This is a genomic window from Methanocellales archaeon (genome assembly GCA_028715985.1).
Taxonomy (GTDB): Archaea; Halobacteriota; UBA148; order UBA148; family UBA148; genus UBA148.
This window is the reverse complement of sequence record JAQUQR010000007.1, coordinates 1-92,188: the sequence shown is the minus strand read 5'-3', so window position 1 is coordinate 92,188 and position 92,188 is coordinate 1. Positions and strand designations below refer to the sequence as shown.

The following is a 92,188-nucleotide window of genomic DNA, read 5'->3' as shown; positions in this document are numbered from 1 at the left end:
TGCCGAGTAAGAAGGCGATCTCGTTTTGGCTCAGGTCCAGCATTGCAGAGATTTCAATCGCATTTTTCCTGAATATGGCCTTTAGAAACGGGATCAGCTCAGACCTGGCGTATCGCTGCGAGGCATGACAATGTTTTCCGATTTTGGCTGCAATGGAATCCCGCACAACTCTAACCGATTTCGCTTGCCCCATTTTTTTCCATATTGCGGGGGATTTATAGGGGACATATCCGTGATGTTTCTTTGACTTAGCGGCTTGAACACCGCAGGTCATCATCTCCCCGGCGTACTTCCAAAGGCCGTAATTCTGTCTTCTCCTGACTCTCCCAAGAAAAACATCTGACCGCGACAGGGCCTCGAAGCCCTTGGCGAGGTCCTCGCCCTTATACTCTCGGGGGAGGTTTTCATCTATCCAGTGGATGAAGTCCTCAGGGTTTTCATCCAGGGAGTATGAGGCATATAACGCCCTCTTTGGGTCACTTCCCTTGAATATCTCTTTCATGACATCAAATATCGATTCTTTCGTGTCTCTGATCCCGATCACAACGTCCTCACTATGGACTTTTTTTCGTCCTTGTGCGATTGCCTGTAGGTCATTGATGGCAGACCTGACATCACCGGCCCTGTTCCCGATGAGTTCTATCGCCCCCTCGTCACAGTCAATCCCCTCCTCCTGACAAATCCTGCGTAGAAGGGGCATGATGGATCGGCTTTGAACACCTCTGAACTGGATAGGCTTGCACGATCCCCTGAGCGTTTTTGACATATCGTAATATTCATTTGCTATCAAAACTATCGGCTGATGGGTCTTTTTAATCAATTCACCTATGGCTTTAACGCCCCCCTGATCGACATCCCCGTAGATATTGTCCGCCTCATCCAGGATTATCAGCCTTCGGCCAGATGCACCCCCTAGAAAGGTACCGGTTTGTGCGGCAGAGCCCGCAATCTTCTGAATGACGGCTGCAGTTCGTTGTTCACTTGCGTTTAGCTCGATGGTCTCCCAACCCATATCGTTTGCAAGCGCGTATGCTGCCGATGTTTTTCCGATGCCAGGGGGCCCATATAGGATTGCAGTCTTTTTATGAACGTTCCAATCCTCTGCCCATTTTTTCAGCTCAGTAACTGCTTTATCATTTCCGATTATATCGCTCAATATTTCTGGCCGATATTTTTCCGTCCATGCGATCATCATAAAGTACATTGGCAATAAGTAAATTAACCTTTGTCACATGATGTTATGATATGTTATGATCCTCATCGCAAGGGGCACTCAAAACTCGAGCCGATCTGAGGATGCTGAATCAGGAGATTGAATCATGGATGAATGGCCTGTTATAAGAGGGGACTACCAAATTGGGGACAAAGAATCCCGGGTAGGCATAGTCACGCTCGCAAGCCATTTCGATCTTAAGCCCGGGGAGCTAAGAAAGGTTGCAATCATGGGCTCTTGCAAGACCGAAAATCTCGGGATAGAAAAGGCAATAACGAATACGATCTCCAATCCAAACATACGTTTCATATTGCTCTGTGGGAATGAGTCCAGGGGGCATCTAAGCGGTCACACGCTAAAAGCGATCCATGCCAATGGCATTGATGATAATGGCAAAATAATCGGTTCAGAGGGAGCAATACCATTTATCGAGAACATTTCGGCTGATGCCATAGAGCGTTTTCAGAAGCAAGTCCAGATCATTGATTTGATTGGTGAAACGAATCTTGAAATCATCTTGCAGGTCGCAGAAAAATATGGTGATATGGGCGAGATATACCCGGAGCCGCCATTTTTAATCCAGGCGGTGAAGAGTAAGCGCCAGAGAAGGACCATACCCATAAGTATGTCCAGAGATATCATGATATCTGAGAATGTGTTCCTGGATTCTTCTAGCGGGGTCATAGAGATATGTTCAGGTTCCGACAAGAGCAAAAAATAGTTGATATCGCTGGGGTAAAAATCGGTGGCCAACCGGGAGAAATTCCCGCCGTACTGGCAGGTACGATATTCTATCCGAATCACAAGATCGTCGATGATGAAGACAAAGGACTCTTTAACGAGAAGGAGGCCGAGTCACTGATAAACATGCAGTCCGAAAGCGCCGATGAGACGGGCAATCCATGCATGGTTCATGTTTTTGCCTCCAGCAAAATTAATGTAAAAAGATATATCGACTTCGTCAGTGAAATCACAGAGGCACCATTTTTGATCGATTCGATTGAATCTAGCGTTAGGATGGAAGGCATCCGATATGTCACGGAAATAGGTCTTGCGGATCGGGCTATTAACAATTCCATCAACATGGGTATTACGGATGATGAAAGAAATATGCTGAAGGCTTCAGATGTCGATTCATCGATTGTCATGGGCTTTAATGCAATGGACTCTTCCCTGGAGGGTCGAATAGCCCTTCTGGAAAGTGGTGCAGGCGTTGGTGAAAAGGGTTTGCTCCAGATCGCAGAGGATTGCGGAATATCGAAAATACTTATCGACCCCTCTATCACACCCATCGGAAATGGGGCCGGAATAGCACTTAAGATGACCCTGGTTGCAAAGGCAAAATGGGGTCTTCCAGTCGGATCAGGAATCCATAACGCTCCACTGGCTTGGGACTGGCTAAAAGGCAAAAAGAAAAAGGACTTCATGATCTATAGGGCATGTGACATTGGCTCCATAGGACTGCAGCTGATAGTTGCTGGCGATTTTGTATTGTACGGGCCCATTGAGAGCGCACCCTATGCCTTTCCGATGGCTGCGATGACAGACATAATGGTTGCCGAAGCAGCTGAAGATTTCGAGATTATTCCTAGTGCAAATCATCCGATAAACAGGTTGGTATGACCTACTGATTCTTGGGCGTTTAATTTGGATATCCTCTCTATCGGAAGTTTTTCATACTGCGAGTGGAGGAGCCATGGAAAGTAATGAGAAGTAAACGGGAATGAGTTGGATAATCTTGCGGCTGATATAATATCGTAAATCAGTAGCTTTATTTTTGTGTAATGTTATTGGGGTACATGCGCGATATGCCTACTTACCTACCTATCTATATTATATATGAAAAGGTTACAATAAAGTGGTGCTTAAGTAGGACGTAACCTAAAATCAAAATTATCGTATTGGAGGAGCTTCTATATGGAAGACAGACCATTGGATATTCTAAACAAATCGCTAAACGCACCCATTATAATACGACTTAGGGGTGGAAGGGAGTTCAGAGGAGAACTCCAAGGCTATGACGTCCATATGAACTTGGTATTAGGCAAGGCAGAGGAACTGAAGGACGGCGAAGTTACCAGAAAATTGGGTACGATCGTAGTAAGAGGCGATAACGTCGTCTATATATCGCCATAAGAGGGATCAAAGATGTCAAAGGGAACTCCATCAATGGGTAGAAGAAATAAAAAGACACATATCAAGTGTCGACGATGTGGCAGTGTATCTTATCATTTCAATGATAGGGAATGTGCTTCATGCGGATTCGGAAGGACGAGCAGAATACGGAGTTATAGTTGGATGAAAAAATCGGTTAAAAATGGGTGAATTTTTTGAAGGAGAAATGCGGCGTCGTGGGCGTCTCACTCAAGAACGGAGAGACAGACCAAGCGGCGTTGATCACCTATTATGCATTATATGCCCTTCAACACAGGGGGCAGGAATCCACGGGTATCGCAACGTATGATGATAAGATTTACATAGACAAGGGAATGGGCTTAGTATCAGATGTTTTTAACAAAGCGAGATTGAGGGAGCTTAGGGGGAATATGGGGATCGGGCATGTCAGGTACTCCACCGAAGGCGCCTCTAAAATTGAAAATAGCCAGCCCCTGCTCATCAGTTACAAGAGGGGGGCCATAGCCATTGCACATAATGGTCACTTGGTCAATTATAGGGAGTTGAGGGCTGAGCTGGAGGCGGAAGGGCGAATTTTTATAACGGACTCCGATACGGAGGTAATAGCGCATTTACTCGTCAAAGAGCTTCTCGTGTCTGACTTTATAGAGGCGGTTAGGAGCTTAATGCAACGCATTATCGGATCCTACTCGCTAACGCTTCTCTTTGATGGCATGGTTGTGGCTGTTCGGGATCCATTGGGTATAAAACCCCTGTGCATAGGTAAGATGAATAATGGGTATATAGTCGCATCTGAGAGTGCGGCCATAGATACTGTGGGTGGCACCCTGCTCAGAGATGTTCGTCCAGGAGAACTCGTGATTCTGAGAGACGGTAAAATCGAGAGTCGCCGCATATATCGGTCCCAGAACACTGCGCATTGTTTTTTTGAGTTCACCTATTTTGCTAGGCCGGATTCGATTGTGGATGGTTTGCTGGTATATGATGTCAGGCGGCGAATAGGGGAAATACTGGTGGAAGAGCATGACGTGAATGCAGACATAGTATGTCCTGTGCCGGATTCCGGAGTCACTTTTGCCATAGGCTACTCTATAAGATCAGGCATAGGGTATATCGAGGGGCTGATGAAGAACAGATACATTGGCAGAACTTTCATCATGCCCGCTCAGGAAATGAGAGATATCGCAGTTCGCCTGAAGTTAAATGCCATACGGGCAAATGTCGAGGGTAAAAGGGTGGCGCTGATTGATGACAGCATCGTCCGGGGCACCACCTCTAAGAGAATTGTCGATCTAATACGCAGTGCAGGGGCAAAAGAAATACACATGAGGATTGGATGTCCACCGGTGATCTCTCCCTGCTATTTTGGCATCGATATGGCAACTAGGGCGGAATTGATAGCTGCTCACAAGAGCGTAGAGGGCATTGCACTGATGATGGGGGTGGAATCGCTCGGTTATGTGAGCATAGATGGGCTGGTGAAATCTATTGGGATTCCTAAAGAAAACCTTTGCTTGGGGTGTATAACCGGGAGATATCCTATCGAGATTCCAGGTGAGGAATGCATAAGGAAGCAATTAAGATTGGCTCAGTTTTAAATAAGATTCGCTCTAATGACTGAACTGACTGGGCTGAAATGCAATGAGCAAGTGAGGGACATCCTGATGTCAATAGATGAGAAGGCTATGGAATGGAGGTCAAAGCTGATGACCGTCCTAGACATAATTTATATAATGCTCTATGCGGTCATCGCCTTCTTCTTGACCTTAACTGCTTTCGCATCTTTCGTAGTTGTTGGTAGCGCTCTGTTGGGCGCTATTGGTGCCGAGAGCCCGATTTTGTTTATAATAACGGCACTCAAGGACATATTCATAGCCATAATCGTTGTTGAACTGCTACTAACCGTCATGGTTTTCATACAAAAAGAGCAGATTGACATGCGACTGCTATTGGGTGCAGGACTGACTGCCATGGTGCGAAAAGTGCTCCTGTTTGGCGTGGAGGAAGTGGATATTGCGGAGATGATGGCAGTAATTGCATTGATACTTGTACTGACGTTTGCAATGATCGCATTCACGAAATATAGGACCGCAGTGGAATGTGAATAAATAAACAGTGATCAATCAGCGGGGGTTGCCAAGTCTGGTCAAACGACCTTTTTGGCTGAGCTTGGTCAAAAAGGAGGATTGCAGGCGCAGGATTCAGGGTCCTGTCTCGTAGGAGTTCGGGGGTTCAAATCCCCTCCCCCGCATGGCTTTACTCTAAGCAAAGCAGATTTTGGTATTAATACCAGTATTAATACTGAGGAAACAATCGATTCTTTTGAAAGATTCTGCAAGATAAGGCTCCAACTATCTGATCTTACGGTTATAGGGCACATCCAGCACATTAGACTCTTTTTGCGGTCTATGAACAATGAATTAGTAGAGACAATCACCATTCAAGATGTAGAAAACTTCATGCACGAATACCTTGAGTCGAAATCTGCAAATACTTATAGAAAAATGCTATGCACTCTAAAAGTATTCTTTAGGGACTTTCTCAAGAGACCTGACATTATCGCTGACTTCAAGTTTCCAAAGATTCCGATAAAGTCAAAGATGGGACTGGTAAACAAGGGACAGCTAAGGATATTCTATGACGCACTGCCGAGTTTAAGAGAGAAAGCTGTATTTCTTATGTATGCTACCACAGGTCTGAGGTGCAGCGAGGTTCTGGACCTGAGTTTCGAAGATGTGGACTTTTCGTTGCGGATGGTCATGCCAAAGAACCACAGTGGTAACACCAAGAAATCATGGGTATCTTTCTATAACAAAGAGTGTGATGCTGTATTAAAGGAGTATCTTGAACAGAGAATGGATCGAGGTGTTAAGATCTTTTCAGTATCAAAGAAGAGAATAGAGACCCTTTTTAGTATGACAAGCAGAGAAGTCAACATCCGCATCACGCCACAGACTTTGAGGGAGTGGTTCTGCAGCGAGATGGGTAGATTGGGCGTTCCTGATCGCTATGTGGATGCCTTCTGCGGCAGAGTTCCAAAGAGCGTTCTGAGTAGACACTACACCGATTATTCTCCGGAAGTGTTGAGGGAGATTTATGAGAAGGCAAAACTAAGCGTTCTCAGTAATTGAGACAGAAAGATCCAGTATGGAAGGAAATAGAATGCAATAAGGACTTAAAAATCCAAATAGAATAAATAGACTCCTCTTTTACCTTTTTGTAGTCCAACTTTCAATCCCTGATTAGCTCGCAGCGGGACACTGAACCCAAGACTTTAACTTAGTTCAGCCAAAGCCCCGCTGCTCGCTTAAGATTTTTGATTGTAGTAAAGATCTATCGCTGATATGCGAATTTGTCAGGTGTAAAACAAAGTAAGAAAACAATCATAATAGATTAGAGCCATGTTTTTAATAAAGATACAAGAATAGTGAGATAAAGAATGTCTTGATACAAAATTGGGAAAGATTGTTAGTTTCTAAAGTCATTGATGACAAGGAGATGAAATGTCTAAAAAGGAAATACATTTTATGGCCATTTTATCGAATACTGATCCATCTATTCTAAATGTAAAATTAGACTATGGTTTTAAAATACATGCAATACCTCAAATCAAAGGCTTTGAAATTATTTCTGCTTTAGAATGTCTTCCACCGTGGCAGGTTAGTGGAATGGCTAGTAGAATGCTGCATTTTGATTTTTGGAGCGTCTCTGACCAAAAGTTCTATTATATTGGAAATTCCTTTGAAAGCTACACTGAAACGAGTGATAAGGGGCATAACCCCATTTTTTCTTCCGAAGCATCCGCGTTTGAGAAGAATATCAAGGATTACTTAGAACCTGTAATTCGACTAATGAGACTTTTTAAAGAAGGAAATATTTGTATGCCAGCGTATTATTACTACGTTATCGATAATAACATTCCACGACCATTGATGGCACTTAGGAAAGGTTTCCATGTCTCACAAGAATTGTATACTTTGGAAAGTTCTGAAATATCAGATTTACAGTTATTCATTCAAAATACAAAATTGCCATTCAAAGAGTCTTTCTTACAGCTAGCATTTGAGAACTTTGAAACATCTTATCACATCCGTAACGTAAACTTATCATTTTTATCGCTTATGATTAGCTTAGAGACTTTATTTAGCCCCGATGTAAGGGAATTAAGATATAGAGTTTCTAGAAATTCAGCTGTACTTCTCGGAAAAGAAAAAGAGGATTCGGAAAAGATTTTTTCTGAGGTTAAAGACTTGTATGATAAGCGATCGAAGATTGTCCATACTGGGGAATCAAATATTATTAACAATGAAGATTTGCTAAAGTTACGCCACTATGTCAGAGAGTCAATTAAAGAAGTCAACAAGATAGGTAAAAGTAAGGATGAACTTTTGGATATTTTGAATTCATGTGGATTTGGAAAGAGGCCATGTACAAAGTGAATAGTGGGAGATCATTATAGTTTGTAATAAATGAACAGAATTATTTTTGTTTAATCAGAAACAAGGATTTTGCAACGTATGTTAAGAGCCTAAATGCGAAATGTTAAAGTATAGGAATTTTTTTATATAATATAAGATGGTTGCAGATAAAACTAAGGGAAAGAAGGAAGAGCCAATTCAAGAAGCACCAAAGCGTGAAAATAACGCTAATCGTTTGTTGGTTATCTTTACAGCTGTGTTGGCTATATCTACAGTTATGTTGGTTATTCTTGCATTTCAATCAAATCAAATAAGTCAAGAACTCGCTAGTATTACAGAAAAATCAAATCAAATAAGTCAAGAACTCTCTAATATTACAGAAGAATTTTATGAATATCATCCTCCAAAAGTCAGTGTCATCTATGGATCAGTTTTAAAATTATATGTACTAAATAACTCAAATTATGAAACTTGTTTAACTATAGTGGGTATATCACAAGTTTATAACAGTGGAACTGCGGATGATGATGCTTTTGTAAGGCAACAATATTGGGGTTTGGGGTCTAATACAACCATAGAAAGAGATTTGGGATTTAGTTTGATATTTGTCCAAGAAGGTGAAGTGATTCAAAGAATTAGGGCTATAGAAAAGATTGATGCAAGATTGAGTGCAGAAGGCTCTCCGTACCCAATTCCTGTACGTGCTGGAGGTCCTGCTGTAGAAATACCCATTTTATTAACTTCTTCAACAAAAGAAAAATTTAAATTAAACAGTAAACTCAATCTAACGATTGGAAAAGATATACGGCTAGAAATTATCGATCCGATTAATAAAAATGTTACTGCTAATGAAAGTGCTTTTATAGGACCTGCTAATATCACCTACGTTATGGGAGAAACAACCGCTAAGATGGAAACTAGTGATGGAAGATCATTAACTATTGACGTTAGATACACTGAAGATGTGGATACTTACAAGTCTTGGAAACAAACATTTTTGTTTGAGCAGGGTATTGTTGCTCCAGTTTTAATAGATCCCAAACAAATTGAAGTATAAAGTGAAAGCGGGAAAATAAACCAAGAGATTAGAGGGTGTAAAGTCCACATTTTGAGTTAACTTGAGGATTGAAAAATGCATTTCAGAAAGTTAAATTTAGGGAGGTAATATAAAGAAATCATAGCTGGAATGCTAGAAATGAGAATTACCTTTTCACTACTTTTGGCGTTATCAGGAAAAGCATTTTAAGTTTTAACTCCTCTTTTAAAATCATAGTAGAAATGATTAGGAGGATAGGATGTCAAAAGTAGCAATCTGGGCTTTAGTGGGCATTGGAACTCTGTTTTTTCTAATTGGCTCTTTAGCAGGGAGCGATTCGGTGTTTATCCTGGGGATTCTGATGATCGGAGCTGGTCTTTATCTGGGCTTAAGGCCAGGAGGGATTTTGAGGAAAGAGCAGGTAATGGACAGCTGGGGGGTTCTGATCGAGGACGGGCATGGCAGGGCAGATCAAGTCTTTCAGGATACAGAGAACTTTATCAAAGAAAGCAAAGCCCCTGCTATTGAGATGAAGAGGGATAAGATAGCTCCCGGAATCATAAGGGGCATTTTGGGAACAAAAAGGGATTTCTTGATCGTCACAGACCAAGGAAACCTAAAACTCGATCCTTATCAAACTTTTATTGGCGCAAGGGACTATGGCAACAATCTCGATGTTTCTTGGTATCTGACCTATAGGCCCTCGCTTCTTGATGCTGTGCTTTCCCTGATTCCCATGGTGAGACTAATACCGCTATCCTTGGCAGACCTTGACCTTTTTGATCAGCAGGATTTAAACGCCTATGTCACCAACTGCCATCACTCTTTGCTCAAGGCAGTGGAGAAACAGATGAGGGATTTAAACCAGGATGTTTCCAAAATAGACAGAAAATCAAAGGGATTTCTGGGCATTAGCTAATGAAACTTATTGACAGAGCACTCAAGACAGAGGAAAAAGAAGAGCCTCGGGTAGAGGAAGGCATTGAAGAAACAGCTGACATAGAGGAAAACACTTTAAACTTAGGCTGGTATTTCTCGGAAAACAAAAATGAATACCAGGTGGCAAAGATTAGAGAGAAAGACAGAGCCACTCATTTTTATGTAGTTGGTGCTTCTGGCTCTGGAAAATCAAAGCTTCTGGAGTTTCTGATCAGGCAGGATATATACAAAAGAAACGGTTTTGGAATAATTGACCCCCATGGAGACCTTGTTGAGGACATAAAAGGTTATCTTGCCCTGGCTTTGACAGAAGAGGAAATAGAAGAAAGGGTGACTCTGATCGATCCTACTGACCCAAAATATACTGTGGCTTTCAACCCTTTGGAAAAGATAGAAGGCATCTCATCTGCCGAGATTTCAGCTGAGCTGGTTGAGGCTTTTAAAAAAATCTGGGGAGCAGAAGGCTCTTACCAAGTTTTAGGCTGGGGAGCAAGAATGGAAGACCTCTTGCGAAACTCATTTATCGCTTTGATAGAGGCTGAGCTGACTTTGGTTGATCTTCCATTGTTTTTGACAGATGAGGATTTCAGATTGAATGCTTTGGAAAAGGTTACTCATCCCATTGCCTTGCAATACTTCAAGAGGTTCAACAATCTCTCTCCAAAAACAAGGGATGAGTGGATGGAGTCCACCTTAAACAAGGTCAATGCCTTTCTTTCAGACGACAGGATCAGGGAGATGTTTTCCTTTAAGAAATCCTCGTTTTCCTTAAGAGAGATGATGGATGACCAAAAGATACTCCTTTTGAAACTTGACAGGGGAAGACTGAAGGAAAATGCTGATTTAATAGGCTCCCTTTTCATGACCAAGATAAGGATGGCTGCTTTTTCCAGATCAGACATTCCAAAGGAGAAAAGGTTGCCCTTTTTCCTGTTCGTGGATGAATTTCAGAACTTTGCCACTGAGAGCTTTATTGAAACCCTTGGCGAGGCCAGAAAATATGCCCTTTCTCTAATCATGGCTCATCAGAATCTTTCTCAGCTTCCGAGGAATTTGCAGGATTCCATCTTGACCAATTGCGGAATCCAAGTCTACTTCAGGGTTTCAAGGAGAGATGCTGAGATCTTAGCCAGGGAAGCCTTTGAGACAACTGGAACAGAGGTGAAAGCACTCAAGCTCTCTCCTGAGCTTTTTGACTATGACTACTATTCCTATCCTGAAGAATGGGAGAGATACTTACAGGACCTTCAGAGCCTTCCTGCAAGGGTTTGCTATGTAAAGCACAAGTTAGAAGGAGGGATAATCCCGATCAGCACAGCTGAGGTTGAACCTCCTTACATGGAACTGGGAATTGACCAAAAAGAGCATCAAGTCCTCCTTGATAAATGCCAGTTTGGCAAAAAATATCTTTTAGAAAGGAGGGGATGGGAAAGGGAAAAAGAGCTTGTCAAAGACAAAGGAATCATAAAGACAGAGGAAAAACCTGTTTTTAAAGCAAAAGAGGAAAAGCCGAGAACTTTAGAGGAGATAATCGCCTTAATGGATTATCTTGATAAGGCAATTCTCTGGGCCATTGGAACTGGGAACTATTACGCTTCAGATATTTTTGAGGAGGCAAACAAGAAATTAAAGTTAATGGGAGCTTCAACCCGCCATTACTCTGAGTTCAAGAAGAAGTTCTATGAACTATCAAAATTGCCACCAGAGGGTAAGGGATTGGTTGAATTCACAAAAAGAGGGAGAAGCTTTTGCTACTGGCTCTCTCAGTGGGGAGAAATAGCCTTTGCTGAGAAATTTGATATGCCTTCTGATAGGGCAATAAACGAACTGGGAGGCGGAGGAAAGTTATCAAGATCTGTAGCTCTGGAAATAATAAAGGAGTGGCTTGAGCCAGAAGGCTACAAGGTAAGAAAGGAAGATGAAATAGAGACAGATTTGAGCGAAAGCCATCGTGGTTATACTGATCTCGTTGCTGAGAAGGATGGAGAAGAAGTGAGGATCGAGATCGAGCACCGCTCAACCAAGGAACAGATAGAAAAGAACATTAGGAAGAACCTTGAATACTCGAATGTCATTTATGAGATAGCCAGCGATGAGGTGGCAAAGAAAAAGATAATTCAAGTGGCTTTAAAAACAATATTTCGCTTGAGAAAGGAAAAGCCAGACAAAGACCTGAGAGTTAAGATAGCCAGCATTGATGAGCTAAAGCAAAGCAAATTCCATGATTGGTTTGAGGTGAAAATCTGATTTAGACTTTGAGGGAAAACCTTTTTAACTTGACACCGTTTTTTTTATCTATAACTGTCAGCTAAAATAAAAGGCAATTGCGGCTGGATGCAAATTTTGTTATAATTCTTAATCAAAGAGGTGGAAAATATGTGGAATATAGCGTTGGTCCAGAATCAATCAGAGATGTCACATTACGGGTATGCTGACGCCAGACCACTTATCGAAGAACTCGATTACAATGTGGTTTTATATACCGCGCAAAATATAGACGACCTCGCTTCTAATTTAAACCGACAAACGTTTGATGCGATCATTTTCGCGTCAAATGCCCTTAATGACAAAACTATACGTGAAGAGATATTTACACCTGAATTTATGAATGCTTTTTCAAGCTTTTTGGAAGGAGGAAAGGGGGGTTTAATTCTTCATCAGTTACGACTTGCCCAAACAAAAAACACAACCCTTGAGTTTCTCCCTCCCCCCTTGAAGTCTGTACAGCCGATAGAAAGGTTTAAAAATGAAAAATCTTCCGATGGAGAACTATTCTCAACTGCTATAACAAAAACACATGTTGGTTTTCTCTATCCAAATGAGATAGATATAGCTCAAATCAAAAAACAATGTCTATCATATCGTAGTTTAAGAGGAGTATATTGGCATTATTGGGATCAAGTGGATAATTCTGAATGGGATATATTACTTTACGATAATGATGCCAATGGTGTTCAAAGACCCCTTTTTTTAAGTTCTAAGGAATCTAAACCATATCGAATAATACTATCATCTTTAACTCTTGATTGGCAGAAACAAACAAAATTCTTACAAAATATTTTAACATATATCGTAGAAGGAAAACATAACACGGCCATATTGAAAGATTCCAAAAACACTAGCGTTGCATTTGAGTATTTTATTGAGTGTCTTAAATCTCAAAAATATCCTTTTAAAGTCTATGACATTGATCAAGACTTGGCTATTTTAAAGAAAAATATTGAAACTGGCGTTCATACTATACTAATTTTTGATCCTTTTATAGACAAAAAAACCGTTGGAAAAGAACTCTATTCGTTGATAGAAAACTTTGTACTTGAAGGTAAAATGAAACTAATGGGGATTGACAAAACAGATCAATCATTATATAAATTTTTTGTGGCGGGCAGAGAGAGATACGCGCTTAGACTGTTATATGACTGCGAAATTAAAATTCAAAATGAACTAAATAAGGGATACATTGATGGGAGTTTTTGGAGCACTATTGAATCTTTACAAATTCTAAATCAATTAAAGGAGGTAGAATCTCATTTTGATTTGAATACACTCGAGAGAGTATTTAAACTTGCGAATGAGCATGATCGAGACGGATCTTATGATGAAGTTTTTGGAGTTACTTGTGCTTTTTTGTGGCTAAGAGCTACATATCTTGGTACTACTTCCGAAGAAACCAAAAGAACCCTCAATTGGGTTCGTGGTCACATAGCGGGCTTTGAAGACAGAGAAAGAGCCCTTGCCTACCAAATACTAAACGAAATTAATTTAATAACAGTCGATGAAAAATTGGAACTTCAACAGATTCTATCATCTCTGGATGTTAAGAATTTGAGCGAAATTGATTTGATAGTCTATTTAAAAGCCTCGATTAGTATCGGGTATAAAGATCACCTATTATCCCTTATACAGCGCATTGAAAAACTACAAAATGACGGGTGTTGGGTAGACCTCGCGACTACTGCTAGTGCTACAACTGTACTTTTGGATGTATTAGACACCTTAAAAAGTGACCCTTATACAGACAGTAAAATAAAAACTTCTCTTGAATCACTCATATTTAAATCGATAATTTTCATCCAAAATTCATTACGTGAACAACAATTAGAAAAAAATAATGCAGAATATCCATGGGATAATAAAGCAAGTACCAGCTTAAAATGTATTCAGGCATGGCTAAAATTTGAAGATATAATAGATATTCCCATATACGAAACAATCGACTCTCTCAAAAGTTATTCAGAAACTGAGAAATATAAATCTTCAGATAAAAAAGCATTAGTAATTCTTGAAGAATTAAAAAGTGAAAATAAACAGGTTATTGAAAATAACATAGAATTATCCAATAAGATAGACAAATTAGAAGAACAAATTACAAGAAGTAAAAAAGTAATGAAACTAAATAGGTTCCTATTACCATATTTTTTAGTCTCTCTTTATCTAATATTTACCATCGTAGCTTCATCTTTCATTCATTGGGATGACTCCATTGAGACTATATTAAGAGGAGCTTTTATCGACGTTTATCAATACCATATGGGTCTTATATTTGTTTTGACTTTAGTATATACAATTTTAGGTTCGAAATCCAGATTTAAAGTTGAAAAATCCAGATTTAAAGTTGAAAAAAAATGACCTCTATGTATCATGAATTCAAACCTAAAATATCTAGACATGCTCATATCATAGGTAAAAAAAATGTAGAAATAGGGGCATTCACGGTTATTGAAGACTATGTATTGATAGACGCTACAGATAATATTCTCTCACATATATCAATTGGAATTAGAAGCAAGATAAAAACGGGTTCAATTTTAAGATCTTTTGACGGTTGGATTAAGATAGGTAATCGGGTTACTGTTGGTCCTTATTGTTTCATTGGAGGACATGGCGGGGTAAGTATAAATGATTGCACAATAATTGCAGGGCTATGCTATATTTCTGCGGCAAGTCATATTCACTCGCTAGGAGAGGCCATGAGATTTCAGGGAGAAGAAGCGAAGGGTATACAAATAGGACGGGATGTATGGATTGGTGCAAACGTTATTGTCCTAGATGGAATATCCATAGGAGACGGCTGTATCATTGGTGCCGGATCAGTTGTCACAAGAGATATGCCACCAAAAACAGTATGTTATGGTCAACCATGTAGACCAATTAAAAAAAGGCCGAGATATAAAAAGCAAAGGTTATAATAGCGGTTAAATATAATAAAAATATGGAAGTAGATTATAAAATGAAATACGCATTAGTCAACTGTGATATATACACAGGTAAAAATATCATATATGATAAGGCCATAATTATTGAAGGCAATAAAATAAAAGAAATAGTGGAGCTTTCAAAAATACCTAAAGAGTTAGAAGCGATTGATTTGAATGGTCTATCAATAGCTCCTGGGTTTATAGATGTCCAAGTAAATGGAGGCGGCGGATGTCTTTTTAATGAAAATCCTACTGAGGAATGTATTTCATCGATTTATGAAGCACATAAACGTTTTGGTACTACAAGTTTTTTACCTACTATTTTTACTGTGTCCACCGAGAAGATGCTGCAAGCTATAGAAGTAATAAAAAGATGTATAGAAAACCGCAAATATGGGGTTATTGGCTTACACATTGAGGGGCCATATATAAATGAAAACAAAGCCGGAGTACACGATAAAAGATTTATCCAACAAATATCTGATGAAGAACTGGATGTTTTTATTAAAGATGAAGGGGTTATAAAACTTTGGACATTAGCACCCGAGCTTGTAGAAGAAGCACACATCGAGAAGCTAAGAAAGAAGAATATCATAGTATCCGCTGGACACACTGATGCCACATATGAACAAACAAAAAAGTCTTTTAAATGGGGAATATCTTCCGCTACACATTTATTTAATGCAATGAGTCAATTTGTAGGCAGAGAACCAGGTGTTTTAGGGGCTGTTTTTGATACAGATAAGATTTGGGCTGGAATAATTGCTGATGGCATGCATGTACATTTCGCTTCAGTTAGGGTCGCTAAAAAAATCAAGCAAGAAAAATTAATTCTTGTTACTGACGCTATGCCACCCGTTGGAAAGCCTACTACTACCTTTAAGATAGGAACTCTGGAGGTTTCTTATTCTAATGGCAAGTGCGTCACAAAAGACGGAACGCTTGCTGGTTCAGCTTTAGATATGGCGACAGCTGTTAGGAATTGCATTCAAAAAGTCGGCATCTCAAAGGATGAAGCACTCAGGATGGCTTCTACATATCCAGCAGAATTTTTAGGTATCCAAGATAGACTGGGTAAAATTAAGATAGGATACACCGCAGATATGGTAATCTTTAATAATCAAATCATTGTAAAAGGAGTAATTAAAGAGGGGAAATTTGAGAAATACGCAAATTTTGAGTAATTAATAAGAAAAAAGATAATTATACTTTCATTCCTTTCAATGTATATTTATTTAACTTAGGCTCAATCTTATATTTTTTCCTCTGTTTTTACTTTCAGTACCGAATATCCCTGCCTAGAGACTTTTAGTATCTTATCTTTATTTCCTTGAAATTTGAAACTATAGAAAGGTGGAAGAGTCAACGCAGAAAAAGGCTTTGAGGTCTTTCCATCTATGGCAAGCTTTAGATAAACATGATATTTATCGTGGTTTATTAAGTCCTCACGGTCAAATTCTGGATAGAATTCCTTTCTTAAGAATTCCCCATTTTCTGCTCCGATAAGGAAGGCTATGATAGTTCCTACATTTCCAAATATAGCTTTTCTCAGCTCTTCGTCCAATTGATCGATGTATTGATGGGCTAAAGCCAGACATAGCCTATATTTCCTTGATTCTGAGAGAATATCCCCAAATGTCTCTGTGCTCACAAAGTTTTGGAACTCGTCAACAAAAAGGTAGAAATCCTTTCTTTGTTCTTCTGGGATGTTAATTCTGCTCATTGCAGCGAGTTGGAGCTTTGTAATAATCAAAGAACCAAGCAAAGAAGAATTATCTTCTCCTATCTTCCCCTTTGCCAAATTGACAAGAAGAATCTTCCCTTTGTCCATCACCCATCTGAAATCAATTTTGCTTTCAGCTCTTCCGACAATGTTTCTTATCAAAGGAGTGGACAAAAACCCCCCAAGCTTATTTTGGATAGGAGTTAAAGCATCTCCTTTGAACTGATAGAGATATTTTGGAAATTCATTTTTCCAAAAAGATCTAACTATTGGGTCTTTTATTTTATCTACTATCTCCTTTCTATATCTCCAATCATTGAGCATCCTATACACGTCAAGCAAGGTTTTATTTCCAGGATAATCAAGCAAAGCAAGGATAGTATTTCTCAAGATGTGTTCCTGTCTGTGATGCCAGTATTCTGCGTAGAGCTTTCTGAAAACTGAAATCAGGCCTGAGACTAAAAGATGCCTTCTTCCTGGCTCTACTTTCTCCAAGACATTCAAAGCAATCGGATGATCAACATCGGCAGGATTGAAATATATGATATCGTTTATCCTCTCTTTTGGTATATAATCTAAAACTCTCTCTACTGCATCTCCATGAGGATCAATGAAGCATACACCTTCATTTCCATAAATATCATTCAAAATCATATTCAAAAGAAGGCTGGTTTTCCCCATCCCTGTTTTGCCAATGACATACATGTGGAGCCTTCTATCTTCCTTTTTAATTCCGAAAACTTTTCCTTCTCCTCTGAAATTGGTTTTTGCAAAAAAGTTAATTTTTGACATAGATTTTTAGTTATTTAGGTGGTAAAGGGATACATCCCTTCGATCCGTGTATGAAATCCCTGAAAAACGTCCCCATTAATTAAAGATATAAAAAGAAACCAAAGGGCTTTATTCAAGTTTCTACAAACAAGAAAATAATCAAATCCTAATTGCCCTTTGGCTCTTTGGTTTTTAAAGAACTATTAGAGGCTTCTATAGTTCTCGTTCAGCTCCTTGACTCTTTCATTCAGCGCTTCACTGTCCTCGTCTTGAGCAAGACCGATCAGCTCATTCAGGATATCTGAGGCATCCTTCAAGCTGAGATCCTCTGGAAGGGTTTCCACTCCAAATTTATGCAGTGCGTGCCTTTGCTTCTCTGTAGCTGGCTTTTTATTACCCTTTGATCCGCCACTCCCTGTGCCACCCTCTTGATTGTTTTCATCTCTCCTCAGCTGAGAGATCAGTTCACTTCTTAGGTCTCTGGCTACCTCTCCAAATATCCTTCCAGTTACCTCTCTGGCATTGTCTGGACTGACCTTAGAGACCTTCTTGTAGGCTTGCTCATATATTTCGCAGTAGAGATCTATCTTTTCTCCTATCTTCTGTTCCATTTGCCTCACCTCTTTTTTTCGGTGGGAGATCCACCAACTGGTGGGAAATCCACCAACTCAATCTCCAAAATCAAGTCTTGGGAACTGGATTGGTGGCAAAAAGGATCATTTAACAGAGACGGTTTTCCATCTCCCTTTTTGATAGATTTTCAGCTGCTTTCTAGCGCATCTGGGAACCTTCAGCTTCCTCAACTTCTCCCTCTCATTTCTGAACTTTCCCTTTCCTGATTTGACTTGAATGAGAAGGATTCTGTTCCTGCCGATTGCAACGATGTCAAAGTAAGACCGAGAACCAGCAGACCTCAAAACAGTATAGAAATCCTTTCTTCTTTTCAGCCTTCTAATAAGCTCTAACTCCGCTTGATAGCCCTTTTGATAAGGAGTGATCATAGGATAGATAGTGACTTAACGATAATAATAGGGGATGCTGGCCTTAGAGGCTTTCCAGAGGTTGATGATGTTGGTTGAGAGACAAACAGCCAGGGAATCGCCAAGCCTTTCCGAATGCTTTGAACTCAAGTACCAGCTTATCAGCTCTTTTAGCTTCTCTGGCTCATATTTTGCTAATCTCTGTTTAACCAGCCAGCTCTCTTTTGCCCAGCTTATCTCTGGGTCGTAGCCTTTTACTTCCTTCACCTTGCTTTTAAAGTGAGAAATAATTTCTTTTACAAGAGATGAGCTTTCATCTACGACAGTATTATCTTTATTACTCTCTCTTACTATGGGAGTGGGCAGGGCTGCGGACTCTTGAGTGGGCAAGGTTGCGGAGTCAGAATTTGGCAATTCTGCGGACTCATCCCAGTCTGGAAAGAAGTAGCGATTGTTTCTTTTAAGCCCTTCTCTCTTTACCTTGAGTCCTGCCTTTTCTTTTAGCTCCCTTATCCCTCTATCAATGGTGTCTGTGGAAACTCCCAAAGCATTGGCCATGTAATTTCTCGAAGGAAAAGCCTCAAAATCAGAATTCTTCCTCGTCCAAAGGATTCCGGTGATAAGCTTTGCCTTAAAGCTCAAATCTTTTCTTTTGGCAATAGATTTTGGAATGGCCCAGAAGCCCTTCTCCATGGTCAAAGAATGTTAATTTTTAGCCTCTAAAAAAGTCAACTCTATGCTTTTTATCAACCCACTCCTTCAGGTTTCGATTAATCCAAAACATTCTTTTTTCAGGATTCCACTTGATGACTCCTCTTACGATCAGTTTCTTCGATTCACCTTCAACGTGATAGGGAGATATCCCAGCATAGAAGAAATCCTTCTTGTCAAAGACAGCATATTTTTTATTTAAGCCAAAAGAAAACCTGATGATGAAAAGCAGGACCTTAAGCTGTCTCTTGGTGAGGTTTGAGGTTATTATCTTTTCCAATATTCTGTTTTCGATTTTGGTGAAAGACATAGTTTAATTTAATAAATTTGATTAACTTTTGATTTCAAAACGTGTTCAGTTATTGCTAAAGCCAAAAGCCTGATATTTTTCCTCATCTTGTCTATTTCCTCATCTGAAAGCTTTGGTCTCCTCAAGATCTCTCGGTATTTGTCATAAATTGATTTATCTCCCCTCTTTTTAGCCATTTAAAATCGTAAAATTATGATAAATCAAGGTAAAAAAATTTCATCTACACTTTTTCCCAAGACCTTTGCAATCTTCTTTGCTAAATAGATGTTTGGCTTTCTCTCTCCAGTCTCAATCTCTGAGATTTCCGATTGAAAAACTCCAACTTTATCAGCTAACACAGCTTGTTTCATCCTCTTCCCTTTCCTAATTTCCCTTATTCGGTTTGTGGGCTTGGCCTTGGGCATAGCTCAATCACAAAAATACGATATTACCCTAGCTTATATCGTAGAAATACGATTGTCAAGACCAAAAACTGTGGACAATTAGCTATTTCTGATAATTTCCTTGAAAACTATTTAACTGCCACTTAATTCTTTTCTTTGTAGGAATTTAGCTTCTTCAGGCACTAAAAGTAAAACATCAATGGGTCCCCCAACATTTTTTGGGCGTGCCTGAAAGCGCATAGTATCAATGGTAGTTCGAATAGCATAAATCGCGAAGTCAATTGCATCTTGAAGTGCCATTGCCTTCCAAATGATTGGCGCTGGAGATTGAACGACTTTATCATTACCCTTCTCATCTTTAACTATTACTGGATTAACAATAGAAACGATAACATCAACTTGCCCGGACCAAGTAGCACCATAATCAAGCGATCCATCAGGTTTAATATTTCTTCTCTCAACAATATTTTGAGCTACATGGCAATAATAAACGTAGGGAATGCTGACTTTATCCTTTTTCTTATAACCAGCAACATGAAAACCAACACCTGCAGTAGGAAATGATTCCCGGAAATATCCAACTAACTTTTTGGGAATGGTAGTTACATCATCAGCAGCTACTAAATCTTCTTCAATAAATTTTTTAATATGGCTTGCCATTGGGACACCAGCGAGTAAATCCTCTCCAAAAGTAGAAATCCCTACTTGTTGTTCCTCGAGCAGGAAAGTTTTCGTAATAGCGTCGGAATTAACCGTCTCGAATTTAATCTCCTTACCATCGGGCTTCTTACCTTTTATAGCTACAGACTGTCGGCTATCTGAAGCCATTACGATACCTTCTGGAACGTAGACAACTATCACCAATGTCATAGTTACCATTATATCGATTAACTATATAAACGCTTTACGACCTACATAAACGCTTTATGACCTACCTATGTCCCCCCTCTCTTGACATATGTCCTACCTTTGCTAATATCAGATATAGACGATATGAATTTTGGAAGAAAGTTGAGAAAATTAAGAGGGGAGAAGGGTATAACCCAGCAACAGCTGGCTGAAAAGCTTGGCTATGTTACAAATAGCTATATGTCAGAGGTTGAAAAGGGCAAGTTCATCCCCTCAAAGGAGAAGTTGAGAAAGATTGCCAAAGCCTTAAGAGTTCCATTTAAGGAATTGGACGATCTCTTACTTGAATCGAAGATAGAGCAATTAGGGATAAAAGAGCCTGAGTTAGTCAGCCTTTTTCAGGATGTTCCAAAGTTGCCAAAGAGAGATAAAAAGGCTATAATTAAGGTATATCTTCAAATTAAAGAGAAACTAAAAAACCATGAAATGGATAAGTTAAAAACGAGAGGGAAGATCAACTCGTTGTTTAATTCAAGATAAGGAAATATTAGAGATTTTGAAATAAGATACACCTCCATTAGTTACCAAAGACACAAAAGTTATCAAGTAAAAGTTTTATGTCAAAAGCCCCTAGAAGTTTCCAGAATCCCAAAGGTTATTTAGTCACATGGACAATATAAAAACTAAGATAAATATAGGTTATAGAGGCTAATAAGATGTCAACCGGTTCAAAAATCCAAAAAATCTTCTCTACACCGGATGTTAAACATGGCTTATCACTTTTTAGTGCAAATGAGATAAATGCTGTTGAGAGATTGATAACAGTGCAGGATGGGAATTATTATATAAATTGCCAAATTAAGGATAAACTCAAAGTAGCTAAACCCGAAGAAGCAGTCAGACAACTCTGGATTTATAGGTTGCTTACTGAATATGGCTATCCAAAGGAACGAATAGATATTGAAAAAGTTGTTTATTTTGGCTCCCGTGTAGAGCCTGGAGCAGCGGACATTGTAGTTTATCATGAGGATTTAAGACATTACTATATTTTGTTTGAAGTAAAGAGGCCAAGTAGAACCGCTGGTTTAGAGCAACTTAAAAGTTATTGTAATGCAGAAGGAACCCCTATTGGTGTATGGTCTAACGGAAATGAAATAATAAGACTTCATAGGGAAGAACCTAACTTATTCATAGAAATACCACGAATTCCCAAGATCTCAGAAACTCTACGGGATATATTAACTGAGAGATGGACACTTAGATGGTTAGAGGAACACGATGAACTAAAGCAAGGTAAAACCACGCTTAAAAAAATTTTATTAGACCTTGAGGAGCTTGTTTTAGGGAATGCGGGAGTTAAGGCATTTGATGAAATTTTTAAATTGATTTATGCCAAGCTTTACGATGAATGGAAAGGGATCAATGATCCAAACTATCAATTAGAATTTTTTGTCGGTGATAGAAGTCCAGAACAAGTAAAGAGAGCTATAACTAATCTCCTAGATGGCGCTAAGAGGACGTGGGCGGGGGTATTTGAACCTACAGATAGAATAGAACTAATGGATACCCATTTAAAAATTTGTGTATCGTTTCTAGAAAAAATAAAATTGTTCAACTCTAATCTGAGAATAATTGACGAAGCTTTTGAGTATCTGATTCCTGAGGTATCTAAAAAGAAAGAGGGACAGTTCTTTACGCCTCGACCTGTTGAAGATATGGTTGTAAAGATGATGAACCCAAAATCTCATGAATTTCTTATAGACCCTGCCTGTGGTTCGGCAGGTTTTCTTTTGCATTCTGTAATGTGGATCGCTGGTGGAGTAATAACTGGTAAAGAATTGTCCACGCCTGCTAAAAATTTTGCACAAAACAACATATATGGTATAGATTTTGCGAAAGAAGCTGTTAAAATAGCGAAAGCTATCAACCTTATAGTTGGAGATGGCAAATCCCACATCTATGGTGGTGGTCCTCATGGGAACTCATTAAATCCTTTGACATGGAATGATGAAGTAAAAGCAGGTTTAAGACCAAGACTCTTAAGATTTCCTGAAGACTTGGAGAATGATAGAGACAATCAAAATAGGTTTTTGTATTTTGATTTTGATATTCTTATGACTAATCCCCCTTTTGCAGGTACGGTCAAAGAAAGGGATATTTTAAGACTTTATCAATTGGCGGATAAAAATGGTAGATTGGTAAAACAAATAGGTCGGCATATCCTTTTCTTGAATCGTTCATTACAGTTTATAAGACCTGGCGGAAGGATGGCAATAGTTTTACCGCAGGGGTTGTTGAATAATACAAATACTGAGTATATCCGCAGGTTCATTATAGACGAAGCGAGAATTTTAGCAGTTGTTGGTTTGCACGGAAATACCTTTAAACCCCATACTGGGACAAAAACAAGCGTTTTATTCATACAGAAATACACAGAAGAAGCAAAGCAAAAAATTCAAGAGATTAAACTCAGATATGAAGAGGGATGGGACGATTTTATAGGAGAATTGAAAGAGAAATATCAAAATGTCAATTGGGATAAATCAGTAGATGAGGAAGAGCTACCTGAGGAACTTAAATCTTTCATTGAAACCTATTTCGAGACAAGAGAAGAATTAGAAGAAATTGAAGGCTCAGAAATTGAAGATAACAAAGAAGAAATTGAAGATACTGAAGAAATTAAAAGAAAGAAGCCACTTAAAGTTTTAGTTGAAGAATTACAAGAAGTACAAACTCTTTTAGAGGAGAAGCAGGAGGAATTAAACAGTGATATCTCAAACGAGAAGAGGACAGAATTAAAAAAGGAGATCAGAACTTTAAACACCAAAGTTAAAAAGCTCGATAAAGAAATCTCCCAAAGAACATTAGGGGGACAAATCCACTCAGTTTTGAACCAAGAAAAGATAACAGAACAATTTAGAGAATTCTGGCTTGATGGTAAGGTTATGAAAGAGATGGATTATCCTATATTCTTTGCTATAAATCAAAAACCGCTTAAGGATAACAAGGGCGAGTACAGATACATCAAAAGTCCTAATGGCGAATTTGTTTTAGATGAATACGGACACCCAAAAATTGGCCACGATTTAGATGAGATAGCAGAAGCTTTTGTTAAATTTGCCAAAGAACAGGGGGTTGATTTTTGGAGGTAAAAAATATGGCTATAGCAAGTGTTGTAAAATTATCAGAGCTCGAATTACAAAATCGAATTGACCCAGAATTTTATTCTCCTGAATATATGGATATTATGGACAATTTAAGGCAATTAGAATGTCTACGAATTGGTAAATGTTGCTTTGTTACAAGTGGTAGTACTCCACCAGAAAGAGACCCCGACTTAAAAAATGGTATTATACTACTAAAAACAGTCAATATTCGAGAAGGTTACATTGACATCAATTCTGAAGAGCCTTTCTTTATTGATGAAAATCTGGATGAAAAATTGAAATCCTCAAGATTACAGCCAAACGATGTTTTAATAAATATTGTTGGGGCAACGCATGATGTTATAGGGAGAGTGGCACTGGTTCCAGAAGATTTTCCAAGAGCAAACATTACGCAAGCAATGTCTCTAATAAGACTAAGAACTCCAGATTTCTTACCAGAATATATATTTGCCTTCCTCTATTCAAAATATGGAAGAAAACAAGTATGTAGAATTGCAAGACCTACCGCTCAATATAATTTAAATCATGAAGAAACAAAGAGCATAATAGTTCCTAAAATTTCAAAAAAATTTCAAAATGAAATAAGAAATATCTGGGAAAAATTCTATGATTTTTATAGAAAATCAATAAATATCTACACCCAAGCCGAAAACCTGCTTTTAGAAGAGTTAGGACTGAAGGACTTCAAGCCAAAATATGAACTTTCTTATACTGCAAATCTTTCTCGGTCAATCGGAGTTCATCGTGTAGATGCAGAGTATTTTCAGCCTGCTTATGACGAAATCGAAAATCATCTAATTAAAAAATATGATACTGTACTCATCAAGAGAATTAAATTTATTGAGGTCACAACAGGGCAATATACAGAAAATTATGTCTTAAAAAATGAAGGAAAGCCATACATCAGAGGGACAGACATAAAGAATGGAACAATAGACACAAACAATTTGGTTTATATTGCACCAGAAGATCAGCTTGAGGATAAGAAAGCAAAAGAAGGAGATGTAGTAGTAACTCGAGTTGGAACAATCGGACTGTCAGCCAGAATTCCCAAAGAGTGTGAAGGAGGAACTATAAGTGACAACCTTATTAGGATCAGGATATTTGATGAAGAAAAATTAAACTCGTATTATTTGGCTTTGTATCTTGGTACCCTCATTGGAGTAAGCTTTATGATCAAAAATAGCCGGGGAAGTGTTCAGCAGAGATTGAACCAAGAAACTTTAAAAGAGGTAATAATTCCTATTCTACCTCTAGAAACCCAACAAAAAATCGCCTCACTTGTCCAACAATCTCATGAAGCAAGAAGGAAAGCCAAAGGACTATTAGAAGAGGCAAAAAGAAAAGTTGAGGGGGCAATTGAAAATGAAATTAAAAAATAGTCAACAAGCCTATTATTATGAGTGCCCTCATGATTCTCCGCTCCCTCTAGTCACTCACCCAAATTGCTTTGCAACTTCGCATATCCGCCAGCCATTAAGTTAAATCGGGGGTCAAAGGGTATGAGAATGAAAAATAAAAGCGATGAAAAAAATGGCAATAAAAAAGATTCATATTGAGAATTTCAGATCGATTAAAGAGCTTGACTTTGAACCAACAATGTTAACCGCTCTTATAGGGAAAAATAATGTTGGAAAATCGAATATTTTAAGTGCGATAGAATTGATGTTGGGGGAAAGATGGCCTCCTTATGCAATAAAAGAAGAGGATATTTACAATCACGATGAACGTCTCACGGGCAAGATAGAACTGTACTTTACTGACCCCCTTATTCATGCATATTATAAAAACGATATAGAAGTTTGTGGTTTTAGATTAGAATTTGACATCAATCATGGTGGGAATTTGTCTTGTATTGATGAGAGTGGAAATGAAGTCGTTACACAATATAGAAAGCCATTACTCTTATCCAACGCAATTAGGAACAAAGTTCCATCGGTGCTTGTGAGTGTAAATAGAGATCTATCGAAAATTCTCTCAGCAAGTCAATGGAGTATTTTGGGGAAAATACTAAAAGATATTTCTGAGGAATTTAAAGGCGACCAAGTAAAAGTTGAAAATTTCTGTGACAAAATGGGAGAAGCTACCGGGATATTAAAAATAGATAGTTTCAAAAAATTAGAAAAGATTATTGTTGAAAATGTAAAGCACCTGACGGGATTTTATGAGGCTGCGATACGATTTAAAGAACCCCACGTTTTAAGTCACTACCAAAATCTACAATTGGTTGTTAAAGAGTCACCCGAGTATGAAGAATTCTCAGCGCTTGAAATGGGTGCGGGCATTCAAAGTGCCATCGTAGTAGCTCTAATTAATGCCTATAAAATACTTAAGCGCACAGGTGCGGTTCTATTGATTGAAGAGCCAGAAGTTTATCTCCATCCCCATGCGAGACGATATTTCCACAAGTTATTGAGGGAGTTATCTGAGGAGGGGACACAGGTTTTCTACACTACCCATTCAACTGAGTTTGTGGATATAGACCATTACGAGGATGTAAATATTGTTAGGAAAAACTCATCAAGAGGGACCTATATCTGTCAAGGGAGAAACATAAGCATCGACACGACATCGAGAGAGCAATTAAAACTCTCAACAGAATTCGATGCGGGAAGAAATGAGCTATTTTTCGCTGAGAAAATTATGATTGTTGAAGGTAATACTGAAGAAAAAACCTTACCATATCTATTCTTATTAAAGGGGTGCGATATCAATAAAGAAAGCATCTCGATAGTTAATGCCAAAAGTGTAACAAATATCAAGTTTTTTGTTAAGATTATAAGAAGTTTCGGGATACCCTTTGTCGTGCTTATGGACTCACATTCCAATAAGCCAGATTACCAGAGCTATTATGTGCCTTTAAACAGTGAAATCTTATCCGTTGTTGGTGACAAGAATTTAGTTTTCATAATCGATCCAGAATTTGAAGCTGCTTTTAACTTACCAACAACTGGTGATAAAGTTAGAAATGCTGTTGAGAAGGTAAAATCTATGAATTTTGCTGACATTCCAAAGATAGTCAACGATGCCATTGATAAACTCGCCGCACTCACTTAACAGGACATGTCTAGCTGTGCCTTTGCTAAGTCCAAATTTGTCCCTCTTGATCACAAACTTTAGAGATACTAGGAATATTATACGAACTTACTCTTACAAAATGGAGATAATATTGCAGCTAAAAGTCCCTTAATGTTGCCTTTTTAAATTTTGTAAGGTAACATAACCAGTGGTAGCTAATTTTCAAATTCTATTATGAAAAACGCCTTAGCTTACGCCAGAGTATCAACAAAGGAGCAGGCAGACAAAGGATTATCCATTCCTGCTCAATTGAAAGCAATAAAGGAATATGCCAATTCCCATGACCTTAGGGTTTTAGAGGAGTTTGTTGACCAAGGAGAATCTGCTAAAACAGCTGACAGACCGGGATTCAGAAAAATGATGAAGAGGTGCCAGAAAGACAAGACAATTGAGGCAGTCCTTGTCCACAAGATTGACAGGTTCTCAAGGAACAACATCGACTTCTACGCTTACAAAGCCATTTTGAAAAAGGAAGGTGTTAGGCTTCTATCAGTTTCAGAAAACATTGAGGAGAATCCATCAGGTGAATTTATCGAGAATGTCCTGGTAGCAATGGCTCAGTTCTACTCCTCTAACTTGGCTGAAGAGGTATTGAAAGGAATGAAGGAGAAATTTGAGAAAGGAGAATGGCCAGTCAAAGCTCCAATCGGTTACAAGCACCTCAGAGACGAAAGAGGACGCTCCCAAGTTATCGAGGATAAAAACAGTTCCTACCTCATAAAGCAGATGTTTAAGCTCTACTCAACTGGTCAATATTCCTTAGGCTCTCTCTCAGAGGAAATGGCAAATAGAGGATTAAAGACAAAGAATGGCAAGCTCTTTTCCCATGAGCGGATAAAACAAATCCTCCAAAACAAGTTCTATATGGGCAGAATGGAGATGTGGAATAAAGGGGTCAAAGGAAAGCACCAGCCAATAATCGAAGAGCCTCTTTTCAATCAAGTTCAAAACATCCTTTCTGAAAGGAAGATAACCCAGGATAGATGGCAAAAGAGGGATTTTCTTTTAAGAGGTTTGGTCTACTGCCAGGGTTGTCAGAGAAGATTAACCGCTGAGATTCACCAGAGAGGAGATTATTACAGATGCCAGTCCAGCGTCAATCACAAATGCTCTCAGCCATACCTTCCAGTAAGATCACTTGAGAGCCAGATTAAAGCCCTATATGACCTCATGGAGCCTCCAATTAAGCTTTTGAAGCTCATTAAAGCAGAAATCGAGGAAGTCCAGCTGAATTTCAAAGCCAAATCCTCAAATGAAATAGCCAATCTCAAAAGAAAGATAAATGAAAACGAGGCAAAGATGGATGCCCTAGTTGATAACTTGGCTACAAGAACAATCACTCCAGAGGTTTACAAGAAATATGGCCAGAGATACGAGAAAGAGATAAAGAATGCCAGAGACAGGTTGGCTGTATTGGAAAATGATTACAGCTCAAACTTTGATTTCATTGACAAGTGCATGATCCTCTCCTCAACCTTATCCCGCCTGCACAAAATCTTCAGCTTCAGACAGAAAAAGAACTTAGCCAGAGCCATCTTCAAGAGAATTTGGGTTAAACAGAGGGAAATCAAGAGAATAGAACTGAACCCGCCTTTTGACTTCTTGTTAAAAAGTCAGGCTCGAAAGATACGCTCTGCCTTTCCCCATATCAAGTTCGAACATTATCCTGTTAAGAGCACTACAAAGGACATCTTCGAACATTTGGTTGGAGCTATGGATTTTCCAGCCTTTTATTTTGTTAATAGTTTGGTTAAAGGGTGTAAAAGCTCCAATGGTACTAGAAGTTAACAGTTGCTATCCTATAGCCTTTTCACCTTTTTTACTTAGCATCCACTGATTTTGCCTTCCAACCCTTTTCCCTTTCACCAGTCCTTCAGCTTGCAACTTATAGAGATGTATCTGGGCTGTATTCCATGATATTTTAAGCTCCTTTGCAACCGTTTCAGTTGTCACAGGCCAGTCTTCCTTTGCGAGATACTGCAAAATTTTCGGATCAATTTCCTTTGGCATTATGAGACTTCCTTATGATATGTCGTTAGGATATATTGTATGATAGGATTTAAATATTTGGTATGACAAATCCTATTATCAAGCATAGATTAGGGGGAGTTTATGGAGATTGAGAGGAGATATCAAGCCTTTGAGGCCCTCAGTTTTGGTCTAGTACCTAAATCAGTACTAAAGTTCAATCTATATGGTCTAAGAAAACTAGAAAAAAGTTTTCACCTAGATAACCTTGACTTCTTATATGATGTTTTAACTAATATCGAAGGTATAAATAAGAAGTATCTCAGGTTGTGCAGAACCTTTGCAGACTTTCTTCAGCTATCCATTTTAGAAGTCGATGATACATTAGACCATTTACCAAAAACTGACATGGAAACACTTGCAAGTGAATCTATGAAAGCTCTAAATCCCGTGATTTTCTTCAACTCGATGATGAGCGAGTTAGAGAGAAATCCTGAAAACCTTGATAGATTTGCTAAAGCAGTTAAATCTTATCTAAAATCGGTTGGGGATTTATTCAACACTCCTGTAGAGTATATCAAAAACAGAGATGGCTACCTAAAAGCCAATAGCAAACAAGAAGAATATGACAGGTTGGCGACAACCCAGATACTAAGAGGCTCCCATTTAAGAGTCTATTTTTATCCATGTGTATATATCATCGATCCTCAGCCTTTACGCAAGGAAATTGAAAGGTTAGCATATTTGGCAGAGCGTACCAGAGGTATTGGATTATTGAGAAAGGACATCTACGACAGAAAGGATGACTTAAAATACGGAAATTATAACGCAATAAACCTAATAGTATCTAAATATTCAGACTCTGCTAATTTGAATTCAATTGTTTGTAGGGACATAGCTTCTGTGGGGAGAATGCTTTTGGAAGACGTTATTAAGAATGCTAATGATGTTAGAAAAAAGTACAGAAGATCTGCAAAAAATCTGATTAAGAAAGCTGAAGAATCGATTGTGGATTTGGAAGAGAATCTCGAAAGATTTTAATTTTGACAAAGAGGCTTTTGCCTCTGCTTTTGTTTAAAAATCATATTCTCACCTATTCTCCATTCTCTATTCTCCATTCTCCTGTCGGATGGCTTTAGAGCATACGTATTGCTTTTTTAATTCGAGCGTGGCTTTGGAATAAAGTTAAAAATTGTGCGGGGGAGGGGATTCGAGTCTTTAAATACTAAACGAGTATATCTTATGTTTATACGAGGTGAAAGTAAATGACAAAAGAGGGCTACACCCATGTCATTGTCCCAACAGATCTCCATCAGGTCTTGAAAGATAGAGCTGGTGAATACAATACGAGCATTGCAAAATATTTAGCAAAGCTAGTCGAAAGAAAGCCGAACCAAAAGGATTCAGGGTCCTGTCTCGTAGGAGTTCGGGGGTTCGAATCCCCTCCCCCGCATGGATTTATCTACGATATCGGTCTAGCACCGACAACATCTTTAGCTATTGTACGATCCAGCACGATGAGTGCATCGTAAAGTCCGATAAGTCCTTCTACATTTACCGTTCCTGATGATAGTTCTGGGTCTTTGGACAGAGTTTTCCATAGATCTTTTAACAAATCGGTATTATCTTTTCCATTAGGTAGCTCTTGTATTAATCCCTTCGCAGTTGCCAGTGCAACCAGTTGCCTAGTTATACCTTCTGCTTCAGCGAATCGCTCACGGTCCCTTTGAATGACGTTCGAGACAAGATTACAAGTCTGCCGAATCACATAGGAGGTGGTTGTCTCTCGAATTTTGCGCCTAGTGGGTCGACCGTAAAATTTGACATCTGGGGGGATGTCGCCTCGTTCAGCGGAAATGAGCAGTCCTCGCAAAGTTGCAACATTTCCAGCCACCGGCATACGGTTGGTTTCGAGCATCTTCTCAAGCTTTGAGAGCCACTCCTTTACATTCTCGGCGAAGTTAGTATCTCCTCGCTCCTGTTGATCAATTAAACTGGAGATGCGCAGAAGCATGATGTCGATTTCTTCGATATTCACGATGCGCAGCATACTGGAACTACTCCATAACTAGACGGCTCTTCTTCTGCCCCTCCGATTCGATCGTCGTCCATTCAAAAGCCTCCTCGGAGATTTTTAGGTGAAATCGCGTTATGACTTCGCTTGGTCCTGCTTCACGAATCTCAGAAGTTGTAGTCAGCACTTGCAGACGCGTGGGAGGCGTACGTAGCTTGAGAAATTCAACCCGTAATTCTTCTTTGAGCTTCTCCTCCAACTTCGGCTGTAGTTTTGGATCTATCAGCCTTTTAGGCAGGCCTAAATCACTTAATGTCCGAAAAGCTGTATCAGATAGCTCATTGGCGATACGATCAGTATCAATTGAGACCTCTATCGGTTGGGTAAGGGCAACCATCTTTTCGTCAAGCGCAGCTTTGAGTTTTTTTTCGTGCTCAGGCCTCAAACGGATGCCATCTCTAATGAAGCGTTTTTTCAGAGACATGTCAAATGCTTCTCGCATTTTTTGGAGAGTCGGCACACCTCGGGGTGTTTCACCGACTTGTGGCTCTTCCAACTGTTTAATCACAACTGGAACATCCACTTCGACATCTGGTAAACGAAAATGAGGCACCGGCATATTTTGTAGAAGGGGGTGACTAGCATACAGCTCGGCTACTCTCACAGCTTCTATGTCCGCCTGCATCCTTGCGATTGTAATCTCAGACAAGAGATGCCCAATATAATCACCAAGGTGGGGCATATATGGCCCTCTCTAACTGTCTTGAGTTCCACATCGATTCGTCACTTCGTTATCTATCCCTAATGCTATGAGGATGCGGGCACAGATGTTATCGCGCCTTCTAGGATACTAAGCATTTTCTCCATTCCAGCAGGCATCTCGTCTTGAACGGCCTTTACGTGAATGGCTAAGGAGTAAGTCCGATCAACTGAATTGCCCTCCTGTGTCGTACGTTGATAAGCAGTCGACACCTTCAACTTAGCTGAACCCCACAACCATCCAGCCTTTGCCTCTAGCGATGAATCGACCTTAAGGTTTGTATCGGTTTTGCGGTATTCGACCGAGTTTATCTTCGCGTTGAAGTCTATTGTCGTCTCCTCGATGCGGATGAATGGAACCGGCAGTATAGTCAGTATTGGTACTCTAAGTTCCTGCGTTTCAAAGACGGCTGGTACAGCCTCTTTTGCCTCAACTGGTGGTGTCGCGGATGGGTCAGCTGGGATGGCGGGTTGATAGGGGGCCAACTCCTTCGGATATTTAAACGTGACGTAGATGGGCTTTTCCGTACTGGTATCGCCCCCAGCGTTCTGTTCAGCGCTTGGCTTCTTGAATCCAACCTCTTTAATGAAATTTACAGTTGACATCGCGGCTTGTGCCTGTGCATTGATAACCGCTACCAGGGGGCCACCTATCATCGATTCAAAATCTATACTTGATAGTTCTTGTCCAGGACTTGGCATGATTTTTCCCTTCCTTTGATTTTAACTGAATTAGGTGTATACCTAAACCCCATTATATAGTTAATTAATGATAATATTGCTTAATTTAAGCAATTTTTAATAAAAATATCTAAAACAACCAAATAGTGGTAAATGTTTTTAAACAGCTGAATATTACTCATCAGCGACAAGGAAAATCCAAAAGAAAGTATCAGACTTTTTTGGTGGTGGAGGTACAGTTATGCAAAACGCGATTTTACGAGGGATAAAATATCGGGCAGAAGCACATGATAAAACAACGCCCTAGCCTAACAGCGGATAAAACGGGAAATCAAAGATCTCTCCAAATTGCCTTTGTAAAGTTCTTTTATCCTCGATATGTTATGTGCAATCGAAAACTGGCCTATATGTCTTAAATAAAAAAATAGGCATAGAACATTTTATTAATAATGATTGACGGTGATGACATAAATTAGGAGATTACTATGGAAAAGTCACAAGTACACAATATAAAGAAAAAGATTTTCTTACTTTTTCTTCTAGTGCCTATATTTATAGGATTGCTGCTCTTTTTGCCGGCGGGCTCATTAAACTACTAGCAAGCTTGGTTATTTATTGGCACTTTATTTATACCCCTCCTTTTTGTGGGACTGTACTTCCTAAAACATGATCCAGAACTTCTCGAAAGAAGAATAAGGTTTAAAGAAAAAGAAGCTAAAGAAAAACCATAGTAAAAATCGCACGATTATTCTTTTTCATAGGCCTCCTAATCCTTGGATTTGATTACAAATAGAATGGTTGAATGTACCATTTTGGCTTGTTATTGCGTCAGATGTTGTTATTTTCTTGGCATATATACTTGTTTTTTCGTGTTTAAGGAAAACAGCTATGCTTCGCAGATAGTTGAAGTTGATAAAAAAACAAAAAGTCATTACAACAGGACCCTATGCTATTGTCAGGCATCCGATATATTCTGGAATTATGCCTATGTATCTATTTATTCCTCTTGCCCTCAGCTCATATATTGCATTAATCTTTTTTGTTCCTACAATCATTGTGATAATTTTTAGAACATTCGACGAAGAAGAAGTTTTATTAAGAGAGTTGGAAGGTTATAAGGAATATACAAAAAAGGTAAAATATCGATTAATACCCCGTATTTGGTAAACCATTTTTGATTTCAACGGAATTTACGGTAGGCTTTCAAGCTTTCTCATCGCTATCGCTCTTTGAACCACTTTGCACCTTCATTCCGCTATTGCTTAGCTCAGAAAATATGACAGCAAATATGAGGTTCTCCTCTCGGCTTGGAACTTCGCCCAATTTCCTATTTTTTTTGGAAAATTCAGGTATGCTCAGAAATTTATACGATTGGAAAGATAAGTCATAGGTCCTACACTGATTTAAACAATCTTTTCAGACATTTACCAGTAAATTCGACTCAAAATCCCTACATGATTTTAATTTCAAACGTCAAATTATTCCCATGTTAGAAAATAAATTACACTTGTTACATATATTACACTTATAATTGAGATATCATAACATAACCTAGAAAATTTGAATAAATACAAAATAAAGGAAAAAAAGAATAGAGCGTCTTTGGCAACTCTACTCTTTCTGTTTTTGTTTGTTTTTCTTTCTTTATGCTTATATCTGTATTCACTCCAACCTGATCGCAGGAATCCAGTCGTTGTAAGTGCGACCATTTGCATCGGTGAACTGTGTGCACGTAATCGTTCCGCCTGTCACTGCCTTGCTGGTCGCATGTATTATCTGTGGATAGGAGCCCGTCCTGATCGTGTAGTTGTACGTCTCGCCCGATCTAAGCACAAAGGATTCGTCAAAGGTTATGTTGTGATAATCTCCGCCGTAACCGTTCCAGGTTGCGGTTGTGCTCCATGTCGAATTCCATATTTTGACGGATTCTGCGTGTCCGCCGGTTCCAGCACAGGGATAGGTGTACATGGAGGAAACATTGACATAGGAAGACATGACGATCGTGCCGTTGTGCGTTCCTGCTGTACTGGGTGCTGTGCCCGTACCTGTGTCAAAAGCTTCGATAAAGTTTACCCAGGTCACATAGGCGTTATTTGAGGTCTCACTTGCACTGGTGGCAACGATGGTGTCCGTGCCATTGACTGAACTGGCGTAGCTCCATGTGGCCTGACCATCCGCATTCGTCGTGTTGGTGCCCGTAAGTCCAGCATTGGGTCCATCGGTTACGTTGAAGGTGATCGTCCTGCCAGATATCCCGCTCCCATTCTCAATCAGCGTAGCTGTCAGCGTGTGATTGATGTCGTCCACTAGGCGGGTGGCCGTTATGGGTGATAGGGTTAGGTTTGGTGCAATGAAACTCCCTGCCCTGATGAATACGTCAGAATCCAAAACATAATCCCCCGCGTCAGCGATGGCTAACTTGATATGGTTCTTCTCGCCTGCATTGACATTGGCTGTTACGCTCAGGACTATCGTCAAGCCGTCTAGTTCGGTATTGATCGAACCGCCGCCATCATCCAAGTCGTTATTGCGGTAGTAGTCGGGGTTGATGGCATTGATGCCGTAGGGATTGCCCCCGTTGACATTGTTGATGGAAACGGGAGTGCTCGTGCCTGGGATCAAAGCGTGGTTGACTCCGTTGATGAAGAATCCGAAGACATCGTTATAGGCACTATGTACCCACTCGTTGTATTCCTCTGAGCCGAATACGTATTCGAAGGTTATCACATCGGTATCCGGCACGAAGTCGAACTCCAGCACGGAAGCATCATAGGTGTAATATCCTGGAATCAGGGTGTCCAGGTCTGTATCTCCTGGCATGTAATTGTCCTGTGACGTGCCATCATCGGTGTTTGGACCTATCACGTTACTGATATTCCCGCTACTCAGTATGATGCCACTATAGAAGCCGATGATGTCGGTGCCATTGCTAAACGTTCCGGCAGAGATGTTAACACCTGAATAAGTAACGTTGGAGACTGTGACGCCTCCGCCCATCAAACTATTCGCGAGGTCAGTGGGTGTCAGCCCTGAACTTAGGGGAGTCGTCTCAAGACCGCCGGTCCCTTCTTCTGCAGAAACCGTCAAACTTACCGGCACAACAATTGTGCCCTCATCAGGATCGTTGCTGCTTATGATTATATTTGCACTGTAACTTCCTGCACTGAGACCTATCGTGTTTATGCTCACCGTTATGTTGTCATAACTGCCTGGTGCTACTGAGCCGGATGTTGGGGTTTCTGTGAGCCATGTGCCCCCCGGTGTAAACGCTTCGACAGTTGCCAGAGTACCCGTGCTATTGGCACCTCCCGCAACATAGATTATACCGTTAATGACTCCGGCTGCCGCAAGTGCGCGGGCTGTTGGCATTGAAGTTTCGGTTGTCCATGTGTCAGTGGATGGGTCGTAGACATACACCGTATTATAGTAGACGCCGGCACTGCTTCCCCCCATAGCGTAGAACTTACCGTTAATAACACCACCAGCTAACCCTGTCAATGATGTTGGCATAGGGGTCTTGGTAGTCCATGTGTCCGTGGCCGGGTCATAAACATCCAAGACGCCGCTATTACCGGTTCCACCTGCCACATAGAGCTTATTATTAATGACTCCGAAAGCCGGGTCGGCATGGTCATTGGGTGATGAAGCGAGTTGGCTCCAAGTATTGGTGGCCGGGTCATAAACATGCAGGAAGTTTCTGTAGCCACTGTAGCCATCACAGGCTGTGGTAACATAGAGCTTGTCGCCTATTACGCCGGTAGCTCCGTTGCCGCTAAGTGTGGGCATGGAGGCTTTAGTGCTCCATGAATTAGCCACAGGGTCATAAGCAAATAATTGGGACTGTGGAAGCCCACTGGCAGGCCAGTTCCATCCTCCTGCTACGTAAAGCTTGCCATTGATTGCGCCAGCACCATCTCCTGAATACCGACCTTCGGGCATGGATGCCAGAGTGCTCCAGGTATCCGTTGTTGGATTATATGCCTGAAGCGTAGAGGTCGCTCCAGTCGTTCCGTCATGACCGCCGGCAACATAGAGAACCCCGTTAATCACTCCTGCCGCGGCCCCAAACCGCGCCGCAGGCATTGGGGTCTTGGTAGTCCATGCTGAGCCGTCGACTGCTTCGCCTTGTGACGCCCAATAGAATATCCTCTCTATGATGACATCTGGATCATCTCCATATACCGTGCCTGTACCCCGCCAATTGCTCGTATGGACTGCAATCCTTCCACTTCCATATTCTGCCACAGCAAGTGAAAGAACATCCTCCACTGATGATTTTGCAAGAAGGTCGTAGTTAGCATCGAGTGTAGAAGTCGGTATCCTATCGTATACATCTGGCATATCACTATTGTTAAGACCTTGTGTTATGTAATGGGTTGAGTCAAGTATCGTCACGCCGTACCCAGGATACCAGGTATCTGTATAAGTTAGGTTATAGGGCAAAAAGCTTGGAGTGTATGGGGCATCAAATTCGCAGCACTGTCCTATTACGAGTCCTCCGCCATTGCTAAGATATGTCTTTATAGTGTCTCCGATGGACTCTATGTAATCTGACGAATACCCCCATTCTATTGGGAGGTAAACCACGTCATATCCTTCTAAATCAGATAATGTCAAATTGGCAATGGCAGAATCTTCTACGAGAACAGCATTTGCCCCAAGTGCGTTTATCCTTGTGACTTCATCACCATCGTATGAAGAAATACTAGCTCCAAGTACGAGTATGTCAAGGCCATCGATAAGCCCCGTATATTTAACAGTGTATGTTGACCTATAGATTGGTTTTGAACCAACTGATAGGTCTGCTTCTGCTGCTGTCAAACCATGAACTCTAACCATTAGCTCTTTTGCGAACGAACTCATTGTAGCATTGGCATCGCTTATGTTATAGGTGAGGGTTGCATTTCCATTGTTTCCGATCGTCAGCGTATAATTCTGTGCCGTATTCGTGGATAGCGTCACATTGAAGCTGGCAGGATCAACCCAAATATCTGGGTCTTCGCTGGGTGATTCAACCGTCAAACTTACCGGTACAACAGTTGTGTTCTCATCAGGATCGTTACTGCTTATGGTTATATTTGCACTGTAACTTCCTACACTAAGACCTGTCGTGTCTATGCTCACTGTTATGTTGTCATAACCGCCTGATGCTACTGAGCCGGATGTTGGGGTTTCTGTGAGCCATGTGCAGTTTGTTTCTGTAGTCCCTAAATCCAGAGCATTTGAAATTATCCTTGCTGCATCATCATTGTATGAATAGTAGTCGTAACCTATGAGAACCACGTGACCGCCCCCCAGATCCCGCACAGCAACCACTGGATACCCATAAGAATCCACGATTAGATTCTGGATTTCCGGATCTGTGATGCTATAGGCTGCAACCGCATCAGCTGCAGCGACCGTTGATCCAAGACCGTCCGTTATCGGATGGGTTGTATCAGCAACGGTGAACGTTCCAGTCCAATATCCATTAGCATAGGTCGCATTCATCAGACCTGCGTTGAGAAGGAATCCTTGGTACCCACTCCATTCGCAACAGACGATAACTGTTCCACCATCATTGACGAAATCTCCTAATACCGCCGAGAATGCTGAGCCCATTGAAGCCAAAGTCGTGCTATTGGCCATTTCGGGCTCAGGCACCAGGAAGACGTCCTTGCCTGTCAGCTCCGAACTAAGAACACTTGGGTTGGTTGTCGTGCTCTCGGTTACCGTATAATCGGTATAATACTGTGAAATAGCACTCAACGTATTCGCATATTCCCAATAATAGTCAGCATATGGGACCCATGCAAGAACCTGGGTTGTGCCAGATTGTTTCAGAACATCAGATGCTATGACCTCAGGAACTGTTGGTCCCCCTTCGTTATTATTGTTCTCAGTTTCAGATATTCTTAGTCTCGGAATTATTGCTATCGAACGTTTTGAAGTTTTATCCAGTGAGCTAACAGAGGCGGTAGCATTAGCATCGCTTATGTTATATGTGAGGGTTGCAGTTCCTCGGTTTTCGATCTGAAGTATGCTGCTCCACGTATCCCCTTGATTCAGGGTCACAGTGAAGCTGGTTGGGTCAACTGCTATGTCTGGGTCTGCACTAGTTAGCTCTACAAGTGGCAAATGATCCTTGTTTGTGCTACCTGAAATGTTATGGGGTGTATCTCCAAGCCCGTCTCCATCCGAATCCTCGCCAGTATAATCGCTCCAGTAGTTTCCTCCGAGGTAGGGTCCACCGATTATGTTTGTTCCTTCCGCTTTACTGACGTTCCAGGTATTGCTTCCATCGTCGTAGGCGTTGTTTGTGTTGTCGAGGTAGTTATTGTAGATGGTGTTGCTGCTGGAAGAAGACAGATAGATGCCATAGTCGTTGTTCGATGCAGTATTGTTCTCAAGCACGTTGTTATTGCTCAAAGACAGATAGATGCCATAGTCATTGTTCGATGCATTGTTGTTCTCGAGCACGTTGTTGTTGCTGTAGGAATACCACAGGATGATACCATCATAGTTGTTCGATGCGGTATTGTTCGTGAGTGTGTTGTAGCTTGAATAAGCCAAGGAGATGCCTTCGACATTATTCGAGGCGGTGTTATTCTCGAGAACGTTGCTGTCGCTCCAAAAATGCAAGGAGATGCCGTATTCGTTGTTCGAGGCGGTAACATTTTCTATCCTTGAATTGCTTGTGTATGCAAACAGCACCCCCTGAAGGTTATTTTTTAATGTTAAATCCTTCACCGTTATGTTCGTGGAGTTTACAACCCCCACAAAGCCAGCATCGCTTGGAATCACTCTATCCTGCTGGTCGACCCAGTAATAAATCGGCTTTCCATCTATGAGGTTGCTCGTGTTTATGTTATGGGTGTGTTCAGAGAGGCTGAAACCAAAAACACCGAAGTTGTACGTGTTTCCAGACATTGTATTGCTCGTAAGCGTGTTGCTACTGGAATAATCGAAGGAAATGCCACGGTAGCTGTTCGAGTTGGCGGTGTTACTCGTTAGCGTGTTGCTACTGGAATCAGAGATACGAACTCCATTGTAGTTGTCCGAGGCGTTGTTGTTTGATAGTGTGTTGTCGTTGGAAGAGTAGAGGCAGATTCCATCGTAGCTGTTCGAGTTGGCGGTGTTACTCGTTAGCGTGTTGCTGCTGGACTGATACAAGTAGATGCCATAATAATTATCCAACGCTTTATTATTTGTGATATTACAGTGGTCTGTGCCACTTCCGAGATATATCCCATTAGAAGAACTTGCTCCCTGAACAGTGAACCCGCTTATATTCACGTAATCTGCGGTTACCTCAAAAACATGATCATATGCATCAGATACCTCCACGATAGTATCCGCAGGATTTCCAGAGGTCGACCTGATTGTTAAAGACTTGTTAACATCCACATTTTCGGTATAAGTTCCAGCATCAACAGTTATTGTATGCCCCTCTATTGTATCAGGGTCATCTATTGCGGTCTGAATCGTCGAAAAGTTCTCGCCTGTGTTGAGGTTGTGGACTGGTAAAGTCGTCGATTCACCATATTCAATCTTATCGACCCATCCACAATCTGATCCTTCACTTATGGACTCGTCTTTAGAATATTCCCACTTCAGCGTATGTGTGCCCGAGCCTATTGAATATGTTTTTTGTGCCCAGTCTGTATCGCCTGATATATTGTTCTGTTCTACCCCATCTATGTAGAACCTCAGATAATCACAGTTGGCTTCTGAAGACACCTTCCAGTAAAACGAAAGATTATCTGGACCTGTAACCGTGGTCTGCATCCAGCTAGTCTGACCATAAGGGTAATCAGATATACCTCCACTTTCTGCAGCATCTCCGCCGTAATAATAGGTCCATGTCTGTCCGAACCATTCTGCAGTTCCACCCGTGACCCAGTCCAGGTCATAATTGTCAACAGCCGCTGGGATACTCATCTGCACCACTCTTAACGCTGTCGCTGCATTGACCAATCCCCAGCCGTACTCTTCATCCCAACCAGGCGTTCCTTTGTCCTCTGCCGAACTCTTCAATAGAGCACTGATGTTATCTGGGCCTGTTATGCCTTTAGCGATCACAAGTGCTGCCACTCCGGATACATGGGGCGTTGCCATGGACGTGCCCTGCTTGAACTCAAAAACGAACTCGCCTGGATAATCTCCAATAGTCTGCTGGAGAACACCATCGCCATAGCCATCTCCATTTTGATCCTCTGTCATGTCCCCGCCAGGAGCGACTAAATCCAGGTAACTGCCCGTATTCGAGTAATATGAGCGGGTTTCGTCATACCTGGTGGCACCAACCGCGATGACATAATCATCGTATGCAGCAGGATAACTCGGCGCATTTCCCTCTTCATATTCATTACCGGCAGCGGCAATGACGGTCACTCCATTATTGTAGGCATACTCAACAGCCTCTTCTATCGTTGAAGAAGGGGTTGATCCGCCCAGGCTCATGCTGATGACATCAGCACCGTTATCGACTGCATAATAGATACCATCTGCGACCCAGGCATTGGTTCCGCTACCCGTTGCATTAAGCACCTTTATTGGCATTATTGAGCAACCGAACGCAACTCCTGCAACGCCATATCCATTGTTGGTTGTTTGAGCGATGGTGCCAGCGACATGTGTACCATGTCCGTTATCATCATTTGGATCCGAATCACCATTGACAAAATCATAACCCGGTACGAAAGCGGTGCCAGCCAAATCCGGTGCCTGAGCCACTCCCGTATCTATCACAGCCACTACAACTCCTGAACCATTGGATATACTCCAGGCAGGTTCCATATGAATCCCGCCATACACATGATTGTCGAGATGCCACTGATAGGGATAATAGGTATCGTTGGGGATCATCAAAGCATGGACCCTATAGTTTGGCTCTGCATATTCTACTTCTGGCAGGCTCTCATATATTTTGACCATCTCATCTACTGTTTTATCCGAGGGGACTCTCAGTACCTGAGTACCCGAAAGCAGGGTGGACTTCGCGGAAGCCCCATATTCGAAATTAGCCCTGACCAATGCACCGTCTTCGATGTCAGATTTGAACTTGACTAGGATTTCACCGGGTGCATGCTCTGACATGGCGGGGGCATGATTAAGCTCTTTTATCTCAAATATTTCTAGTGGCTTCTCTGCTATTATTGGCTTCCTTACCATGCTCGTATCTGTAACTGTAGCTGCAAGGCTAACTCCATTTATAGATGTTAAAAGGAAAATACAAATTACGAATACCATTAATTTTGTTTTTATTTTTGTGCTATTCATTCGCTCACCTCCCTTTGCCCATACTTTACAAGTGAGCATTTTATCATCAGTGAAACTTATATAAAAACTTTCTACTTTTTTTTACGATTTAGCTTCTGTAGGGTTAACTAACTGAAGCTGCTGAAAGAAGTATCCTGAAAACTCAGACATGAGTCCTCATACGATCATGCCGGTAAAATTTTAGTTCTTTATTCTTTTGTATTTCCTTTTAATCCCTTAGTAATTCCTACACTAAATTATTTATGTATTACTTTCTTCTTCGTTCATCTTGGCGACATTTAGAAATCCACCATCATTCGTTCATTTATGATTCAGCAATAAACTTCAATGACACTTCAACAGTGGCTTTAGCTGTTCAAATGTCATATAGCCCGGGTAACGCTCTCTTTCTATTTCAAATGTGGGCACTCTCTGGAGATTGTATTTTACAAGATCAGCTTCTGTCCTTATTTCAACTTCGACCACAGTGATGCCCAAATCTTTTAGTTTTGGAATGGTCCCGTCCTCTTTAACCCTTTGGCAGTCAGAACGCCCATAATATTCAGAGTAATAATACGTCATTTCTGTGATCTCACAGGGATTTGGGTTATCTTTTACAACAAAGTAGCCGATGGCCCCACCCAGTATGAAGCAAACTACAGTTAATAGTGCGAATGCTATTGTCTGCTCTCTCCCCATATTTGCGCCTCTATGCTACCCTTTGAATGGTTTAGACGGATTCAAAGAGCATCCAATTCTTATTCTTGGATTTTTAATAAAAGGATTATTTCATTTCCTCAGCCACGGCATCATGGCTCTGAGCTTTTTGCCAACTTTCTCTATCTGATGCTCTGCATCTTTGGCCTTCAAGGCATTGAATACAGGTCGATTTGACTTGTTCTCTTTGATCCATTCCTCTGCGAACGTGCCATCCTGTATCTCTCTCAGGATTTGCAGCATGGCTTCTTTGGACTGGACGTTGATGACCCTTTTTCCCCTGGTAAGGCCCCCATATTCTGCCGTGTCAGAAACGGAATCCCACATATGACATAAGCCACCCTCATGAATCAAATCGACGATCAATTTCAGCTCGTGCAGCGACTCAAAGTATGCCACCTCTGGCTGATAGCCCGCATCAACCAAGGTCTCAAATGCTGCCTTTATCATCTCTGTTACGCCTCCGCACAAGTCTACTTGTTCACCGAAAAGATCGGTCTCGGTCTCTTCCTTAAACGTCGTCTCGATGACTCCTGCCCTAGTTGCACCTAGTGCCTTGGCATAGGCCAGGGCCAATTTCAAGGCATTACCTGTAGCATCCTGAAATACAGCAACCAAGGAAGGAACTCCTTTGCCTTCTTCAAACATCTTTCTTACCAAGGCCCCTGGGCCTTTAGGCGCAACCATAAACACATCCACTTTTTCAGGTGGCTTTATCTGTTTAAAATGGATATTAAAACCGTGCGAAAAACACAAGGCCTTACCTTTTTTCAAGGCAGGCTCGATAGACTCTTTATATACTTTGGACTGCACATGGTCCTGAGTAAGTATCTGTATAATATCTGCACTCTTTGCTGCCTCATCTGCTGGGACAGGGACAAATCCGTCGTTTTTGGCCTGTTGGAAATTAGGGGCCCCTTCTAGTTCTGAAATAACTACCTTGCAACCTGAATCTCGCAGACATAAAGACTGCCCTCTTCCTTGGATGCCATAGCCGATAATGGCAATGGTCTTATCCTTTAATAGACTTAAATCTCCATCTTTATCATAGTATATTCTCATGTTGTTTTCACTCCTGTACGCTCTTCAGACCTCTGGTCAATGCGACCTTTCCGGTTCGTGCCAATTCTTTGATCCCGAACTGCTTTAGCAAAGATTCCATGGCGTTGATCTTTGTCTCATCGCCGGTAACCTCAATAATCATTGTTTTCGGGGAGACGTCTACGATCCTCGCCCGGAATATGTCGGCGATTTGCATGATCTCGGAACGCATCTTGGGTTCGGCCACCACCTTGATCATCACAAGCTCTCTTTCCACGGATTCCTCTGCTTTTAGGTCAGATACCTTGATGGTATCTATGAGTTTATTTAATTGTTTTGTCACTTGTTCCAAGACCCTATCGTCACCCTCTACGACTATCGTCATTCGTGAGATCTCTGGATTTTCGGTCACTCCAACCGCCAAGCTATCTATGTTAAAGCCTCTTCTGGAGAAAAGGCCTGCAACTCTCGCTAAAACACCTGGTTTGTTCTCCACCAAGACTGACAGAGTGTGCTTCATTTTTTCATCCCTCATAGTCTATAATTTCGTTTATAGCGGCACCTGCCGGCACCATCGGAAGCACGTTCTCCTCGGGATCGATCTTGAAATCGATGACAGCGGGTTTATCAGAGGTTACTGCCTCCTCTATTGCTGATTTTACCTCGCTTGGTTTCCTCACCTCTATGCCGAGAGCGCCATATGCCTCAGCCAACTTTGTGAAATCTGGACTTGCACCTAGGTATGTGGCAGCATATCTTTTATCATAGAACAACTCCTGCCACTGGCGCACCATCCCCAAAAACCCGTTGTTTAGAATTGCCACCGTGACTGGAACATCGTTTAGTACTGCAGTCGCAAGCTCTTGGCAGGTCATCTGGAAGCTTCCGTCCCCGGCGATGTCGATGACGGTTTTGTCAGGGCATCCCACCTTGGCACCTATGGCGGCTGGAAAACCGTACCCCATCGTGCCCAGCCCGCCAGATGATATAAAACTTCGTGGTTTAGTGCACTTGAAATATTGTGCTGCCCACATCTGGCATTGCCCAACTTCTGTTGCGATAATGGCATCTGGACAAAGCTCATGGATCTGCTCGATGATAAATTGCGGCTTAAGCGTTTTACCACTACGATCATATCTCAGGGGGAACTCCGTTTTCCATTCCTCGATCTTCTTGAGCCATTCTATTCTGGGCTTTTCTCTCAACCCTTTGATCATCTCCTTAAGGACGCTTTTTGCATCCCCAACGATTGGTATGGTGACTGAAACGCTCTTGCTTATCTCAGCCGGATCGATGTCTATATGGATGACTTTTGCGTTCGGTGCAAAGGCATCTAGCTTGCCAGTCACTCTGTCATCGAACCTTGCCCCAACTGCTATGATCAAATCGGTTTCCGTCATTGCATAGTTCGCATATTTCGTGCCATGCATGCCAACCATTCCCAATGATAGGGGGTGGTTCTCCGGGAACGCTCCTTTGCCCAGCAAGGTAGTCATAACTGGGGTAAGAGTCAGCTCTGCTAATGCTCGTAACTCTTCGGAGGCATTAGAAATTATAACACCACCACCGGCATAGACGATTGGGCGCTCTGCATCCGTTATTGCTTTGATGGCTCGTTTAATCTGCAGGGGATGTCCCTCAATCGTTGGCTTATACCCCCTTAAATCGAAGGTCTTGGGATATTCAAACTCAATCTCCGTAATCTGGACATCTTTAGGTATGTCCACAAGCACAGGGCCAGGTCGCCCTGTGGAGGCGATGCAGAATGCCTCTCTTATGGTCTTAGGCAGATGATTGGCGTTTTTTATGAGGTAATTTATCTTCGTAATGGGAAGCGTGATGCCCGTAATATCCGCCTCTTGAAAAGCATCATTACCTATCATGCTGGTGGGCACCTGACCCGTGAACGCCACCATCGGTACCGAGTCCATGTAGGCATTAGCGATGCCGGTAACAAGATTCGTCGCACCGGGTCCGGAGGTCGCCATGCACACTCCTGTTCGCCCGGTTGCCCTTGCATATCCATCCGCCATATGGGCAGCACATTGCTCATGTCTTACGAGAATGTGTCTTATGCTCGAGTCATACAACTCATCGTGTATTGGCAGGAGTGAACCCCCGGGAATTCCAAAAATGACTTCTACGTTTTCTTTACGCAGGCATTCAACAAATGCTTCCGCCCCTGAAATTTTGCTCACCATTTTCATCACATCAGTCGGTTGATTCCCTCTAACATGGCCTCTACGGATGCCATTATGATATCTTCTCTTGCACCTCTGGCTGTAACGGTCTTTCCGTCCCTGCTCAGCTTGACCCATACCTCCACCAAGGCATCTGTGCCGCCCGTAATGGCCTCTACGCGATATTCATCCAACTCAATATCTGCTATGTCCTCTATGGCCCTTCGTAATGCATGAAGGGCAGCGTCTACTGGTCCGACACCGATACCAGATTCGATTATATCCTGGTCGCCTACTTTTAGCTTAACTGAGGCAGTTGGAGTGACTTTGTTTCCAGACACGACGGTCAGTTCGTCCAATTTCACCTTTGCCTCTCGATATACGCCCAATACAGCTTCTGCTATGGCCTGTAGGTCTGCATCTGTCGTTTTCTTCCCCTTATCGCCCAAATCCTTTATCCTGCGAACGATCTCATCTAACTGCTCCTCGCTGGCTTTCAATCCAAATTCCTTTAGGGCTAGATTGACAGAGCTTTTTCCTGCATGTTTACCAAGCACGATCTTTCTGGTTCTGCCAACTATTTCCGGAGACATCGGCTCATATGTATTAGGGGAGGCTAGTACTCCATGGGTATGGATGCCCGACTCGTGGGTGAAGGCATAATCCCCTATGATCGCTTTGTTAGGGGCAACCAGTATGCCGGTCAGCCTACTCACTAGGCGAGATGCCGTATACAGATTTGTGGTATCTATGCCCGTATCATAGTTATACAATGCCTCCAGCGTCATCACAACCTCTTCTAAGGCAGCATTGCCTGCCCTTTCACCTAATCCATTGGCGGTAACATGCACTTGTTTCGCCCCCACTCTAAGTGCAGCGATTGAGTTGGCAGTCGCCAATCCAAAATCATTATGACAATGCACGCTTATCGGTGCATTTAGTTTGACAAGCCTCCTAAATATATCTTCCGTCCGCTCAGGTAGCAACACCCCTACTGTATCGCAGAAGCATAGGCGGTCTGCACCCGCTTTTATTCCTTCCTCATACACAGAAATCAGATAATCAATATCTGCCCGGGATGCATCCTCTCCGCTCAACTCAACGATCAAGCCATGGTCTTTTGCGTACTCCGTAACGCTGACTGCCATCTGTTTTACAGTTTCGCGATCCTTCTTTAGTTTTCTCTCGATGTGAAGGTCTGAGACCGGTACCACCAAGTGGACCGAATCCACATCACAACCTAATGCTATGTCTATATCCTTCTTAAGCACCCTGGCAAAACTGCATATCTCTGCATTTAAGCCTTCATTGGCGATCGTTTTGATAGATGCTCGCTCGCCCTCAGAGGTGATCGCAGAGCCCGCCTCTATCACGTGCACTCCTATGGAATCAAGCTTACGAGCGATCCGCAACTTTTCTTCTGCGGTCAGTGAAACGCCGGGTGTTTGCTCACCATCTCTAAGCGTCGTATCGAAGAATTTTATATCCTTAAACGGGGTCTCTCCTGTCATTTGCACAGCTCCTTATTTCACTTTAGCGCAATATCAATCTTTGGGTATCAAGCGAATAGCGGGACCAAGACCAACACTACCTGTACCTCACTTTGATTAATTAAAATATCTATCAACAGTCGAGTAATATCTCTAAAGCGATCTCTAAGTAGGGGCAATTAAGTTTCGATTAGATAACCAATAAGAAAAGCGGCGCAAAAATAGTGGCAATTTTGCCTATCAACTTGATTCGCTTAGTGGGTTCCAATCTACAATACCTATGGTATTTTGATTGTTCTTTAAAATTATATAGCCAATACGTTGAAGGGCTTCTAACGAATCGTCCACTGTACCTGAATTAAAACCATATTTTTTCTCAACTCGATTTTGCACCTCTACTCTTGGAACGTCTTTTTTATCCAAACTATCTGACGCATTAATTATTTCTAGAAAAATTTTGTGATCAGTAGGAGTATACTTGCCTAAATCAGAAATACTTCTAATGGCAGGTCGTCCAAACAAGTTTAAATCCCAACCTTTTCTTAAAAGAGTTTGTGCTTCTTCTTCGACTTTAATATACCAGTCTTTCCATTCATTTAGGGCTTTGTTAAATGTTTCATCATCCACTTTATCACTGAGTTCCAGTCTGGTCAAACTCAAGGCAACCCGTTGTGCTAGAGTGTAATCTATCTCTAAAATCTCGCAGGGTTTGTTCGCCACTAACTCTCGAACGTCCCGTATAACCTCAACGACCTTGTTAGTGCAACTCTCTGGTATATATGGTCGGCACATGAGTGCCGAGAGCTGATATTGTAGCACATCTATGTTGCTGGTATATTTCATTTTTTTGTAATCTGCATCTTTCAAAAAGAGTGGGAGATGGATTGGTTTATTTGGCTCTTGTCCCAATAACGTATAATTACACTCTATAACTTTTTCACCAATATCAGCAGACAATCTAGTATCATCTTTGCTTTCGATTAATGCAAAATAGTAAGGACTTCGGGTAGAGAGAAAGTCTGGTGGCAGGTATGTTTTCATGGTATTTTTAAGGCACCTTAGACGATTTTTTGGTCCAAAGAAATCAAATATTTTGGAATTAATGCCTCCCAAAAAATACGAGTCCGTTGGTGGAGAAGATACAAGTTGCATTCCAATTATTCGGTCAAGGTAATCTTCCTTGCCATTTATCCATTGCTCGGAAACATAATGCAAAAAATCGTCTTTATCAATATGTGGTTTTGGCATGTCATTTACGGCTAGAGACCAATCTTTCCAGTTATCAACCGTATGTATGTAAACATAATCGCCTTGGAGTGATTTCTTTTGAAAATTTATGGCTTTTTCGGTCTTTCCGACATCCACTTCCACTTTTCTGTTTTCCTCTGGCCTTTCTGTGATTGAAGGATCTAGATAGTAATAAATATCTCTTTCCTCTGGGTAGAAAGGACTTCGATCTAGCTTGAAATACGGGGTACCCCTTTTCCAACGTACCCAACCTAAATGATGACCACTCGTTTCAAAAATTAGTTTACGCTCAAATGGAGCAAATAGTGCACCAATTTCTCTCTTTTCGAGTTTTATTTTCATTGGAGTTACACATTAAGTAATATTATTGAAATAACAATAAACTTTGTGCAATATTGTATGTAAGCGTATCTAGGGTTTAAAAACCCTCGACTGCCCAGAAAAAAGACCTTCCCATATGTGATTATAATCCATTTCTTTAGGTGATCCGTTAACTACCTCTCTAGAAAGAGAATCACCTATAACTTTTGGGGGTTATCTCAAGAGGTTAGGGGGGTACAGAGTTCTGATCCAATTTCCATTAGCGATTGGTTTATTACTTAGTTACTTAATAAAATAACTTAGAACTGGGGGTCCTAAAAAATGGAAGACTTGAAAATGTTTTGTTATCAATGCTCTCAAACTGCAAGAGGTACTGGCTGTACCATTAAAGGCGTATGCGGAAAAGAAGCCACAGTTGCTCGGCTACAGGATAATCTGCTGCTCACAGCTAAGGGTATGTCAGCCTATCTTTATCATGCGAGAGAACTTGGATTTACTGATCAAGAAATAGATGCATTTTTAGAGAGGGTATTTTACTCCACCTTCACCAACGTCAACTTTGATGCTGCAAACTTTGTCCAACTGGCTGTTGAAGCAGGAAAAATGAACCTAAAAACGATGAGACTTTTGAAGGAAGCCCATATTAAAGCCTATGGGGAACCCGAGCCGACTGAAGTGCAGACAGGAACGAGAAAAGGTCGGGGAATTATCGTTACTGGCCATGGATTGAAAGCACTCGAGGCTTTACTCAAGCAAACCGAAGGAACAGGCATAAATGTCTACACTCACTCGGAGTTGCTTCCTGCCCATGGCTATCCGGGGTTGAAAAAGTATGACCACCTGGCAGGGAATTTGGGAGGGGCATGGTTCGACCAGAAGCAATTATTTTCAAAATATCCTACAGCAATCCTTGGAACATCCAATTGTGTCCTGATCCCCAAGGAAGATTACAAAGACCGAATGTTCACGACCGGACCGACCCGGCTACCGGGTGTAAAACACATTGAGGGATACGATTACACTCCCGTGATAGAAAAAGCCGAATCGCTGCCTGAGCTTGATGAGAAACCCGGAGACGTTGTATTGACTACTGGCTTCTCCAAGTCCGTGGTTCTGTCCTTGAAGGACAAGATAAAAAAACTGGTGGAGGCCGGCAAGATCCGCCATTTCTTCCTCGTAGGGGGTTGTGACTCACCTCACAGTAAGGCACAGTACTATCGGGATTTTGTTCAGCGGCTGCCGCGGGATACCGTCGTCCTAACGCTGGCCTGCGGTAAGTTCAGAATCAACGATTTACAGCTTGGAGACATAGATGGAATCCCCAGACTGATTGACTTGGGTCAATGTAACGATGCGATAGTTGCCATCGATATAGCCTCTGCTCTTGCTGAGATCTTTGGCGTAGGGATAAACGAGCTTCCGCTGACATTGGTCTTGAGTTGGATGGAGCAAAAGGCGGTTGCCATTCTCTGGACACTTCTTTCATTGGGCATAAAGGGCATATACATCGGTCCCATACTTCCTGCCTGGGTGAATGACGACATTCTGAAAGTACTCCAAGATAACTATGACCTAAGGCTGATAGGCAATCCAGCGGACGATTTGAAGGAAATGCTGAGTTGATCATCATGAAACCCAGGGAGCTGAAACCAGACATTTACTCGATTGGGGCTGTTGATTGGGATAGAAGATTGTTTGATGAGCTCATACCGCTTCCTGATGGAACCAGCTACAACTCCTATTTAGTGAAAGGTAGCGAAAAAACGGCTTTGATAGACACCGTGGATCCAACCATGGGGGATGTTTTGATAAAGAATCTTAACCAGCTTGACATTAAAGATATAGACTATATAATTGTAAATCACGCCGAGCAGGACCATTCCGGATACTTGCCACAGATAATCGATGCCTATCCCGATGCCAAGGTTGTCACCAACCCAAAGTGTAAAGCCCTGCTTAGGGATTTGCTTGCAATACCTGAGAATAAGTTCATAACGGTGGACGATGGAGGCATCCTATCGTTGGGGGACAAAACGCTGGAGTTCATCTATGCACCCTGGGTACACTGGCCTGAGACCATGTTGACCTACCTAAGGGAAGACAGAATCCTGTTTCCCTGCGACCTGTTCGGCTCTCATCTGGCGACATCTGATTTGTATGTAACTGATGAAGCAACGGTCTATGAATCAGCCAAGAGATATTATGCGGAAATCATGATGCCCTTCAGGACGACCCTCCAGAAGAATTTGGAGAAAATAAAGGACTTGGAAATAGACCTTATTGCACCCAGTCACGGTCCCATATATGCAAATCCGAAGTTTATCCTCGAGGCATACAGACATTGGGTTCTGGATCTGCCAGATAATACGGTGGTAGTGCCCTATGTATCCATGCACGGTAGCACAAAGGAGATGGTGGATTATTTCGTAGGGGCTCTGACTGAAAGAGGGATAACTGTGAAACAGTTTAAACTGTCAAATACTGACATCGGAAAGTTGGCAATGACGCTGGTAGATGCCGCCACTGTTGTCATGGGGGTCCCCACCACATTGGCCGGTGCACATCCACTTGCTTTTTATGCTGCCTACCTCGTAAAGGTCCTCAGACCAAAATTAAAATTTGTTTCTATCATTGGCTCCTATAGTTGGGGTGGTAAGGCAGTAGAACAACTTGCAGAGATTATTTCCAGCTTGGATGTTGAGATACTGGACCCAGTCTACTGTAAGGGCTTTCCAAGGACGAAAGATTTTGAGTCTCTGGATAAGTTGGCTGATACCATCTACAAAAAGCACCAAGAGATGAGTCTGTGAGTACTAAAGTTTGTATGATCTAGAAAAGGCATACCTAGGTGTGCAACAGTAATAAAAGGAGGTTGAGAAGATGGACAAATATATATGTACAGTTTGTGAGTATGTGTATGATCCGAAAGTTGGCGATCCCGATTCTGGGATTAAGCCTGGAACGCCCTTTGAGGAGCTGCCAGATGATTGGGTTTGCCCTCTTTGTGGGGTATCCAAAGACCAGTTCGAAAAGTTAGTGGAATGAAGAATTTTCAAAAAAAATCTTTGAATGGGGTAGAAAACATGATGGAAAAGAAAGTGCAATCTGTTTTAAATAAGATGAGGCCCTCGCTACAAGCGGACGGTGGCGATGTGGAATTGGTAGAGATCACATCCGATGGAGTGGTAAAGGTAAAGCTAAAAGGTGCATGTAGCGGATGTGCGCTGAGTCAGATGACACTAAAAATGGGCATAGAGAGGGCAATAAAGCAAGAAGTACCAGAGGTAAAAGAAGTTATCTCTGTATAAAGTACAGTAGGTAGTTGGTACAACATTTCACTTAAGAACCAATAGTGGATGTATGCGTTACAATTATGTTAAATAGGATTACATAGATGCTATTGGGTTTATGCGGGATGGGGAATTTTCTATATGAGGGTGGGCTCCAGAGCTGTCAGACAGTTTACAGCTGTCAAACAGTTTACCCACCTGTGCTATACAATGAAAAAAATACAAGGAGGTGAAAAATGGCAAAGATTAAGGTGTACTCAACACCCACGTGCCCCTACTGTCGGCTGGCAAAAAATTTTCTAAAAGAAAGAGGTGTTGACTTTGAAGACGTAGACGTTTCAGTGGATCGCAAAGCTGCAGAAGAGATGATACAAAAATCTGGACAAATGGGAGTCCCTCAAATTGAAATCAACGAAAAAATCATCGTGGGTTTTGATAAAGGAGCGATAGAAAAGGAGCTAAGTAAGTAATGTATGACCTGATAATCGTCGGAGCGGGTCCTGCAGGCATAACCGCTGCAGTGTATGCTGCAAGAAAAAAGATGAAGACCCTCGTGATAACGAAAAATATCGGTGGATATGCCTCACTTTCCAGCTCAGTCGAAAACTACATTGGCTATCAGTTTATCTCAGGTCTCGAGCTGGTAAAAAAGTTCAAAGAACACCTGAAAAGTTTTGATGTTGAAATAAAAGAGGATACCGAGGTACTGTGCGTCAGAAAAATAAACAATCATTTCAGGGTGGAGACGGATAAAGGAGAATATGAGTGTTTAACTGCGATAGTTGCTACAGGAAGACAGCCAAGATTACTTGGTGTGCCAGGCGAAGTAGAATTTAGGAACCGAGGAGTTACTTATTGCGCAACATGTGATGCACCTCTATTTGCGGGAAAAGACGTTGCAGTGATTGGTGGTGGTAATTCTGCCACGGATGCGACTATTCAGCTAACGTCCATTGCAAACAAAATTTATCTGATTAATATCGATGAGGATCTGGCAGGGGATGGGATAATGGTGGAAAAGATAAAAAAATCAGATAAAGTTGAAATCCTTAACAACGCCAAAACAAAAGAGATTTTGGGCGATAAATTTGTCAATAAAATCAAAGTACTGGTTAACAAATCGGTGGAAAGAATCTTAGATGTGCAGGGCGTTTTCATCGAGATCGGCTCAATGCCCGTCAAAGGGCCCGGGTGTGGTGTCAATACCAACGAAAAGGACGAGATCCTTGTGAACCAGCGGTGTGAAACTGATATTCCTGGATTATTTGCCGCAGGGGATGTTACTGATGTTCCTGAAAAACAGATAATTGTTGCCGCTGGGCAAGGAGCTATTGCAAGTCTTTCAGCTTTTAAGTACCTCTCAAAAAACATTTTTGATGCGTAGAGGCCTGAGAGTAAAATTAGGGCTATGTTAGGATGTGGATGGACGAGTATGTTGGTGGCCATAACCATGGAAAGGAAAAATAGATGAGGAGTATTCGATGACGTATTCCGATCTTGTGCCAGATAAAGAGCTGGATTGTGTCGGTTTCTACTGCCCTATGCCCATCTCCATGACAAAGGAGGCAATAGAAAACATTGACATAGGGCAGGTGCTGAGGGTGGATGCTGATGATCCTGCAGCTGAAGAGGATATCAAGCGTTGGGCCAAGAGGACCGGACACGATATTCTGAAATTTGAAAAAGAGGGGACAATATTGACATTCTATATAAAAAGGATGAAATGACTTAATTAGGTTAGACATCCCATTCAATGGGAAGGTAGGTGGTTTAAAATGGGAGACTCCATTTTGTATGTGCAAACAAGTGATACCCCGGAAAGGCAGTATGCTCCTTTGGTTTTGGCGCAAACTGCGAAGATGATGGATATTGAAGCAAAAGTGTACTATCTTGGACAAGGCCTTCGTATACTCCGCCTTGGAGCTGCTGAAAAGATTAAACTTGGTAGTTTTCCCAGTGTAGCTGAGATGCTTAAAAAAACCATGGACATGGGGATAGAAATCTATGTTTGTGAGGCATCCAAACAGATGCTTGGCTGGGAAAAGGTTGAATTAATGCAGGGGGTAAAAATCGTCGGCGCAGGCACACTAAATGATTTAGCACTAGATGCTGGTGCAACAATGTGGTTTTAAGATATAAAAAAGAGGAGGGACTTTGAGAAATATTGCAGTAATAATTGACGATATGTTTGAAGACTCTGAGTATACGGAACCTGCATCTGCTTTTACAACGGCAGGCCATAAACTTGCCCATGTTGGTTTGAAAGAAGGGAAAACAGTAAAGGGAAAAAAGAGGGAACAGAGGTTACTATAGATGTAGCTATAAAAGATGTATCTGTTGACAATTTTGATGCATTGTTGATACCTGGTGGTTATTCCCCTGATAAGCTTAGATCTCATGATGAAGCAGTAAGGTTTGTAAAAGATTTTATGTCCAGTGGTAAACCTGTGTTTTCAATTTGTCATGGTCCACAATTGTTGATTACTGCAGATGTTCTTAAGGGTCGTAAGGTAACTGGTTGGAAGTCTATTATTCAGGATATAAAAAATGCAGGTGCAATTTTTATAGACGAGGAAGTTGTGGAAGATGATAATCTAGTTAGTAGTCGCAGTCCTGGTGATCTTCCAGCGTTTATTTATGCAAGTTTAGAGAAATTAAAATAAAAAATTCGGAGGTGGGAAATTTATGGAAACGAAAATGGAAGAAAAAATAGGTGATTTAATACAAGAGGCCGATTGGAAGAAAGAAAAGCATGTTCCAGTTATTGAATGTCCGGATGAAATGGACAAGGATGAAATGTTTGAGGTAAGGGTAGGTCTTGGAAAGGAAATTGCCCATCCTAATACCACTGAGCATCATATAAGATGGATTGATTTATATTTCCATCCGGATGGTGAAAAGTTCCCGTATCAAATTGGTCACTATGAATTCAATGCCCATGGTGAGTCTGTTGAAGGTCCGAATAAGAGCACTATTTATACCCATCACGCTGTAACAACGAGTTTTAAAACCAGTAAACCTGGAACAATACTTGCACTTGCTTTATGCAATATCCATGGTCTCTGGCAGTCATCTAAATCTATTGATGTGAAATAATTTTTTTATATATCATGCATATATGTTTAGCCATCTCAAACTACAAAGATTTGCCAGTTGAAGTGTTATGAAAAAAGACGTTTTCACCTATATTATTGGCGGAAAAGCTGGTCAGGGTACAAAAAAAGCAGGTATTGCGGCAGCTAACTTTTTCACTGATTTGAAACGGGAAGTTTTTCAGATGAATGATTACCCCAGTCTAATTCGTGGTGGTCATAATTTTTCAGCGGTTAGCACTTCTACATCGAAAATTTATAGCCATTATATGAAAGCAGATCTTGTTGTAGCTCTTGATCAACGAAGCTACGATATTCACAAGGGTCATGTCTCTAAAAATGGATTAATGGTTTACAACTCCGATAAATCAAAAGGAGTGGACGTTGGTATTCCTATAAGTTCTGAAGCTAAGAAATATGAGAATTCAGATCTCATTGAGGGTGTTTCTGGTATATCTGTCCTCATTGCAATGGTTGGATTTGACAAGAAGAAATTAGATGAGATCATTAAAAAAGAGTATGGACGTAATGTTGAGGATAACCTCAAGTTTGCTCATGCTATTTTTGATATCGCTACTGAAAAAATAAAAAACAAGGTTGCCTTGAATCAAGGTGATAAAAAATTTGTATTATTGTCAGGTAGTGAAGCTATAGGTTTGGGTGCTGCGGCTGCTGGTCTTGATATCTATTTTGCTTATCCGATGACGCCTTCTACGCCCGTACTTCATTTTTTTGCAGGTAATGGTAAAAAACTTGGTGTTGTATCCGTTCAGCCTGAAAATGAGATAGCAGTTGCTAATATGGCTATTGGTGCAAGTTTTACTGGCGCTCGTAGCATGGTTGGTACCAGTGGCGGCGGTTTTTGCTTGATGCAGGAGGCTTTCTCTCTTGCAGGAATGGTAGAAGCACCGGTGCTGTTCTATGTCGGTCAGCGTCCAGGACCAAGCACAGGTGTGCCAACATATACTGAACAAGGCGAGTTATTGTTCTCTCTTAATCCTGGCCAAGGTGAGTTTCCCCGTATTGTGGCATCTCCTGGTAACATAGAGGAGGCATTCTATTTAACTGCTGAGCTGTTGAATCTGGTATGGCGCTTTCAAACACCAGCAATTTTGTTGTCTGAGAAGCATTTAGGTGAAAGTAGCATGAGTGTTACCCTTCATCCTCACAAAGCTAAGTGGGCTGAACCAGTTCTTCATAAAGGTGGTCAATACAAACGTTATCGTTATACAAAGGATGGTATCTCTCCGTTGTTGTTTCCACCGAGTGATATGTTGATTAAGTGGAATAGTTACGAGCATGATGAACTAGGTTTGACCACAGAAGAAGCTGATTTAGTTGCTAAGATGCATGATAAAAGACTAAGGAAACAGAAAAGCTTGGTTAATCATTTAAAAAAAATGCACACTGTTAATATATTTGGCGAGGCAGAGCCTTTGATTTTCACCTTTGGCTCTACCACGATGAGTGTTTTGGAAGCTTTGGGTTATGGTGATTTAAATATGACAGTAGTTCAGCCCATTTATCTTAAACCATTCCCTGTATGGGAATTAGAGATATTTAAAGGAAAGTCAGCTATTGTTGTGGAGCAGAATAGCACTGGTCAACTTGCATCTTTATTACGGGAAAAAGCTGGTATTGTAGCCGGTGCTTCTATTCTGAAATATGATGGACGTCCGTTTAATCCGATTGATTTAGCAAATAGGATAAAGAAGGTGGTAAAGGTTGAGTGCTGATCTTTCTACTGATGCTGAGATTACCTGGTGTCCTGGTTGTGGGAATTTTGGGATTTTCAATGCATTTAAGAAAGTAGTTAAGAAACTTGAGGACAAAGGAGTAGATCGCAATAAATTGATTATTTCTAGCGGTATTGGCTGCCATGGTAAGATTGTTGATTATATTGGATTAAGTGGTTTGTATTCTATTCATGGTAGGAGTATGGCCACAGTTCAAGGTATAAAACTAGGTAATCCCGATCTTAAGGTGCTAGCTTTTGCCGGGGATGGTGATGCCTATAGTGAGGGTATTGCCCATATGATTTTTGCAGCGAAACGCAATGCAGATATCACAGTGATAGTACATAATAACGGCACATATGCTTTGACTACTGGTCAATTTTCACCGACCAGTAGGAAGGGTTTTAAAGGTCCATCATTACCTGAGGGGAATATTGAAGAGCCGTTAAATCCACTGAGTTTATTGTTGGAGGCTGGCGCTAGTTTTGTCGCCCGGGGGTATGCCGGTAAGATTGATCATCTTTCTGATCTCATTGTTGAGGCAGTATTGCACGAGGGTTTTTCTGTTATTGATGTATTGCAACCAAGTGTTGTATTCAATAATACGTATAAGTTATATAATGAAATAACTGAGATAATTCCTAAGCCCGCGAAGAGTTTTGAGGAAGCAGTCAAGCTTGCAAAAGAAATGAGAGATCGTATGGCTATAGGTGTTTTTTATAAGGTTAATAAACCCGTTTTTCACCAGGAGTTGATGGGCAATTGGAATCCGATTAGAGATAAGCTTGGAAGAAAAGAGAGATTGAAAAAAGTTGAAGAGTTTTTTCAACAATAAAAATAGGGAGGCATAAAGATATGAAAATCAGTATAGACCAAGAAGAATGTATAGAATGTGGAGCATGCGAAGATGCATGTTCAGAGGTATTTGTTTTGGAAAGTGGTGAAAAAGCAAGTATTGTAAAAAAATATCAGACTAGAGGTCCTGCTGAAGGAGAAGTCGGTGATGATTTAAGCAGTTGTGTGCAGGAAGCTGCTGATGGTTGTCCTGCTGATGCGATAAACGTAACATAGGTATAGGTAGAGGGAACAAAAAGTAGTGCAGGAGCCTTGAATGATCTGGCACCGGATGCCGGTGCAGCAATGTGGTTTTGGGGGCAGTCAATGGGAAAGATATATTTGGACCACGCATCATCGATGCCTGTTGATCCAAGGGTATTGGATTTTGTTACGTCTAATCTTAAAAGTGGCTTTGGAAATCCCTCATCCCTTCATTCAATGGGATTAGAGGCGAAAAGAGTTATCGAAGATGCCAGAGAAAAAGTTGCAAGACTCATAAATGCAGAGAATGAGGACTGTATCATCTTTACAAGTGGGGCGACAGAATCCAACAACCTGGCTATTAAGGGAACGGCGCTTAGGAACATGGGCAAAGGTAAAAAGGTTGCTGCAAGCGCCATAGAGCACATATCAGTCCTTAACTCCATGAAAGAACTTCTGAAAAGTGGCTTTGAGCTGGGCATCATACCTGTTGACTCAACTGGAGTGGTTGATATTGAGATACTCAATGATGTTTTGACCGAGGATACTCCGTTAACTTCGATAATGTATGCAAATAACGAAATAGGAACCATAGAGCCTATCAGGGAGCTAAGTGGGATAGTACATGAAAAGGGTTTATATCTGCATGTGGATGCAACCGCTGCTGCAGGTCGTATACCAATAGATGTACAAAAGGATGGGATAGATCTTTTGACACTATCCTCTAACGATATGTACGGACCTCAGGGTGCAGGTGCATTGTATATAAAGCCAGGTGTAAAGCTTCAACCAATTCTTCTTGGCGGTGGGCAGGAGAGGGGTCTTAGGTCTGGGACAGAGAACCTATTCGCAATTCTGGGAATGGGGGAAGCGGCAAAAATAATGAAGAGTGAAATGAAACAGGAAAGTGAGAGACTCAAGGAAATCAGGGATAAACTTATCGAGGAGATACTAAAGGTCGAGGAAGCGTATCTTACTGGTCATCCCAGCCAGAGACTCCCTCACCATGCCAGTTTCAGGTTCAGTCGTATAGAGGGCGAAAGCATACTATTGAATATGGATATGAAATACAACATACAGGTATCAACTGGGTCAGCGTGCAGCTCCAAAACGCTGGAGCCATCACACGTCCTATTGGCGATTGGTTTGAAACACGAAGAGGCCCACGGATCAATGGTCTTAACCCTTGGACGATCAAATAATATCGGAGAAATACCTCTGGTTACAAGAGCTGTAAAGGAGACGGTTGAAAGGTTGAGAGGAATTTCACCTCTATAAAGTAAAGAACCTCTATAAAGTAAAGAACCCCTATAAAGTAAAGAACCCCTATAAAGTAAAGAACCCCTATAAAATAAAGAGGATCGTGGGAGGTAGTTTGTATGGCACAGATAGGTTATAGTGAAAAAGTACTGGATCATTTCACAAATCCGAGGAATGTGGGCATTATAGAAGCCCCAGATGGCTATGGGAAGGTAGGAAACCCCGTCTGCGGAGACCTTATGGAGATTTTTATTAAAGTGAAAGATGACATCATTACAGATATTAAGTTCAGAACATTCGGATGCGGCTCTGCCATTGCAACAAGCAGCATGGTTACTGAAATGGCTAAGGGTATACATGTAGATGAAGCCCTGAAAATAACCCGCAATGACGTGGCCGATGAGCTTGAGGGTTTGCCGCCCAAGAAGATGCATTGTTCCAACTTGGCATCCGATGCACTTCACGAAGCTATTAAGGATTATAAGGGAAAAACGGAAGATCAGGGTAAAAATAAATGAGTAAATAAATGGGACAAATGCCTTAAAGAATAATTGTTGTCATGAATGCCATACTACAGATAATGTTTTATTTTATGAAATAGTAGGAATTAAAGAGAGGTGATATGATAATATGAATATGGAGAGGGAGCAGGAGTCAGAAAGTGTTAGACTACCCAGATTGGGTGAAAAAGCGCCGGAGTTTGAGGCAGTAACAACACAAGGTAAGCTGAAACTCTCCGATTTTAAGGGAAGCTGGCTCATACTGTTTTCACATCCAGCCGACTTCACGCCCGTATGCACGACAGAGTTCATAGGATTCGCAGAGATCTTTGATGAGTTGCAGTCGCGCAATGTCCAGCTTATGGGATTGAGCATAGACAGCGTTTATTCCCACATATCTTGGGTCAGAAACATTGAGGAGAAGTTCGGTGTAAAGATACCATTTCCAGTGATTGCAGACCTGAATAAAGAGGTGGCAAGCCTTTATGGCATGGTAATGCCAGGAGAGAGCAAGACAGAAACGTCAAGATGCGTCTTTGTGATCGACCCGGACGGAATCCTTAGAGCGATGATATACTATCCACTGACGACGGGCAGGAACATGGACGAGATATTGAGAATCATAGATGCACTACAAACAACAGATAAACATCATGTGGCCACTCCAGCTAACTGGAGACCAGGTGAGCCAGTAATAGTTCCAACACCACCGACTCAGGAGGCTGCTGAAGAAAGACTAAAGCAGGGATTCGATTGTAAAGACTGGTATTTCTGCAAGAAGAAGTTGGATGAGTGATAAGATGGCATGCATTAGTCCAGATGGTAAACCTACTGCATTAGGAGAGAAGATTTTAGAGGCAGCGAAAGACCCTCGCACACCAGAGGAGATAGCGAGCACGCTTAAACTCCCACTTTTCAGGGTGAGAAGTGGATTAAGGGATCTGGTGGAAGCGGGATACTTGAAAGAAGAGCACGGAAAATATATGATAACGGAAAAAGGGCTTAAAGCTTTGGAATGATTGGGGGCAAGGGGTGAAAAAGGAGGACTTAAAACGACCAAAAGATTGCAGGTTTATAGGTGCAATGTTTGTGGGAATATTGTAGAAGTATTGTATGCAGGAGTGGGACAACTGGTGTGTTGCGGGCAACCGATGGAGCTGCTTGAAGAAAAGACAGAAGATGTTGGGAAGGAAAAGCATGTTCCGGTAATAGAAAGAACAAAAGACGGAGTTAAAGTTAAAATAGGCTCAGTGCCTCACCCGATGGAAAAAAGCCATCATATAGGGTGGATACAGGTAATTGCCGATGGAAAAGCCTACCGTCATTTCTTGACATTCAACGATCTTCCAGAAGCGACCTTTGTTGTCAAAGCTGACAAAATAACAGCCAGAGAATGCTGTACTATACATGGATTATGGATAAGTAAAGATTAGGTCAATTGAGCCATATCTAATATTTTCCACCTTTCCTAGATGCATGTAAAGTAGCGGAGCATGGTTACCGTCGTTGATGTGGAAGATGCGTGGCAATTGGGTATACGATCTGGCGTTTAATGGTCTTTGAAAGTTTCATCTTGCTACCAGTAATTCTGGTATGTGGACGGAAGGGACCGAGCAAAATCGGAACTCTTAAGGAATCCTCTTTCGTAGTAGAATCGGGTCTGACCCAACTGCATGCGCGCCAAAATATTCGTAAGAAAGATCTCAAGAGGATCGCTTCCTTTTGATTATCAATATGCCCTAGCCTCGATGCTATATGGGAAGCTGGCACTAGGAAACATTAGGCTAGCGAATGAATCTCACTCCCATCAGGGCTTCAAGTTCTACAATTTTTCAAATCTGGTTATCCAAGATCGCAAGCCATCGCGCAAAGGATTGGCATTTGAGGATGCTTATTTCATTCTTACCTCTCCAGATGTCGAGTTTGTGAGAAGTTTTGCCGAAGGCCTTTTGCAGGAGCCTGATTTCCGCCTTTATGACCAGAAGTTCATCGTGAACAGGATCGAAATCCTGGAGCAGATGAGCCTCAAAAGCCCTTCCACCTTCAGAGCGATAAGCCCGATATTCGTGAAAACGCTGAGAGAGGAGAACGGCGAGCTTAAGGAATGGGACCTCTACCCGACAGACGGCAAATTTCATGAGAATATCCATAAAAATCTGGTGGAGCGCTATACCGAATATAATAGATCACCCCCAGAAAAAGATCACTTTCACCTCACCAGAGTAAGGTATTTTAAGGGAAAGCGCATTCTGATAGGCAGTGGCGAAAATGCCACGCCCAGAAGATGCAGTCTGATTACTTTTGATCTGGAAGCAAGTCCCGAGTTGCTGAACTTCGCATACGACGCCGGCATAGGAGAAAAGAATGCGATGGGTTTTGGATGTTTGGAGGTCTTGAGGAGAAACGATGATGACGAGTGAGCCGAAACTCTAAAACCAGACGAATGCGACCTTCCTTATCTATGATGGGAAAAGGGGCTTATCAATGGGGTTTGCGATAAGATAAGAACGGAGAAATTAAGGTCACGTTGAAAAAGAGGAGATCTGATTGTCGTGTCCAAGGGAGCTATATTAGAGAAAATTAAAGGGCTATTTAACGCTCGCTCATGCGTTGAACTTGCGTATCTGTTCGGCTCTATGGCCCGGGGGGAGAGGGGGAAGTTGAGCGATGTAGATGTAGGAGTATATCTCAATGATGCTTTGGTCAAAGAGGAGAGGGATGAAGAGATGCTGAACATCCTCAGCGAGATAGTCTCGCTATTAAAAACGGATAAAGTGGATGTGGTGGTAATGAATGATGCACCCGTTTCCCTCAATTACGAGATAATAAAATGCAACGCCCCCCTCTTTGTAAGGGAAGGAGGGAAAAAAATTGACGTCGAGCAAAGGATTTTATCCGGATATCTGGACAGGAAATATCATGAAAAGATGGCCTCTGACATATTCCTGAAAAAGGTGATGGAGGAAGGCATCACCTATTAGGTGAGCTTATGGATGAAAAGGAAAAAATATCCCTCAAGTTACGGTCGATGAAAAAGTATGTGGATTTTTTATCGTCAAAAAGAAACGTGTCAAGGGAAGAACTGGAAGAAAATTATGAGTTAAGAAGTGCCATCGAAAGGAACTTCCAGTTGGCGATAGAGTCAACGCTTGATATAGGTGAGGTCATCATCTCTGTCGAGGGGTTTGAAAAGCCAGAGGATTACAAGAGCGTGATATTGATCCTTGGAAAGCACGCTATTTTGCCCAAGGATTTCGCCGAAGAATTTGCATTAGCGGCCGGCTTTAGAAATGTCCTGGTCCACATGTATGAAGAGGTGGATATGGGCATTCTCCAGGATTTCCTGCACAACAGGCTGGATGATTTTGACACGTTTGCGAAGCTCATGGTCGAATACGTCAGGTCGAGGTAAATGCAAATGATATCTAAACAGGGGTCGTAGATGGAAGCGCTTAAAGAGCGGACAATTGAAATGACGATTTATCGTGATTTATGGATGGATACAAGGAGGTCGTAGAGTGAAAAATTACATTTATCGAGTTACTGGCAATCCATTTGTAGATACTGGGCAAGCCGTTATCGCTCATTTGGCAGGCAAGGAGCCATTTACTCAGATTGACCATGGTGATGTGAAGCGGGTATTTGGATCGGGCGATGATTTAGCAGATTGGAATTCTAGATTAAAATCTTTTACAATGGTATTTGGCAATAATGGTCCTTTGTATCAACCGAGAGGGGAAAAATATGAGGAATTTCGTAAAAGAAAATATATTTCAATTTTATCGGGACTACTAGCTCAGATAGAAAATGCAAATCCTAATTTAGGGATGTGTGAATGCTGTGGTGAGTTTCCTGCATGTGATCTCAATGCCGCATATGAACAGGTAGATGACGATAGAGAGAGCGACCACGCCATTGGAAGAGACTTTTTTCCACTTATTGGAACTCTTGGTAGCGATGCTCAGGCACTGCCATCGTCTTCGAGAATGTTTAATGTCTGTCCAAGATGCCTTTTCGCTGTGAATTACATTCCAATCGGTACCAGACTATTAAATGGCAAACTGATGGTGTTCGAGGGTGCGCATCAGCCGTTCGTTCAGGATATTATCGCGTCGATCGTTAATGAGAATCGTAGATTATTGTCAGTCGGCGGAGAGAAGGTAGAAACCATCGGTAAAAAACGACCGAGCGGCGAAACTGTGGAATGGCTGTGTTATAGATTTAGAGAAATCCAGCGGGCACAAAAGAGAGAAGAACTGCCAAAAAATGCGGAACTTGACATATGGCTCTTCAGTAACTCCGGAACCAGCCCGAGCTGCGATATAATGCAGATACCAGATGCAGCAGTCCGGTTCATCTGGGATGCAGCGAGATATGGACTGGATAGCGAGATTGCATCACTAACAATGGCTGATAAATTTATTATGAATCCAGATAAACATTTATTGAATTCAATTCGCAACAAAACAGATTATATTGGACTATACCCACGAAAGAAATATGATGGTACTTCTGTTAAGATGTTCGCATTCTATCAAACTCGACTTCTCGGTGTACCACATAAAACTCTCGTTGCATCACAAAAACTAGCTAAAGGTCTTCTGCTAGATAATACAAAGGAACAAAAGGCGTGGATTAAGTCAGATGTATTCAAAGATACTAAAAAGCGTAACATTCTGAAGGGTAAAATTGTTGAGATGGTAGAGGGAGGCGAGTTATCAATCGCTGATTACCTTTACATCTTTCCGGTGGAGTCACTATTTCCGCTACTGGTTAGTTACAAAGGGTTCAATATAATCACGTATTTCCTTCGTCATTTAGGTGATGAAATTCCAAATTATGAATACAACAAATATATAGAAGGCGAGTCTATGAAAATGAATCCGAAGATACTGGAAGCCGCACGTCTATACTTCAACGACTACGTTGAAGATCGTGGATTGAAGCGTTTCAAAAAGGATGTCCTTGATGAATTCAAGAGGGGCACAAAAAACGTTTATTGGATTGAAAATGTGATGTGTAACCTGTCCGAACGTCACGAAGGATTCGGACCAGACGATTGGGATATATTCTGGCATGATTTATGCCATGATGAGTATGGGAATTTTGTTGGATATGAGCTTCTATTTCAGATGAGATTGGCTCTGGCTGACCTGTATCGTAGGAAGCTACAGGAGAATATACTGACAAATCCTAAAAATAATCAAACTGGAGGGAATTAAAATGTTAGAAAAGAAACAAACCAAAGAAATGAGTCACATAGTCGGAACATTCCTTGTTTCGGCTAATGGGGCATTCCTGAACGGTGCCGGCATAGATACATCTGGTGAAGATCGAACCAGCGTTATACCCAAGCAGTTCTCCAATGGAAAGTACCGAGTGCCGTATGTATCAGCGCAGGCATGGCGTCGCTGGTTGAGGGACACGTTAATCGAAGAAACTGAGTGGCCAAAGAGTACATTGCATGCCATCAAGCAGAGCGAGAGGGGGACTACCAGTAAGATAGCAGGAGAGCTGAATCCGATCGACTATCCTGAGGACGATCTATTTGGATATATGAGGTCTGAGGAAGGACAAGGGCGTACCAAAAAGGCAGAAGAAGAATCTAGTGGTGAAGAAGAATCTAGTGGTGAAGAAACTCAACAAAGAATTAAAGTTAAGGCACTGATCAGAGCGTCTCCATTTATGTCCTCGATTCTAGTATCACTGCGGAAATTTGGATGGAAAGGAAAGGATGAGGGTTTCGTTCATTTAGAGGAGGGGACACCTGTTCCATATTCTACGGTCTTCTATAACACCAATCTACAGGCTATATTTGGATTGGATATGACACGTGCTGGAGTTTTTCGTAACGTTGGTGACCGCATAGAATTGCGTGAAGAACTCATCAAGCCTGGGACTGAGTCTGGTAAACTGAAAGAGCGAGAGAAGGATATTTACGAACTCTCAGATAGTAATGCTGCGAAAATTCGCGCAGGAGAGCTTTTACATGCTATTTCAATTCTGCGAGGTGGTGCCAAACAGGCAGCGTTTGCAACAGACGTATCTCCAAAAGTACTAATTCTTGCTGGGCTTGATTGTGGCAATCTGATACTCAACAATATATTCGAAGACAACCCAGATCAAGCATCACATGATGGACCAAACATAAAAGTAGAGACGCTCAAGGAGATCGCAGCAGACTATGCAGATCGATTGGTTACTCCTATTTATATCGGAATTAGAAAAGGCTATCTTAATCTCGAAAACGAGAAAACGATACGTACACTCGCCAATGGCGATTCAAGATTTGTTGTTGATACACCGATCAACATAACAAAAGCGTTTGTTTCCAAGCATCTTGGATATGATCGAGACAAAACGGCGCAGTGAATGTAAACAAACCGACATAACACGACAGAGGGGGGTTTCAGATGGATAAACTAATCCATGCTACAATCAGGGGGATTACAGCAACGTTTAGGATCCCTCTTATCGTGAGCGGTAAATCTCTCTGTGCCCCAGTACCGTCATACTCTACACTGCTTGGATTTATCGGATGTTGTGCAGGAAGAGAAGTTTATCCCGATGAGGTTAGGATAGGCTTTGAGTATCGTTTTGGTGAAGGTACTTCTGGTGCCGGATTGGGTGTGGACATGGAGACAACCCACCGATTTGAACTTAAAGATGATAGGTTGCGACCCCACCCCAAAGGAACATCCATAAGATTCTATGAATTCCATGCGTACCCAGTTTTAGAATTATATTTAGATAATATGGATTTCTTTGATATTCTCATGCAACCTGCTGGGATTCCAACCTTCGGAAGATCACAGGATTTAGCATGGATCGAGAGGGTTGAAAAGGTAGATGTGGAGCAAAAGCCATCTGGTAAGGTCTGTACAACACTCATGCCATTTCCACAAGAGGCCGTGGGTGGTAGGATGCTAAGACTTCCGGAATTCTTTGACAACAAAAAAACTGGAGTGACAAGAGACCCCATGAATATTCGATTATTTCAAGTTATTCCCACAGGCTCGATCATTGTGAATCCGAATTTATATCACGTAAAAACCGACGAGGACGATGATCACGTTATATATCTCCACAAGTGGGCAGGAATTGATGGCAAAGAGTGATGGAAAAACAACACTCTTTAATCATCTGCTGGATTGTGCAAAAGTAGCATCTTCAATTGCCGATGGTGCGCCATTTGATAGTGGATACCGCGAGAAATTGAAGAAGGATCTGCTCTTCTGTGCTATTGTGCATGATGTTGGCAAATCAGCGAGTGGTTTTCAGGATGTTATGTATAAGCAAGCAAAGAACTGGTCTGGCAGGCGTCATGAAATTCTATCCACTGCTTTTGCTGCGACATTTTATAACGTGAAAGAAGAACTGTTATTTGCGGTTTTAACCCATCACAGAAATATTTTACCAGACGCTGCGACAATTAATGAGAAAACGTTACCTGAACACCAGATGCTGTTCAAGGGAGATTTAGACAATATCCAGCCAGTGTATGAAGATATGCGAGGTGAATGGTATGAACGATCCAAAGACCTTCTGAATGTGTGGAACAGAGTGTGCCGGGAAACAAAGCATCGGGAATGGGAACTGGATAAAGTTCCCGATATCGCAGATATAGGGCTATCGTATGAGTGGTTATCCCGCTCGACAAGAAATGGGCAACCTGCAAAAATACCAGAGTATAAACGGAGATATGCTGCACTATTACGGGGTGCACTGACCAGTTCAGATCATCTATCATCTGCTAATGAAACGAGTCCCCCGCTACCAGTTGCATTAAGGAATTTTCAGGTTTTCAGAGAGGATGAATCGCCCCGTCCATTTCAGTTAGTTTCTGGAGCTGTTCGCGGTGATGCTATTCTGAGAGCGCCCACCGGTTCTGGAAAAACAAAAGCTTCCCTTTTATGGGCAGCTGGCAATCAAATTGAAAATGGACGTCTATTCTATGTACTGCCATATACGGCAAGCATAAACGCAATGTTTAGCACATTACGGACTATATATGGTCAAAGAAACGTGGGGCTTCTCCATCACAAAAATGTGGCGTATCTGTATAAACTTCAGGAAGACACATCACAGGATGGTGGCAAGGCAAAGCTTCTGGCAGACCTTGCGCGGGAGATGTACTATCCGATCCGAACATGCACACCACATCAAATTCTACGCAGTGCATTACGCGGGCGTGGTTGGGAGCAATCCTTGATAGAATTTCCAGGAGCATGCTTTATTTTTGATGAGATTCATGCTTATGAGCCGAGAATCATAGGACTCATATTCGCGATGATTCAATGGCTAAACCCTCTAGGCGCAAAGTTTCTATTCGCATCAGCAACAATGCCAGAGTTTCTTCAAGAACTTATCAAAGAGCATTTACCCACCGATCTGACAATAATCGAACCAGATCCGACGAAGCCAATGGACAACGAAGTCATCATCAAAAAGCGGCATATACTTGAGATATGGCCCGGAAATGCTTTAGAACAACTCGATACTTTTATGGAACGTTTTCCAGACAAAAGATTATTAATCATCTGCAATCATGTTTCGACTGCACAAAGTGTCTATGAATACGTTGTCAATAGAATCCATGAAGGAAGATACCATATTGAGATGCCAGTATTAATTCATTCACGTTTTACTCAGGGAGATCGAAGCAATCTTGAGGATAAGATCTTAAGTCGGCAACCAAGAATCCTCATTGCTACTCAAGTGGTCGAGGTCAGTTTGAATTTAGATTATGATGCCTGCCTAAGCGAACCAGCCCCGATCGATGCATTAATTCAGCGGTTCGGGCGTGTGAACCGATATGGTAAACGAGATCCTGAAACTGTAGTTGTATTGAGGGAGCAAGTAAATAAAATAAATATTTATCCGAAATCAATTGTTGAAAAGACCCTCCAATATATAGAACCGCTACAAGATGCTGTGTTGACAGAAAAAGATCTCATTGATGTAGCAGACATGGTTTATGCTGATGGGTATGAAAGAAAGGAAAGTGAGGAGTTTGAACGCGCTTTAAACTATCCAGAACTGAAGGATTTTGATAAACACGCGATTGCTGGAGTCTACCGTAACTGGGTAGAGGATGTTATAGAAGGGACTGACCAGTTAATCGAGGTTTTGCCTGAGATGTATTATGATAAATATATAAAGTTGCATAAGGATAAGCAATGGATTGAAGCTGGCCTACTCCTCGTCCCATTACGTGTAACACAATTCAACATGTTGATTTCTAGGGGGTATGTCAGACCTATTTCTGAAGATGAGAATGTATTTACAATCATTACTCCATATAATCCGCTAACAGGTCTTCAGATAACTAATCTTCCGCAGAAAACGAATGAAGATGCCGTGTTTATTTGATATTGTTTACCCATAACTGCCAGTAAATTGCATCACCTTACATTCTCACAAACTATCTTTATCCTCCAGCAACCCCTGCTAGTTCTCCCCCTATTCACCCCCACGCTTCATCTATTCTCATGCCTCCCTCATCGTCGCCAAATTTTGTACCTCTCCTTCCCACCATTATGTGGGAAAATTTAAATAGGCGCATTTGACATAGGAATAACCATGGCAGAAGCAGTTGTGGACGACAAGGGCAGGATACTGATCCCAGCGCATCTCAGGAAGCAGTGCGGCATCAGGGAAGGCACGGTGATATCCTTTGAAAGGAAGGGCGGGGATTTAATCCTTAAGCCCTCGCGGAAGAAAAGAGGCAATATGAGAGAGCTGAAGGGAATCAATCCGAAAAGGACCGGGGAGCCGAGATGGGCGACGCCAGAGGAGATAAAGGGCATCTGGGGATAGACACAAACGTTTTGGTGTCTTTCTTGGATGCCGGGCATCCAGACCACAAGGATGCGGAGCGATTGGCTGACGCAAACGCTGCGACCAACCCGACCCTTATCCATGAAGCCTATCATACCCTTGTGTACGCACAAAAGTGGGGCAGAGACCAGGCAATGGATGTTTTGACCGATTACGTTGACATGGACACGACGCTGTTCTTGAATCAGACAAAAGGGATTACAAGGACAGGTCTTTCCATTGGCAGGGAATATGGCTTGGGTGGCAGGGACTCCCTGATACTGGCAAGCTTCCTATCAAACGGCATCGGAAAGATGGTGACGTTCGACAAATCGCTGTTAGCTCTGGATAAAATCTCAATGGATGGAAGAGTGATGCATATTGTGTTGCCCTTGGATATCTGATTTATCTTCTAAAATATCGGCTCTCCATTTTTAGCCCCGATACCGATATTAATTTATACCATCCATACTATACTGCATTGTTCATATCGGCTAATTGGAAATTTGTCTGATACCGATATTTAGATGCAGGAGTGAGTGAATTATATGAACGAGACCGTAAGAAAAGACATTTTTGACAGGATACGAGAGAAAATGAGGCGTTTGGACGAGATGCGGCCTCTGCCAGCGGATTCAGTGAAAAAGCTGCGGGAAGAGCTGCGGTTGCTTCACACCTATCACTCCAATGCCATAGAAGGGAACACCCTAACGCTCAGTGAAACCAAGCTCATTCTGGAGGAGGGCATTACGATCGGGGGCAAAAGTCTCAGGGAACATTTAGAGGCGACGAATACTGCAGAGGCCTATGACTACATCGAGAAGCTTGCAGAGGGCAAAAAGCCCCTCACAAATGAAAGCGTTCAAGAAGTTCACGGAATTGTGACCAAAGGCATTTTAGAGGATGCCGGAAAGTACCGCACCACTAACGTTCGCATTACTGGTGCAGCCAAAACACCGCCAAGTTATATGAAAGTTCCTAACCTGATGGGAGGGCTCTTGGAGGACATAGAAAAGTCAACGCATGACCCAGTTACTACGGCAGCATTGCTCCATCATGGCATCGTGGCCACCCATCCATTTGTCGACGGCAATGGGCGAGTTGCGAGGCTTCTCACAAATTTGCATCTGATGAAGTATGGCTATCTACCCATTGTGTTGAGGAAGGAGGAGAGGAAAAAGTATTATGAAACGCTGCGAAAGGCGGATCTAGGCGATACAGCAGCATTCATCAACTTTGTCGCAAGGTCAGTAGCAGAGTCGCTGAACCTGTACTTTTCATTACTGGGCGGTGATGATGAGCTGCTGCCACTTGGTGAACTAGCAAAGGGTTCTCCATATGGTCAAGAATACCTGAGCCTGTTGGCAAGAAGAGGGGTGCTTGATGCCGTGAAAGTTAATGGCGTATGGCATGCCACCCGCGGGGCATTAAAGAAACATACATCTAAGAAAGGGCGATGAAGTTGCAATCTCACATCAAGCCCATGACCATCACGGGCGTGAAAGTAGCATACTATTTCATCTGTCATACGAAGCTCTGGCTTTTCTCCCACAACATCCGGATGGAACGCGAGTCGGAAGACGTTCTCATGGGCAAGCACATACACGAATCAAGGTATCAGAGGAGGAAGAAGGACATCATAATTGACAACGCTATATCCATCGATTTCGTGAAGAAGGGCGATGTTATAGAGGTGCACGACATCAAGAAATCCAGGAAAATGGAGGATGCACACAGGTGGCAGCTTACCTATTATGTGTATTATCTGCATCAAAGGGGCGTCAAAGCGAGAGGTGTATTGAACTACCCCTTGTTGAACAAAAAGGAGATCGTTGAGCCTACGGAAGAGGACTTTAAAACCATCGAGCAGATAATGAACTGCATCATCGAAATAGTCTCGGGAGAGATGCCCACGCCATCCAAGCGTAAATTGTGCAACAGGTGCAGCTATGTTGAGTTCTGCTTCGGAGGAGAATGAAAAGGGGGAAGAATGAAAACCAATTACTACATCACAAAGGACGGCGTTCTGAGAAGGAAAGAGAATACCATCTATTTCATCAACAAGGAGGAGAAGCGTGCCCTGCCCATAAGCAAGATCTATGCGATATATGCCTATGGCAACCTATCCTTCACATCCGGCGTGGTATCCTACCTATCGCGACAAGGCGTGCCAATCCACTTCTTCAACAATTATGGCTTCTATGAGGGAAGTTTGTACCCGAGGGAAACCTTGGTAGCTGGTGACGTCACCATCCATCAGGCAGAGCACCACCTTGATGCCAATAAACGCCTCTATCTCGCAAAAAGATTCGTTGAGGGTGCAGCACAGAACATCCTGAAGAATCTCAGGTATTATTGCAGCTCTAATCCATCGATTGAGACCCATATCAGGAGAATTGAACGTGAACTCCCAAAAATCGAAGAGTATAATAACATTCCGGAACTCATGGGCGTCGAAGGACACATACGCGACACGTATTATGATGCTATCGATAAGATATTCCCTGAGGAATTTAAGATGGGCGAGCGGGTCAAACGGCCGCCGAACAACAAGACGAACACCCTCATATCTTTTGGCAATTCTCTGATGTATGGAACGGTGCTCACGGAAATCTATAACACTCAACTAAATCCCACGATCTCATACCTTCATGAGCCTTTTGAGAGAAGGTTTTCACTGTCTTTAGACGTTGCAGAAATCTTCAAGCCGATCATCGTTGACAGGGTCATCTTCAAACTCGTCAACAAGAAGATGCTTGACGACTCGCATTTCGTGGGCGAGCTGGGCGACATGTTTTTGTCTGATGCCGGTAAAAAGCTCTTTCTCCAAAACTATCACGATAGGTTATCGACGACCATTAAGCACAAAGGTCTCGGCAGAGAAGTCTCATATCAACGCCTCATCCGATTGGAGCTATATAAGTTGGTGAAGCACGTATTGGGAACGCATAAGTACAAACCTCTCGTGATGTGGTGGTAGGATGTACGTTATTGTGGTGTATGACGTGAATGTGGATCGGGTGAATAAGGTCAGGATATTTTTGAAGCAGTACCTAAACTGGGTCCAGAATTCTGTTTTCGAGGGGGAGCTAACAAAGGTAGAATTAAAGGTCATAGAGGACAGAATTAAAGATTTGATCGATGAGGCTGAGGATTCGGTGAGAATTTACATTTTGAGGAGCGATAAATTTCTGCAAACCATTGAATTAGGGACAAGCAAGGTAGAAATATCCGAAATCATATGAAATCATTTTCGGGGATCTCTCATTTTGTAACCCATTTATAAAGAACCACGAAAGATGTTGGTAATGCTTTAAATAATTGAACGAATTTACATCTATTTGGTGCTTATTGGCCACATTTAATCGGGCATGGCGGCTGGGCTAAAATCAGACCATAGTGGGATTGAAATGATAAACGGCACGTCTTATTAATTTTGTTTATTTCAGCTAAAATCAGACCATAGTGGGATTGAAATGTAGGAGTATGTCTGTATATGATGCGTAAATTTTCGCTAAAATCAGACCATAGTGGGATTGAAATATTCTTATGCTTACGTGCATATTCCTTGTATAATTGCTAAAATCAGACCATAGTGGGATTGAAATCACACAGCAGGGAGGAGGGTGGGTTCGATAGGAGTGCTAAAATCAGACCATAGTGGGATTGAAATAGCTCCCTGTTTCTGCTATGCCTGCCCGGTAGGGCGCTAAAATCAGACCATAGTGGGATTGAAATCATCAAATTTGACATCAAACATTCTATCCTGGGGGACGCTAAAATCAGACCATAGTGGGATTGAAATCATTTAGCAGGCAACGCAAGAAAGAATTTCAGGGGGGCTAAAATCAGACCATAGTGGGATTGAAATGATACTATCCGCTCTTTTGTGATCCGGCTCTGGAGCGCTAAAATCAGACCATAGTGGGATTGAAATTCAATTGAGCAAACCCCTTATCTTTAAATCAAAGGCCCAGCTAAAATCAGACCATAGTGGGATTGAAATTAGCCTTCAGATCATCGATCGAAGGTTCTTTCGAAGACCGTTTTGCTAAAATCAGACCATAGTGGGATTGAAATCCCAACACCTTGCTTTCAACGGTCTTTACTGCTTTGCTAAAATCAGACCATAGTGGGATTGAAATCACTTCATACAAGGCTTTTGAAATCTTGCTTTGACGCTAAAATCAGACCATAGTGGGATTGAAATTCTTTCACAGCTAGAATCGGAAAGGACAATCTCGATGGCTAAAATCAGACCATAGTGGGATTGAAATATACTTTATCAGAATGACCCCAAAAACCTCGGCATTGCTAAAATCAGACCATAGTGGGATTGAAATTCAATTGAGCAAACCCCTTATCTCAACTGTGAAAGTGCTAAAATCAGACCATAGTGGGATTGAAATTATTAGAAGAGACGCATATTTGTCAAAAGTTCTATCGCTAAAATCAGACCATAGTGGGATTGAAATCTTGCCAATGCACCAACTTGACCCCAGTACAGTCGTCGCGCTAAAATCAGACCATAGTGGGATTGAAATTATTTAAGACCTTGAGTGATTAATCTCATGTAGCTGGCTAAAATCAGACCATAGTGGGATTGAAATAACTGGTTCACTGACGACAGGGACACTTGCGAAAAGGCTAAAATCAGACCATAGTGGGATTGAAATCTTCTCTTTGCTGAGTGAGGAAAAACCCTAAGGGGGCTAAAATCAGACCATAGTGGGATTGAAATAAAGCATTATACACCAACACTAGCATTAATACAATCGCTAAAATCAGACCATAGTGGGATTGAAATCTTCCATGGAAGCGATTAGAGTCTGATAATCGTATAGCTAAAATCAGACCATAGTGGGATTGAAATACTTGCTGCGATGCTATGTTCACGGCTTCTTCGTAGCTAAAATCAGACCATAGTGGGATTGAAATCAGAGGCAATAAGTCAATATCATTCACGTCTTTTGCAGCTAAAATCAGACCATAGTGGGATTGAAATGGTTTAGCTCTGCCTCCCACACAATATTTCCGCTAGCTAAAATCAGACCATAGTGGGATTGAAATCTCCTATGTAGCTCATCTATGAAAGCTTTTCCGGCTGCTAAAATCAGACCATAGTGGGATTGAAATTCGTAATTTCGTCCTTGAGTTTTGTGATCTCTGTAGCTAAAATCAGACCATAGTGGGATTGAAATTGTAAATGCGTTCAACTTGTGCAATTTTTTCAGCGGCTAAAATCAGACCATAGTGGGATTGAAATAGTATAATAACTTTCATTTTCATAAGCTGTTAAAGGCTAAAATCAGACCATAGTGGGATTGAAATTACTTATAGATTTTTAAGCGTATCCTATTCCGCCTTCGCTAAAATCAGACCATAGTGGGATTGAAATTATCGTGAGCGCTAAGTTATACTAGAAATCAGCGTAGCTAAAATCAGACCATAGTGGGATTGAAATCATATCTTTTATTTCGTATTTGATGCCTGTCAGCTTGCTAAAATCAGACCATAGTGGGATTGAAATGTTTTTGTATATCAGATATCCTGCTGCGATCAGTCCAGCTAAAATCAGACCATAGTGGGATTGAAATAGTATTTGTTACCAAATTTGTGAACAGGTGCTATAATAGCTAAAATCAGACCATAGTGGGATTGAAATTGTTCACGGATTCGTGGCCGAAAGACGGGATCACGGCTAAAATCAGACCATAGTGGGATTGAAATCCGTAGATGTCTTGAGGATAGTCAGGATTTTCGATGGCTAAAATCAGACCATAGTGGGATTGAAATTTTTTACCAAACCCACTATACATGAGTATGTCGTGTCGCTAAAATCAGACCATAGTGGGATTGAAATGTGGCTTCTTACAGGTGGTGCAGTGGGTCTGATGAGCTAAAATCAGACCATAGTGGGATTGAAATGCAGAAGCACGTATTCACATTGAGACCTAAGAAACGAAGGCTAAAATCAGACCATAGTGGGATTGAAATTTTTAAGTTATTGTGATAAACGATGAACAGATAAAGGCTAAAATCAGACCATAGTGGGATTGAAATTTTCCTTGAGGATATATACAATTCTATAGTGTCCCCTGCTAAAATCAGACCATAGTGGGATTGAAATCGCTTATTGGATGGTCCGATGTAACTGCCAAAGAAAAGCTAAAATCAGACCATAGTGGGATTGAAATAATAAAATTACAATTCAGGTCAATTTTTTTTGAAGCAGGTCGATTTTAGGGGGCTGTTATCAGACGACAAACATTAATAATCAGAACTCTCTATAATGCCTGACATGTTAGGGGCATTACTAGTTACCGAGGACGGAACGGTCATCAGGGGAAAAGGATTCGGCTGCGTTGGGGAAGTGGTTGGTGAGGTCGTATTCAACACGAGCATGACAGGCTATACCGAAGTCCTGACCGACCCCTCAAACAAAGGATTGATAGTTGTTTTCACCTTTCCCTCTATTGGGAATTATGCTGTACCGCCTGCTTTTGAATCCGGAGCCATCCAAGCAGAGGGTGTGATAGTAAAAGAGGCTTGCAAGGAGCCGAGTCACTGGCAATCTGATAAGGCGCTTGCAAAATGGTTTGAGGAAAGTGGGATCCCGGGAATGGAGGGAATTGACACCAGGCAGCTAACCAGAAAGATAATAAAGGATAATGCAATGTCAGCAGTCCTTTCAGTCTACAAAGATGAGCCAAACATAAGTGAGCTCATCGAGAGAGCACGCGATCCCAGCAAGACGGATCTGGTCTCTCAGGTTTCAGTTCATAGGTCAAAATATTTTGATGCAGGAGGTAAGCATACGGTTTCAATTTTGGATTGCGGCACCAGGAAAAGCCTGTTGAAGGAGCTGAATCAAAGGAGAATAAACGTAATGTTGGCCCCTGCATCTTCTAATAAGAGGAAAGTTATGGAAGCCGATCCAGATGCACTGATAATTTCAGGCGGTCCCGGTGACCCCTCCCTTCTTAGCAATGTTATCGGGACCACTCGGGGGGTCCAGAGTGAAATACCCGTCTTTGGCATAGGGATTGGATGTCAGATCGTTGCCCTTGCATCTGGAGCGCAGATCGTCAAGATGGGTTTTGGGCATAGGGGGAATCAACCTGTCAGAGACCTCGAGTCTGGTAGGATATACATCACCTCTCAGAACCATGGATACGTCATTGACGCCTCTTCGCTTGAGGGTAAGCTTGAGGTGACTCAGGTCAATGCAAATGATGGTACCGTGGAAGGAATTTCACATGCAGAATTGCCGATAATGGGAGTACAATATCATCCGGAAGTGGGTTTTGACAACAGGTATCTTTTCGATAAATTTGTGAGGCTCATGGAGGCACATGCCTAAGAGAGAGAATATAAAAAAGGTCCTGGTGATAGGCTCTGGACCGATCATCATAGGGCAAGCGGCAGAGTTTGACTATTCCGGGTCGCAGGCATGTCGATCGCTGAGAGAAGAGGGCATAGAGATCGTTCTGGTAAACTCGAATCCTGCAACCTTCCAGACCGATGTAGGCGTTGCTGACAAAGTTTACATCGAGCCGCTCACCCCGGAAATAGTTGCCGAGATAATGAGGAAAGAAAGGCCAGATAGCCTGCTTCCAACACAGGGGGGGCAGACAGGCCTAAATCTTGCAGTTCAATTGTATAAAACGGGAGTGCTAAAAGAGACCGGCTGTAGGGTGATAGGAACCTCCGTAGATTCGATCATGAGGGCGGAAGAAAGGGAGCTGTTTTTCGATCTCATGAAGGATGTGGGTGAGCCCATCCCGAAATCGATAAAAGCCTCTTCTCTGGAGGAGGCAAAGAAAGGTGCAGAAGAGATCGGTTTTCCTGTAATCATTCGACCGGGCTATTGTCTTGGAGGCACAGGAACCGGCATCGCTTACAATATGGTGGAGCTCGAGCAGATTACGCTGAGAGGTCTTGACCTCAGTATGAATGACGAGGTAAATCTTGACCAATGCGTGATAGGATGGAAAGAGATCGAGTTCGAAATGGTCAGGGATTCCGCAGACAATTGCATTACGGTCTGCAGCATGGAAAACGTTGATCCGATGGGGATCCATACAGGCGACAGCATAGTGGTTGCCCCTGCGCTGACGTTGACTGACCACGAATACCAGGTATTGAGGAACGCTGCCATAAGGATAGTAAGAGCTTTAAAGATTGAGGGAGGCTGCAACATTCAGTTTGCGGTACGCCCGGATAAGTTCGATTATCTTGTCATAGAGGTGAATCCAAGGCTGAGCAGGAGTTCTGCTCTCGCGTCAAAAGCAACAGGATATCCGATAGCGAGGGTCGCCACAAAGATTGCTCTTGGTTTAAATCTCGATGAGATACTGAACAGAGTGACTGGAAAAACGCCCGCTTCGTTTGAGCCTACGATAGATTACATCGTTTGCAAGATTCCGAGATGGCCCTTTGATAAATTCAAAGAGGCAAACAAGATCGTTGGGACGCAGATGAAGGCTACCGGCGAAGTGATGGCAATCGGGCGCATGTTCGAGGAAGCCCTACAAAAGGCGATCAGGTCTCTTGATATCGGGAGATATGGGCTGGGGGCAGATGGAGAACATGAGCCGATAACGGATGCGGAGGACCTTCGCACGAAGTTGAGAAAGCCCACGGATATGAGAATCTTCCATGTCAGAGATGCCATTGCCATGGGGATGGGCATAGATGAGGTATACGATCTAACCAAGATCGATCGATGGTTTTTGTACAAGATTCGCAACATCGTTTCTATGGAGAGGGGGCTCAGGAATCTTTCGTTGGACAGCCCAGACGTAGTTATGATGATCAGGGAAGCGAAGAAGCTAGGTTTTTCTGATTTGCAACTTGCGCATATTTTCAGCTCTGATGAGATGGCTATAAGGGAACTCAGGAAGGAGAAAGGCATCAAAGCGGTCTACAAGATGGTTGATACCTGCGCAGCAGAGTTTGAAGCCCGTACGCCTTATTACTATTCATCCTATGAGGAGGAGGACGAAATCGTTTCCTCAGATAAAAAGAAGGTCCTCATACTCGGAGGCGGGCCGATCAGAATAGGACAGGGAATAGAGTTTGATTATTGCACAGTACAAGCCGTCTTTGCGCTAAAAGAAGAAGGTGTGGAGACCATTGTGATAAACAACAATCCTGAGACGGTATCGACAGATTTCGATATATCGGATAAATTATATTTTGAACCCCTCACCTTTGAGGATGTGATGAACGTCATAGAGAGAGAAGACCCCTATGGGGTAATGGTCCAGTTCGGGGGCCAAACACCGATCAATCTCGCCGCACAACTTTCGATGGCAGGAGTGAACATCCTTGGAACGTCGTATGAGAGCATAGACTTGGCAGAGGACAGGGATAAATTTAGACGATTTTTGGATCGTCTGGACATTCCTCAGGCAGAATCTGGAACTGCTATGTCTCTCGAGGAAGCCAAAAAAATAGCTTCTCGTATAAATTACCCGGTCCTCGTACGCCCTTCTTACGTCTTGGGTGGGCGGGCTATGGAGATCGTCTACGATCAAAAAGAGCTTGACATGTATATGGCAGAAGCTGTGCGTGTGTCACCGAAACACCCCGTACTCATAGATAAGTTTCTGCAACCTGCGATTGAGCTGGATGTGGATGCTGTTTCTGACGGAGAGAATGTGTTGATAGGGGGGATAATGGAGCATATAGAGCATGCAGGAGTTCACTCCGGTGATAGCGCCTGTGTGGTGCCTCCACAGTCCCTGAGCGATGAGACGATCCAAACTGTGAAAGAATATACCACTAGGCTGGCGAGAGAACTTTGTGTGAAAGGCCTGATGAATATCCAATATGCAGTAAAAGATAGAGTATACGTTCTTGAGGTGAACCCAAGAGCGAGCAGGACGATTCCCTTCATTTCCAAGGCAGTTGGCATACCTTTAGCCAAACTTGCTGCTAAAGTTATGCTGGGCCAATCGCTCCCTAAAACCCATGTAGGGCTCCCTCCCATAGGGCACGTTGCGGTGAAAGAGGTGGTATTTCCTTTCATAAAATTGCCTGGGGTGGACCCGGTACTAGGGCCCGAGATGAAATCCACGGGAGAGGCCATGGGGATTGATGCGGATTTTGGAAGGGCCTTCTATAAAGCGCAGTTGGGTGCAAACGTGCAATTACCGGCGAAAGGGGACGTTTTTTTATCTGTAAAAGAGGAAGACAAAACTCTCATCATTCCAATTGCCAAAAAGCTTCAACAAATGGGATTCGACATATCTGCTACAAACGGGACTGCGGAAGCGTTGAGGCTGGAGGACGTCAGGGCCAAAGAAATTCTCAAGGTCAGTGAAGGTCGACCAAACGTCGTGGACTATATGAAGAGTAGAAAGATATCCTTGGTGATTAATACGCCAAGCAGAAAAAAAGAGGCGAAGAGAGACGGTTATGTGATAAGAAGGAATGCGGTGGAACTCAACATTCCATATATAACGACCATCGCTGGTGCACAAGCATCAGTGGAGGCCATGGAAAAAATAGGGGGAACAAAAGACCTAACCATCAAATCCCTACAGGAGTACTACGGTGGATAATACGCAAGATTATCGAGAATTTCAGCAAGCCTTGGAACTTCAAATAAGTGAATCCCTGTAAACTCATTTGCTGCTGCCATATACATCTCACTTATAAATTTTCTCAGATTGGGATCCAGTTTTGGGGGCTTTGACTCACATAGAACTTTCCATTCCTTTATTCCTTTAATGCCTGCCTCCTTCTTCGCCCTCTCCACATCCTTGTACCAGCTTGTTTCTCGGTAATATTGCCTCGCGATCTCTTTGCTCACATGTATGCCTTCATGGGTGAACCTGCATTCGTCTAAAGTTCCAACAACATCCACAACCATCGGCTTTCTATGGGGATCAAACCCAAACTCAACTTTTCCATCCTCGTTCTCTAATCCTGCTTTTGAGGCTGTTTCTGTGATGAGATCGTTGATATGTAACAGTATGTTTTTTATCTCTCCGACCTCTCCGTCACTCAGTCCGGCAAGTTCTTGTGCCTCTACCCAAGTGACATATCTGTCCCTCTCCTCCAGTTTTGTGCTTACATCGAATACTGGTTTCTTGAGCTTATCTCCAGGTCGAGGTGGATAGCTCAATCCCAAATCCTCGGGCTTAAGCCCCGCATTCAGTCTCTCAAAAACAGATGATCCTTTTGGCAATCCATTCCTGTATATGATCTCCAAGGGAATCAAGAAATTAGCAAGATTTGGTGAGAACACTCCATAATCGTATGCAAGTTTTCCAGCTGATCTGTGGGGATGAAATACCCTAACAAGGCTTATTTCCATGGTGCTGGTGGGGGCTTTCAATTCATCCATATGAACAAGTTTTCCATCCTGTATCACTCCCCGGTAATGTGTCCTTATTCCTTTTTCCCCTAATCTCTCGAAAAAGTAGGCACCCATCATACAGAGGACGGATCCCTTATTTTCTATAAGGTCCGGCATCTCCCCCCAATCAAAGACCGAATATTTATCTGAAAAATGAAATCTTCCTATGCCCGTCTTGTCCTTCGTGGGCTTCATTAGTACTTCTAGGTCTTTTACGCTGCCCATTTATTGCCCTCTGTTTAAATCATCTTTGAGGGTATCATCTGCAGCGTTAATCTCCTCCCTCTTTTTCATTTGATACTCTTGTATCCTCTCCGTTAAGCTTTTGTTATCCATGGCAAGTATTTTTGCAGCTGCTATGGCTGCCCCCTCCGGCTCTATGTTGACCAGTGAGCCTATGCCACTTGGCACTCTTAAAGAAGAATATATGTCAGCTCCACCAAATTTTTCAGAGTAGGGTGGGCATGCTATGACCGGCTTGGTCGTATTTGCATCCACGAGACCGCTAAGTGCATTAGACCTTCCGGCCACAGTGACATACACCACTCTTTCTAGCTTGTCGTACTCCTCCAATATGTCTAAGACCTTTCTTGGGGTTTTGTGGGCAGAGGCCACTCTAAGCTCATACTTGACTCCGAGATGATCTAATGTCCTTCCGATTGAGCGGGAGATGTCTAGGTCTTTGTTCGAGCCCATTAAAATGATGACTTTATCTCTCATTGCTGCACCTCTAACATTAGTTATATCAGTAAATACCTATTAAAAGATTACAATGTTGTGAAAAATTCAGAAATATCCCCTATGACCTACATAACCTCTTGCATCATCAGCTCTCTTCCAATGTCGATGTATCGCCTATCGGAAGCCCCAGGTCCTGCGCTTTGAGAAGACGGCGCATTATCTTGCCACTCCGCGTTTTTGGCAAGCTCTCTCTGAACTCGATCTCTCGCGGATACGCATGCCCTGCCAGCCGTTTCTTGACGAATCGTTTGATGCTTTCCTCGAGCTCTGTGGACGGTTGATAGCCTTTTTTTAGGGAAACGAAGGCTTTTATGACCTCCCCTCTCACGGGATCTGGCTTGCCTATCACTCCTGCTTCCACAATTGCAGGATGCTCGACTAATGCGCTTTCTACTTCGAATGGCCCGACTCTTTCACCAGCAGTTTTGATGATATCGTCGGCCCTACCTATGAACCAGAAGTACCCTTCATCATCCATGCGTGCCACATCACCGGTAATGTACCACCCCTTCTTGAAATAGCTTCTATACCTTTCTGCATCTCTCCAAACAGCTTTCATCATCGATGGCCAAGGAGGTTTTATGGCCAGGTTACCTTCCTTCCCTACTGGTCTTTCGTTGCCATCATCGTCTACTATGCTGGCTTTGATTCCAGGAAACGGCTTCCCCATCGAGCCGGGTTTTATGGGCATAGCTGGATAATTTGCTATAAGTATGCCTCCGGTTTCGGTCTGCCACCAGTTATCATGAAATGGCAGTCCAAATACCTTCAGAGCCCAACGTATTGCCTCTGGATTCAAGGGCTCTCCTACTGAGCATAAATGTCTGAGACTCTTTAGATCGTACTTCTTTGCGACCTCCTCTCCAGCCTGCATCAGCATCCTTATGGCTGTAGGGGCTGTATACCATACCGTAATCCGGCGTTTCTCTATTAAAGAGTACCATTTTTCCGGAGAGAACTTGCCTTCATAAACGACAGATGAAGTTCCATTGGACCATGATCCAAGAATGCCGTATGCTATCCCCGTTACCCACCCCGGGTCGGCCGTGCACCAGTATACGTCCTCCTCGTGTATGTCTAAAACCCATTTCATGGTAAGATGCTCTTGGAGTATTGCGTAGTGTGTATGAACTATCCCCTTTGGCTTTCCAGTAGTACCAGACGTGTATAGCATGAACAAAGGGTCTCCGGGATCCATTCGCTCTATTTCAAAATCTCTGGAAGCCTTTTTCATCTCCCCCCTGTAATCTATCTCTTCGTCCGTGCCTTCATCATCTATGATCATCACGTGCTTCAGCTCTGGAAGCCTGTCTTTAATTTCGTCCACCCTTTGTTTAAGTTCAGAATTTGTGACTAGTATCCTTGCGCCGCTATCTCTCAGCCTATCCTCTAAAGCATTTGTACCAAATGCTGAAAACAGATTGCTGGCAATAGCGCCTGTTTTTATTATGCCGAGAAAACTTACGTAAAGCTCTAGAATTCTCGGCAAGAATATGAAAACCCTATCCCCTCTTTGGGTACCATACCCCTTCAGAACATTGGCGAATTTATTTGAAAGACTTTGTAAGTCTAAAAAGCTGTACTCTCCACTTGTTCCATTGCCTCCCTCGCAATACAATGCAACTTTGTTCTTCCTCCATGTTTTGGCTTGCCTATCTATCGCATTGTAGGCGGCGTTGAGCTTTTCTCCTTCAAACCACTCTATTTCATCGTAAAAATTATTCCACTCAAAGTTTTTGTACGTCTCTTCATAGCTCTCCATGTTGGGCTTTACCCCAAACTTATTTGGCTTTCTGATAATTTTCTTCATAGTCATATCGCCTGAATCCAGATATCCCCCACTCTTTTTCTTGTAAAATTCGCACCGCTTCTCCCGCCTCCTGTTCTGTCCTAACACGTGCATACACCTGCATTTTATTTATCTTCAACATTTTCCCACAAGGACATGAGCGAGTCTTTTGGCTTTTATTAGCATAGAGGAATCTTCCGCATTTGCAGCGAATTAGCAAGTACATCTACTCCCCCTAAAAGATATCGAGCGTTGCCTGTCTTGGCTGACCTTTCAGTTCAGCGTTAGAGTATCCAAAATAAGAGAGGATTCTGGAAGTGGCAGGGATGATCTGATTCTCCACGTAATAATCTGAGTCGATTTCATACCCTCCATCGTCTCCAATCAGAAATCCATTCTTATGACCCCTAAACATATCGACTGGATAGGCTCTGTCTCCAATACTCCCCGATCCACGAATGATAACATATGCTACCTTCATGCCAACTTCTATAGGCTTTTTGATCCTCTTTGCCGCTCTTACATGGGCTTGCATGGATTCATAGGAGTCCATTTTTTTCGTTAGTGTTTTGTAGATTATGAGTTTTTCCAGTGGTATTTTTCCGTCTTTTAGCAACTGAATGGTATCCTGCACTAATCGTACTGCTTTATCGGGATCCCTTTCTTGGAGAATTATCTGAACCACTTCCGCTTGTATATCTTTTGCCAAATCACACCAATCCCCCCTCCTGATCTCAAGCCCCTTGACTATGATATCGCCTTCAGAAGTCAGCCCAGCATAACGCTTCTTCTTTTCCGTAAAGAAGATCACCTTGTAGAGGTTTTGGATATCAAGCTCCAAGGGCAGATCTTTGGATATGGCTCGGGCAAACCTCTCTGCCATTTCTAGGATGTTCTCTCCTTTTGCTTTGACGAACAGGCTGTCAGTATCCCCATAGATGACTTCTAAACCCATCGCTTCTGCCTTTTTCACAGATTCCTTGATGAAATGCCTCCCCCAGGCAGTGGTGGCTTCCGCACACTCCTTTCGATACCATCGCGCAGCAGACCAACCCGTATAACCGTAAAATGCATTTGTCAGTATCTTGATCGCTTGTTGATGAATGTCGATCAGTTGATATTCCGGTGAGCCTTTCTCTAGCTCACCCAATGCACGTTTCAGCTCACTTCTCCTTCCCACGAGATCCTTAAGAATTCGCTTGAAGAAGCCGTCTGGCTCCTTTCGAAATCTGTGCCCAACTTCCGGAGCCTCATAATAATCCCCACTTTGCACAACCGTATCAGGAGAGATATTGAATGAGATCATTATCGAGGGATACATTGCTGAAAAGTCCAAACAGATCACGTTTTCGTGTAGACCTTTCTTCGGCTCAAGCACGAAGCCGCCCACATAGGTCTCGCCAACCCCGCCTTTGGATGGCACCAGATCTCCGGTTTTGAAAGCCTCCGCACTCAAAAATGATTCAACTTGGCGACCTCGCCCCATTTTTGATACTTCATCTAAGGGCTGCCTGATCATCCTTGCGAACACATATTGCAAGGGTAATATTTTCTCTGCTATCCCAAGTGTGCTGACGACATCTGCCTTTGCATACTCGTAAAGCTCAGCACGTTTCGTGAGATCTTGCCAGTATCGATAGATCTCGGAAGGGGACAGGTCTACCCTTTCAGATTTCTTCATCACGCCCAAATATTCGGCGATGTTCTCGAGTGTTTTAACCTTAACGTCATCTATGTCTCGCCTGACAGCTTGGTATAGGTCGACGTTCAGGCGCCCAGGCATGGTGACCCTTTTTATCGCCCCACCTTGGACTTGTAGAGCGCCTCCGTCTTTTCCCAATTTAAGTGGTATATCGTTGATCTTGGCTCTTTGATAGATATAGGGCCAGTCAAAATTATCCGAGTTGTAACCACATATGATATCCGGATCGTATGTACGTATGAAATCGATAAATTCTTTGAGAACAGAAGCTTCATCCTCTGAACTCAGTAGTTTCAAATCGCCCCTATTTGTAGCCACGCTTATGATGATTATGGGGTCTTTCTCGGCATTTGGCATCCCACTTGGGTTAGTCATCTCGCAGTCGAATGCCAGGATCTTGAGGTTTGGATTCTCTCCCCTCTTTTGAGCTCTAACTTCCCTTGCCTCAAGTGCCACATCAGCGTATCCGATACCAACGCCCTCTCCTTTTGCTATGATTCCGTCTAAGGGATGCAAATCCTTGTCGATGATATATCTCACTGCAAATAATACGTCCGCCTCTCGCACATCCAGATTGCCGAACCCATCGCGCAGAATTGGCACGTGTTGGGGATGATCTACCGTTATTTTGAAGGCCCGCACGTTCTTGCCGAAATCTTTTCTCTCAACGCTTTCAATCTTTTTTGGTCGAATGACTTCATCATACCTTTCTACGTTGATGTTCATCATCTCATCTATGCTTGTGCTGGCATTGCCAACCACATAGAAATAGGGCTCAAATCCAGGGTCAAAGACGATCACATCTCGTCCTTCATCGTCCTTGCACCAAAGCCTGATGATTGCCTTGCTTTCCTTGGTTATGTAATCAACATCGACCAGCCAAGCGCTAATTTCCATCATACAAGAGATGACGAAGGAGATGTTAAATATTTGCGGTCAAATTTGTTTCGACGATGGTTGAAAGCAGGAAATGCAGTGAACGCCTCAGCTGACACCTCTAAAACTCCAGCCCAGAACATAATTCTTTTTCAATTTAACATCGTCAACCTTTTTTCCATCTAAAACTCTTCTATAAAACTTTGTTATTTCACTTACCTTCTTATCCGTATCAATAAAGAAATTATTTATCCCGGAATTTACCAATTGTGAGCTCTTACCTAACAATCCCAATTCTTTCTCATTTATTATTTCACTGCCATTAAAAATAGGATTTACGATAAACTTTCCTCCCTTCTCATCTTTTATGATCCCCTCTGAAAGTTCATGTCTAAGGGTCATCAACCTTATCTTCCCATGCACAAAAGCTATAAAGTTCCTGTTCCTAAAAGCAGCCATTTCCCATAAGGACAATTCGGGAGATATTATCGGTAGTGACTTTTTTAAAGAAAAATATTCCAAGTCATGATCATTAAAACAATTGACATTATAATCAAGATGGATTGGCATCCTTAGTCCCAAATTCAAACTGCCTAGATTTCCAGCCAAGATTCCGTCCGGTTTCAATTCCCTGATGTTCTTCTTTATCAAACCTATGTCTTTATCAAGCATTATTCTTGGAGTTACTCCAAACAACTTACATTTAATCTCTTTTTTCACCTGGGAGAGATCTTCTGCAAACAAATCATAATAAACGATGTCTGCCCCATTATTGGCAGCAGAAATCGCATCTTGATAACTATAAACTCTGACCATCAACTTTTTAGGTTTTTCTATGTCTCTTTTAACATCAGGCAATAAAACCCTGATCTTTTCTCTGTCGATCTTAACATCTTTTATTTTAACTTCATAAGTTTCCTTAGTCAAAATATTGCTCTCTCCAGTTGCTTTTTCCCTGTTAAAAATATCCAAAGAATCGAATTTGCCTTCCGTAAACCCTCGGTAAAAAGCGCCCTCTAAATCATTCATCATTTCAGGAGTAATGTTAAAATTGCCCTCATAAAAATCATCAATCGCTTTTCGGTACGTTTCAGTTACGGTCGCAACATAGTAAGGAGTCCTCATCCTGCCCTCAACTTTCACCGAATCTATGCCAAGACCAATGATTTCTGGGATTTTTTTAATCAAACAAAGCTCCTTTGTGGAGAGGTAATATTCTCCATTGTATTTTTTTCTGCAAGGCTGTGCGCATTTTCCCCGATTACCGCTCCTTCCACCGAGAAAACTTGAAAAAATACAGCTTCCGGAAACCGAAACGCACAAGGCACCATGGCAAAAAATCTCTAATTCACCTTGATAATGTTTCCTTATCTCTTTTATTTCCTCTTTGCTCAATTCTCTGGCAAGGTTTATTCTGTCTGCATTGAGAACCAAATTGACATGGCAAGAGTTCATCACTCCTGCTTGTGTGGATATATGCACTTTTAAATCCGGAAAATTTTTCTTAATAGACTCAACAAAAGAAATCTCCTGTATTATTACCGCATCAATCCCGGAAGAATAAGCAAAAGATAATTGTCTAAAAAAATCTTTGATTTCATCATTCTTAACAAGCGTGTTCATAGTCAAATCGACCTTCACATTATTTGACTTACATATCCTGATGGCTTCCTTGAGGTATTCCTCATTAAAATTAGTCGCAAATTGTCTTGCAGTGAACTTCTGCATTCCAAGATAAACAGCGTCAGCTCCTCTAGAAACAGCTGCTTTCAGATTAGCCATACTGCCGGCAGGGATCAGGAGCTCTATTTTCTTCGTTGGCGTTTTGTACATCACAACATCACACAAAAGATAGGTAGGAGTATGTTAAATCTTTGTGGCAAGTATTTGTGGTCAACGTTAATTTATGTATAATAAAAACTCTCTAGAACGTGATGAATGAGGGATATTTGAGATACTTTCCAAAAAAATCTTTTTATCCGAACCAGAAAAAAGCGATGGATGAGATTTATAGGGCCCTCTTAGGGAGAGAGATCGTCTTGTTTGAAGGTGCATGCGGAACCGGGAAAACGCTTAGCTCCCTTGCCCCCTCCTTACATGTTGCAAAAAATAAGGATAAGGTAGTTCTAATAGCCACCAACGTCCATCAGCAAATGCTTCAGTTCATAGATGAAGCAAAGGAGATCAAAAATGTGGCAAACATCCATGCTATCGTGCTAAAAGGCAAATTACACATGTGCCCCCTCGAAAAGGATTATGAGGAGTGCAATCTGCTGAGAGAGAACACCTATGAAATGATCGAGCTGGAGCGATTCCAAGCAGATGCAGGGCGTTTGAAGGACCGTAAAAAGCGTTCCTGTGGATATCTCGCTAATATTCTTCGAGATGATGTCACGGATTTCTTTCACTGGCTTTCATCGGATGTGAGAACGCCGGAAGAAGTCCATGAGCATGCAGTTGTGGATGGAATGTGTGGATATGAATTGCTAAAAAGAAGTATGCGTGATATCGATTTAGTCATCTGCAATTACCACCATCTGTTAAACCCTGATATTCTTTCGAAGCTTTTGGCATGGCTTGGATGTGAGCTAAGCGACATCATAGTCATATTTGATGAAGCACATAATATCGAATCTGCAGCCAGATCCCATGCTTCGCTAAAGCTGAATGAGCAATTTATAGATCGGGCAATAAATGAGGTTATTGACGTTGGAGTTGATGAGGATGAGATTTACACATTTCTTACTGCCCTGAAGGATACGCTGCGAGAGACATACGAAGCTAGGTTTGGCTTTGGTGAGAGAGAGCGGATTGGCACGGAGTGGTACGATCTTCGCATAAGAGACCCTGCTGGCACAGAGGATTTGTTGAGCGAGAGTCTCTTTCAGCGTCTGCCAAATATAAATGAGTTAGTTGAAAAAGCATATGTGCTGGGTAAAGAACTCGAATCGATATATAATAATCAGTATAAAGAGGGTTTATCCGATATATTAAAAACGTCCTATGTGCTGGCCGTCTCATTGTTCTTCAAGGATTACTTGAAACTGGCAAGCGAACCAGAATATTACCCGCTGATAAATGTTCGACGGGAAGACGGCGAGATAACCAGCGGGATTGAGCTTTACACGTGCATCCCCAAAAATGTGACTCAGCCCCTATTCGATTCGCTGTATTCGGCGGTTTTGATATCCGCTACACTAAGGCCATTTGAAACCATAAAGAGGACGTTGGGCATTCAGCGGAAAACGATGGAGATTTCATATACCACTCCTTTTTCCAAGGAGCTCAGACACACAATTGCAGTGGCAACTCTGCCATTGTTTATGAAGAATCGGGATGATCCAGATATTGTGAGTGTAATCAAAGGTGTGTTGGAGGATGTCATAGAGCAATCAGATGGGAATGTGCTGCTTTTCTTTCCCAATTATGGCGAAGCTGCGCGATATTATGCCCTTTTGGATGTAAACGTCCCGATGTTTCTTGATGAAGTTGGAGTTTCTCCGATGGATATCAAGGAAAAGTTCTTTGAGATCGGAGAGTCAGGCAGTAAAGCAGTCTTGCTTACATACCTCTGGGGAACACTGACAGAAGGAATAGATTACAAAGATGGTCGGGCAAGAACAGTTGTCGTAATAGGCGTGGGTTATCCTGCCCTAGGTGATAAAGTCCGAGCGATCCAATATGCATATGACCGCGAGTTCGGTCATGGAAAAGGATGGGAATATGCGATTGAAATCCCAACCATTAGAAAGGTAAGGCATGCCATGGGCCGGGTAGTCAGATCTCCGGATGATTACGGCGCAAGGGTGCTTTTAGATGGCAGATATACCAGCGATTCTCCTAAAATCCTGGGAAAATATTCCGTATTCAGGGACTTTCCACCAGAGGAGCAGGCTGAAATCGTGGATGTAGGAGCAGACAAGGTCAAATATTCACTGATGAACTTCTTTAATGACATCAAGCTACTGGATTCCAATAAATAAATGTACCAAAACATACTAAATAAATAATGGTTCTTTAAATCATCCCACTTGTAGTTAGATAAGAGTTGATGCGCATAACAGTCTCATCATCAGATTTTAGCTTCCTAGCTTAGATGAGGATAACAACCAAATACTCTAAGGAACCAAAATTGGACTTTGCACCTAAAGTCCCTCTTGCACATAAAGTATTGATTTTGCACATAAAGTCTAACCTAAATCTTCATCCAACGGTTCAATCAATAGTATCTTAACTCTTTTACCTGTCCAATTAATAGGCACATAAACCCTACCTGAGTTTCCTGAAGCTTTAACTACCTTCTCCAAAACTTCGTATGCTTCAAGTTTTACCTCCATTTTTTGAGCTGTTGGGGATAGCGTCATCAAAAATATACAAAGTATTCATTCTATGAATACTTTATGTATTAAAATCACTATTTTTTAGGTATTAATTAGATATAAAATGATTTTTCTACCGAAAGCTTTAATACTATGTAGCTATATAATAGCTATTTGGTGATAAAAATGATAAGCATGATAGAAGCAATAAACCTGCCAACCGAAAACCCAAGAGCTATGAGGGGCTACGCTATCATAGCAAAAGGAGATAAACCGATACCGTTGGGTGAGGATAAATACAAAATACCCTCACAAAACGGTAATAGAAGCTATACGGTAGCCCATAAAGGGCGATGAATGGAGCTGTGAGTGTCCAGACCACTTTTATCATGGGTGTGAGTGCAAACACATCCACGCCGTAAGGTATTATCTCCAAGTGGAAAAGGAGACGTCTAAGGGCATAGAGAAGACTAAGATACCTTTAACCCAGTCTCAGGCTTGGACTGCCTACAACGAAGCCCAGACAAATGAAGTAAGGATGTTTGATGAACTACTGAAAGACCCAGTCCAAAACATAGAAGAGCCAAACCAACACATGGGCAGACCGAGACTGAGTTTAAGAGAGACCGCAGAGAGACCGCATTTTGCTCGATACAAAAGGTGTATTCTCAGCTTTCGAGTAGGAGAGCCGAATCGTTGTTTATGAATGCAGAGGACAGGGAGCAGATAGACCATGCACCGCATTTTAACAGCATAATCAAATTCTTAAACAGGGAAGATGTAACCCCATTATTGCATGAGTTAGTAGGCATAACTGCAAGATCTCTTCAATCAGTCGAAACAGACTTTGCTATTGATTCAAGCGGATTCAGGACTACGAGCTTCGGTGAATACTGCAAGACAAAGCACAACACCCAAAAACAGCACAAGTGGATTAAAGCCCATATATGCGTTGGTGTCAAAACAAATATCATCACAAGCATTGAGGTTACAGAGGAGAATGCAGGATACAGCCCACAATTTGAGCCTTTGATTAGAGAGACTTTCCAGAATGGCTTTACAATCGGTGAGGTATCAGCAGATAAAGCCTATTCAAGCAGAAAGAATTATGAGACGATTGAAGCGTTGGGTGGAAACGGTTACATCCCATTTAGGAAAAATGCAACCGCAAGAGCAGGTGGAAGTCGAATCTGGAAAAAGATGTTTCACTACTTCCAACTCAACCAAGAGGAGTTTTACCAACACTATCACAAGAGAAGCAATGCAGAAAGCACTTTCTATATGCTGAAAGCCAAGTTTGGAGATAAGCTCAAGTCAAAGAGTTTCACCGCTCAGAGAAACGAGTTGCTATGCAAGGCTATCGCTCACAACATCGTGGTCGTTATACATGAGATGCATGAGTTAGGTATTAAGCCTGAGTTTAGCAGTTGGAATGGAGAGGTGGCTTACGCTCAGTAAAAAGAGCGTGAGTCAGTCAATTTCCACCCTCTAATCTATTTCTCTAATTTATCAAGTGATGATGGCTTCAATCTAACAAAAAAGTATATAAATAGTATTAACTATTATTAGGAGATTACATGAGCTTTTGGAGCTCTTTGGCTAATCTCAATTTTGCATTGATATAGGCACTTACTATAGAAGTTATATTTACTCTAATATTCACGGTTAAAGATGGGAGAATTAAACTTACTTTAGATTTCGGTATGAGTAAATATCAAAGTACTGCTTCATATGTGGCTGTTTTTATTATTTTGAGTGTTTCTTATTTTTTCGTTGGTAATATTTTACAACCCATTGTAATAGATTTGCTCACTACTATGAAGTGGAAATTGTTCCCTATTTTTATTTTATTACTAAGTTTTATGATATTGTGGATGAGTAAGGTTGTTTTGAAGAGGAGGTGGTCACTACCAATAGTGAAATATTCTATGCTTATGTTCTTTTTATGTTTAATTTTTCGGCTCTGTAGAAAACCTTTCCTCTCAACTCTAGCTTAATGCAAACTCTTATAAAAAGTAAGTATCCCCTGAGTGATAGCAGAAGACCGACAACAGGGGATGGATGTAAGTGTCTACGAATAGGTA

84 protein-coding genes, 1 tRNA gene and 1 CRISPR repeat array are annotated in these 92,188 nt (G+C 42.0%); of the genes, 59 read left to right on the top strand and 26 right to left on the bottom strand.

All coding sequences use genetic code 11. From position 1 onward, the window contains the following. Positions 1-1,192, bottom strand: a 1,192-nt coding sequence (locus PHI74_06860) for a replication factor C large subunit (GenBank protein ID MDD5485728.1), incomplete at its 3' end; no start/stop codon positions are given. 127 nt (positions 1,193-1,319) lie between these two features. Between PHI74_06860 and PHI74_06855 the strand changes: the two genes are divergently transcribed. From PHI74_06855 to nagA, 15 genes are all read left to right on the top strand, one after another. Next, the gene (locus tag PHI74_06855) at positions 1,320-1,934 is read left to right on the top strand and encodes a tetrahydromethanopterin S-methyltransferase subunit A (protein MDD5485727.1); all 615 of its coding nucleotides are present in this window, start codon (positions 1,320-1,322) and stop codon (positions 1,932-1,934) included. Next, positions 1,904-2,836 (top strand): tetrahydromethanopterin S-methyltransferase subunit H, encoded by a 933-nt coding sequence (gene mtrH, locus PHI74_06850; protein ID MDD5485726.1) that lies wholly within the window; start codon positions 1,904-1,906, stop codon positions 2,834-2,836. Before PHI74_06855 ends, mtrH begins: the two co-directional genes overlap by 31 nt. A gap of 294 nt (positions 2,837-3,130) precedes the next feature. Beyond that, positions 3,131-3,349 carry an LSm family protein gene (locus PHI74_06845; GenBank protein ID MDD5485725.1) on the top strand — a complete coding sequence of 73 codons (219 nt, stop codon included), beginning with the start codon at positions 3,131-3,133 and terminating at the stop codon, positions 3,347-3,349. Positions 3,350-3,361: 12 nt separating this feature from the next. Then, positions 3,362-3,538: a 50S ribosomal protein L37e gene (locus PHI74_06840; protein ID MDD5485724.1), complete on the top strand. Its 177-nt coding sequence runs from the start codon at positions 3,362-3,364 to the stop codon at positions 3,536-3,538. Further along, positions 3,535-4,947 (top strand): amidophosphoribosyltransferase, encoded by a 1,413-nt coding sequence (gene purF / locus PHI74_06835; protein ID MDD5485723.1) that lies wholly within the window; start codon positions 3,535-3,537, stop codon positions 4,945-4,947. Before PHI74_06840 ends, purF begins: the two co-directional genes overlap by 4 nt. A gap of 15 nt (positions 4,948-4,962) precedes the next feature. Next, the gene (locus PHI74_06830) at positions 4,963-5,457 is read left to right on the top strand and encodes a phosphate-starvation-inducible PsiE family protein (GenBank protein MDD5485722.1); all 495 of its coding nucleotides are present in this window, start codon (positions 4,963-4,965) and stop codon (positions 5,455-5,457) included. 18 nt (positions 5,458-5,475) lie between these two features. Continuing rightward, a tRNA-Leu gene (locus PHI74_06825) sits at positions 5,476-5,600 on the top strand. Positions 5,601-5,661: 61 nt separating this feature from the next. After that, positions 5,662-6,480 (top strand): tyrosine-type recombinase/integrase, encoded by an 819-nt coding sequence (locus PHI74_06820; GenBank protein ID MDD5485721.1) that lies wholly within the window; start codon positions 5,662-5,664, stop codon positions 6,478-6,480. Positions 6,481-6,852: 372 nt separating this feature from the next. Beyond that, positions 6,853-7,788 carry a HEPN domain-containing protein gene (locus PHI74_06815; protein ID MDD5485720.1) on the top strand — a complete coding sequence of 312 codons (936 nt, stop codon included), beginning with the start codon at positions 6,853-6,855 and terminating at the stop codon, positions 7,786-7,788. 136 nt (positions 7,789-7,924) lie between these two features. Continuing rightward, positions 7,925-8,824 carry a hypothetical protein gene (locus tag PHI74_06810; protein MDD5485719.1) on the top strand — a complete coding sequence of 300 codons (900 nt, stop codon included), beginning with the start codon at positions 7,925-7,927 and terminating at the stop codon, positions 8,822-8,824. Between the two features lie 238 nt (positions 8,825-9,062). Further along, a complete protein-coding gene (locus PHI74_06805) occupies positions 9,063-9,722 on the top strand; it encodes a hypothetical protein (protein MDD5485718.1) in 660 nt (219 codons plus the stop codon). Continuing rightward, complete coding sequence (locus PHI74_06800; GenBank protein ID MDD5485717.1) at positions 9,722-11,989, top strand: type IV secretion system DNA-binding domain-containing protein; 2,268 nt, start codon at positions 9,722-9,724, stop codon at positions 11,987-11,989. The genes PHI74_06805 and PHI74_06800 overlap by 1 nt, the downstream gene beginning before the upstream one ends. 129 nt (positions 11,990-12,118) lie before the next feature. Next, positions 12,119-14,371: a hypothetical protein gene (locus PHI74_06795; protein MDD5485716.1), complete on the top strand. Its 2,253-nt coding sequence runs from the start codon at positions 12,119-12,121 to the stop codon at positions 14,369-14,371. Continuing rightward, positions 14,368-14,931, top strand: coding sequence for an acyltransferase (locus PHI74_06790; GenBank protein ID MDD5485715.1), 564 nt, complete (start codon positions 14,368-14,370; stop codon positions 14,929-14,931). The genes PHI74_06795 and PHI74_06790 overlap by 4 nt, the downstream gene beginning before the upstream one ends. Positions 14,932-14,954: 23 nt before the next feature. After that, positions 14,955-16,124 (top strand): N-acetylglucosamine-6-phosphate deacetylase, encoded by a 1,170-nt coding sequence (gene nagA, locus PHI74_06785; GenBank protein MDD5485714.1) that lies wholly within the window; start codon positions 14,955-14,957, stop codon positions 16,122-16,124. Positions 16,125-16,192: 68 nt separating this feature from the next. Here nagA and PHI74_06780 read toward each other — a convergent pair whose 3' ends face one another. The 8 genes from PHI74_06780 to PHI74_06745 all read right to left on the bottom strand — a co-directional run bounded on the left by PHI74_06780 (position 16,193) and on the right by PHI74_06745 (position 20,688). Beyond that, positions 16,193-17,455, bottom strand: a complete 1,263-nt coding sequence (locus PHI74_06780; protein ID MDD5485713.1) for a type IV secretion system DNA-binding domain-containing protein — start codon at positions 17,453-17,455, stop codon at positions 16,193-16,195. 182 nt (positions 17,456-17,637) lie between these two features. Beyond that, positions 17,638-18,045: a hypothetical protein gene (locus PHI74_06775; GenBank protein MDD5485712.1), complete on the bottom strand. Its 408-nt coding sequence runs from the start codon at positions 18,043-18,045 to the stop codon at positions 17,638-17,640. A 105-nt stretch (positions 18,046-18,150) separates the two neighbouring features. Further along, the gene (locus PHI74_06770; protein MDD5485711.1) at positions 18,151-18,435 is read right to left on the bottom strand and encodes an NERD domain-containing protein; all 285 of its coding nucleotides are present in this window, start codon (positions 18,433-18,435) and stop codon (positions 18,151-18,153) included. A 15-nt stretch (positions 18,436-18,450) separates the two neighbouring features. Next, positions 18,451-19,107 carry a helix-turn-helix domain-containing protein gene (locus PHI74_06765; GenBank protein ID MDD5485710.1) on the bottom strand — a complete coding sequence of 219 codons (657 nt, stop codon included), beginning with the start codon at positions 19,105-19,107 and terminating at the stop codon, positions 18,451-18,453. 19 nt (positions 19,108-19,126) lie between these two features. Next, positions 19,127-19,435, bottom strand: a complete 309-nt coding sequence (locus PHI74_06760; GenBank protein MDD5485709.1) for a replication protein — start codon at positions 19,433-19,435, stop codon at positions 19,127-19,129. An 8-nt stretch (positions 19,436-19,443) separates the two neighbouring features. Beyond that, complete coding sequence (locus PHI74_06755) at positions 19,444-19,611, bottom strand: hypothetical protein (GenBank protein ID MDD5485708.1); 168 nt, start codon at positions 19,609-19,611, stop codon at positions 19,444-19,446. A 24-nt stretch (positions 19,612-19,635) separates the two neighbouring features. Further along, positions 19,636-19,839, bottom strand: a complete 204-nt coding sequence (locus PHI74_06750; protein MDD5485707.1) for a helix-turn-helix transcriptional regulator — start codon at positions 19,837-19,839, stop codon at positions 19,636-19,638. Between the two features lie 111 nt (positions 19,840-19,950). Next, the gene (locus PHI74_06745) at positions 19,951-20,688 is read right to left on the bottom strand and encodes a hypothetical protein (protein MDD5485706.1); all 738 of its coding nucleotides are present in this window, start codon (positions 20,686-20,688) and stop codon (positions 19,951-19,953) included. 123 nt (positions 20,689-20,811) lie between these two features. Here PHI74_06745 and PHI74_06740 point away from each other — a divergent pair, with 123 nt between their 5' ends. The 5 genes from PHI74_06740 to PHI74_06720 all read left to right on the top strand — a co-directional run bounded on the left by PHI74_06740 (position 20,812) and on the right by PHI74_06720 (position 28,700). Continuing rightward, positions 20,812-21,207, top strand: a complete 396-nt coding sequence (locus PHI74_06740) for a helix-turn-helix transcriptional regulator (protein ID MDD5485705.1) — start codon at positions 20,812-20,814, stop codon at positions 21,205-21,207. Positions 21,208-21,383: 176 nt separating this feature from the next. Next, on the top strand, positions 21,384-23,819 hold the full coding sequence (locus PHI74_06735) for an N-6 DNA methylase (GenBank protein ID MDD5485704.1): 2,436 nt from the start codon (positions 21,384-21,386) through the stop codon (positions 23,817-23,819). A gap of 5 nt (positions 23,820-23,824) precedes the next feature. Beyond that, the gene (locus PHI74_06730) at positions 23,825-25,216 is read left to right on the top strand and encodes a restriction endonuclease subunit S (GenBank protein MDD5485703.1); all 1,392 of its coding nucleotides are present in this window, start codon (positions 23,825-23,827) and stop codon (positions 25,214-25,216) included. Between the two features lie 142 nt (positions 25,217-25,358). Beyond that, positions 25,359-26,891, top strand: coding sequence for an AAA family ATPase (locus PHI74_06725; GenBank protein ID MDD5485702.1), 1,533 nt, complete (start codon positions 25,359-25,361; stop codon positions 26,889-26,891). A gap of 195 nt (positions 26,892-27,086) precedes the next feature. Then, on the top strand, positions 27,087-28,700 hold the full coding sequence (locus PHI74_06720) for a recombinase family protein (GenBank protein MDD5485701.1): 1,614 nt from the start codon (positions 27,087-27,089) through the stop codon (positions 28,698-28,700). Positions 28,701-28,706: 6 nt separating this feature from the next. On the opposite strand, the gene PHI74_06715 is transcribed toward PHI74_06720, so the two are convergent. Then, on the bottom strand, positions 28,707-28,922 hold the full coding sequence (locus PHI74_06715; GenBank protein MDD5485700.1) for a FaeA/PapI family transcriptional regulator: 216 nt from the start codon (positions 28,920-28,922) through the stop codon (positions 28,707-28,709). Positions 28,923-29,024: 102 nt separating this feature from the next. Here PHI74_06715 and PHI74_06710 point away from each other — a divergent pair, with 102 nt between their 5' ends. Beyond that, positions 29,025-29,921 carry a hypothetical protein gene (locus tag PHI74_06710; protein MDD5485699.1) on the top strand — a complete coding sequence of 299 codons (897 nt, stop codon included), beginning with the start codon at positions 29,025-29,027 and terminating at the stop codon, positions 29,919-29,921. Between the two features lie 421 nt (positions 29,922-30,342). Here the strand turns inward: PHI74_06710 and PHI74_06705 are convergent, their stop codons facing one another. The 10 genes from PHI74_06705 to PHI74_06660 form a co-directional block, all read right to left on the bottom strand. Further along, positions 30,343-30,918 (bottom strand): hypothetical protein, encoded by a 576-nt coding sequence (locus PHI74_06705; GenBank protein ID MDD5485698.1) that lies wholly within the window; start codon positions 30,916-30,918, stop codon positions 30,343-30,345. Between the two features lie 19 nt (positions 30,919-30,937). Then, positions 30,938-31,636, bottom strand: coding sequence for a hypothetical protein (locus PHI74_06700; GenBank protein MDD5485697.1), 699 nt, complete (start codon positions 31,634-31,636; stop codon positions 30,938-30,940). A gap of 65 nt (positions 31,637-31,701) precedes the next feature. Beyond that, positions 31,702-32,355, bottom strand: a complete 654-nt coding sequence (locus tag PHI74_06695) for a DUF2589 domain-containing protein (protein ID MDD5485696.1) — start codon at positions 32,353-32,355, stop codon at positions 31,702-31,704. 1,641 nt (positions 32,356-33,996) lie between these two features. Further along, positions 33,997-41,595: a choice-of-anchor L domain-containing protein gene (locus PHI74_06690; GenBank protein MDD5485695.1), complete on the bottom strand. Its 7,599-nt coding sequence runs from the start codon at positions 41,593-41,595 to the stop codon at positions 33,997-33,999. Between the two features lie 324 nt (positions 41,596-41,919). Beyond that, the gene (locus PHI74_06685) at positions 41,920-42,273 is read right to left on the bottom strand and encodes a hypothetical protein (GenBank protein MDD5485694.1); all 354 of its coding nucleotides are present in this window, start codon (positions 42,271-42,273) and stop codon (positions 41,920-41,922) included. Positions 42,274-42,363: 90 nt separating this feature from the next. Continuing rightward, positions 42,364-43,353 carry a ketol-acid reductoisomerase gene (gene ilvC, locus PHI74_06680; protein ID MDD5485693.1) on the bottom strand — a complete coding sequence of 330 codons (990 nt, stop codon included), beginning with the start codon at positions 43,351-43,353 and terminating at the stop codon, positions 42,364-42,366. A 7-nt stretch (positions 43,354-43,360) separates the two neighbouring features. Next, the gene (ilvN, locus tag PHI74_06675; protein ID MDD5485692.1) at positions 43,361-43,852 is read right to left on the bottom strand and encodes an acetolactate synthase small subunit; all 492 of its coding nucleotides are present in this window, start codon (positions 43,850-43,852) and stop codon (positions 43,361-43,363) included. Between the two features lie 4 nt (positions 43,853-43,856). Then, complete coding sequence (locus tag PHI74_06670) at positions 43,857-45,533, bottom strand: acetolactate synthase large subunit (GenBank protein ID MDD5485691.1); 1,677 nt, start codon at positions 45,531-45,533, stop codon at positions 43,857-43,859. 5 nt (positions 45,534-45,538) lie between these two features. Then, the gene (locus tag PHI74_06665) at positions 45,539-47,023 is read right to left on the bottom strand and encodes a 2-isopropylmalate synthase (protein ID MDD5485690.1); all 1,485 of its coding nucleotides are present in this window, start codon (positions 47,021-47,023) and stop codon (positions 45,539-45,541) included. 219 nt (positions 47,024-47,242) lie between these two features. Further along, the gene (locus PHI74_06660) at positions 47,243-48,592 is read right to left on the bottom strand and encodes a hypothetical protein (GenBank protein ID MDD5485689.1); all 1,350 of its coding nucleotides are present in this window, start codon (positions 48,590-48,592) and stop codon (positions 47,243-47,245) included. A 300-nt stretch (positions 48,593-48,892) separates the two neighbouring features. Here PHI74_06660 and hcp point away from each other — a divergent pair, with 300 nt between their 5' ends. The 34 genes from hcp to carB all read left to right on the top strand — a co-directional run bounded on the left by hcp (position 48,893) and on the right by carB (position 79,877). Continuing rightward, positions 48,893-50,194 carry a hydroxylamine reductase gene (gene hcp / locus PHI74_06655; protein MDD5485688.1) on the top strand — a complete coding sequence of 434 codons (1,302 nt, stop codon included), beginning with the start codon at positions 48,893-48,895 and terminating at the stop codon, positions 50,192-50,194. Positions 50,195-50,199: 5 nt separating this feature from the next. After that, positions 50,200-51,381: an FprA family A-type flavoprotein gene (locus PHI74_06650; protein MDD5485687.1), complete on the top strand. Its 1,182-nt coding sequence runs from the start codon at positions 50,200-50,202 to the stop codon at positions 51,379-51,381. A gap of 70 nt (positions 51,382-51,451) precedes the next feature. Continuing rightward, positions 51,452-51,616, top strand: a complete 165-nt coding sequence (locus PHI74_06645) for a rubredoxin (protein MDD5485686.1) — start codon at positions 51,452-51,454, stop codon at positions 51,614-51,616. A gap of 41 nt (positions 51,617-51,657) precedes the next feature. Further along, the gene (locus tag PHI74_06640) at positions 51,658-51,879 is read left to right on the top strand and encodes a NifU family protein (GenBank protein MDD5485685.1); all 222 of its coding nucleotides are present in this window, start codon (positions 51,658-51,660) and stop codon (positions 51,877-51,879) included. Between the two features lie 218 nt (positions 51,880-52,097). After that, positions 52,098-52,331: a glutaredoxin domain-containing protein gene (locus tag PHI74_06635; GenBank protein ID MDD5485684.1), complete on the top strand. Its 234-nt coding sequence runs from the start codon at positions 52,098-52,100 to the stop codon at positions 52,329-52,331. After that, positions 52,331-53,245, top strand: coding sequence for an FAD-dependent oxidoreductase (locus tag PHI74_06630; protein ID MDD5485683.1), 915 nt, complete (start codon positions 52,331-52,333; stop codon positions 53,243-53,245). The genes PHI74_06635 and PHI74_06630 overlap by 1 nt, the downstream gene beginning before the upstream one ends. 97 nt (positions 53,246-53,342) lie before the next feature. Further along, positions 53,343-53,588, top strand: coding sequence for a sulfurtransferase TusA family protein (locus PHI74_06625; GenBank protein ID MDD5485682.1), 246 nt, complete (start codon positions 53,343-53,345; stop codon positions 53,586-53,588). A 48-nt stretch (positions 53,589-53,636) separates the two neighbouring features. Beyond that, positions 53,637-53,993: a DsrE family protein gene (locus PHI74_06620; GenBank protein MDD5485681.1), complete on the top strand. Its 357-nt coding sequence runs from the start codon at positions 53,637-53,639 to the stop codon at positions 53,991-53,993. Positions 53,994-54,015: 22 nt separating this feature from the next. Continuing rightward, entirely contained in the window at positions 54,016-54,174 is a 159-nt protein-coding gene (locus PHI74_06615) for a DJ-1/PfpI family protein (protein ID MDD5485680.1), read from the top strand. Positions 54,175-54,182: 8 nt separating this feature from the next. Then, positions 54,183-54,524, top strand: a complete 342-nt coding sequence (locus PHI74_06610; GenBank protein MDD5485679.1) for a DJ-1/PfpI/YhbO family deglycase/protease — start codon at positions 54,183-54,185, stop codon at positions 54,522-54,524. 22 nt (positions 54,525-54,546) lie between these two features. Then, positions 54,547-54,957: a class II SORL domain-containing protein gene (locus PHI74_06605; GenBank protein MDD5485678.1), complete on the top strand. Its 411-nt coding sequence runs from the start codon at positions 54,547-54,549 to the stop codon at positions 54,955-54,957. A 67-nt stretch (positions 54,958-55,024) separates the two neighbouring features. Then, entirely contained in the window at positions 55,025-56,689 is a 1,665-nt protein-coding gene (locus PHI74_06600) for a 2-oxoacid:acceptor oxidoreductase subunit alpha (protein ID MDD5485677.1), read from the top strand. Beyond that, positions 56,679-57,524: a thiamine pyrophosphate-dependent enzyme gene (locus PHI74_06595; GenBank protein MDD5485676.1), complete on the top strand. Its 846-nt coding sequence runs from the start codon at positions 56,679-56,681 to the stop codon at positions 57,522-57,524. Before PHI74_06600 ends, PHI74_06595 begins: the two co-directional genes overlap by 11 nt. A gap of 20 nt (positions 57,525-57,544) precedes the next feature. Further along, positions 57,545-57,760: a ferredoxin gene (locus PHI74_06590; GenBank protein ID MDD5485675.1), complete on the top strand. Its 216-nt coding sequence runs from the start codon at positions 57,545-57,547 to the stop codon at positions 57,758-57,760. Positions 57,761-57,796: 36 nt separating this feature from the next. Further along, a complete protein-coding gene (locus PHI74_06585) occupies positions 57,797-59,005 on the top strand; it encodes a cysteine desulfurase family protein (protein MDD5485674.1) in 1,209 nt (402 codons plus the stop codon). 101 nt (positions 59,006-59,106) lie between these two features. After that, positions 59,107-59,505, top strand: a complete 399-nt coding sequence (nifU, locus tag PHI74_06580) for a Fe-S cluster assembly scaffold protein NifU (protein MDD5485673.1) — start codon at positions 59,107-59,109, stop codon at positions 59,503-59,505. Between the two features lie 112 nt (positions 59,506-59,617). Next, on the top strand, positions 59,618-60,283 hold the full coding sequence (locus PHI74_06575; GenBank protein ID MDD5485672.1) for a peroxiredoxin: 666 nt from the start codon (positions 59,618-59,620) through the stop codon (positions 60,281-60,283). Further along, a complete protein-coding gene (locus PHI74_06570) occupies positions 60,276-60,506 on the top strand; it encodes a winged helix-turn-helix domain-containing protein (protein MDD5485671.1) in 231 nt (76 codons plus the stop codon). The genes PHI74_06575 and PHI74_06570 overlap by 8 nt, the downstream gene beginning before the upstream one ends. Further along, a complete protein-coding gene (locus tag PHI74_06565; GenBank protein ID MDD5485670.1) occupies positions 60,507-60,920 on the top strand; it encodes a desulfoferrodoxin in 414 nt (137 codons plus the stop codon). Positions 60,921-61,160: 240 nt separating this feature from the next. Beyond that, a complete protein-coding gene (cas6, locus tag PHI74_06560; protein ID MDD5485669.1) occupies positions 61,161-61,907 on the top strand; it encodes a CRISPR-associated endoribonuclease Cas6 in 747 nt (248 codons plus the stop codon). Between the two features lie 132 nt (positions 61,908-62,039). Then, complete coding sequence (locus PHI74_06555; protein MDD5485668.1) at positions 62,040-62,468, top strand: nucleotidyltransferase domain-containing protein; 429 nt, start codon at positions 62,040-62,042, stop codon at positions 62,466-62,468. A gap of 8 nt (positions 62,469-62,476) precedes the next feature. Then, complete coding sequence (locus PHI74_06550; GenBank protein ID MDD5485667.1) at positions 62,477-62,899, top strand: DUF86 domain-containing protein; 423 nt, start codon at positions 62,477-62,479, stop codon at positions 62,897-62,899. A 106-nt stretch (positions 62,900-63,005) separates the two neighbouring features. Further along, the gene (locus tag PHI74_06545; GenBank protein ID MDD5485666.1) at positions 63,006-64,709 is read left to right on the top strand and encodes a hypothetical protein; all 1,704 of its coding nucleotides are present in this window, start codon (positions 63,006-63,008) and stop codon (positions 64,707-64,709) included. Position 64,710: 1 nt separating this feature from the next. Next, complete coding sequence (locus PHI74_06540) at positions 64,711-65,859, top strand: DevR family CRISPR-associated autoregulator (protein ID MDD5485665.1); 1,149 nt, start codon at positions 64,711-64,713, stop codon at positions 65,857-65,859. Positions 65,860-65,900: 41 nt separating this feature from the next. Further along, the gene (cas5, locus tag PHI74_06535) at positions 65,901-66,605 is read left to right on the top strand and encodes a CRISPR-associated protein Cas5 (GenBank protein MDD5485664.1); all 705 of its coding nucleotides are present in this window, start codon (positions 65,901-65,903) and stop codon (positions 66,603-66,605) included. Beyond that, positions 66,592-68,859, top strand: coding sequence for a CRISPR-associated helicase Cas3' (cas3, locus tag PHI74_06530; protein ID MDD5485663.1), 2,268 nt, complete (start codon positions 66,592-66,594; stop codon positions 68,857-68,859). Before cas5 ends, cas3 begins: the two co-directional genes overlap by 14 nt. A gap of 210 nt (positions 68,860-69,069) precedes the next feature. Beyond that, positions 69,070-69,306: an AbrB/MazE/SpoVT family DNA-binding domain-containing protein gene (locus tag PHI74_06525; GenBank protein MDD5485662.1), complete on the top strand. Its 237-nt coding sequence runs from the start codon at positions 69,070-69,072 to the stop codon at positions 69,304-69,306. Further along, entirely contained in the window at positions 69,267-69,710 is a 444-nt protein-coding gene (locus tag PHI74_06520) for a type II toxin-antitoxin system VapC family toxin (GenBank protein MDD5485661.1), read from the top strand. Before PHI74_06525 ends, PHI74_06520 begins: the two co-directional genes overlap by 40 nt. A 144-nt stretch (positions 69,711-69,854) precedes the next feature. Continuing rightward, positions 69,855-70,766 carry a Fic family protein gene (locus tag PHI74_06515; GenBank protein ID MDD5485660.1) on the top strand — a complete coding sequence of 304 codons (912 nt, stop codon included), beginning with the start codon at positions 69,855-69,857 and terminating at the stop codon, positions 70,764-70,766. Beyond that, positions 70,763-71,284, top strand: a complete 522-nt coding sequence (gene cas4, locus PHI74_06510) for a CRISPR-associated protein Cas4 (GenBank protein MDD5485659.1) — start codon at positions 70,763-70,765, stop codon at positions 71,282-71,284. Before PHI74_06515 ends, cas4 begins: the two co-directional genes overlap by 4 nt. Before the next feature lie 12 nt (positions 71,285-71,296). After that, complete coding sequence (gene cas1b / locus PHI74_06505) at positions 71,297-72,286, top strand: type I-B CRISPR-associated endonuclease Cas1b (protein ID MDD5485658.1); 990 nt, start codon at positions 71,297-71,299, stop codon at positions 72,284-72,286. A gap of 1 nt (position 72,287) precedes the next feature. Continuing rightward, positions 72,288-72,551, top strand: a complete 264-nt coding sequence (gene cas2 / locus PHI74_06500) for a CRISPR-associated endonuclease Cas2 (GenBank protein MDD5485657.1) — start codon at positions 72,288-72,290, stop codon at positions 72,549-72,551. Positions 72,552-72,688: 137 nt separating this feature from the next. After that, a CRISPR array of direct repeats spans positions 72,689-75,503; the repeat unit is 30 nt; unit sequence GCTAAAATCAGACCATAGTGGGATTGAAAT. 95 nt (positions 75,504-75,598) lie between these two features. Beyond that, positions 75,599-76,669 carry a glutamine-hydrolyzing carbamoyl-phosphate synthase small subunit gene (gene carA / locus PHI74_06495; GenBank protein ID MDD5485656.1) on the top strand — a complete coding sequence of 357 codons (1,071 nt, stop codon included), beginning with the start codon at positions 75,599-75,601 and terminating at the stop codon, positions 76,667-76,669. Next, positions 76,662-79,877: a carbamoyl-phosphate synthase large subunit gene (carB, locus tag PHI74_06490; protein ID MDD5485655.1), complete on the top strand. Its 3,216-nt coding sequence runs from the start codon at positions 76,662-76,664 to the stop codon at positions 79,875-79,877. Before carA ends, carB begins: the two co-directional genes overlap by 8 nt. Here the strand turns inward: carB and PHI74_06485 are convergent. The 5 genes from PHI74_06485 to PHI74_06465 all read right to left on the bottom strand — a co-directional run bounded on the left by PHI74_06485 (position 79,865) and on the right by PHI74_06465 (position 87,408). Further along, on the bottom strand, positions 79,865-80,902 hold the full coding sequence (locus tag PHI74_06485; protein ID MDD5485654.1) for a phosphoribosylaminoimidazolesuccinocarboxamide synthase: 1,038 nt from the start codon (positions 80,900-80,902) through the stop codon (positions 79,865-79,867). The genes carB and PHI74_06485 overlap by 13 nt on opposite strands. Next, complete coding sequence (locus tag PHI74_06480) at positions 80,903-81,397, bottom strand: 5-(carboxyamino)imidazole ribonucleotide mutase (GenBank protein ID MDD5485653.1); 495 nt, start codon at positions 81,395-81,397, stop codon at positions 80,903-80,905. Between the two features lie 106 nt (positions 81,398-81,503). Beyond that, positions 81,504-83,321, bottom strand: a complete 1,818-nt coding sequence (gene acsA / locus PHI74_06475) for an acetate--CoA ligase (GenBank protein MDD5485652.1) — start codon at positions 83,319-83,321, stop codon at positions 81,504-81,506. A 121-nt stretch (positions 83,322-83,442) separates the two neighbouring features. Further along, positions 83,443-85,806, bottom strand: coding sequence for a DNA-directed DNA polymerase (locus PHI74_06470; GenBank protein MDD5485651.1), 2,364 nt, complete (start codon positions 85,804-85,806; stop codon positions 83,443-83,445). Between the two features lie 87 nt (positions 85,807-85,893). Further along, a complete protein-coding gene (locus tag PHI74_06465) occupies positions 85,894-87,408 on the bottom strand; it encodes a U32 family peptidase (GenBank protein ID MDD5485650.1) in 1,515 nt (504 codons plus the stop codon). Between the two features lie 311 nt (positions 87,409-87,719). Between PHI74_06465 and PHI74_06460 the strand changes: the two genes are divergently transcribed. Continuing rightward, positions 87,720-89,768 carry an ATP-dependent DNA helicase gene (locus PHI74_06460; protein ID MDD5485649.1) on the top strand — a complete coding sequence of 683 codons (2,049 nt, stop codon included), beginning with the start codon at positions 87,720-87,722 and terminating at the stop codon, positions 89,766-89,768. 207 nt (positions 89,769-89,975) lie between these two features. Here the strand turns inward: PHI74_06460 and PHI74_06455 are convergent, their stop codons facing one another. Beyond that, positions 89,976-90,149, bottom strand: coding sequence for a DUF2080 family transposase-associated protein (locus PHI74_06455; GenBank protein MDD5485648.1), 174 nt, complete (start codon positions 90,147-90,149; stop codon positions 89,976-89,978). Between the two features lie 132 nt (positions 90,150-90,281). Here PHI74_06455 and PHI74_06450 point away from each other — a divergent pair, with 132 nt between their 5' ends. The 3 genes from PHI74_06450 (at position 90,282) to PHI74_06440 (ending at position 91,562) form a co-directional block, all read left to right on the top strand. Next, positions 90,282-90,461: a hypothetical protein gene (locus PHI74_06450; protein ID MDD5485647.1), complete on the top strand. Its 180-nt coding sequence runs from the start codon at positions 90,282-90,284 to the stop codon at positions 90,459-90,461. A gap of 79 nt (positions 90,462-90,540) precedes the next feature. Continuing rightward, on the top strand, positions 90,541-90,810 hold the full coding sequence (locus PHI74_06445; GenBank protein MDD5485646.1) for a hypothetical protein: 270 nt from the start codon (positions 90,541-90,543) through the stop codon (positions 90,808-90,810). After that, a complete protein-coding gene (locus tag PHI74_06440) occupies positions 90,765-91,562 on the top strand; it encodes an IS5 family transposase (GenBank protein ID MDD5485645.1) in 798 nt (265 codons plus the stop codon). The genes PHI74_06445 and PHI74_06440 overlap by 46 nt, the downstream gene beginning before the upstream one ends. Positions 91,563-92,188: the final 626 nt, after the last annotated feature.

Bases quoted from the DNA above. Each gene is read 5' to 3' on its own strand.
- PHI74_06845 (MDD5485725.1), top strand. From the start codon at position 3,131: ATGGAAGACAGACCATTGGATATTCTAAACAAATCGCTAAACGCACCC.
- PHI74_06460 (MDD5485649.1), top strand. From the start codon at position 87,720: ATGAATGAGGGATATTTGAGATACTTTCCAAAAAAATCTTTTTATCCG.
- PHI74_06710 (MDD5485699.1), top strand. From the start codon at position 29,025: ATGGAGATTGAGAGGAGATATCAAGCCTTTGAGGCCCTCAGTTTTGGT.
- PHI74_06810 (MDD5485719.1), top strand. From the start codon at position 7,925: ATGGTTGCAGATAAAACTAAGGGAAAGAAGGAAGAGCCAATTCAAGAA.
- PHI74_06485 (MDD5485654.1), bottom strand. From the start codon at position 80,902: ATGGGCAGCGTAAAAGACCTAGAAGTACTAATGAAGCCCACGAAGGAC.
- carA (MDD5485656.1), top strand. From the start codon at position 75,599: ATGCCTGACATGTTAGGGGCATTACTAGTTACCGAGGACGGAACGGTC.
- cas3 (MDD5485663.1), top strand. From the start codon at position 66,592: ATGGCAAAGAGTGATGGAAAAACAACACTCTTTAATCATCTGCTGGAT.
- ilvC (MDD5485693.1), bottom strand. From the start codon at position 43,353: ATGAGAATATACTATGATAAAGATGGAGATTTAAGTCTATTAAAGGAT.
- PHI74_06465 (MDD5485650.1), bottom strand. From the start codon at position 87,408: ATGAACACGCTTGTTAAGAATGATGAAATCAAAGATTTTTTTAGACAA.
- PHI74_06830 (MDD5485722.1), top strand. From the start codon at position 4,963: ATGACTGAACTGACTGGGCTGAAATGCAATGAGCAAGTGAGGGACATC.
- PHI74_06640 (MDD5485685.1), top strand. From the start codon at position 51,658: ATGGAAAAGAAAGTGCAATCTGTTTTAAATAAGATGAGGCCCTCGCTA.
- PHI74_06540 (MDD5485665.1), top strand. From the start codon at position 64,711: ATGTTAGAAAAGAAACAAACCAAAGAAATGAGTCACATAGTCGGAACA.
- PHI74_06805 (MDD5485718.1), top strand. From the start codon at position 9,063: ATGTCAAAAGTAGCAATCTGGGCTTTAGTGGGCATTGGAACTCTGTTT.
- PHI74_06550 (MDD5485667.1), top strand. From the start codon at position 62,477: ATGGATGAAAAGGAAAAAATATCCCTCAAGTTACGGTCGATGAAAAAG.
- PHI74_06670 (MDD5485691.1), bottom strand. From the start codon at position 45,533: ATGGTGAGCAAAATTTCAGGGGCGGAAGCATTTGTTGAATGCCTGCGT.
- PHI74_06735 (MDD5485704.1), top strand. From the start codon at position 21,384: ATGTCAACCGGTTCAAAAATCCAAAAAATCTTCTCTACACCGGATGTT.
- cas1b (MDD5485658.1), top strand. From the start codon at position 71,297: ATGAAAACCAATTACTACATCACAAAGGACGGCGTTCTGAGAAGGAAA.
- cas5 (MDD5485664.1), top strand. From the start codon at position 65,901: ATGGATAAACTAATCCATGCTACAATCAGGGGGATTACAGCAACGTTT.
- PHI74_06765 (MDD5485710.1), bottom strand. From the start codon at position 19,107: ATGGAGAAGGGCTTCTGGGCCATTCCAAAATCTATTGCCAAAAGAAAA.
- PHI74_06520 (MDD5485661.1), top strand. From the start codon at position 69,267: ATGGGCGACGCCAGAGGAGATAAAGGGCATCTGGGGATAGACACAAAC.
- hcp (MDD5485688.1), top strand. From the start codon at position 48,893: ATGGAAGACTTGAAAATGTTTTGTTATCAATGCTCTCAAACTGCAAGA.
- PHI74_06730 (MDD5485703.1), top strand. From the start codon at position 23,825: ATGGCTATAGCAAGTGTTGTAAAATTATCAGAGCTCGAATTACAAAAT.
- cas6 (MDD5485669.1), top strand. From the start codon at position 61,161: ATGCGCGCCAAAATATTCGTAAGAAAGATCTCAAGAGGATCGCTTCCT.
- PHI74_06620 (MDD5485681.1), top strand. From the start codon at position 53,637: ATGGGAGACTCCATTTTGTATGTGCAAACAAGTGATACCCCGGAAAGG.
- PHI74_06840 (MDD5485724.1), top strand. From the start codon at position 3,362: ATGTCAAAGGGAACTCCATCAATGGGTAGAAGAAATAAAAAGACACAT.
- PHI74_06770 (MDD5485711.1), bottom strand. From the start codon at position 18,435: ATGATCACTCCTTATCAAAAGGGCTATCAAGCGGAGTTAGAGCTTATT.
- PHI74_06605 (MDD5485678.1), top strand. From the start codon at position 54,547: ATGGAAACGAAAATGGAAGAAAAAATAGGTGATTTAATACAAGAGGCC.
- PHI74_06480 (MDD5485653.1), bottom strand. From the start codon at position 81,397: ATGAGAGATAAAGTCATCATTTTAATGGGCTCGAACAAAGACCTAGAC.
- PHI74_06720 (MDD5485701.1), top strand. From the start codon at position 27,087: ATGAAAAACGCCTTAGCTTACGCCAGAGTATCAACAAAGGAGCAGGCA.
- PHI74_06600 (MDD5485677.1), top strand. From the start codon at position 55,025: ATGAAAAAAGACGTTTTCACCTATATTATTGGCGGAAAAGCTGGTCAG.
- PHI74_06725 (MDD5485702.1), top strand. From the start codon at position 25,359: ATGAAAAAAATGGCAATAAAAAAGATTCATATTGAGAATTTCAGATCG.
- PHI74_06650 (MDD5485687.1), top strand. From the start codon at position 50,200: ATGAAACCCAGGGAGCTGAAACCAGACATTTACTCGATTGGGGCTGTT.
- PHI74_06855 (MDD5485727.1), top strand. From the start codon at position 1,320: ATGGATGAATGGCCTGTTATAAGAGGGGACTACCAAATTGGGGACAAA.
- PHI74_06780 (MDD5485713.1), bottom strand. From the start codon at position 17,455: ATGTCAAAAATTAACTTTTTTGCAAAAACCAATTTCAGAGGAGAAGGA.
- PHI74_06715 (MDD5485700.1), bottom strand. From the start codon at position 28,922: ATGCCAAAGGAAATTGATCCGAAAATTTTGCAGTATCTCGCAAAGGAA.
- PHI74_06800 (MDD5485717.1), top strand. From the start codon at position 9,722: ATGAAACTTATTGACAGAGCACTCAAGACAGAGGAAAAAGAAGAGCCT.
- PHI74_06525 (MDD5485662.1), top strand. From the start codon at position 69,070: ATGGCAGAAGCAGTTGTGGACGACAAGGGCAGGATACTGATCCCAGCG.
- PHI74_06455 (MDD5485648.1), bottom strand. From the start codon at position 90,149: ATGACGCTATCCCCAACAGCTCAAAAAATGGAGGTAAAACTTGAAGCA.
- PHI74_06760 (MDD5485709.1), bottom strand. From the start codon at position 19,435: ATGTCTTTCACCAAAATCGAAAACAGAATATTGGAAAAGATAATAACC.
- PHI74_06795 (MDD5485716.1), top strand. From the start codon at position 12,119: ATGTGGAATATAGCGTTGGTCCAGAATCAATCAGAGATGTCACATTAC.
- PHI74_06790 (MDD5485715.1), top strand. From the start codon at position 14,368: ATGACCTCTATGTATCATGAATTCAAACCTAAAATATCTAGACATGCT.
- PHI74_06635 (MDD5485684.1), top strand. From the start codon at position 52,098: ATGGCAAAGATTAAGGTGTACTCAACACCCACGTGCCCCTACTGTCGG.
- ilvN (MDD5485692.1), bottom strand. From the start codon at position 43,852: ATGAAGCACACTCTGTCAGTCTTGGTGGAGAACAAACCAGGTGTTTTA.
- PHI74_06660 (MDD5485689.1), bottom strand. From the start codon at position 48,592: ATGAAAATAAAACTCGAAAAGAGAGAAATTGGTGCACTATTTGCTCCA.
- PHI74_06470 (MDD5485651.1), bottom strand. From the start codon at position 85,806: ATGGAAATTAGCGCTTGGCTGGTCGATGTTGATTACATAACCAAGGAA.
- carB (MDD5485655.1), top strand. From the start codon at position 76,662: ATGCCTAAGAGAGAGAATATAAAAAAGGTCCTGGTGATAGGCTCTGGA.
- PHI74_06690 (MDD5485695.1), bottom strand. From the start codon at position 41,595: ATGAATAGCACAAAAATAAAAACAAAATTAATGGTATTCGTAATTTGT.
- PHI74_06740 (MDD5485705.1), top strand. From the start codon at position 20,812: ATGAATTTTGGAAGAAAGTTGAGAAAATTAAGAGGGGAGAAGGGTATA.
- PHI74_06515 (MDD5485660.1), top strand. From the start codon at position 69,855: ATGAACGAGACCGTAAGAAAAGACATTTTTGACAGGATACGAGAGAAA.
- PHI74_06685 (MDD5485694.1), bottom strand. From the start codon at position 42,273: ATGGGGAGAGAGCAGACAATAGCATTCGCACTATTAACTGTAGTTTGC.
- PHI74_06630 (MDD5485683.1), top strand. From the start codon at position 52,331: ATGTATGACCTGATAATCGTCGGAGCGGGTCCTGCAGGCATAACCGCT.
- cas2 (MDD5485657.1), top strand. From the start codon at position 72,288: ATGTACGTTATTGTGGTGTATGACGTGAATGTGGATCGGGTGAATAAG.
- PHI74_06695 (MDD5485696.1), bottom strand. From the start codon at position 32,355: ATGCCAAGTCCTGGACAAGAACTATCAAGTATAGATTTTGAATCGATG.
- PHI74_06590 (MDD5485675.1), top strand. From the start codon at position 57,545: ATGAAAATCAGTATAGACCAAGAAGAATGTATAGAATGTGGAGCATGC.
- PHI74_06665 (MDD5485690.1), bottom strand. From the start codon at position 47,023: ATGACAGGAGAGACCCCGTTTAAGGATATAAAATTCTTCGATACGACG.
- PHI74_06745 (MDD5485706.1), bottom strand. From the start codon at position 20,688: ATGACATTGGTGATAGTTGTCTACGTTCCAGAAGGTATCGTAATGGCT.
- PHI74_06570 (MDD5485671.1), top strand. From the start codon at position 60,276: ATGAGTGATAAGATGGCATGCATTAGTCCAGATGGTAAACCTACTGCA.
- PHI74_06775 (MDD5485712.1), bottom strand. From the start codon at position 18,045: ATGGAACAGAAGATAGGAGAAAAGATAGATCTCTACTGCGAAATATAT.
- PHI74_06755 (MDD5485708.1), bottom strand. From the start codon at position 19,611: ATGGCTAAAAAGAGGGGAGATAAATCAATTTATGACAAATACCGAGAG.
- PHI74_06625 (MDD5485682.1), top strand. From the start codon at position 53,343: ATGACGTATTCCGATCTTGTGCCAGATAAAGAGCTGGATTGTGTCGGT.
- PHI74_06645 (MDD5485686.1), top strand. From the start codon at position 51,452: ATGGACAAATATATATGTACAGTTTGTGAGTATGTGTATGATCCGAAA.
- PHI74_06815 (MDD5485720.1), top strand. From the start codon at position 6,853: ATGTCTAAAAAGGAAATACATTTTATGGCCATTTTATCGAATACTGAT.
- mtrH (MDD5485726.1), top strand. From the start codon at position 1,904: ATGTTCAGGTTCCGACAAGAGCAAAAAATAGTTGATATCGCTGGGGTA.
- acsA (MDD5485652.1), bottom strand. From the start codon at position 83,321: ATGCACGTGTTAGGACAGAACAGGAGGCGGGAGAAGCGGTGCGAATTT.
- nagA (MDD5485714.1), top strand. From the start codon at position 14,955: ATGGAAGTAGATTATAAAATGAAATACGCATTAGTCAACTGTGATATA.
- nifU (MDD5485673.1), top strand. From the start codon at position 59,107: ATGGCACAGATAGGTTATAGTGAAAAAGTACTGGATCATTTCACAAAT.
- PHI74_06575 (MDD5485672.1), top strand. From the start codon at position 59,618: ATGAATATGGAGAGGGAGCAGGAGTCAGAAAGTGTTAGACTACCCAGA.
- PHI74_06700 (MDD5485697.1), bottom strand. From the start codon at position 31,636: ATGCCCCACCTTGGTGATTATATTGGGCATCTCTTGTCTGAGATTACA.
- cas4 (MDD5485659.1), top strand. From the start codon at position 70,763: ATGAAGTTGCAATCTCACATCAAGCCCATGACCATCACGGGCGTGAAA.
- PHI74_06750 (MDD5485707.1), bottom strand. From the start codon at position 19,839: ATGCCCAAGGCCAAGCCCACAAACCGAATAAGGGAAATTAGGAAAGGG.